General features: G+C 69.2%; 112 protein-coding genes, 1 tRNA gene and 1 pseudogene (1 of these 114 only partly in view). 49 read left to right on the forward strand and 65 right to left on the reverse strand.

From position 1 onward, the window contains the following. Together IM708_RS02950 and IM708_RS02955 are read left to right on the forward strand one after the other, a co-directional pair. The coding region (locus IM708_RS02950; RefSeq protein WP_209424831.1) for an alginate export family protein at positions 1–418 on the forward strand (418 nt) is incomplete at its 5' end. A 160-nt stretch (positions 419–578) separates the two neighbouring features. Beyond that, positions 579–1889 carry an HlyC/CorC family transporter gene (locus IM708_RS02955; protein ID WP_209424832.1) on the forward strand — a complete coding sequence of 437 codons (1311 nt, stop codon included), beginning with the start codon at positions 579–581 and terminating at the stop codon, positions 1887–1889. Between the two features lie 330 nt (positions 1890–2219). Here IM708_RS02955 and IM708_RS02960 read toward each other — a convergent pair whose 3' ends face one another. The 3 genes from IM708_RS02960 to IM708_RS02970 all read right to left on the reverse strand — a co-directional run bounded on the left by IM708_RS02960 (position 2220) and on the right by IM708_RS02970 (position 5953). Then, a complete protein-coding gene (locus tag IM708_RS02960) occupies positions 2220–3722 on the reverse strand; it encodes an alpha/beta fold hydrolase (RefSeq protein WP_209424833.1) in 1503 nt (500 codons plus the stop codon). Positions 3723–3850: 128 nt separating this feature from the next. Further along, positions 3851–5491 (reverse strand): 5-guanidino-2-oxopentanoate decarboxylase, encoded by a 1641-nt coding sequence (locus tag IM708_RS02965; RefSeq protein WP_245242966.1) that lies wholly within the window; start codon positions 5489–5491, stop codon positions 3851–3853. A 183-nt stretch (positions 5492–5674) separates the two neighbouring features. Further along, entirely contained in the window at positions 5675–5953 is a 279-nt protein-coding gene (locus IM708_RS02970; protein ID WP_209424834.1) for a hypothetical protein, read from the reverse strand. 128 nt (positions 5954–6081) lie between these two features. Here IM708_RS02970 and IM708_RS02975 point away from each other — a divergent pair, with 128 nt between their 5' ends. The 6 genes from IM708_RS02975 (at position 6082) to IM708_RS03000 (ending at position 12745) form a co-directional block, all read left to right on the forward strand. After that, entirely contained in the window at positions 6082–7038 is a 957-nt protein-coding gene (locus IM708_RS02975; protein WP_209424835.1) for a hypothetical protein, read from the forward strand. 107 nt (positions 7039–7145) lie between these two features. Then, complete coding sequence (locus tag IM708_RS02980; RefSeq protein ID WP_348524933.1) at positions 7146–8732, forward strand: ABC transporter substrate-binding protein; 1587 nt, start codon at positions 7146–7148, stop codon at positions 8730–8732. A gap of 95 nt (positions 8733–8827) precedes the next feature. Further along, complete coding sequence (locus tag IM708_RS02985; RefSeq protein ID WP_209424836.1) at positions 8828–9814, forward strand: ABC transporter permease; 987 nt, start codon at positions 8828–8830, stop codon at positions 9812–9814. A gap of 10 nt (positions 9815–9824) precedes the next feature. Continuing rightward, positions 9825–10775 (forward strand): ABC transporter permease, encoded by a 951-nt coding sequence (locus IM708_RS02990; protein WP_209424837.1) that lies wholly within the window; start codon positions 9825–9827, stop codon positions 10773–10775. Then, positions 10776–11759 (forward strand): ABC transporter ATP-binding protein, encoded by a 984-nt coding sequence (locus IM708_RS02995; protein WP_209424838.1) that lies wholly within the window; start codon positions 10776–10778, stop codon positions 11757–11759. Next, complete coding sequence (locus IM708_RS03000; RefSeq protein WP_209424839.1) at positions 11756–12745, forward strand: oligopeptide/dipeptide ABC transporter ATP-binding protein; 990 nt, start codon at positions 11756–11758, stop codon at positions 12743–12745. The genes IM708_RS02995 and IM708_RS03000 overlap by 4 nt, the downstream gene beginning before the upstream one ends. A gap of 16 nt (positions 12746–12761) precedes the next feature. Here the strand turns inward: IM708_RS03000 and IM708_RS03005 are convergent, their stop codons facing one another. Further along, entirely contained in the window at positions 12762–13466 is a 705-nt protein-coding gene (locus IM708_RS03005) for a response regulator transcription factor (protein WP_209424840.1), read from the reverse strand. Next, a complete protein-coding gene (locus tag IM708_RS03010; protein WP_209424841.1) occupies positions 13438–13731 on the reverse strand; it encodes a hypothetical protein in 294 nt (97 codons plus the stop codon). The genes IM708_RS03005 and IM708_RS03010 overlap by 29 nt, the downstream gene beginning before the upstream one ends. Positions 13732–13930: 199 nt before the next feature. Between IM708_RS03010 and IM708_RS03015 the strand changes: the two genes are divergently transcribed. The 4 genes from IM708_RS03015 (at position 13931) to IM708_RS03030 (ending at position 17630) form a co-directional block, all read left to right on the forward strand. Then, a complete protein-coding gene (locus IM708_RS03015) occupies positions 13931–14701 on the forward strand; it encodes a hypothetical protein (RefSeq protein WP_209424842.1) in 771 nt (256 codons plus the stop codon). Positions 14702–15001: 300 nt separating this feature from the next. After that, complete coding sequence (locus tag IM708_RS03020; RefSeq protein ID WP_209424843.1) at positions 15002–15574, forward strand: hypothetical protein; 573 nt, start codon at positions 15002–15004, stop codon at positions 15572–15574. A gap of 209 nt (positions 15575–15783) precedes the next feature. Then, entirely contained in the window at positions 15784–16428 is a 645-nt protein-coding gene (locus tag IM708_RS03025; protein ID WP_209424844.1) for a ribonuclease HII, read from the forward strand. Positions 16429–16520: 92 nt separating this feature from the next. Continuing rightward, positions 16521–17630 (forward strand): site-specific DNA-methyltransferase, encoded by a 1110-nt coding sequence (locus tag IM708_RS03030; RefSeq protein ID WP_209424845.1) that lies wholly within the window; start codon positions 16521–16523, stop codon positions 17628–17630. Between the two features lie 83 nt (positions 17631–17713). On the opposite strand, the gene yacG is transcribed toward IM708_RS03030, so the two are convergent. The 9 genes from yacG to IM708_RS03075 form a co-directional block, all read right to left on the reverse strand. Next, positions 17714–17899 carry a DNA gyrase inhibitor YacG gene (gene yacG / locus IM708_RS03035; RefSeq protein ID WP_209424846.1) on the reverse strand — a complete coding sequence of 62 codons (186 nt, stop codon included), beginning with the start codon at positions 17897–17899 and terminating at the stop codon, positions 17714–17716. After that, entirely contained in the window at positions 17896–18930 is a 1035-nt protein-coding gene (locus IM708_RS03040; protein WP_209424847.1) for a ribonuclease E/G, read from the reverse strand. Before IM708_RS03040 ends, yacG begins: the two co-directional genes overlap by 4 nt. Beyond that, a complete protein-coding gene (locus tag IM708_RS03045) occupies positions 18927–19496 on the reverse strand; it encodes a Maf family protein (RefSeq protein WP_209424848.1) in 570 nt (189 codons plus the stop codon). The genes IM708_RS03040 and IM708_RS03045 overlap by 4 nt, the downstream gene beginning before the upstream one ends. After that, entirely contained in the window at positions 19496–19714 is a 219-nt protein-coding gene (gene infA, locus IM708_RS03050; protein ID WP_021097168.1) for a translation initiation factor IF-1, read from the reverse strand. The genes IM708_RS03045 and infA overlap by 1 nt, the downstream gene beginning before the upstream one ends. Positions 19715–19790: 76 nt before the next feature. Continuing rightward, positions 19791–20687, reverse strand: a complete 897-nt coding sequence (locus tag IM708_RS03055) for a carbon-nitrogen hydrolase family protein (RefSeq protein ID WP_209424849.1) — start codon at positions 20685–20687, stop codon at positions 19791–19793. Next, the gene (locus IM708_RS03060; RefSeq protein WP_209424850.1) at positions 20684–21274 is read right to left on the reverse strand and encodes a GNAT family N-acetyltransferase; all 591 of its coding nucleotides are present in this window, start codon (positions 21272–21274) and stop codon (positions 20684–20686) included. The genes IM708_RS03055 and IM708_RS03060 overlap by 4 nt, the downstream gene beginning before the upstream one ends. Further along, positions 21271–21672, reverse strand: coding sequence for a ketosteroid isomerase-related protein (locus tag IM708_RS03065; protein ID WP_209424851.1), 402 nt, complete (start codon positions 21670–21672; stop codon positions 21271–21273). The genes IM708_RS03060 and IM708_RS03065 overlap by 4 nt, the downstream gene beginning before the upstream one ends. Further along, the gene (locus IM708_RS03070; protein WP_209424852.1) at positions 21669–22148 is read right to left on the reverse strand and encodes a low molecular weight phosphatase family protein; all 480 of its coding nucleotides are present in this window, start codon (positions 22146–22148) and stop codon (positions 21669–21671) included. Before IM708_RS03070 ends, IM708_RS03065 begins: the two co-directional genes overlap by 4 nt. Next, positions 22145–22630 (reverse strand): UPF0262 family protein, encoded by a 486-nt coding sequence (locus IM708_RS03075; RefSeq protein ID WP_209424853.1) that lies wholly within the window; start codon positions 22628–22630, stop codon positions 22145–22147. The genes IM708_RS03070 and IM708_RS03075 overlap by 4 nt, the downstream gene beginning before the upstream one ends. A 233-nt stretch (positions 22631–22863) precedes the next feature. Between IM708_RS03075 and IM708_RS03080 the strand changes: the two genes are divergently transcribed. Both IM708_RS03080 and IM708_RS03085 read left to right on the forward strand, forming a co-directional pair. After that, complete coding sequence (locus tag IM708_RS03080) at positions 22864–24069, forward strand: M24 family metallopeptidase (protein ID WP_209424854.1); 1206 nt, start codon at positions 22864–22866, stop codon at positions 24067–24069. A gap of 120 nt (positions 24070–24189) precedes the next feature. Beyond that, a complete protein-coding gene (locus tag IM708_RS03085) occupies positions 24190–24465 on the forward strand; it encodes a hypothetical protein (protein ID WP_209424855.1) in 276 nt (91 codons plus the stop codon). 116 nt (positions 24466–24581) lie between these two features. Here IM708_RS03085 and hisD read toward each other — a convergent pair whose 3' ends face one another. Genes hisD through IM708_RS03100 form a run of 3 tightly spaced genes read right to left on the reverse strand, consistent with a single transcriptional unit; the run spans position 24582 to position 26626 of the window. Then, the gene (gene hisD / locus IM708_RS03090) at positions 24582–25886 is read right to left on the reverse strand and encodes a histidinol dehydrogenase (protein WP_209424856.1); all 1305 of its coding nucleotides are present in this window, start codon (positions 25884–25886) and stop codon (positions 24582–24584) included. Between the two features lie 10 nt (positions 25887–25896). Then, the gene (locus tag IM708_RS03095) at positions 25897–26448 is read right to left on the reverse strand and encodes a DUF2948 family protein (RefSeq protein WP_209424857.1); all 552 of its coding nucleotides are present in this window, start codon (positions 26446–26448) and stop codon (positions 25897–25899) included. After that, the gene (locus IM708_RS03100) at positions 26441–26626 is read right to left on the reverse strand and encodes a hypothetical protein (protein ID WP_209424858.1); all 186 of its coding nucleotides are present in this window, start codon (positions 26624–26626) and stop codon (positions 26441–26443) included. Before IM708_RS03100 ends, IM708_RS03095 begins: the two co-directional genes overlap by 8 nt. A gap of 86 nt (positions 26627–26712) precedes the next feature. Between IM708_RS03100 and IM708_RS03105 the strand changes: the two genes are divergently transcribed. Beyond that, positions 26713–26787, forward strand: a tRNA-Thr gene (locus tag IM708_RS03105). 394 nt (positions 26788–27181) lie between these two features. On the opposite strand, the gene IM708_RS03110 is transcribed toward IM708_RS03105, so the two are convergent. Continuing rightward, complete coding sequence (locus IM708_RS03110) at positions 27182–28849, reverse strand: tetratricopeptide repeat protein (protein WP_209424859.1); 1668 nt, start codon at positions 28847–28849, stop codon at positions 27182–27184. A 207-nt stretch (positions 28850–29056) separates the two neighbouring features. On the opposite strand from IM708_RS03110, the gene IM708_RS03115 reads away from it, so the two are divergent. From IM708_RS03115 to IM708_RS03165, 11 genes are all read left to right on the forward strand, one after another. Then, the gene (locus tag IM708_RS03115; RefSeq protein ID WP_209424860.1) at positions 29057–30238 is read left to right on the forward strand and encodes a substrate-binding domain-containing protein; all 1182 of its coding nucleotides are present in this window, start codon (positions 29057–29059) and stop codon (positions 30236–30238) included. A 103-nt stretch (positions 30239–30341) separates the two neighbouring features. Beyond that, positions 30342–31106 (forward strand): ABC transporter ATP-binding protein, encoded by a 765-nt coding sequence (locus IM708_RS03120; protein ID WP_209424861.1) that lies wholly within the window; start codon positions 30342–30344, stop codon positions 31104–31106. Further along, entirely contained in the window at positions 31099–31821 is a 723-nt protein-coding gene (locus IM708_RS03125) for an ABC transporter ATP-binding protein (RefSeq protein ID WP_209424862.1), read from the forward strand. Before IM708_RS03120 ends, IM708_RS03125 begins: the two co-directional genes overlap by 8 nt. Beyond that, positions 31818–32849, forward strand: coding sequence for a branched-chain amino acid ABC transporter permease (locus IM708_RS03130; RefSeq protein WP_209424863.1), 1032 nt, complete (start codon positions 31818–31820; stop codon positions 32847–32849). Before IM708_RS03125 ends, IM708_RS03130 begins: the two co-directional genes overlap by 4 nt. 116 nt (positions 32850–32965) lie before the next feature. Next, the gene (locus IM708_RS03135) at positions 32966–34024 is read left to right on the forward strand and encodes a branched-chain amino acid ABC transporter permease (protein WP_209424864.1); all 1059 of its coding nucleotides are present in this window, start codon (positions 32966–32968) and stop codon (positions 34022–34024) included. A 2-nt stretch (positions 34025–34026) separates the two neighbouring features. Then, a complete protein-coding gene (locus IM708_RS03140) occupies positions 34027–34812 on the forward strand; it encodes an alpha/beta hydrolase (RefSeq protein WP_209424865.1) in 786 nt (261 codons plus the stop codon). After that, positions 34812–35405, forward strand: coding sequence for a TetR/AcrR family transcriptional regulator (locus tag IM708_RS03145; protein WP_209424866.1), 594 nt, complete (start codon positions 34812–34814; stop codon positions 35403–35405). The genes IM708_RS03140 and IM708_RS03145 overlap by 1 nt, the downstream gene beginning before the upstream one ends. After that, positions 35402–36163, forward strand: coding sequence for an enoyl-CoA hydratase/isomerase family protein (locus IM708_RS03150; RefSeq protein ID WP_209424867.1), 762 nt, complete (start codon positions 35402–35404; stop codon positions 36161–36163). Before IM708_RS03145 ends, IM708_RS03150 begins: the two co-directional genes overlap by 4 nt. Continuing rightward, complete coding sequence (locus IM708_RS03155) at positions 36160–37629, forward strand: AMP-binding protein (RefSeq protein WP_209424868.1); 1470 nt, start codon at positions 36160–36162, stop codon at positions 37627–37629. The genes IM708_RS03150 and IM708_RS03155 overlap by 4 nt, the downstream gene beginning before the upstream one ends. Further along, positions 37626–37982 carry a MaoC/PaaZ C-terminal domain-containing protein gene (locus IM708_RS03160; RefSeq protein WP_209424869.1) on the forward strand — a complete coding sequence of 119 codons (357 nt, stop codon included), beginning with the start codon at positions 37626–37628 and terminating at the stop codon, positions 37980–37982. The genes IM708_RS03155 and IM708_RS03160 overlap by 4 nt, the downstream gene beginning before the upstream one ends. Further along, the gene (locus tag IM708_RS03165; protein ID WP_209424870.1) at positions 37982–38338 is read left to right on the forward strand and encodes a phosphate acetyltransferase; all 357 of its coding nucleotides are present in this window, start codon (positions 37982–37984) and stop codon (positions 38336–38338) included. Before IM708_RS03160 ends, IM708_RS03165 begins: the two co-directional genes overlap by 1 nt. Before the next feature lie 11 nt (positions 38339–38349). On the opposite strand, the gene IM708_RS03170 is transcribed toward IM708_RS03165, so the two are convergent. The 9 genes from IM708_RS03170 to proS form a co-directional block, all read right to left on the reverse strand. Beyond that, on the reverse strand, positions 38350–39354 hold the full coding sequence (locus tag IM708_RS03170; protein ID WP_209424871.1) for an LLM class flavin-dependent oxidoreductase: 1005 nt from the start codon (positions 39352–39354) through the stop codon (positions 38350–38352). Between the two features lie 80 nt (positions 39355–39434). Next, positions 39435–40550 (reverse strand): bifunctional diaminohydroxyphosphoribosylaminopyrimidine deaminase/5-amino-6-(5-phosphoribosylamino)uracil reductase RibD, encoded by a 1116-nt coding sequence (gene ribD, locus IM708_RS03175; RefSeq protein WP_245242967.1) that lies wholly within the window; start codon positions 40548–40550, stop codon positions 39435–39437. A 32-nt stretch (positions 40551–40582) separates the two neighbouring features. Beyond that, entirely contained in the window at positions 40583–41050 is a 468-nt protein-coding gene (nrdR, locus tag IM708_RS03180) for a transcriptional regulator NrdR (RefSeq protein WP_209424872.1), read from the reverse strand. Between the two features lie 119 nt (positions 41051–41169). After that, entirely contained in the window at positions 41170–41598 is a 429-nt protein-coding gene (locus tag IM708_RS03185; RefSeq protein ID WP_245242968.1) for a L,D-transpeptidase, read from the reverse strand. A 243-nt stretch (positions 41599–41841) separates the two neighbouring features. Continuing rightward, a complete protein-coding gene (locus IM708_RS03190) occupies positions 41842–42525 on the reverse strand; it encodes an ABC transporter ATP-binding protein (protein ID WP_209424873.1) in 684 nt (227 codons plus the stop codon). After that, the gene (locus IM708_RS03195) at positions 42518–43804 is read right to left on the reverse strand and encodes a lipoprotein-releasing ABC transporter permease subunit (RefSeq protein ID WP_209424874.1); all 1287 of its coding nucleotides are present in this window, start codon (positions 43802–43804) and stop codon (positions 42518–42520) included. The genes IM708_RS03190 and IM708_RS03195 overlap by 8 nt, the downstream gene beginning before the upstream one ends. A gap of 111 nt (positions 43805–43915) precedes the next feature. After that, the gene (locus tag IM708_RS03200) at positions 43916–44374 is read right to left on the reverse strand and encodes a GNAT family N-acetyltransferase (RefSeq protein WP_209424875.1); all 459 of its coding nucleotides are present in this window, start codon (positions 44372–44374) and stop codon (positions 43916–43918) included. Positions 44375–44733: 359 nt separating this feature from the next. Then, the gene (locus IM708_RS03205) at positions 44734–45303 is read right to left on the reverse strand and encodes a VPLPA-CTERM sorting domain-containing protein (RefSeq protein ID WP_209424876.1); all 570 of its coding nucleotides are present in this window, start codon (positions 45301–45303) and stop codon (positions 44734–44736) included. Between the two features lie 445 nt (positions 45304–45748). Beyond that, positions 45749–47086, reverse strand: a complete 1338-nt coding sequence (proS, locus tag IM708_RS03210) for a proline--tRNA ligase (RefSeq protein ID WP_209424877.1) — start codon at positions 47084–47086, stop codon at positions 45749–45751. A gap of 225 nt (positions 47087–47311) precedes the next feature. Here proS and IM708_RS03215 point away from each other — a divergent pair, with 225 nt between their 5' ends. Further along, on the forward strand, positions 47312–49165 hold the full coding sequence (locus IM708_RS03215) for an ABC transporter ATP-binding protein (protein WP_209424878.1): 1854 nt from the start codon (positions 47312–47314) through the stop codon (positions 49163–49165). 238 nt (positions 49166–49403) lie between these two features. Here the strand turns inward: IM708_RS03215 and IM708_RS03220 are convergent, their stop codons facing one another. The 6 genes from IM708_RS03220 to IM708_RS03245 form a co-directional block, all read right to left on the reverse strand. Continuing rightward, positions 49404–50039, reverse strand: a complete 636-nt coding sequence (locus tag IM708_RS03220) for a PRC-barrel domain-containing protein (protein ID WP_209424879.1) — start codon at positions 50037–50039, stop codon at positions 49404–49406. Positions 50040–50204: 165 nt separating this feature from the next. Then, positions 50205–50465, reverse strand: a complete 261-nt coding sequence (locus IM708_RS03225; RefSeq protein ID WP_209424880.1) for a hypothetical protein — start codon at positions 50463–50465, stop codon at positions 50205–50207. 233 nt (positions 50466–50698) lie between these two features. Continuing rightward, on the reverse strand, positions 50699–53434 hold the full coding sequence (locus IM708_RS03230) for an ATP-binding protein (protein WP_209424881.1): 2736 nt from the start codon (positions 53432–53434) through the stop codon (positions 50699–50701). Further along, entirely contained in the window at positions 53431–53787 is a 357-nt protein-coding gene (locus IM708_RS21655; protein ID WP_348524934.1) for a hypothetical protein, read from the reverse strand. Before IM708_RS21655 ends, IM708_RS03230 begins: the two co-directional genes overlap by 4 nt. Beyond that, a complete protein-coding gene (locus IM708_RS03240) occupies positions 53784–54224 on the reverse strand; it encodes a response regulator (RefSeq protein ID WP_209425013.1) in 441 nt (146 codons plus the stop codon). Before IM708_RS03240 ends, IM708_RS21655 begins: the two co-directional genes overlap by 4 nt. A 110-nt stretch (positions 54225–54334) precedes the next feature. Then, a complete protein-coding gene (locus tag IM708_RS03245) occupies positions 54335–55666 on the reverse strand; it encodes a helix-turn-helix transcriptional regulator (protein ID WP_209424882.1) in 1332 nt (443 codons plus the stop codon). A 155-nt stretch (positions 55667–55821) separates the two neighbouring features. Between IM708_RS03245 and accB the strand changes: the two genes are divergently transcribed. From accB to aat, 3 genes are read left to right on the forward strand one after another with little or no spacing between them, the layout of a single operon-like run. After that, positions 55822–56319, forward strand: a complete 498-nt coding sequence (accB, locus tag IM708_RS03250) for an acetyl-CoA carboxylase biotin carboxyl carrier protein (protein WP_209424883.1) — start codon at positions 55822–55824, stop codon at positions 56317–56319. Between the two features lie 9 nt (positions 56320–56328). Beyond that, positions 56329–57675 (forward strand): acetyl-CoA carboxylase biotin carboxylase subunit, encoded by a 1347-nt coding sequence (gene accC, locus IM708_RS03255; RefSeq protein ID WP_209424884.1) that lies wholly within the window; start codon positions 56329–56331, stop codon positions 57673–57675. A gap of 7 nt (positions 57676–57682) precedes the next feature. Further along, positions 57683–58333 carry a leucyl/phenylalanyl-tRNA--protein transferase gene (gene aat / locus IM708_RS03260; RefSeq protein ID WP_209424885.1) on the forward strand — a complete coding sequence of 217 codons (651 nt, stop codon included), beginning with the start codon at positions 57683–57685 and terminating at the stop codon, positions 58331–58333. Here aat and IM708_RS03265 read toward each other — a convergent pair. From IM708_RS03265 to IM708_RS03280, 4 genes are all read right to left on the reverse strand, one after another. After that, a complete protein-coding gene (locus IM708_RS03265) occupies positions 58303–58653 on the reverse strand; it encodes a DUF2155 domain-containing protein (protein ID WP_209424886.1) in 351 nt (116 codons plus the stop codon). The genes aat and IM708_RS03265 overlap by 31 nt on opposite strands. A gap of 81 nt (positions 58654–58734) precedes the next feature. Continuing rightward, positions 58735–59109: an NADH:ubiquinone oxidoreductase subunit NDUFA12 gene (locus IM708_RS03270; RefSeq protein WP_209424887.1), complete on the reverse strand. Its 375-nt coding sequence runs from the start codon at positions 59107–59109 to the stop codon at positions 58735–58737. Positions 59110–59188: 79 nt separating this feature from the next. Beyond that, complete coding sequence (locus IM708_RS03275; protein ID WP_209424888.1) at positions 59189–59797, reverse strand: peptidylprolyl isomerase; 609 nt, start codon at positions 59795–59797, stop codon at positions 59189–59191. After that, positions 59790–60296 carry a peptidylprolyl isomerase gene (locus IM708_RS03280; protein WP_209424889.1) on the reverse strand — a complete coding sequence of 169 codons (507 nt, stop codon included), beginning with the start codon at positions 60294–60296 and terminating at the stop codon, positions 59790–59792. The genes IM708_RS03275 and IM708_RS03280 overlap by 8 nt, the downstream gene beginning before the upstream one ends. A 156-nt stretch (positions 60297–60452) precedes the next feature. On the opposite strand from IM708_RS03280, the gene IM708_RS03285 reads away from it, so the two are divergent. The 3 genes from IM708_RS03285 (at position 60453) to IM708_RS03295 (ending at position 63082) form a co-directional block, all read left to right on the forward strand. After that, a complete protein-coding gene (locus tag IM708_RS03285) occupies positions 60453–61640 on the forward strand; it encodes a phosphoglycerate kinase (protein WP_209424890.1) in 1188 nt (395 codons plus the stop codon). Positions 61641–61709: 69 nt separating this feature from the next. Further along, a complete protein-coding gene (locus IM708_RS03290; protein WP_209424891.1) occupies positions 61710–62021 on the forward strand; it encodes a hypothetical protein in 312 nt (103 codons plus the stop codon). A gap of 47 nt (positions 62022–62068) precedes the next feature. Beyond that, entirely contained in the window at positions 62069–63082 is a 1014-nt protein-coding gene (locus IM708_RS03295; protein WP_245242969.1) for an alpha/beta hydrolase, read from the forward strand. Positions 63083–63302: 220 nt separating this feature from the next. Here IM708_RS03295 and IM708_RS03300 read toward each other — a convergent pair whose 3' ends face one another. After that, positions 63303–64085: a sulfite exporter TauE/SafE family protein gene (locus tag IM708_RS03300; protein ID WP_245242970.1), complete on the reverse strand. Its 783-nt coding sequence runs from the start codon at positions 64083–64085 to the stop codon at positions 63303–63305. Between the two features lie 249 nt (positions 64086–64334). Between IM708_RS03300 and IM708_RS03305 the strand changes: the two genes are divergently transcribed. Next, positions 64335–65027, forward strand: coding sequence for a 5-formyltetrahydrofolate cyclo-ligase (locus tag IM708_RS03305; protein WP_245242971.1), 693 nt, complete (start codon positions 64335–64337; stop codon positions 65025–65027). Further along, positions 65024–66238 (forward strand): NnrS family protein, encoded by a 1215-nt coding sequence (locus IM708_RS03310; RefSeq protein WP_209424893.1) that lies wholly within the window; start codon positions 65024–65026, stop codon positions 66236–66238. The genes IM708_RS03305 and IM708_RS03310 overlap by 4 nt, the downstream gene beginning before the upstream one ends. Positions 66239–66431: 193 nt before the next feature. Here IM708_RS03310 and IM708_RS03315 read toward each other — a convergent pair whose 3' ends face one another. Beyond that, the gene (locus IM708_RS03315; protein WP_209424894.1) at positions 66432–66998 is read right to left on the reverse strand and encodes a VPLPA-CTERM sorting domain-containing protein; all 567 of its coding nucleotides are present in this window, start codon (positions 66996–66998) and stop codon (positions 66432–66434) included. A 133-nt stretch (positions 66999–67131) separates the two neighbouring features. Next, positions 67132–68202, reverse strand: a complete 1071-nt coding sequence (locus tag IM708_RS03320) for a nitronate monooxygenase (protein WP_209424895.1) — start codon at positions 68200–68202, stop codon at positions 67132–67134. Positions 68203–68316: 114 nt separating this feature from the next. On the opposite strand from IM708_RS03320, the gene IM708_RS03325 reads away from it, so the two are divergent. From IM708_RS03325 to IM708_RS03350, 6 genes are all read left to right on the forward strand, one after another. Beyond that, on the forward strand, positions 68317–68823 hold the full coding sequence (locus IM708_RS03325) for a TRAP transporter small permease subunit (RefSeq protein WP_245242972.1): 507 nt from the start codon (positions 68317–68319) through the stop codon (positions 68821–68823). Further along, entirely contained in the window at positions 68820–70358 is a 1539-nt protein-coding gene (locus IM708_RS03330) for a TRAP transporter large permease subunit (protein ID WP_209424897.1), read from the forward strand. The genes IM708_RS03325 and IM708_RS03330 overlap by 4 nt, the downstream gene beginning before the upstream one ends. A gap of 38 nt (positions 70359–70396) precedes the next feature. Then, on the forward strand, positions 70397–71458 hold the full coding sequence (locus tag IM708_RS03335) for a TRAP transporter substrate-binding protein (protein WP_209424898.1): 1062 nt from the start codon (positions 70397–70399) through the stop codon (positions 71456–71458). A 110-nt stretch (positions 71459–71568) separates the two neighbouring features. Continuing rightward, positions 71569–72216: a peptide-methionine (S)-S-oxide reductase MsrA gene (gene msrA / locus IM708_RS03340; RefSeq protein ID WP_209424899.1), complete on the forward strand. Its 648-nt coding sequence runs from the start codon at positions 71569–71571 to the stop codon at positions 72214–72216. Between the two features lie 260 nt (positions 72217–72476). Beyond that, positions 72477–73346: a 50S ribosomal protein L11 methyltransferase gene (locus tag IM708_RS03345; RefSeq protein WP_209424900.1), complete on the forward strand. Its 870-nt coding sequence runs from the start codon at positions 72477–72479 to the stop codon at positions 73344–73346. Between the two features lie 69 nt (positions 73347–73415). Next, positions 73416–73742, forward strand: coding sequence for a hypothetical protein (locus tag IM708_RS03350; RefSeq protein WP_209424901.1), 327 nt, complete (start codon positions 73416–73418; stop codon positions 73740–73742). Positions 73743–73806: 64 nt separating this feature from the next. Here IM708_RS03350 and IM708_RS03355 read toward each other — a convergent pair whose 3' ends face one another. Next, entirely contained in the window at positions 73807–74001 is a 195-nt protein-coding gene (locus IM708_RS03355; RefSeq protein ID WP_209424902.1) for a DUF1127 domain-containing protein, read from the reverse strand. Positions 74002–74335: 334 nt separating this feature from the next. Here IM708_RS03355 and ruvC point away from each other — a divergent pair, with 334 nt between their 5' ends. From ruvC to coaBC, 4 genes are all read left to right on the forward strand, one after another. Next, positions 74336–74839: a crossover junction endodeoxyribonuclease RuvC gene (gene ruvC, locus IM708_RS03360; protein ID WP_209424903.1), complete on the forward strand. Its 504-nt coding sequence runs from the start codon at positions 74336–74338 to the stop codon at positions 74837–74839. Further along, a complete protein-coding gene (gene ruvA, locus IM708_RS03365; protein ID WP_209424904.1) occupies positions 74836–75510 on the forward strand; it encodes a Holliday junction branch migration protein RuvA in 675 nt (224 codons plus the stop codon). The genes ruvC and ruvA overlap by 4 nt, the downstream gene beginning before the upstream one ends. A gap of 3 nt (positions 75511–75513) precedes the next feature. Further along, positions 75514–76545, forward strand: a complete 1032-nt coding sequence (gene ruvB, locus IM708_RS03370; protein WP_209424905.1) for a Holliday junction branch migration DNA helicase RuvB — start codon at positions 75514–75516, stop codon at positions 76543–76545. A 181-nt stretch (positions 76546–76726) separates the two neighbouring features. Next, positions 76727–77983: a bifunctional phosphopantothenoylcysteine decarboxylase/phosphopantothenate--cysteine ligase CoaBC gene (gene coaBC / locus IM708_RS03375; protein WP_209424906.1), complete on the forward strand. Its 1257-nt coding sequence runs from the start codon at positions 76727–76729 to the stop codon at positions 77981–77983. A 261-nt stretch (positions 77984–78244) separates the two neighbouring features. Here the strand turns inward: coaBC and ccoS are convergent, their stop codons facing one another. The 8 genes from ccoS to ccoN all read right to left on the reverse strand — a co-directional run bounded on the left by ccoS (position 78245) and on the right by ccoN (position 86226). Further along, entirely contained in the window at positions 78245–78403 is a 159-nt protein-coding gene (gene ccoS / locus IM708_RS03380; RefSeq protein WP_209425016.1) for a cbb3-type cytochrome oxidase assembly protein CcoS, read from the reverse strand. A gap of 13 nt (positions 78404–78416) precedes the next feature. After that, a complete protein-coding gene (locus IM708_RS03385; RefSeq protein WP_209424907.1) occupies positions 78417–80603 on the reverse strand; it encodes a heavy metal translocating P-type ATPase in 2187 nt (728 codons plus the stop codon). Next, positions 80600–81073: a FixH family protein gene (locus IM708_RS03390; protein ID WP_209424908.1), complete on the reverse strand. Its 474-nt coding sequence runs from the start codon at positions 81071–81073 to the stop codon at positions 80600–80602. The genes IM708_RS03385 and IM708_RS03390 overlap by 4 nt, the downstream gene beginning before the upstream one ends. Continuing rightward, entirely contained in the window at positions 81070–82497 is a 1428-nt protein-coding gene (gene ccoG / locus IM708_RS03395; protein ID WP_209424909.1) for a cytochrome c oxidase accessory protein CcoG, read from the reverse strand. Before ccoG ends, IM708_RS03390 begins: the two co-directional genes overlap by 4 nt. Before the next feature lie 228 nt (positions 82498–82725). After that, entirely contained in the window at positions 82726–83658 is a 933-nt protein-coding gene (gene ccoP / locus IM708_RS03400; protein ID WP_209424910.1) for a cytochrome-c oxidase, cbb3-type subunit III, read from the reverse strand. Beyond that, positions 83658–83876: a cbb3-type cytochrome c oxidase subunit 3 gene (locus tag IM708_RS03405; protein WP_209424911.1), complete on the reverse strand. Its 219-nt coding sequence runs from the start codon at positions 83874–83876 to the stop codon at positions 83658–83660. Before IM708_RS03405 ends, ccoP begins: the two co-directional genes overlap by 1 nt. Positions 83877–83886: 10 nt before the next feature. Further along, entirely contained in the window at positions 83887–84612 is a 726-nt protein-coding gene (ccoO, locus tag IM708_RS03410; protein ID WP_209424912.1) for a cytochrome-c oxidase, cbb3-type subunit II, read from the reverse strand. A gap of 12 nt (positions 84613–84624) precedes the next feature. Then, a complete protein-coding gene (ccoN, locus tag IM708_RS03415; protein ID WP_209424913.1) occupies positions 84625–86226 on the reverse strand; it encodes a cytochrome-c oxidase, cbb3-type subunit I in 1602 nt (533 codons plus the stop codon). 226 nt (positions 86227–86452) lie between these two features. On the opposite strand from ccoN, the gene IM708_RS03420 reads away from it, so the two are divergent. Further along, positions 86453–87292, forward strand: a complete 840-nt coding sequence (locus IM708_RS03420; RefSeq protein ID WP_209424914.1) for a universal stress protein — start codon at positions 86453–86455, stop codon at positions 87290–87292. Positions 87293–87460: 168 nt separating this feature from the next. Here the strand turns inward: IM708_RS03420 and IM708_RS03425 are convergent, their stop codons facing one another. Both IM708_RS03425 and IM708_RS03430 read right to left on the reverse strand, forming a co-directional pair. After that, on the reverse strand, positions 87461–87985 hold the full coding sequence (locus IM708_RS03425) for a cytochrome b/b6 domain-containing protein (protein WP_209424915.1): 525 nt from the start codon (positions 87983–87985) through the stop codon (positions 87461–87463). A gap of 34 nt (positions 87986–88019) precedes the next feature. Then, positions 88020–88847, reverse strand: a complete 828-nt coding sequence (locus IM708_RS03430) for a crotonase/enoyl-CoA hydratase family protein (RefSeq protein WP_209424916.1) — start codon at positions 88845–88847, stop codon at positions 88020–88022. A gap of 161 nt (positions 88848–89008) precedes the next feature. Here IM708_RS03430 and IM708_RS03435 point away from each other — a divergent pair, with 161 nt between their 5' ends. Next, entirely contained in the window at positions 89009–90946 is a 1938-nt protein-coding gene (locus IM708_RS03435) for an AsmA-like C-terminal region-containing protein (RefSeq protein WP_209424917.1), read from the forward strand. Between the two features lie 398 nt (positions 90947–91344). Here IM708_RS03435 and IM708_RS03440 read toward each other — a convergent pair whose 3' ends face one another. The 9 genes from IM708_RS03440 to IM708_RS03480 all read right to left on the reverse strand — a co-directional run bounded on the left by IM708_RS03440 (position 91345) and on the right by IM708_RS03480 (position 102500). Further along, positions 91345–93498, reverse strand: coding sequence for an EAL domain-containing protein (locus tag IM708_RS03440; protein ID WP_209424918.1), 2154 nt, complete (start codon positions 93496–93498; stop codon positions 91345–91347). Between the two features lie 292 nt (positions 93499–93790). After that, a complete protein-coding gene (locus IM708_RS03445) occupies positions 93791–96031 on the reverse strand; it encodes a molybdopterin cofactor-binding domain-containing protein (protein WP_209424919.1) in 2241 nt (746 codons plus the stop codon). A gap of 3 nt (positions 96032–96034) precedes the next feature. Then, positions 96035–96550: a (2Fe-2S)-binding protein gene (locus tag IM708_RS03450; RefSeq protein WP_209424920.1), complete on the reverse strand. Its 516-nt coding sequence runs from the start codon at positions 96548–96550 to the stop codon at positions 96035–96037. A gap of 83 nt (positions 96551–96633) precedes the next feature. Continuing rightward, positions 96634–97263, reverse strand: coding sequence for a L,D-transpeptidase (locus tag IM708_RS03455; protein WP_209424921.1), 630 nt, complete (start codon positions 97261–97263; stop codon positions 96634–96636). A 161-nt stretch (positions 97264–97424) separates the two neighbouring features. After that, positions 97425–98264 carry a tryptophan 2,3-dioxygenase gene (kynA, locus tag IM708_RS03460; protein ID WP_209424922.1) on the reverse strand — a complete coding sequence of 280 codons (840 nt, stop codon included), beginning with the start codon at positions 98262–98264 and terminating at the stop codon, positions 97425–97427. A gap of 222 nt (positions 98265–98486) precedes the next feature. Continuing rightward, on the reverse strand, positions 98487–99683 hold the full coding sequence (kynU, locus tag IM708_RS03465) for a kynureninase (RefSeq protein WP_209424923.1): 1197 nt from the start codon (positions 99681–99683) through the stop codon (positions 98487–98489). A 93-nt stretch (positions 99684–99776) separates the two neighbouring features. Further along, positions 99777–100175: a (deoxy)nucleoside triphosphate pyrophosphohydrolase gene (locus IM708_RS03470; RefSeq protein ID WP_348524935.1), complete on the reverse strand. Its 399-nt coding sequence runs from the start codon at positions 100173–100175 to the stop codon at positions 99777–99779. 58 nt (positions 100176–100233) lie between these two features. Continuing rightward, positions 100234–101568, reverse strand: a complete 1335-nt coding sequence (argJ, locus tag IM708_RS03475; RefSeq protein ID WP_209424925.1) for a bifunctional glutamate N-acetyltransferase/amino-acid acetyltransferase ArgJ — start codon at positions 101566–101568, stop codon at positions 100234–100236. A gap of 74 nt (positions 101569–101642) precedes the next feature. Then, positions 101643–102500 carry a peptidylprolyl isomerase gene (locus IM708_RS03480; RefSeq protein WP_209424926.1) on the reverse strand — a complete coding sequence of 286 codons (858 nt, stop codon included), beginning with the start codon at positions 102498–102500 and terminating at the stop codon, positions 101643–101645. Between the two features lie 188 nt (positions 102501–102688). Between IM708_RS03480 and secA the strand changes: the two genes are divergently transcribed. Continuing rightward, entirely contained in the window at positions 102689–105394 is a 2706-nt protein-coding gene (secA, locus tag IM708_RS03485; protein WP_209424927.1) for a preprotein translocase subunit SecA, read from the forward strand. Positions 105395–105612: 218 nt separating this feature from the next. On the opposite strand, the gene IM708_RS03490 is transcribed toward secA, so the two are convergent. After that, positions 105613–106035 carry a hypothetical protein gene (locus IM708_RS03490; RefSeq protein WP_209424928.1) on the reverse strand — a complete coding sequence of 141 codons (423 nt, stop codon included), beginning with the start codon at positions 106033–106035 and terminating at the stop codon, positions 105613–105615. A 79-nt stretch (positions 106036–106114) separates the two neighbouring features. Next, positions 106115–106957: an RNA polymerase factor sigma-32 gene (locus IM708_RS03495; RefSeq protein WP_209424929.1), complete on the reverse strand. Its 843-nt coding sequence runs from the start codon at positions 106955–106957 to the stop codon at positions 106115–106117. Between IM708_RS03495 and IM708_RS03500 the strand changes: the two genes are divergently transcribed. Beyond that, positions 106946–107701, forward strand: a complete 756-nt coding sequence (locus IM708_RS03500; RefSeq protein WP_209424930.1) for a helix-turn-helix domain-containing protein — start codon at positions 106946–106948, stop codon at positions 107699–107701. The genes IM708_RS03495 and IM708_RS03500 overlap by 12 nt on opposite strands. A 27-nt stretch (positions 107702–107728) precedes the next feature. Here the strand turns inward: IM708_RS03500 and bhcC are convergent, their stop codons facing one another. From bhcC to IM708_RS03515, 3 genes and pseudogenes are all read right to left on the reverse strand, one after another. Beyond that, positions 107729–108892, reverse strand: coding sequence for a 3-hydroxy-D-aspartate aldolase BhcC (gene bhcC / locus IM708_RS03505; RefSeq protein ID WP_209424931.1), 1164 nt, complete (start codon positions 108890–108892; stop codon positions 107729–107731). Between the two features lie 11 nt (positions 108893–108903). After that, positions 108904–109116 (reverse strand): annotated as a pseudogene (locus tag IM708_RS03510) (threonine/serine dehydratase); the annotation flags it as partial. A gap of 297 nt (positions 109117–109413) precedes the next feature. Next, on the reverse strand, positions 109414–110055 hold the 3' portion of the coding sequence (locus IM708_RS03515; protein ID WP_209424933.1) for an NADPH:quinone oxidoreductase family protein. The gene runs 324 nt beyond the window's last position; only the last 642 of its 966 coding nucleotides appear in the window; the start codon falls outside the window, past its right edge; the stop codon is at positions 109414–109416.

The raw sequence follows: 110055 nt of genomic DNA on the forward strand, positions 1-110055 counted from the left end.
CACGCTGGGCTACGCGTGGGGCAGCGGCGACAGCGATCCCGCAAGCGAAGCGGACACCGCCTATCGTCAGACCGGCCTTCAGTCGAACGAGGCGCGCATGGGCGGTTTTGCGAAGTTCCACTACTACGGCGAGGCGCTTGACCCGGACCTCAGCAACATCGCCATCGCGACCGCCGGGGTCGGCATCACCTCGAACGAACGCGTCTCGCTTGACATGTTCTATCATCACTACCGCGAGGTGACGGCTTCGGCCGGCGGCGCGCGTCACCTCGGCGACGGCCTCGACCTGGTCGTCGGCTATCGCCTTGCCAGGGGAATCGAGATCGACGCCGCGATCGGATGGTTCAAGCGCGGCGCCAGCGCAACCGCGCCCCGAAGCGGCGTCACCGCCCGCATCGAGCTGGAGTACGCCTTCTGACGCTGGTCGCCCGCAGTGGATTTCAGGGTCCCGCATGCGACAGGACCATCTTCTGTCGCCGGAGGCCCCCTTCTTCTCCCCCTCGCATGCTGATAAACACCGCGCTTGAGCGCAAGACACCCGCGGCGGCGCACCGCATCGCTTCTCAGGATTCCGGCACATGGATGCCCCCATCTCTTCAACCTCGCTTCCGTTTCTGGCGGGCGCGGCGCTCGCCATTCTCTTCCTCCTGATCTGTTCCGCGATCTTCTCGGGGTCGGAAACGGCGCTGACCACCGCCAACCGCGGCAAGCTGCACAAGCGGGCCGAGCGCGGCGACAGGGGCGCACAGCGGGCGCTGCGGCTGACCGATGACAAGGAACGGCTGATCGGCGCGATCCTGCTCGGCAACAATCTCGTCAACATCATGGCCGCCTCGCTCGCCACGATGATCTTCACCATCGTCCTGGGCGAGGGCGGCGTCGCCGTCGCGACCCTGCTGATGACCGCGCTGGTGCTGATCTTTTCCGAGGTGTTGCCCAAGACCTACGCGATCACCAATGCGGATACGGTGGCGCGGCGCGCGTCCGGCTTCATGACCCTCATCGTCCGGATCGCGGCGCCGGTCGTCACGGTGGTGCAGCTTCTGGTACGGGGTATCCTTCGCCTCTTCGGGGTGCAGGCGGCTGACGCGCATCCGTTCGCCGCGCACGAGGAGATCGCCGGCGCGATCTCGCTCCACCATTTCGAGGGTACGGTGGAGACGGCCGACCGGGACCGCCTGCTCGGGGCGCTTGACCTCGCGCAGCGCAGCATCGAGGAGGTCATGACCCACCGCCGGGACGTCGAGATGATCGATATCGACCGCCCGCCGACCGAGATCATCACCGCCGCCCTGGCGTCCGGGTACTCGCGCATCCCGCTCTGGCGCCGCTCGCCCGAGGACATCGTCGGTATCCTGCACACAAGGGACCTCGCGCGGGCCATGCACGCTGCGGTGCAAGCGGGCGGCGCCTCGGCGCTGGAGACGCTCGACATCGCCGCCATCGCCATGAAGCCCTCCTTCGTGCCCGAGGTGACAGGCCTCGACGATCAGCTTCATGCTTTCATGAAGAACAAGACCCATCTCGCCATCGTCATCGACGAATACGGCGCGATGCGGGGCCTGGTCACGCTGGAGGACATCCTTGAAGAGATCGTCGGCGACATCACCGACGAGCACGACACCCCCGTCGAGGCAGCGGTGAAGGCCGCGCCCGACGGCTCGGTCGCCGTGCGCGGCGGCATGAGCATACGCGAGGTGAACCGCGCCATGGGCTGGGACCTGCCCGAGGAAGATGCCGTCACCATGGCCGGGCTGGTGATCGATTTCGCCCGCCGCATCCCCGATCAGGGCGAGACCTTCGAGATCCACGGCCACGCGATCGAGGTCCTCGAACGGGATCAGACGCGGCTCACGCAGCTGCGGGTAAGAAAACTCCGGGAGGGTTGATACCGCCGAGCCCATCACCCGACCCGCTTGCCCCGTCGCGCCGGGCGGGCGGGCATCGGTTGACGAAAGCTTGACGCGGCGCGCGGCCGGGCTGGCCGCGTACCGGGAAAATGCCGGCCTGAGCCTTGTTTTGTTGGGATTCCGCCTGCCAGAAAGTGTATGGCAGGCGTATGGCAAACGTATGGCAAGTGTATGGCAGTTTGCGGCCATCTTGCCCCTTCGCGGGTCTTCCGGCGCCTACCGACCGGTCCGCCGGGCAAGTCGGCAGAGGCGCGCGGTGGTATGCCACCCCGCCCGTCCGGCGCGTGCCCTGCGGCAAACCGGACGGGCCTAGACACCCGCGCCCGCCTCGAACATCGGAAAGGTGACACCCAGCGCCCAGGCAAGGACAAGGCCGAGCCCCAGCCCCGCGGCGGCGGGCAGTCCGGTGCGCCGGCCCACCCAGCCTGACATCATGCCGAAGAGCAGGAAGAAAAGAACGATCACCGGCAGGAAGATGATCAGGAAGAAAAGCGCCTGGAAATCCAGCGCCACCGCCAGCATGAGCGAGGCCAGGAATGCACCGCGCGCGAGGATCACCCGCCACAACCGGCCGGTCCCCCCGCCGGTCAGCAGCGCGTCGCCCAGCATGAACGGGATCGCACCCAGCGCCAGGCCCGCGACCACCAGTATCCGCCCCGGATGCGGGAGAAAGGACGCGACATAGCGGTCGATCACGCCGCCCACGACCGCGATGCCGAACAGTGCGACCGCCCCCGCGATCCACCAGACCCGCGGCGGAAACTGACCGCTCAGCCTCCCGCGCCAGGCCAGGACGCCCAGGGTGATCGCGCCATAGAGGCCCAGGTGCAGCGCAAGGTAATCGGCCACCAGCACCGGCAGCAGGTCCGTCTCCAGCGGCCAGAGAAGAAGCGGCACCGCCAGCGCCGGCATCAGGGCCGCCAGCAGAAAATCACGCCTGCCCAGCTCGCCCTGACCCGCCGTGCCGCGCGCCGGCAGCGCCCGCGCGAGCGGCCAGCCCAGCGCGACCGTCGCCGCCAGCAGCAGCACGATCCAGCCGCCGCGCGCCGCGACCGGTCCGTCGCTCCGCCGTCCGAAACCGGCATCGAGCCAGTCTCGCGCCGCCCGCAATGCCGTGGGCGAGTAGAGCACGCCGACATGTTCGACATGCGGCGCAAGCACGGCGCGCCGCGCAACGCCCGTTTCCGGGTCGCCGACCGTCTCGCCCAGGCTGGCCGCGGGATCGATCTGCCGCACCGCGCGCAACGCTTCCTCGGCCAGACGGACCTCCCATTCGCCGGCGATGATCAGCAGGTTCGCGGGGGCATCGGCGGTCACCGACCCGCTGAACATCGAAATCGCGATGACCGCATCGCCGGCGGGCGCGTCCTGCGCCTGACGCACCACGATGTCCGACGCCATCGAGTGCCCGAGGTACGCCAGCCGCCCGTCAGCGCGCGGATGCGCCAGCGCCGCGCGCGCCACCCGCGCGGTTTCCTCCATTAGCAACCGTGTCGTCCCGCTGACCGAGGAGACATCGCCCGACATCGGACGCGGGTTCCGGCCGTGACCCTGGAAATCGAAGCTGACCGCCAGATACCCCGCCTGCGCCAGCGTCAGCGCGAAGGACTCCATCAAGTGCCGCGATCCCGCGAAGCCGTGCGCGATCACCACGACCGGGGCCGGCCCGCCCGCCGCGCGCAGATAGAGGGTCGCGGGCGTGCCCCCCTCGACCGTGATCGGCGCGATCTCCAGCCCCGCCCGGTCCGCCTCCAGCTTCCAGACCGACAGCGCCATCACCGTGAGCGCCAGGATCGCCAGAAAGAACCGCATGCGTCACCCCCATTCCTCTGAGGGTTACGTTTCGCCGCGCCTGTCGGATCGCAAAATTGCGGTTGCCGCCGGAAGCGCGGGTTCCGCCGGAAGGAACAGGCGCATCCCATCCGTTTTGCTGACCCGGCTCAGTCGCGCGCCTGGAACGCCTGGCGCAGCCGATCGGTGTAGCGGATCATCGTGCAGCCGGGCGCGTCCTCCGCGGCGCTGAGCGCCTCGGCCAAGGCGTCCGGGGCATCGACCGTGACCACCGACCAGCCGCAGGCGCGCGCGATCGCGGCCAGATCGGGGGTCAGGATGTCGACACCCAGCGGCGGCACGTTCTGTTGCCTCATCGCCGACTTGATCTCACCGTAGCCCTGGTTGTCGAACAGAAGCAGGATTACCCGCACCCCGGCCTCGGTCGCGCTGGTCATTTCCGCCATCGTGAACTGCAGCCCGCCATCGCCCGAAAGCGCGACCACCGGTCGGTCCTCGACCAGCGCCGCGCCGATCGCGGCCGGCAACGCGTAGCCCAGCGTGCCGAAGCCGGTGGCCGAGTTGAAATACCCGCCCGGCAGGGACGCGGAAAAGCCCATGTTTCCCGCGTAGACCGCCTGGGTCGAATCGCCGACGATCAACGCCCCCGGCAAAGCCGCGCGGACCTGCTCCAGCAACGCCAGATCCCCGCGGACCTCTGGCGGGAGCGCGCGCAGTCCCGCCTGCGCCTGTGCCGCCCGCGTCGCCCCCGTCGCGTCCGCGCCGTGCACGGGCGTCCGGTCCTGCAGCGCCGCGCGCAGGGCAGTGGCGGTCAGCGCCGCGCATCCCGGCAGCACCACCGCCGGCGGATGCCCGCGCCGCGCCTGCCGCGGGTCTATATCCGCCCGGATCAGCGTGCCGGGGATCGACAGTCCGCCGTCTTCGTACATGTCGTAGTCGGTCGGCCCCAACTCGGTCCCTATGGCCAGAAGCACATCGGCCCCGGCGATCAGTCCGCGCGTCGCGGGCATCGACGCGCTCAGCGTGACGGCCAGCGGGTGCTGCGGCGGCAGGATGCCGCGCGCGTTGGTGGTCATGACCACGGGCGCGTCCAACGCCTCGGCCAGCGCCGGCAGGTCACGGGCGCGCACCGCCCCGCCGCCGGCAAGGATCAGCGGGGCGCGGGCCCCGGCAAGCAGTTCCGCCGCCGCCTTGATCGCCATCGGGTCCGGGGCGGGTCGGGCGCCGCGCGCCGGGCGCTCGGGCACCGGCAGGTGGCCGGCCGGCGCCAGCATGACGTCGATCGGCAGTTCCAGATGCACCGGCCGTGGGCGCGCGCCCTCGAAGATGGCGAAGGCTTCGGCCACCGCGCCGGCAAGCTCCTCGCTGCGGTGGATCGTCCGGCTGAAGGCGGTCACGCCCGCGGTCAGGCCGCGCTGGTCGGGCAGTTCGTGCAGCCAGCCCGCACCGGATCCCATCCGGCCATGCGCGTTCACCGTCGAGATGACGAGCATCGGCACGGACTCGCCATAGGCCTGGCCCATCGCGGTCAGGATATTGGTCATCCCCGGCCCCGAGATGATGAAGCAGACCCCCGGCCGTCCGCTGGCGCGCGCGTAGCCATCCGCCATGAACCCGGCGCCCTGCTCATGGCGCGGGGTGACATGGCGGATGCCGCTGCCGGCAAGGCCGCGGTAAAGCTCGATCGTGTGGACGCCCGGAATGCCGAAGACCGTGTCGACGCCGTAGGCCGCAAGCAGCTTGACCAGATACATCCCGGTCGAAATTGCGGTCGAATTCTCCTGGCTCATGACCCGCTCCTGTTCGCGCCGCGGATCCGCCGGATCGACCGCCCCTGGATCTCCGGGAACGTCGTCTTGCCCGACCCGGACGGCGCCGGGCGCATCCGGAACGCGCCGCGCGCGACGGTCCGCGGGATATCCGCCAGCGCCTGGAGCGTGCCGAGGGTCTTGACGGTGCACGTGGCCCCACTCTCAGCCGCGCTCCCTGCCGCCTGTATTGCTTGCACGCCGATGCCCCGATGCCTGGCCGCGCAGCGCGGCGCCGCGCAAGCCTAGGGATTCGCGGGCGGCAAAGGCAACCGGATATTTTTCGCGTGCGCGACCGGGATCGAGCAGATCGCCGCCAGTCGATGACCATGCGCCGCCAGCGAATCCGCCTTTCGGGATTTCCCCGCGGGGAAATCGGAGGGCCGGCGGTGTGTTGGTCGGCGCGAAGGTCTCGCAATTCCAGGTTGCGACGCGCAAGAACATTCAGCTTGCTGAAATCGACGGGTGGATCTACCCTTTCTTTTCTGGCCCGGATGCAGGCTCCAGACTAGGCGTGTTCTGCATGCCGTTCCGATCGCTGTTCAGTTCATGAACGCAGGGGAGGTCTGGATATGTCTGTACACCGCTTCTTGGCGCTTTCCACAGGTCCTCTGTCGCTGGCCCTGACCGTGACGTTGGCCGGCATCGCCCCGGCGGCGGCGTCGAGCGTGACCTACCACGCGCTGCTGGAATCCGTCGCCGATGCGCCGACCGGCAGCGAGGTTTACCGGCTGAGCTATCCCGACGTCGACGCGGTGCAGGCCGGCGCGTTCACCTTCGCCGGTTTCACGCAGATTGGCATTTCGGCGGACTTCTCGATCGCCGGGATGGCCTATGACGGTGCCTTTCAGGTACTGCTGGAATCCGACGCCGACGCGCCCACCGGCAACGAGGTCTACCTGCTGAGCTATCCCACGATCGATGCGGTGCAGGCTGGCGCGTTCACCTTCGCCGGCTTCACGCAGATCGGCATCTCGGCAGGTTTCTCGATCGCCGGGCTGACCTATGACGGCGCATTCCGGATACTGCTCGAATCCGACACCGACGCGCCCACCGGCAGCGAGGTCTATCTGCTGAGCTATTCGGACCGGGCGGCGCTGATCGCGGGAACCTTCTTCGAGGCGGGATTCACCCAGATAGGCATCTCGGACGGCTTTTCGATCGCCGGCTTCACCTATGACGGGGCCTATCAGGTGCTGCTGGAATCCGACACCGACGCACCCACCGGCAGCGAGGTCTATCGATTGAGCTATCCCACGATCGACGCGCTGAAGGCCGGCGCATTCACCTTCGCTGGGTTCACGCAGATCGGCATCTCGGAGGGCTTCTCGATCCGGGCGTTCGAGGCGGTCGCGACCGCCGCGCCGCCACCGGACGGCAGCGGGCCGGGCACCTCGCCCGCGCCGATACCGCTGCCGGCGGCCGGCTGGCTGCTTCTGGCCGGCCTCGGGTTGCTGGGCGCGGTGCGGCGTGGCGGGGGCGACGTTGGACAGGGGCTTGCCTGCGCTTCGGCCCTTCCCCCGCGGTAACCGCGCGCGGCGCTTGTTGACTTTCCAGTCAAAGCGGAGAAACCTCGTCGCATTGCGCCGGGACGGATGGTCGTCCGCGCACCAGAACACGAATTAGGGAGAGAACCATGACATTCCAGATGACCAAGGGCATGCGCGCCGCGCTGATGGCGGGCGTGGCGGGACTTGCGCTGGGCGCGGCATCCGCCAGCGCCGAGACGCTGCGCTGGGCGCGCGTCGGCGATGCGCTGACGCTGGACCCGCACAGCCAGAACGAAGGGCCGACGCATACGCTCAACCACCATATCTACGAGACGCTGGTGGGCCGCAACGTTGACGGCACGCTGGAAGCGCGCCTTGCCACCGACTGGGAAATCGACCCCGAGGACGACACCGTCTGGGTCTTCACCATCCGCGAGGGCGTGACCTTCCACGAGGGGCAGGAACTGACCCCCGAGGATGTCGCCTTCTCGCTCGATCGGGCGCGCACGACGCCGTCGGGGATGGCGGCCCTGCACGCCGCGGTCGAGGAAGTGACGACCGACGGCAACACGGTGCGCGTGAAGCTGTCCGGGCCGGCGCCGCTCTATGTGCAGAACCTGACCAACACCTTCATCATGTCCAAGGCCTGGGCCGAGGAGCACGGCGTGGAAGCCGCGCCCAACTTCGCCGCCGGGGAAGAGGCGCATTCGATCCGCAACACCAACGGCACCGGCCCCTACATGTTGGTCTCGCGCGACCCCGAGGTGCGCACCGTGCTGCGCGTCTTCGAAGGGCACTGGGACGAGGCGCCCGAGGTGACCGAGATCATCTACACGCCGATCAGCGAGGCCGCGACGCGAGTGGCCGCGCTGCTGTCGGGCGAGGTCGACCTGGTGCAGGACGTGCCGGTGCAGGACATCGCGCGGCTGGAGCAGACCGACGGCGTGCGCGTGGTGCGCGGGCCCGAGAACCGCAACATCTTCTTCAGCTACGACATGACGTCGGAAACGCTGGCCTCGGCCAATGTCGATGACAACCCGTTCGCCAAGCCCGAGGTGCGGGAGGCGCTGGCGCTGGCCATCGACCGCGACGCGATCCAGCAGGTGGTGATGCGGGGCGAATCGCAGCCCTCGGCCGCGCCGCTGCCGCCCTTCGTCAACGGCTGGACCGAGGAGATGCACGAATACTCGCAGCCCGACTACGAGCGGGCGGGCGAACTGATCCGCGAGGCGGGCTACGAGAACGGCTTCTCGGTCGACCTGCACTGCCCGAACGACCGCTACCTGAACGACGAGGCGATCTGCCAGGCGCTGGTCGGCATGCTGGGGCGGATCAACGTCAGCGTGAACCTGGTGTCTCAGACCCGGTCGCTGCACTTCCCGCTGATCGAGAACTGGGAGACCGACTTCTACCTGCTGGGCTGGGGCGTGCCGACCTTCGACAGCCAGTACGTGTTCGACTTCCTGGTGCATTCGCGCGAAGGGGCCTATGGCGCCTTCAACGGCACCCGCTATTCGAACGCGGAACTGGACGCGAAGATCGAGTCGCTCGCCACGATGACCGACCTCGAAGCCCGCGACGGCGTCATCGCCGAGATCTGGGAGCAGGTGATGGAGGACCGCATCTTCCTGAACGTGCATAACCAGATGCTGGCCTATGCGATGCGAGACGGAATCAACCTGGATGTGCATCCCGAGAACCAGCCGCGGATGTGGTCGGTCACCTTCGATTGATCCGGGCTTGACCGGGACGCCCGCGCGGGGGTATCCGCGCGGGCGTTGCGTTTGGGGCAGCAAGACTGACCTGATTGCGTGAGGGGTCCCAGCCGATGCTTGCCTTTATCATCCGGCGTCTTTTCCAGTCGGTCATCGTCATGCTCGCGGTTGCGCTGGTGTCGTTTTCGCTGTTCCGCTTCGTCGGCGACCCGATCGCCTCGATGGTCGGGCAGGAAACCACGCTGGCCGAGCGCGCCGCCCTGCGCGACGCGCTGGGTCTGAACGACCCCTTCCTGGTGCAGTTCTGGAGTTTCGTCGCCCGCGCCGCGCAGGGCGATTTCGGCATTTCCTACCGGCTGCAGCAGCCGGTGATGGAACTGATCCTGTCGCGGCTGCCGGCGACGCTGGAACTGGCGATGATCTCGGGCATCTTCGCGTTCCTGTTCGGCGTGGGCTTCGGCGTCTACACGGCGCTGAAACGGCGCGGCTGGCTGTCGAACGCGATCATGACCGTGTCGCTGATCGGGGTGTCGCTGCCGACCTTCCTGATCGGCGTGCTACTGATCTGGGTCTTTGCGGTGGAACTGCAGATGCTGCCCAGCTTCGGGCGCGGCGACGTGGTGCCGGTGGGCGACTGGTGGCGCACCGGGCTGCTGACCCAGTCGGGGCGGATGTCGCTGATCCTGCCGGCGATCACGCTGGGGCTTTATCAGATGACGCTGATCATGCGCCTGGTCCGCGCCGAGATGCTGGAGGTGCTGCGCACCGACTACATCAAGTTCGCCCGCGCCCGCGGCCTGACCAACCGCGCGGTGAATTTCGGACACGCGCTGAAGAACACGATGGTGCCGGTGATCACCATCACCGGGTTGCAGTTGGGCTCGATCATCGCCTTCTCGATCATCACCGAGACGGTGTTCCAGTGGCCGGGGGTCGGCGCGCTCTTCATCCGGTCGGTGCAGTTTGTCGACGTGCCGGTGATGGCCGCCTACCTGATGCTGATCGCGCTGATCTTCGTGGTCATCAACCTGATTGTCGATCTGCTGTACTACGCGGTCGACCCGCGGCTGCGCGTCAGCCGGTCCCATGCGCGGCATTGAGGGGAACGCGATGAGCAAGGACGACACAACCATCCCCCCGCGCCCGCGTTCCTGGGCCTATCGCGCCTGGGACAGCGACGTTGCCTATTCGTTCCGCACCTCGCCGGTGGCAATGCTGGCGGGGCTGGTCGCGGTGATCATTATCGCCATGGCGGCGCTGGCGCCGTGGCTCGCGCCGTTCAACCCCTACGATCCGTCCCAACTGAACCTGATGGACGGCTTCACCCCGCCGATGGAGCCCAACGCCTTCACCGGCAACACCTACTGGCTGGGCACCGACAACCAGGGGCGCGACGTCTTCTCGACCATCCTTTACGGCGCGCGGATCTCGCTCTTCGTAGGGTTCTCGGCGGTCTTGTTCGCGATGGTGCTCGGCATCACGCTGGGGCTGATCGCGGGCTATCGCGGCGGATGGGTGGACAGCCTGCTGATGCGGGTCGCGGATGTGCAGTTGTCCTTCCCGTCGATCCTGATCGCGCTGCTGATCTTTGGCGTCGCGCGCGGCTTCATCCCGCCGGCGTATCGCGAGACGATGGCGATCTGGGTGCTGATCGTCGCCATCGGGCTGTCGGACTGGGTGCAGTATGCCCGCGTCGTGCGCGGGGCGACGATGGTCGAGAAGGGCAAGGAATACGTGCAGGCCGCGCGGGTCATCGGCGCGCATCCGATCAAGATCCTGGTGCGGCATATCCTGCCCAACGTCATGGGGCCGGTGCTGGTCATCGCCACGATCGGGCTGGCGCTGGCGATCATCGCGGAAGCTACGCTCAGCTTTCTGGGCGTGGGGGTGCCGCCGACGCAGCCGAGCCTGGGCACGCTGATCCGCATCGGGCAGCAATACCTCTTCTCGGGTGAGTGGTGGATCCTGCTTTTCCCGTCGATCACGCTTCTGGCGCTGGCGCTGGCGGTGAACCTGCTGGGCGACTGGCTGCGCGATGCATTGAACCCGAGGCTTCGTTGAATGGCTGAACCGCTTCTTTCCGTCCGCGACCTGGTCGTGGAATTTCCCACGCGCAAGGGCGTGCTGCGCGCCATCGACAAGGTGTCCTTCGACATCGCCGAGGGCGAGGTGCTGGGCATGGTCGGCGAATCGGGGGCCGGCAAGTCGATCACCGGCACCGCGATCATCGGGCTGATCGAACCGCCGGGGCGCATCGCCGGGGGCGAGATCTGGCTGAAGGGCAAGCGCATCGACAACATTGCACCCGAAGCCATGCGGCGCGTGCGCGGGCGGCGGATCGGCATGGTATTCCAGGACCCACTGACCAGCCTGAACCCGCTTTATACCGTGGCGCAGCAACTGATCGAAACCATCCGCTCGCATCTGGACGTGTCCGAGAAGGAGGCGCGCGCGCGCGCCGTGGCGCTGCTGGACCGCGTCGGCATCCCGGCGGCAGCTCGGCGGATCGACGACTATCCGCATCATTTCTCGGGCGGGATGCGGCAGCGGGTGGTGATCGCGCTGGCGCTCTGCGCCGAGCCGGAACTGGTCATCGCGGACGAGCCGACGACGGCGCTGGACGTGAGCGTGCAGGCGCAGATCATCGACGTGCTGAAGGAAATCTGCGCCGAGCGCGGGGCTGCGGTCATGCTGATCACCCACGACATGGGCGTCATCGCCGAGACCGCCGACCGCGTCGCGGTTCTTTACGCTGGCCGCCTGGCCGAGATCGGCCCGGTGCGCGACGTGATCCAGAAGGCCGAGCACCCCTATACGCAGGGGCTGATGGGATCGATCCCGACGCTGGCACAGGAAAGCGACCGGCTGGTGCAGATCCCCGGTTCGATGCCGCGGCTGAACGCGATCCCGGAAGGCTGCGCCTTCAACCCGCGCTGCGAACACGCCTTCGAACGCTGCTTCCGCGAGCGGCCCGATCCGCTGGACCGCGGGACCGGGCGGCGGGTGGCGTGCTGGCTCTACGACCGGGTAGGGGCAGGCGCATGAGTGACGTGCTGCTGAAGGTCGAGGGGCTGACGCGGTATTTCGACGTCTCCAAACCCTGGCTGAACCGGGTGATCGAGCGCGAGGAAAAGCAGTTCCTGACCGCCGCCGCCGACGTGAACTTCGAGATCCGGCGCGGCGAGACCTTTGCGCTGGTCGGCGAATCGGGGTCGGGCAAGTCGACCATCGCCAAGATGATCGTGGGGCTTCTGGAACCTTCGGCCGGGCGCATCACGTTCGACGGCAACGCGATGGACTTCGCCTCGGGGCGCGCGATGCGGGCGCTGCGCAAGCGGTTCCAGATGATCTTTCAGGACCCGTTCGCCAGCCTCAACCCGCGCTGGCGCGTGGGCGAGATCATCGCCGAGCCGATCCGCACCTTCGGGCTGCTGTCGGGCGCCGAGATCGGCCGCGAGGTCGGGCGCCTGCTGGAGGTGGTGGGGCTTTCGCCGGTGGACGCGGCCAAGTTCCCGCACGAGTTTTCGGGGGGGCAGCGGCAGCGCGTGGCGATCGCACGGGCGTTGAGTTCGAAACCCGAATTCATCGTCTGCGACGAGCCGACCTCGGCGCTGGACGTGTCGGTGCAGGCGCAGATCCTGAACCTGATGCGCGATCTGCAGGACGAGTTCGGGCTGACCTACCTGCTGATTAGCCACGACCTGAGCGTCGTGCGGCACATGTCCAACCGCATCGGGGTGCTCTACCTGGGTCGGCTGGTCGAGGTGGCGGACGGCAAGAAGCTCTTCACCGACCCCGGCCATCCCTATAGCCGGATGCTGCTGGACGCGGTGCCGGACCTGACGCTGTCGGGCCGCCGCCGCCGGCAGGTCGAGGGCGAGATCCCGAACCCGATCGATCCGCCGCCGGGTTGCGCCTTTCATCCCCGCTGCCCGCACGCATTCGAGCGCTGCAAGCTGGAAGTCCCGCATGAGGTGCCGCGCGGATCGGCCCGGGTGGCGTGTTTCGCGGTGGAGGAAGGGCGGATCTGAGTCGCGCGCGCGCTGCTCAGACGATGCGGATAGCCTTGCGGTCGATGGCCAGCAGATAGCCCTGCCGCGCGATGTTGCGCACCAGAAGCTCGCTGACGATCTGGTTGCCCAGGCTGTCGCGCAGCCGCTTGATGCGGGTGGCGCCCGCGGCCTCGTCGCAATCGGCGGCGTCGCGGCCGCTGATCATCGCCTCGATCTGCGCGCCCGAGAGGATATCGCCGTCCATCCGCGCCTCGGCCAGGACCGCCAGCGTTTCCAGCGCGGCCTCGGTCAGGGGAAATTCCATGTCGTTCAGCGCGACCTTGCGTTCGGTCCGGTCGATCACCAGCGACGAGACCTGGATGCCCGCGCGTTCCAGCTGCGCCAGCCGCCGGTTCAGCGCAATCAGCATCAGGATCACGCCCAACGCGGTGATCAGAAGCGCGCTGGCAAAAACCATCAGCACGAAGATAACCATGCGATAGGATTTCAGCGTCTCGGCAAAGGCGGTGCCGGAGAGCGCGAGGATCTCCAGCAGCTTGAGTTCGGACTGGCTGGTCAGATCGGCGTTGTCGATGAAGATCCGCTCCACCCGCGCGTTGAAGGTATTGCCGTCGGGCAGGTTGAAGAACAGCAGGACCGCCGTGATCGCCAGAACGGTCACGATCGCCGAAAACCCCCAGAGCACCGCCCGTGAGGCCGTGCGCGTCAGGTCAGTAGCGGAGGAAGAACCGCCCTGCATCCTCTCTCCTTGCATCAAGCCCTTCGGGCCCGAATGTGGACATGATCTGCAGGAGAATCCAGCCATCCTGCTGCAGCCTCGGCGCCAGATGGCCGGCAGCGGCGCGGGCGTCGCCGCAGGCCGAGGCCGGAAGCTCCACCACACCGTAATGCAGGCGCAGCGGATTGTCCTGCTTGGCCTTGTAATCGGCGTAGCACTGCGCCGCCGCCGGTAGGGCCGAGGTCAGGATCAGGGCAAGGGCAAGGAGGGCGGGGCGCGGATTCATGCCGTCACCTTCGCGCGGGTGCCTGCGATAATCAATATCCACCGCGCCCGCCAGCCGCGCGCAGAGTTGTTATCCGATAACAGCGCACGCCGCTTGCCCGAAGCCGGCGATGGGCGCAGACTGAACCCTTAAATTCTGCGGTGCCGGTCACACGCCGTGCCTTTCCTGTGGCTGGCATCGGTACCGAAAGGACGGACCGATGACCCATCCCCCCGCTGCCCCGGTGCCTTCGGACCCGTCGCGCCCTGACGCCAGATCGCTGTCGGGCTGGCTGGGACGCGGCCGGCTGCTGCTGTCGGCCGGGGTCATCGCGCTGGCCGCCGTGGTCGCGCCGGCCACCCCGGCAAAGTCGCAATCGACGGAAGAGCTGCTCGCGCTCATCCTCGGCGCGGCGGCGGTGGCGGTGATCGTGCGGTCCTTCGACAATTCCGGCGGGGTGCGGCAGCGCCCGCGCGCGGGCGTGCTGCCCGACGCCTGCCTGGAAACGGTGCGCCTGAACCGGCGCAACATCGAACTTTATCACGCCACCTGCCTGGGCTGGTACGGCCTCGACCGTTTTCCGGCGCGCTGCGAGACGCGCATCCGCACCAATGTCGGGGTGCGGCGCTACTTCCTGGCGCAGTGCCTCTATGACGCGAACTACCGGTCCGAAAGCGGGCGCTACCCCGCACCCCGGGCGTGGGAGGCGCCGCGCGATGTGCCGCGCCACTTCGCGCCGGTCTACCCGCGCGACGACCGGGACTGGTACCGGGACCGTAGCGACCGGCGCGACTGGAACCGCGACCGGCGCGGCGACCGCGGCTGGCGGGGCGACCGTGACCGGCGGGGCGACCGCGAGTGGCGCCGCGACCGCAGCCATCGCGACCGGGCCCGTAGCGACCGACGCGGCGACGGCCGGCATTGGCGCCGGGATGGCCATGGTTTCGGCGGGCGCGGAAACAGCGATCCCTTTGGCGACAAGGGGCCCTGATCGGCCGTCCCAAGAACACGTAGGTCGGGATCGGCGAAGCGGGCCGCGGGGGGTGCATCCCGCGGCCCGCGCCTTTTGTCGCCGGCCCGCGAACGTCCCCCGCCCAGGCGTTGCGCAAAAGCCGCGATCCCGTCGTGTTATCCGCTAACCCCGGGAACCTGCCCCCCGAATGCGCGGTTGTTATCGCGTAGCAAGCGCCCGTTATTGCCTGTCAGCGCCGACCGACGGCAGGTGGAGGCCATCGGGCGTCCCCGTTGCCTGCCGACGGGCCGGGCGCGCCGACAGCGAAAGGAGCGAACCATGACGACGATCCAATCCGGCTTCGGGGCCTTCACCCGGCGCACCTCGCGGCGACTGAAGCTGCTGCTCTCGGCCGGTGTCATCGCGCTGGCCGGGATTTCCACCAGCGCCGCGCCGGCGCGCGCGCAAAGCTCGGACGACGTGATCCGCTTTCTGCTGGGTGCCGCCGCCGTCGCCGTCGTCGTGCGGGCGATCGACAGTTCCGCCGCGCCCCGCCGCGACCGTTTGCGACACGGCACCTTGCCCGCCGCCTGCCTGGAAACGTTGCGCGTCAATCGCCAGCACGTGGATGTCTACCACACCGGCTGTCTGGGCTGGTACGGGATCAACCGCTTGCCGCAGCGTTGCGAAGCTCGCGTGCGCACCGACCGCGGCGGGCGCAGCTATCATCTGGCGCAATGTCTGCACAGATCGGGCTGGACGCCGGAGTATGCAAGCGTGCCGCAGCGGCCGCGGCAGGGGCCCCCGCCCCGCGCAGATTACCGCCGCGACTGCCCGCCGGGATGGCAGGGGCGCGGCCACCACCGCCGCGACAGCCGTTGCGGGCCGACGCCCGGCTGGGCACGGCGCTGAACCGAATGGCCGCCCGAAAGTTTTTGGTAATGCTTCGAGAGTAGCACGGGCGGCAGTACGAGTGTTCCGAGTAACGAGTACCGTAACGAGTATCTTCCGTATCAGTACCAAGTCCCGGCCTCTCGCAGGCCAGGCAGGGCGGGTCTTCGGACCCGCCCATTCCATTTCTGATGCTTGATCGCAGCGCAGGCAAATGCCATCAGGTCGGCATGCGCATCGCCTGCCCCGCCCCCGATTTCGAAACCGAAACCCTGATGCGCGCGCGCGGCTTTCGCGCCATCGCCGGCGTCGACGAGGCCGGCCGCGGCCCGCTGGCCGGCCCGGTGGTCGCCGCGGCGGTAATCCTGGAGCCGAGCGACATTCCGACCGGGCTGGCGGATTCGAAGACGCTGACCGCCGCGCGACGCGAAACCATCGCCGCCGAGATCCGCGCCCGCGCGCGCTTCGCCATCGCCGAGGCCAGCGTCGAGGAGATCGACGCGCTGAACATCCTGCAGGCGAGCCACCTGGCCATGCGCCGGGCGCTGGCCGCGCTCGACCCCGGGCCAGACATGGCCTTGATCGACGGGAACCGGATGCCCGGCGCGCTGCCCTGTGGCGCCGAAACGCTGGTGCGCGGCGACGCGCGCTGCCTGTCGATCGCGGCGGCGTCGATTGTGGCGAAGGTGGCGCGCGACGCGATCATGGCCCGATTGGCGCGCGAATTTCCCGCCTACGGCTGGGACCGCAATGCCGGCTATCCGGTGCCTGCGCATCTGGCCGGACTCAACCGCTGGGGTCCCACCCCATATCACCGGCGCAGCTTTGCCCCGGTGCGCAAGATATTGTGTGAAGAGTATAAAACAACTCTCTGATTCAAAAAGAAATTGACTGCGAATCAGGCATGGGTCATCTTGGTCTTCGAAGCGCCCCGGCACTGACAGAGGGCGCGGTGACGAGGCACGGAATGGCAGTGAAACGACGGGCGGAGGAGGCGGCTGTGCTTCCACGCGACCAGATCCTGGGCGGCGACTGTATCGAGGTCATGAAAAGCCTGCCCGCGGGCAGCGTCGACCTGATTTTCGCCGACCCGCCCTACAACCTGCAACTGAAAGGCGATCTGCACCGCCCCGACAACAGCCTTGTCGATGCCGTCGATGACGACTGGGACCGCTTCGACAGCCTAGGCACCTATGACCGTTTCACCCGCGCCTGGCTGGCCGAGGCGCGGCGGCTCTTGAAGCCCGATGGCGCGATCTGGGTGATCGGCTCCTATCACAACATCTTCCGCGTCGGCGCGGCGCTGCAGGATGCGGGCTACTGGATCCTCAACGACGTGGTCTGGCGCAAGTCGAACCCGATGCCGAATTTTCGCGGCAAGCGGCTGACCAACGCGCACGAGACGCTCATCTGGGCCTCGCGCGCCGAAGCGTCGAAATATACGTTCAATTACGAGGCGCTGAAGGCGCTGAACGAAGGCGTGCAGATGCGCTCGGACTGGGTGCTGCCGATCTGCACGGGGCACGAGCGTCTGAAGGACGCCTCGGGCGCGAAGGCGCATCCGACGCAGAAGCCGGAATCGCTGCTGCACCGGGTGCTGGTGGGAACCACCAATCCGGGCGATGTGGTGCTGGACCCGTTCTTCGGGACTGGGACGACGGGGGCGGTGGCGAAAATGCTGGGCCGCTCGTTCATCGGGATCGAGCGCGACGCGGGGTATCGGGCGCTGGCCGCGAAGCGGCTGTCGAAAGTGCGCGCGCTCGACGCCTCGGCGTTGGAAACGCTGGCCTCGAAACGGGCCGAGCCGCGTGTTCCCTTCGGGCAGCTTGTCGAACGCGGGCTGCTGCGGCCGGGCGAAGTCCTGATCAACGCGCGCGGGCAGGCGGCCAAGGTGCGCGCCGACGGCTCGCTGATCTCGGCCGAGCATCGCGGGTCGATCCATCAGGTGGGCGCCGCGCTGGAAGGCGCGCCGTCGTGCAATGGCTGGACCTATTGGCAGTTCCGCCGCGACGAACAGCTGATCCCCATCGATTTCCTGCGCCAGCAGATCCGCGCCGAAATGGCGCAGAACGGCTGACAGGTTACCGCCAGCGCCGGCCGTTTCGAAGCCCGGTCGGCGCAAACTGACCCCGCCCCCGGGCGGGGTCTTTTTCATCGACTTCAGGTGTCGTCGCGCTCGTCCGGGTCGACGAGGTCCGAAGCCGCCTCGCCATTGCGGCCGGGGATGACGTAATCCTCGCGGAACCAGCGCGCGAGGTCGACATCGGCGCAGCGGCGCGAGCAGAACGGGCGATAGGCCGCCGCCGTGGGTTTGCGGCAAACCGGGCATTTCGCGGCGCGGCTCACGCGCGCAACCAGTCGGCCAGCGGCGCCCGGTCCCGCCGGCGCTGCAACTCGTAGTTGCCCAGCGGGGTCCAGCCGGCGAGGACCGTTTCGTTCGCCTCGCCGCGGAAGGCCTTGCGCAGAACCTGTTGCAGCGCGGCGCGGTCGCGTTTGGGGAACGGGGCGAAATCGATCACCACCTGCCCGCCCAGTCCGCGCAGGCGCAACTGCCGGGGCAGTTCGCGCACGGCGGCGATGCTGGCCTTCAGCCCCGCGGCCGGCGAGACATCGGCGCCGGTGTTCACGTCGACGGCGACCAGCGCGCGAGTGGCTTCGACCGTCATCGACGCGCCGGACCCGAGCGCCACGTCGGGCCGCACCAGCGCATCGAGCGCCTCGCGCACGCCGTGATGGTCCAGCGCATCGGGGCCATCGTCGAAGACATCGGGCAGCGGCCAGTCCCGCCAGGCGAGGTCGCGCGGCGCCGGCGGATCGAGCAGCAATTCGGGCGGGCCCTGCGTATCGGTGCAGATCGCGTCGGTCAGCGCGCGCAGATCGCCGGCCTCTGCGGCGACATCCTCGGGCGCGGCTTCCTCGCAGGCGGAACGCAGGATCAGCCCCAGCGTGGGGGCCGCGCCGGCAAGCGCGCCCTCCCCCAGCGCGGTCAGTTCCGTGCGCAGCGCCTCGTTCCGGATCTGGCGCGAGACATTGATCCCCGGCGCGTCCGGCGTCAGGATCACGTAGTGGCCCTTGATCAGAAGGCGCGTGGTCAGCGGCACGGCCTTGCCCGGCTCGGCCGCGCCCGACACCTGCACCAGAACCGGCTGGCCGGGCGCCAGGCCGCGGGTCTGGCGCAGGAACCCGCGCAGCCCGTCCGGCAGATCGACGAAGACACCGCCCAGCCCCTTGACCGGCCGGCCGACAGTGCCGCGCAGGATTGCGGCGGGGGCCAGCCCCTCGGTCTCAAGCGCCAGGTCCTCAAGCCGGCCATCGACCATCAGCGCGGCAACCTCGCGCCCGTCGATCGTGCCGAGTGCGATCACCGACCCCTTCATGCCGCGCACCGGATGCCGGCGGCCTGCAGAAGCGTCGCGGTTTCGGCCAGCGGCAGGCCGACGACGCCGGTGAACGACCCCGAAATCCAGGGGATGAACGCCCCGGCGCGACCCTGGATGCCGTAGGCCCCGGCCTTGCCGCGCCATTCCCCGCTGTCGAGATAGGCGTTCACCTCCAGATCCGACAGCCGCTTCATCTTCACCGCGGTGACCACTTCGCGGTGCCAGAGCCGGTCGCCGGCGCGCAGCGCGATGGCGGTGATCACCGAATGCCGCCGCCCGCCCAGCAGCAGCAGGAATTCCGCCGCCTGCGCCGCGCTTTCGGGCTTGCCCAAGATGCGCCGGCCGAGCGCCACGGTGGTGTCGGCGGTCAGCACCGCCTCGTGCGCCTCAGCGGGCACTGCGCGCCCCTTTTCCAACGCCATCCGCGCGCAATAGGGCCGCGGCAGTTCTCGCTTTCGGGGGGTTTCGTCGATATCGGCGGGGCGCACCGCATCGGGGACGACGCCGATCTGCGCCAGCAGTTCCAGCCGGCGCGGACTGGCCGAGCCGAGGATGAGGCGCATCACTTGAATCGGTAGTTGATCCGCCCCTTGGTCAGATCATAGGGGGTCATTTCAACCTGAACACGGTCGCCGGCAAGAACCCTGATACGGTTCTTCCGCATCTTCCCTGCCGTGTGCGCGATGATCTCATGGCCGTTTTCCAGCTCGACCCGAAACGTCGCATTCGGCAGGAGTTCCTTCACGACGCCGGGAAATTCGAGCAGTTCTTCCTTGGCCATGGTCACTCCATTGCAGTTCCGCCCGCAATCCCACAGGCGGGGCCTAGATGCGCCTTCGGTCGCGGGATTTCAAGGATTATGTTGCGCGAATGCTTCCCACCGGGGCGGAAAGCCGGGCCTCCTGCTCGTCCCAGTGGCGGAAGTTGAGGACGCCACCATCTGCGCGTGTGTCGGCGATCAACTTGCGCGACACCGTGGCGTAGGTCCAGCCCGGCGCGTCGCGGTCGCCTTCGGCGATCACGCCCTCGGCGGGCCAGCCGCGATCGGGCGGGCCGTAGATGCCGGCGCGGCCGGTGTTCTCCTCGCAGCCGGCGCACCAGTCCGCCTGCCCGACCAGCGGCGCCTGGACGCTGACACACTGGTTTTCCAGCGCGCGCGCCATGGCGCCGATCCGCACGCGGTTGTAGCCCGCCCAGGTTTCGGTCGCCGAGGGCGCCAGCAGGATTTCCGCGCCGGCCTCGGCAAGGCGGCGCGACAGCAGGGGAAACTCGCAGTCGTAGCAAATGACCACGCCGATCCGGCCCAGCGGCGTGTCGAAAAGCGACAGGCCGCTGCCCGGCACCACGTCCCATTCCTCGCGCTCGAAGCGGACCATGATCTGCTTGTCCTGCTCCCCGAGGATGCCCGACGGGCCGAAGAAGGTCGCTCGGTTGACCGGCCGATTGCCGGTGAAGACCGGCCCTGACGCGCCCAGGATCCAGACGCCGTGTTCGCCGGCCAGCCGCGCGTGCAACGCATCCGCCGCAGGCCGGTGACGCGCGACCTCGGAAAGCGCGCCCTCGAGGTCGCCGGCAACCGCCCGGCCGCCCAGGCTGGCGAGTTCCATGGCGCCGTATTCGGGAAAGACCAAAAGCTGCGCGCCCGCGCCCGCCGCCTCGGCCACCCAGCGGGTGAGCTTGGCCTCGTAGTCCGCGAAGGTCTCGAACCAGTCCAGCGGATAGGCGGCGGCGGCGATGGTGACGGTGTCGGTCATGTCAGCCTTCGTATCCAGAACTGCAGCGGTTTGCGAGTCTCCTCGGTGTTGCCCAGGTCCCGCCAGGCGAAACGCGCGACGACGCCGGGCAGTGGCGCGTATCCCCGCCCTGTCCAGAAATCGTCCAGAGGTCGATAATCCGCCGGGCGCGCAGGATGATCCGCGGGCCGCACGACCGAACAGAATGCGACATGCTTGCACCCCAACTCCCGCGCATGGGTTTCTCGGATATCAAAAAAGCGATGACCAATCCCAAGGCCGCGACATTCCGGCAGCAACACGCTTTCAGCGCAATAGAAGATTTCCGACAAATCCAGACCCGTTCCGGCGAAGGCCTCGGCAAAGTCGCCGGCGTGATCCGTCATCGGCGTCCCGGTCGCCGCGCCCACCAGCCTGTCGCCATCGAAGCCACCGACGACTATCGCACCCGGACTGCTGCGATAGGGTTCGAGGTAGCGGCACTCGTAGTCGAGGTCCCCGTCGTAGAGATAGGGAAAGGCGCGGAAGACCGCGATGCGCAGCCGCGCCACATCGTCGAGCGCGGCTGAAAGCGCCGCGCCGGTCAACGCCTCCACCCGAAGTGTCATGCCGAGACCTGCTCGATCCAGTCCTGAAGGTTGTAGTAGGTGGTGATCCGCGTGATCCGGCCATCCTTCAACGCGAAGAACGATCCTGCCGGCAGCACGTAGCGTTGCCCCTTCGCTTCGGGCAGGCCGCCGTCGGTCCGCAGATACGCGCCCTCGACGATGAATTCGGCCGCCGCCCTTGTGCCGTCGTCACTGACGAAAACGAGGATGTCGCGCAACGTCTCGCGGTAGCTCACGCCCATATGGCTGCAGAACTCGGCGAACTTCGCCTTGCCGCGGCGAATGTCCCCCTGATTGACGTGGTGTTCGATGTCGTCGCTGACCAGGGCCAGCATGCCATCGGCATCGCCGGCGTTGAAGGCCGCGAAATAGGCCTCGATCATCTCTCGCGCGGTCATGCGGTCTTCTCCCTCGTTCTGTCAGCGCTTGGCGGCCCGAAGCGCTCAAGCATGCGGGTGCGGATCTGGTCGCGGGTCTGGCGGTAGGCGGCAAGCTTCGCCTCGCGGCTTTCGCCCAGCCCCGTCGGGTCCATGATCGGCCAGTATTCGACGTCGATATGCGCAAAGCGAGTCAGCTCCAGCGCCGCGCGCTGGCTGGCCGGCGACAGCGACACGATCAGGTCGAACTGCGCCAGATCATCCCCCCACTGCACCATCTCCTCGAAACTGCGCGATCGGTGGCGTTCAAGCTCCAGCCCCAGTTCGGCGCTGACCGCGATGGCGAAGCCGTCGACCTCCAGATCGTTGTGCACACCCGCCGACTGGACATAGGCGCGCTGGCCATAGAGCTGTTTCATCATAGCCTCTGCCATGGGCGAGCGCACGGCGTTATGGTCGCAGCAGAACAGCACCGACTGGGGAAAGCGCTTGCTCAAGCTCCCTCCCCGCGGTTGAGCACGCAGATGAGCGTGAAGAGCCGCCGCGCCGTGTCGATGTCGATCTCGGCCTTGCCCTCCAGCCGCTCCATCAGGATGCGTGCCCCCTCGTTGTGGATGCCGCGGCGGGCCATGTCGATCGCCTCGATCTGGCTGGGCGGCAAGCGCTTGACTGCGTCGAAATAGCTGTCGCAGATCTGGAAATAGTCCTTCACCACCTGCCGGAACGGACCCAGGCTCAGGTGGAATTCCGCCACCTTCTCGCCGTCTTCCTGCGTGATGTCGACGACCAGGCGCTTCTCGCGCACGGCCAGCGCCAGCCGGTAGGGGCCGGGCGGAACGTCGCGACCGTCGCGCGCGGGCAGGCCGAAGCTGTTGTCCTCCAGCAGGTCGAAGACCGCCACCCGGCGCTCCTGCTCCATCTCGGGCGTGGGGGCGGGCAGACCCGCGTCGTCGATCTCGATTTGGCTGATGCGGGTCATGCGGGGCGCTTTCCTGGGCAGGGTCCCGTGATGCATCAGGGCCTGCGCGGGATCAAGGCCAAGCTTGCCCGACGCCGCCCGCTGCGATATGCGAAGCATCGAGCGCGTGGCGATGGCGTCGCCACGACGGGGGTCGCGCCCCGAGCTTGCGGTCAGCCCTGGCCGCCGCGTCCTGCACGCCGGGACCCCCGGGGTCTCGCCTGCCCGCCAGACCCCGCAACGGAGGTCTGATCATGAACCAGCGTCCCGCCTATTTCCGCTTCCATCAGGGCCCGCGGACCCTGCCCTTCACGCCTGCCGAATACGACACCCGCCTCGCCGGCCTGCGCCGCGCCATGGCCGAGGCCGGCGTCGAGGTCGCGCTCTTCACCTCGATGCAGAACATTGCCTACTACGCGGGCTTCCTCTATTGCGCCTTCGGTCGGCCCTACGGGCTGGTCGTCACCCCGTCCGACAGCGTCACGATCAGCGCCAATATCGACGGCGCACAGCCCTGGCGCCGGGGCCATGGCGACAACCTGACCTACACCGACTGGGCGCGCGACAACTTCTGGCGCGCGGTGGCGCATGTCGCCGGGAGCGGCCGGGCGGTGGGGTTCGAATGCGATCACCTGACACTGCAGCAATCCGCGAAGCTCGACGCCTTCCTGGCGCCGCGGGCGCGGATCGACCTCGCCCCGGCGACCATGCGCCAGCGGATGTTCAAGTCGCCGGCGGAACTGGCGCTGATCCGCGCCGGCGCGGCGGTGGCCGACCTCGGCGGCTACGCCATCCGCGAAGCCGTGCGCGAGGGCGCGCGCGAGATCGACGTGGCGATGGCGGGCCGCGACGCGATGGAGCGGGAAATCGCCCGCCGCTTCCCCAAGGCCGAGTACCGCGATACCTGGGTCTGGTTCCAGTCCGGCCTCAACACCGACGGCGCACACAACCCGGTCACGGCGCGCAGGTTGCACGTGGGCGACATCCTCAGCCTCAACACCTTCCCGATGATCTCGGGCTACTACACCGCGCTCGAACGCACGATGTTCCTGCGCGAGGTTGACGACGCCTCGCTCGCCCTCTGGCAGGCGAATGTGGCGGCGCATGAATACGGCATGAGCCTGCTGAAACCCGGCGCCAGCTGCGGCGAGGTGACGGCGAAGATCAACGCCCATCTGGCCGAACGCGACCTGCTGCAGTACCGCAGTTTCGGCTACGGCCATTCCTTCGGGATCCTGAGCCACTACTACGGGCGCGAGGCGGGGCTGGAGCTGCGCGAGGATATCGAGACGGTGCTGCAGCCCGGCATGGTCATCTCGATGGAGCCGATGCTGACCGTCCCGCAGGGCCAGCCCGGCGCCGGCGGCTACCGCGAGCATGACATCCTGATCGTGTCCGAGACCGGGGCCGAGAACATCACCGGCTATCCCTACGGCCCGGAATTCAACGTCGTGGGTTGAGGATCCGGGCCAGACCCCCCGCGTGAAACCATGATCGTGCGTAGCGAATTGACCGGTGTCGGGCGCCGGCCTACGCTTCTTCCCGGCGCCACGCGCCAGGCACAGCCAAGGAGTTTCACGATGCGCGATTTCTTCATTCGGTCTTTTGAGGTGATTGTCGGCCTTCTGGTCATCGTCATGTCGGTCGGGGTCCTCATCGCCGGTCTGGCGGCGATGGCGGGCGCCGGGCAGATGATGGGCGGCCAGGGCGGGTTCTTCGCCGGCCTCGCGATCCTGGTCGTCGGCGCGCTTTATGTGCTGTTCATCGGGGGCGCGATGTATCTGGGGCTCGGCATCTACCAGAACACGCGCCGCACGGCCGACGCGCTGGAACGGCTCGCGGCCGCGCGCGACTGACCCGTCGGCCGGCACGCAACCTGCGGAAGCAGCCCCGGGGGCGCCAGCCCCGCGGCGCGAGGCCCCCTCGACGGGGGCCGAGCGCCGCCGCCCTCAGCCGGTCAACGCGCGCGCCCTCAGCCCTCGTTCAGCCGGTCCAGCCGCGCCCGGACGCTGGCCCCGTGCGCCTGCAATCCCTCGGCCTGCGCCAGCCGTTCGGCGGCCGGCCCGATGGCGGCCAGCGCCGCGGGCGTCATCCGGGCAATCGTCGTGCGCTTCATGAAGTCCGGCACCGACAACCCCGAGGAGAACCGCGCCGAGCGCGCCGTCGGCAGCACATGGTTCGGCCCGCCGACATAATCGCCGATCGCCTCGGGCGTCCAGTGACCCAGAAAGACCGCCCCGGCATGGCGAATGCGCTTCAACAACGCCTCCGGGTCGTCAACGCAAAGCTCCAGATGCTCGGGCGCCACCCGGTTCGACAGCATCGCCGCCTCTTCCAGGTCGCGCGCCAGGATCACCGCGCCGTGCGCGCGCCAGCTCGCCCCGGCGATCGCGCGCCGCTCCAGTCGCGCAAGCTGGCGCTCCACCGCCTCGGCCACGGCGCGGGCCTCCGCCTCCGAGGTCGTGATCAGGATCGACTGCGCGCTCTCATCGTGCTCAGCTTGGCTCAGCAGGTCCAGCGCGATCCAGTCGGCCTCCCCGCTCCCGTCGCCGATCACCAGGATCTCGGACGGCCCGGCGATCATGTCAATTCCCACGCGCCCGAACGCCCGCCGCTTGGCCGCCGCGACGAAGGCGTTGCCCGGCCCGGTGATCTTGTCGACCGGCGCCACGCTTTCGGTCCCGTAGGCCAGCGCGGCGATCGCCTGCGCCCCGCCGATCCGGTAGATGGTTTCCACGCCGCAGATGCGCGCCGCCAGCACCACCAGCGGATTGATCCTTCCCTCGGGCATCGGCGCGCAGACCACCAGCCGCTCGACCCCCGCGACCTGCGCCGGGATCGCGTTCATCAGGACCGAGGACGGATAGCTCGCCTGCCCCCCCGGCACATAAAGCCCGGCCGAGGCGACCGCCGTCCAGTACCAGCCCAACGTCGCGCCCTCGGGGTCGGTCCAGCGCGCGTCCTGGGGCTGCTGGCGGACGTGGTAGGCGCGGATGCGCTCCGCCGCGGTTTCCAGCGCGGCGCGATCTTGCGGCGCGACCGCGGCGCAGGCCGCGTCGATTTCCGGCGCGGACAGCGCCAGCGTCTCGGGCGTCAGTTGCAGCCGGTCGAAGCGCGCGGTCAACTCGATCAGCGCGGCGTCGCCGCGGGCGCGGACATCGGCGATGATCCCGGCCACGGCATCGTCGACATCCTGCGCCTCCTCGCGCTTGGCGCCCAGCAGATGCGCGAAGTCAGCCTCGAACCCCGACTCGCGGGTGGAAAGGAAGCGGGGCATCCGGTGTCCTTCAGTCGATCGGGTGATCCGGGGCGCGGCGCGACGGCGCCACATAGGGGCGCGTCACATCGCACAGCTGAACCTCGAGGCATTCGACATCCAGCGAGATCGCCCCGTCGCCCGAAAACACCAGAAGGATGCGACCCGGCCCCGCAGGCACCTTGGTTTCCGCAGGCGCATCGGCCTCCGCAGCCGCATCGGTCTCCGCCGGCGTATCGGGCACGTCCGGCGCGGGCTCCCAGCGCAGGGCCAGCAGGGACAGGACGGTATCGGCATCCCGCTCCGACAGGCCCTGATGGCGCACGGTGCGCACATCCGCGAAATCAAGGATCGCGCGCGCCCGCTCGAACCCGGTGCCGCGGGCTTCGGCCTTGGGTCGATCCTCCCAGCGGAAGCGGTTGAGCAGAAGCGAGAAGCGCCGCTGCTGCGCATCATAGCGCAGATCGACGCCGGTCAGCACCGCATCCTGCACCAGCGCCGAGATCACCTGCAGATCGTCGGCATCGCGCGCGATCAGCCTGAGCGGCCGCTCCTGTCCCTCCTCGAAGGTCGCATCAGTCATCGCGCCGGTTCTCCTGACCGTCAGAATTTCTCTGGGCCTCTGCGGCGCGCGCCCGCGCCTGTTCCTTGCGGCGGGCGAGGTTGGCCTTCAACGCCGTCTTGAGCCGCGCCGCGCGCCCCGTCGCCTCGGATCGGGTCGAGGGTTTGCGCCGACGGTCTTCGGGATCGGTTGCACTCATGCCCGCTGTCTTAGCGCAGGCGCACCAGAGCGTCCAGATTGCGCTTGCGCCCTCATGCGTTTGCGTCTATCCACCCGCCGCAAGCGGCTGCCGTAGCTCAGTGGTAGAGCACTCCCTTGGTAAGGGAGAGGCCGTGAGTTCAATCCTCACCGGCAGCACCATCTTACCGGAAGTCTCCGACCGGATGCGCGTGATGCGTTCAACGCGTCGGCGGCGACCTCCCGCGCAAGCGTTCCGCACCAATCAAACGAACCGGGATGAGAGCCGCCTTGCGCCGCGCGTTTTGGCGGGCCCGGCCGTGAAGCGCGCTGATCCGGCCGAAAGTCATACCAGATATGGTATACCGCGCTCCGCCGATCACAAAACGGCCCGAAAATCGTGCAAAATTCATCGGCCTCAAAACGACGTTTTTTTTCACTTTCGCCGCCGAAATCGTCGTTTCATTTCATCTTCGGGGCAAGATCCTGAAAAATTCGACGATTTGCGCGCGCGAGGGCGGGGTTGCGCAAGCTTGCGCACCTTCCCGGCCGCGGCAGGGGTCCGCCGCGCGCCCGATCAACCGGCGGCGGCCAGTTGGCGGCCGGCACAGAAGCAGGAAACCTCGACCGGCAGGTCGGACCGGGCAGCGGCCAGATCAAGGCGCTGCCGCAGCAGCCGGGCCTCGGCCGTACCGGTTTCGCCGCGCCGGGTCAGGCACGCCACTAGGCCGCGCAGCGACCAGAGGTTGTCGGGATGGATCTGCGCCCGCGTGAGCGTGCCGCCGATGCCCAGATCCTCGCGATAGACCGACTCGGCCTCCTCGACCCGTCCCTGCTCCAGCAGCAGCGCCCCCAGCGCGTGCCGCACCGGCTGCATCCAGCCCCAAGGCTCGTCATAGGGCAACCAATCCTCGCGCGCCACGGCCTCGAGCAGGTCGGCGAAGGCCGCCGGGTAATCGCCCTTCCGATAGGCGATCTCGCCCGAAAGCATCTTCTCGGCCACCGCCAGCAGGTCCACGCAGCGATTGTTGTGCAGAAGGCGCGTCTCCGGCACGCGCGCCACGGCGGCATGGAACGCCGCCTGCTCGGCCTCGGCGTCCTCCACCTGCCCCAACGCGGCATGGGCGACGCCCTTCGCGTAATGCATCGTCGCGACGAGGTTTCGGTAGAGGTCGGGATCGTCGGGCATCGGCTGGGCGATGATCTCCTGCCAGCGGCCGAAACGGATGAGCACGTGCTGCTTCACCGCGATGTAGCTTTCGAAATAGTCGGCCATCGGCGGCGAGGGGATGCGCAGAAAATCTTCCGGCATGGTCGCGATCAGTTCCTCGGCGGCAGCCAGTGCCGGGGCGAACTGCCCCAGGAACATCGCCCCGTAGACCGCGAAATGGTAGTCGTGCACCCGGTAGCCGGTGTAGATGTTCATTACCCCGGCATGGGTCAGGAACTTCCGGTCCGCCTCGATCGCCTTCTGGTTCCAGTGCAGCGCGTCGCGGTAGTGCCCGCAAAGGATGTCGACATGGGTCGGCATGTGCACCAGATGGCCGGCATCGGGCACCAGTTCGCGCAACCGATCCGCCACCTTCAGCGCCGTTTCCGGAAACGGCGACATCTCCATCAGGTGAACGTAGAGGTGCAGCAGACCCGGGTGATCCATCGCGCCCGGGATCCGGTCGAAAGCCTCCTCCAGCACGTGCCGCGCCTCGGCCGTGTCCGCGCCCGGGGCGGGCTCGCCACTGCGCAGGTCCCACATCCGCCAGGGGGTACGGTTCATCATCGCCTCGACAAAGACGGTCACGATCTCGGGGTCCTGGGGGTGGGCGCGGCAGGCTTTCCGCATGGCATCGGCGAAGGCGTCGTTCCAGACGCTCATGTCCTCGATCGGCTCGGCCTGCGGATAGCGTGCCGGCAAGGCCGCGATCAACGCGCGCTCGGCCGGGCTGACCCGGTCGGACAATTCAAGGGCAGCCTCGGTCGCCTCGCGCGCGCGGGCCAGCGCGGCGGCGCGGCCGGCGGCATCAAATAGCTCCCACGGCATGTTGTAGTTGGGTCCGGCGGCATAGGCGACGCCCCACTGCGCCATCGCGCAACCGGGGTCGGCGGCCAGCGCCTTCTCGAAACAGGCGATGGCTTCCTCGTGGTTGTAGCCGTAGCACCAGACCAGGCCGCGGTCGAACCAGAGCTGCGCCTCGGCAGAGCGAGTGGTGACCGCGCGCGAATGGGTTCCCAGGTTGAAGTATTCCATGATCTTCTCCTGCGGCGGTGGCGATAAGGTGCGCTGTCCAGCATGGCCCCGACTCGGCCTCGCCGTCCAGCAGGACCGCCCTTCCATGCAGGATTTATTGCCGCGCGCCGCGTCCGCGCTTTGACGACGCTTGACTCGATGCGCGTTCTCATCCAGATATAAACTGAAACATGAACCATGTGTCATGTTTTTGTCAGGGAGGACATCATGAAACTGAAACTCGCCACTGCGGCGACGCTGGCGCTCGTTCTCGGCCTGCCCGCGGCCGCCGAAATCCGCATCGCGCATGTCTACGACCGCACCGGCGCGCTCGAGGCCTATGCCGCGCAGACCCAGGTCGGCCTGATGCTGGGCATCGAATACGCGACCGAGGGCACATTCGAGATCGACGGCGAACCGATTCGCGTGATCGAGAAGGACAGCCAGCTGCGCCCCGATCTGGGCCGCGCCCTTCTGGCCGAAGCCTTCGGCGACGACGACGCGCATATCGCCGTTGGCCCCACCTCCTCGGGCGTGGCGCTGGCGATGCTGCCGGTCGCCGAGGAGTTCGAGCGCATCCTGATCGTCGAGCCTGCGGTCGCCGACTCGATCACCGGCAGCGAATGGAACCGCTACATCTTCCGCACCGGGCGGAACTCCAGCCAGGATGCCATCTCGAACGCGGTGGCACTGGGTCAGGAGGGCGTGATCATCGCCACTCTGGCGCAGGACTATGCCTTCGGCCGCGACGGCATCGCCGCCTTCCGCGAGGCGCTGGCCGACACGCCGGCGCAACTGGTGCACGAGGAATACGTGCCCACCGACACGACCGATTTCACCGCCGCGGCCGAACGCATCTTCAACGCGCTTGACGCGCATGACGGCGACAAGCGGCTCTTCGTGATCTGGGCGGGCGGCGGCAACCCGATGGGCCGCATCCAGGCGATGAACCCCGAACGCCGCGGAGTCAGCCTGGCGACCGGCGGCAACATCCTGCCGGCGATGGCCGCCTACAAGGACTTCCCGGGCATGGAGGGGGCGACCTACTACTACTACGAGATTCCGCAGAACCCGGTAAACGAATGGCTGGTCGAGCAGCATTTCGACCGCTATGGCACGCCACCCGACTTCTTCACCGCCGGCGGTATGGCCGCGGGCCTGGCCGTGGTCGAGGCGATCCGCGCCGCCGGTGGCGCCGACGATACCGAGGCGCTGATCGCGGCGATGGAAGGCATGGAATGGGAAACGCCGAAGGGCACCATGCGCTTCCGCGCGGAGGATCATCAGGCGATGCAGTCGATGTATCACTTCCGCATCCGGGTCGAGGATGACGTGGACTGGGGCATTCCCGACCTGGTGCGCGAACTCGGCCTCGACGACATGGATATCCCGATCCGCAACCAGCAGTGACCGGCGCGGGGGCGCGGACGACCGCGCCCCCCGTCACCAACGGCTTCTGCCGCGCGCCCCGGCGCGAGCGGCCGGGCTCTCTGCATCCCCCAGCGAGGACGCCATGACCGGACCCTCCCTCGAAACCCGCGACCTGACGGTGCGCTTTGGCGGCCATGTCGCGGTCGATCACGTCAGCGCGGCCTTTCATCCCGGCGAACTGACCGCAATCGTCGGCCCCAACGGCGCCGGCAAGACGACCTGGTTCAACCTGATCTCGGGCCAGATCCCGGCGAGCGGGGGCAAGGTCCTGCTCAAGGGCGAGGACATCACCCGCCTTTCCGTCGCGGCCCGCACCGACCGCGGCATCGGCCGCGCGTTCCAGCTGACCAACCTCTTTCCGAAACTCACGGTGCTCGAAAACGTGCGCCTGGTCATTCAGGCCCGCGCCCGGCGTGGCTTCAACATGTGGACCGTGGCGATGGGCCACCGCGACATGATCGAGGCCGCCGAGCGCATCCTGGAGCGTGTCCGCCTGCAGCACCTGGCGAACCAGCCGGTGAACACCCTGCCCCACGGCGACCAGCGCAAGCTGGAGGTCGCGACGCTGATCGCGATGCAGCCCGAGGTCTTCATGTTCGACGAACCCACCGCCGGCTTGTCGCTGGACGAGGCCCCGGTAATCCTGGAACTGATCGCCGAGATCAAGCGCGACCCCGGCGCGACGGTACTTCTGGTCGAGCACAAGATGGACGTGATCCGCTCGCTCGCCGACCGGATCATCGTGCTGCACAACGGCGCGCTCGTGGCCGATGGCCCCCCTGCCGAGGTGATGGCGTCCGCCGTCGTCAAGGAAGCCTATCTGGGCGGGGAACTGGAAGATGTATGAGCCGATCCTGACGCTCTCGGGCGTGCATACCGACATCGCCCAGTACCAGATCCTGCACGGCATCGACCTGACGGTGCCGCGCGGGCAGGTGACGATGCTTCTGGGCCGTAACGGCGCCGGCAAGACCACGACCCTGCGCACGATCATGGGGCTCTGGCCGCCGCGCGCCGGCCAGATCACCTTCGACGGGGCGGCGATCAGCGGGCTGCCGCCCCCTGCCATCGCCCGCCGCGGCATCGGCTTCGTGCCCGAGGACATGGGCATCTTCGCCGATCTCACGGTCGAGGAGAACCTGATCCTCGCCGCGGTCTCGGGCCCGATCACGCGCGACCGGCTGGACTGGGTCTTTGCCGCTTTCCCCGCCCTCGCCACCTTCTGGAAGATGCCCGCGGGTAACCTCTCGGGCGGGCAGAAGCAGATGCTCGCCATCGCGCGCGCCGTGATCGAGAAGCGCGGCCTCTATCTGATCGACGAGCCGTCGAAGGGCCTTGCCCCCGCGATCGTCGCCACCATGGCCCGCGCGCTGAAGGACCTGAAGCGCGACGGCGCGACGATCCTGATGGTCGAGCAGAACTTCGCCTTGGCCCGCGCGCTTGGCGATCAGGCCGCGGTGATGGAGGACGGCCGCATAATCTGGACCGGCGCCATGGCGGAACTGGCCGCCGACGCCCAGCTGCAAGAACGCCTGATGGGCCTGAAGATGGAGTCCGCATGACCCTCGCCCCCGAACACGCGCCGCGCATGGCCAAGCTCTCGCTGGCCGAGCGGCTGGAACCGTGGATGCCGCTTCTGCTGGTCCCGGCGCTGATCCTCGCGGGATACCTCGCCATCGCCTCGCCCACCTCCTGGCTGACGCTGACCGTCTCGGGCCTCGCGATGGGGATGATGATCTTCGTCATTGCCAGCGGCATGACCCTGGTCTTCGGCCTGATGGACGTGATCAACTTCGGCCACGGCGCGTTCGTGTCCTTCGGCGCCTTCGTCGGCGTCTCGGTCCTGCTGATGCTCGCGCACATGACCGGCGCGCCGTCGCTGATGCTCAACCTCGCGGCCTTCGCGCTGGCGGTGCTGGCGGCGATGGCGGTGACCGGCGCGATGGGCTTCGCCTTCGAGCGGGTGATCGTGCGGCCGGTCTACGGCAGCCACCTCAAGCAGATCCTCGTCACCATGGGCGGGCTGATCGTGGCCGAGCAGCTGATCCACGTCATCTGGGGCGGCGAGGAGATCTTCATCGGCCGCCCCGAGATGCTGAAAGGCTCCATCGAGATCTTCGGCGCCACGCTCGAACGCTATCGCCTGGTCGCCGTTGGCATCGGCTTCGTGCTGTTCCTCGGCATGCGCGCCGTGCTGCGCGGCACCAAGATCGGACTGATCGTGCGCGCCGGCGTGGAAAACCCCGAGATGGTGCAGGCCATGGGCTACCACATCCGCCGCGTCTTCGTGCTGGTCTTCGTCGCCGGCTCGGCGCTCGCCGGCCTCGGCGGCGTCATGTGGGGCCTCTATCAGGAGATGATCACCGCCCACATGGGCATGGAGATCATGATCCTCGTCTTCATCGTCGTCATCATCGGCGGCCTCGGCTCGGTCGAGGGGTGCTTCATCGGCGCGCTGCTCGTCGGTCTGATGCAGAACTACACGGCCTTTCTGGAACCGAAACTGGCGCTGGTGTCGAACATCGCGCTGATGGTCGCCATCCTGATGTGGCGCCCGCAGGGCATGATGCCCGTGATCAAGGCGAAATGAGATGACCTGCCCCACCCGCTTCATCTGTCCCCAAATATCCCGGGGGGGTCCCCGCCTTGGCGGGGACGGGGGCAGCGCCCCCACCGCCCGCCGCCCCCAAAGACAAGAGGCCTGACATGGTGCGCCTTCTCCTCTCCGGCGACCGGCCGCAAAGCGTGCTCCTCGGTGCGCTGCTGCTAACCATCCTGGTCTGCCTCGCCTTCGCGCCCTTCCTGTTCCCCGGCACCCGCAGCCTGGAGACCGCGGCGCGGATCTGCATCTTCATCGTGCTGGTGGCCAGCTACGACCTGCTGCTGGGTTATGCCGGGATCGTCAGCTTCGCGCATACGATGTTCTTCGGCATGGGGGCCTACGGGGTCGCCATCGCCACCCAGCGCATGGGCACGGGTTATGATGCCCTGGCCGTCGGCACCGCCGCCGGCGCCGGGCTCGCCGCGGTTTTCGCCTTTCTGATCGCGCTCTTCTCGCTGCGGGTCCGGGCGATCTTTTTCGCCATGATCACGCTCGCCGTCGCCTCTGCCGTGGCGGTCCTTGTCAGCCAGCTTTCCGCCATCACGGGCGGCGAGGACGGCATGAACATCCGCATCCCGCGCGAGCTGACGCCCGCCTTCCGCCCCTTCGACGGCCCCGTCCTGGGTCTCAACGTCAACGGACGGGTGCTCAACTACTACCTCGTCTTCGTCAGCTGCCTCGTGCTCTTCCTGCTGATGCTGCGCATCGTCAACTCGCCCTTCGGCCGCGTCCTGCAGGCGATCCGCGAAAACGCCTTCCGGGCCGAGGCGATCGGCTACCGAGTCGTCTTCTACCGCGCCGCAGCGACGGTGATCTCGGCCGTCGTCGCTTCGCTGGCCGGCGCGATCTTCGCAATCTGGCTGCGCTATGTCGGACCCGCAACCACGCTGGGGGTCGAGATCATGCTGGATATCCTGCTGATTGTGGTCATCGGCGGCATGGGCACGATGTACGGCGCCGTCGTCGGCACGGCAGCCTTCGTGCTGGCGCAGAACTACCTGCGCGACTGGATGGGCGGCGCGTCCGAGGCGACCTCGTTCCTGCCCTTGGTGCCGGACCTGCTGAACCCCGACCGCTGGCTGATGTGGCTGGGGATCCTGTTCATCCTCTCGGTCTACTTCTTCCCGACCGGCATGGTCGGGCGGCTGCGCGGGGTGCGCTGACCGTGGGCGTTCATCTGCACCGTGCAGGCACCGGCCCCCCGATCGTCTTCCTGCATGGCTGGACGATGACGGGCGACATCTTCGCCCCGGCCTTCGCGCGCCTGTCGGACCGCTTCACCTGCCTCGCCCCCGACCTGCCCGGCCACGGGGCGACCACGGGCTTTCCCGCGACGGTTGCGGGCGGCGCCGAAATGCTCGGCGATCTGCTCTCAGACCTCAAGGACGCCACGCTCGTCGGCTGGTCGCTGGGCGCGCTGATCGCCTGGTCGTGCCTCGATGCGGGACGCGCCGGGCCCGTCCGCGCGATGGTCAGCCTGGACATGAGCCCGCGCCCCCTGCCCGCCCCCGACTGGGACCTGGGTCTGCGCGGCCAGACCGCCGCGGAGGCGCGCGCCAAGACCGACTGGTTCCGCAGCGACTGGCCCGCCGCCGCCAGCGCCATCGCCCACACCATGTTCGCCAGCGCCGACGGCGCCCCGGCGCTGTCCGTCGCGCAGGCACAGGCCCGCATCGCCGCGCAGAACCCCGGCACCATGGCCGACTTCTGGGCCTCGCTGGTCGAGGTCGATCTGCGCCCTGCCATCGCCCGCCTGCCGGTGCCGCTCCTGGCGATCCACGGCGCCGAGAGCCGCGTCTACCCGCCCGCGACCGCGCATTGGCTCGCCACCACCGCCCCCCGCGGACAGGCCCTGGTCTTACCCGGCGCCGGCCACGCCCCGCACCTGGAAGCCCCCGATCAGGTCTGCGCCGCCATCGCGCGCTTCGCCACCCGTCCGGAGGCCGGCTGATGGAGAAGGCCGCCGTCCACCGCCCCCGCACCCGCCGCGGCCGCGAAACCCGCGCCGCGATCCTGCGCGCGGCCGAGGAGGTGATCGGCGCGCAGGGCTACGCGGCGGCAGCCATTTCCGACATCACCCGCACCGCCGGCATCGCGCAGGGCACGTTCTACATCTATTTCGACGGCAAGGAGCATGTCTTCCGCGAACTCGTCACCGAAATGGGCCGCCTGACCCGCAAGACCCTTTCCGACGCCGTCGCCGGCGCCCCCGACCGGCTGAGTGCCGAACGCCTCGGCCTTCGCGCCTTCCTCGAGATTGCCGCCACCCGCCCGACGCTCTACAACATCGTCGAGGAAGCGCGCTTCGTCGCGCCCGAGGCCTACCACGCCTATTTCACCGCCTTCGCCCGCAACTACGCCCGCAACCTCGCCGCCGCCGCGGTCGAGGGCGAGATCCGCCCCGGCAATGCCGAGATCCGCGCCTGGGCCCTGATGGGCATGGCCGTGACCCTGGGCGAGCGCTACATGACCGCCCCGCCCGCGACCCGCGACGCCATCGTGGTCGAGGTCTTCGACATGATCGAGCGGGGCCTGAAACCATGAACGCGGTGCTTTTCGACCAGCGCGACGGCGTGGCGGTCCTCACGCTCAACCGCCCCGACCGCAGCAACGCGCTGACCGACGATCTGCTCGACGCGCTCCATACCGCGCTCGACCGGCTGAACGACCCGCGCGCCCTGGTCCTGCGCGGCGCGGGGCGGCATTTCTCGACCGGCGGCGATGTCGCACGCTTCGCGGCCGAGGTCGCGGCAGGGACCGGACGCGCCTATGCCGACCACGTCGTCGGCGGCCTCAACCGCGCGATCCTGCGGCTGGCGGCGCTGCCCTGTCCGGTGATCGCGCAGGTGAAGGGCGCGCTGACCGGCGGCGCGCTGGGTCTGGTGCTGGCCGCCGATCTGGTGGCGATGGACCGCACGGCCTTCATCCAGCCCTATTATGTCCGGGTCGGCTTTGCCCCCGATGGCGGCTGGACCGCGATGCTGCCCGCCCGCATCGGCGCGGCCCGCGCGCGCGCGATCCAGCTTCTGAACACGCGCCTCTCGGCGGCGGAGGCGTTGCAGCTGAACCTTGCCCAGTCCGTCAGCGACGATCCGGGCGCGGTGGTGGATACCTGGCTAGCCCAGCTTGAAGGTAAAGATGCCGGCGCCATGGCCGCAACCAAACGCCTGCTCGCGCCCGCCGACCTCGAAGCCGGGCTCGAGGCCGAGCGCCGCGCCTTCCTCGCGCGGATCGAAACCCCGGAAGTCCGCGCCGGAATGCAACGATTTCTCGACACAATCAAGCACCCCGCCCAGCCATGACCCGCGCCCCCGACCTTGCCGCCCGCCGGGCGGAACTGACGCCCGACGCCCCCGCCTTCACCGACGCCGCCACCGGCCGGACCTGGACCTTCGCCGAAATCGACGCGGAAGCCGCTGCCCTTGCCCGCTTCCTGCGCGCCGAGGGGCACGCACCGGGCGATCGCCTCGCCATCCTCTGCCTCAACCGGGTGGAGTTCTTCGTAGCGCTTTTCGCCTGCCGAAAGGCCGGGCTGATCCTCTGCCCGCTCAACTGGCGCCAGCCGGTGGCCGAGTTGACGCCGATCCTGCAAAGCGTCGGCTGCTCGGCCCTCCTCCACGATGCCGATCACGTCGGCATTGCCGCCGAACTCGGCCTACCCTGCATCCCCATGGCGCCCGAGGGGGGCTTCAACAGGGACGGTCCTGAATTCACCCCGGTCGATCTGGACGATGACGCGCCGTGGTACCTGCTCTTCACCTCCGGCACGACCGGCCTGCCCAAGGCGGTGATCCAGACCCCGCGCATGGCGATGGCGAATGCGGTCAATATCGCGCAGTTCCTGGGCCTGTCGGCCGCCGACCGCTCGGTCTGCTTCCTGCCGCTGTTCCACACGGCGGGCATCAACCTCTTCACGCTGCCGGTCTTCCTCTGGGGCGGGCACAGCCACTTGCTGCCGAAATTCGCGTCCGACGATCTCTTCGACCTGATCGCCGAAGGGCGGATCACGCAGTTCTTCGGCGTCCCGGCGATCTATCAGGCGTTCAGCCTGCATCCCCGGATCGACGCCGTGGACCTCACCCGCGTGCGCGGCTACGCCTGCGGCGGCGCAGCTCTGCCGGTCGACCTGATCCGCTTCTTCGCGGATCGCGGGGCAATCATCTGCAACGGCTTCGGGATGACCGAAACCGGCCCGACCGGCTTCCTTCTGGACCGCGACCAGGCGATCGACCGGATTGGTTCGGTCGGCAAGCCGCAGATGATGACCGAGGCGCGGCTGGCGGGCGTGCCTGATGGCCAGCCCGGCGAAGGCGAACTCCTGCTCCGGGGCGCAACCGTGACACCGGGCTACTTCGGCAACCCCGAGGCCACGCGCGCCGCCTTCACCCCGGACGGCTGGCTGAAATCCGGCGATGTCGCACGGCGCGACGCGAGCGGCTGCTACAGCATCGTCGACCGGATCAAGGACATGTACATCTCGGGCGGCGAGAACGTCTATCCCGCCGAGGTCGAGCGCGTGCTGGTCACCCACCCCGACATCCTGGAAGCGGCCGTCATCGGCATGCCGGACGCCCGCTGGGGCGAGGTCGGCGCCGCCTTCCTGATCGCCCGCCCCGGCAGCACTCCGGACCTGCAAGCCCTCTCCGCCTGGTGCCGCGAACGAATGGCCGGCTACAAGGTGCCGAAGGGCTTTCACCTGCTCGACGACTTTCCCCGCACCGCCGCCGGCAAGGTGCGCAAGCCGCTGCTGCGCGAAAGGCTGACATGAAGACACTGATCCAGGCGGACTGGGTGCCGACCCAGCAGGAATTCGACGCCTTTGCGCGCGTCTCGGGCGACGACAACCCGATCCATGTCGATCCCGATTTCTCGTCCCGCACCCGGTTCGGGCGGACGGTCAGCCACGGGATGCTGATCTACACGAAGCTCTGGGCGATGGTCCGGCAGGTCCGGCCGGAGCTGCCGCACCGCCTGCAGACCCTGATGTTTCCCAACCCCGCCTTCGCCGGCGAACCCGTGACCCTGGCGGTGCAGGAGACACCGGAAGGCCATCTGGCGGTAAGCGCGACGCGCAAGGCGGACGGCATGATCCTGCTGCAAGGCACGACCGAGGGCGCGTGATGGAAATCGATCAGACAGCCCGCACCAGCCGCAGCTTCAGCCGCGACGACCTGGCGCAATTCGCCCGCATGGCCGGCGTCGCGCCCGGCGACACGGTGCCCGAACCCCTGATCGGCGCGCTCTTTTCCTACCTGCTGGGGGTCGAACTGCCGGGCTTCGGAACGAACTACCTCAAGCAGGAATTGCGCTTTCACGACTCCGCGCCGGCGGACGAGCCGTTGACCGCCGAAGTCCGCATCACCCGCCTGCGTCCGGAAAAGCACCTGGTCGATCTGGCCACCACCTGCCACGACAGCGCCGGCCGCTTGATCTGCGAAGGCAGCGCGCTGGTTCTGGTCAAGGACGTCAAGCGCTAAGGTCGCGCGGATCAGGCCGTCGCCGGGGTCGCCAGCGACTTCAGCGCCTCGGCCGCGATCGCGAAGGACCGGCGGCGCGCGGCGTGGTCATGCATCATGCCGGTGATCATCAACTCGTCCGGTTTGTAGCGGCGCAGGATCGCGGCGAGCCCGCGCTCCACCGTCTCGGGCGATCCGGTGGCCGAGACCGACAGCGCCTGCTCGACCTGCGCCATCACCGGCGGCGGCACCTCGTCCGACAGGTCCGCGCGCGGGCGCGGCAGCCGGCCCGGCCGCCCGGTGCGCAGCCGCGCAAAGGCCAGCAGTTGCGAGGAGCGCAGGAAACGCGCCTCCTCGTCGGTTTCGGCGGCGCAGACCCCGGCGGCGATCATCGCGTAGGGTCGCGCCAGCCAGGCCGACGGGCGAAAATCGCGCCGATAGGTCGCCAGCGCCTCGTCCAGCATCATCGGCGCGAAATGCGACGCAAACGCATAGGGCAGGCCGAAATAGGCCGCCAGCTGCGCCCCATAAAGGCTGGAGCCGAGGATCCAGACCGGTACATGCGTGCCCACGCCCGGGATGGCGCGGACCGGCGCGTTGTCCGGCATGTCGCCGAAGTAAGCCAGCAATTCCGCCACATCCTCGGGGAAACGGTCTTCCTGCGCCATGTTCCGGCGCAGGGCGCGGGCGGTGCCCTGGTCGGTCCCCGGCGCCCGCCCGATGCCGAGGTCGATCCGGTCGGGGTGCAGGGTCGCCAGCGTGCCAAACGCCTCGGCCACCATCAGCGGCGCGTGGTTGGGCAGCATGATCCCTCCGGCGCCGACGCGGATGCGATCTGTCGCGGCCGCGACATGGCCGATCAGCACCGCCGTCGCGGCACTGGCAATGCCCGGCATGTTGTGATGCTCGGCCAGCCAGAAGCGGTGATAGCCCAGCGCCTCGGCATGGCGGGCCAGATCGGTGGTGTTGGCCAGCGCATCGGCCACCGTCGCGCCCTCGGCCACGGGCGACAGGTCGAGCAGGGAAAAATTGTGCATGCGGATCTCCTTGCCGCAAAGCTAAGCCCCGGCGGGCGGGTGTTCAAGCGCCCGCCTCCGCCGGCGCATCGCTGCGGGTGTCAGCCGGCGGCCGCTTCAGTCCGTCGGCGCCAACGGTGCATCAGGTCGTCGCCGCAGGGCGTGGCCTCGATCAGCTCATAGGGCCGCTCGCCGATGGTGGTCACGCCCATGCCGGCCAGCCCGGCGGTGCCGTCGGCGCCAAACGCGCGACCGGCGGAAAACACCACCAGTTCGTCCACCAGCCCGGCCTGCAGCAGGCTGGCGCCCAGCCCGCCGCCGCCCTCGCACAGGACGCGTGTCAGGCCGCGCGCGCCCAACTGCGCCATGGCGTTCACGATATCGAGCCGCACCAGCGGATCGCCGTCGCAGCGGATCGTCTGCGCCCCGCGCCGCGCCCAGGCGTTGCGCGTCGCCGGCGCCGCCTTCGGCCCATGCAGCAGCCAGACGGGCGCCGCACTCAGGCTGCGGCCCAGCCGGCTGTCGACAGTCAGCCCCAGCCGGCTGTCGGCGACGATCCGCACGGGTTGCCAGTCAATGCCCAGGTCGCGCACGCGCAGGTCGGGATCGTCGGCACGCGCGGTCCCGGCCCCGACCAGCACCGCATCGTGATTGGCGCGCATCAGGTGAACGCGCCGGCGGGCCGCGGCCCCGGTGATCCAGCGGCTGGCCCCGCTGGAGGTGGCGATCCGCCCATCCAGCGTCAGCGCCAGCTTCAGCGTGACCCAGGGCCGCCCCTGGCGGATACGGCACAGGAAACCGGCATTCGCCGCGGCCGCCTCGGCCGCCGCGACCCCCTCGGTCACCTCGATCCCCGCGGCGCGCAGCATCGCGTGCCCGCGGCCACTGACCCGGCTGTCGGGATCGGTCAGCGTGGTGACGACGCGGCCGACCCCGGCCGCCGCCAGCGCCCCGGCACAGGGCGGCGTCGCGCCATGATGCGCGCAGGGCTCCAGACTGACATAGGCGGTGGCGCCGCGCGCCGCCGCGCCGGCCTGCGCCAGCGCCACGGTTTCGCCATGAGGGCGCCCGCCGGGCTGCGTCCAGCCGCGGCCGATGATCCGGCCGTCGCGGACGATCACGCAGCCCACCGCCGGGTTCGGCCAGACCCGCCCCAGCCCCCTCCGCCCCAGCGCGATGGCCAGACGCATGTAGCGAAGATCGGTGTCCTGCGTCATCTCCTGCGGCCGACCGGGCGCCTGCCCAGGGGTCACTCCTCGGGCGCGGTCTGCGGGCGCAACTCGGCGACGAAGCGGTCGAAATCGTCGGCGGCCTGGAAGTTCTTGTAGACACTGGCGAAACGCACATAGGCGACGGTGTCGATGCGCGCCAGAGTCTCCATCACGATCTCGCCGATCAGCCGCGACGGCACATCGGTATCGCCCAGGCTTTCCAGCCGCCGCACGATGCCCGACAGCATCTGGTCGATCCGCTCGGGCTCGATCGGGCGTTTCTGCATCGCGATACGGACCGAGCGTTCCAGCTTGTCGCGGTCGAAGGGCTCGCGCTTGCCCGAGCTCTTGACGACCACCAGGTCGCGCAGCTGCACCCGCTCATAGGTGGTGAAGCGGCCGCCGCAGGCCGGACAGAAACGACGCCGGCGGATGGCGACATGGTCTTCGGCAGGGCGCGAATCCTTGACCTGGGTATCGACGTTTCCGCAGAACGGGCAGCGCATGACCTCTCCCTTGGCGTGGCGGCGGCAATAGCCACAGCGACTATAGGGAGCAGCCAACAGATTGGGTAGTCGAAAAATTCGACCCCCAGATCATGCTGGCGGGCTGTTGCGGAGTGACCTCAGTTGAGCACGACGATCCGCATGTTGTCGGTCCCCTCGGCGCGCACCATGTCGAACAGCACCCGCGCATTCTCGGGGTGCAGCCGGACGCAGCCTGCGCTGGCCGGACGGCCCAGGCGGCCGACCTGATCCGTGCCGTGGATCGCGTAGTGCCCGTCGTAGAAGATGGCAAAAGGCATCGGCGCATTGTCGTAGCGGCGCGAGCGGTGATTGCGCGAAAGCCACTGCGCGGTCCATTCGCCGGTGGGCGTGATCTTGCCCCGGCGCGCGGTCGAAACCGGCCATTCGTGGATCAGCTGGCCGTCCTCGTAGACATGCATGGTCTGGCTGGCGATGCTGACCCGGGCGACGATGCGGTCGGCCTGCGCGGCAGCGGGCAGGCAGACCGAGGCAAGCACCGCGAACGCGGCGCGACGGAAAAATGTCAATCGAAGCCCCCAGGCAAAAAATGCAATGGACTCAAATTGGCAGACGCCGGTTCAAGGATCGTAAACGCCGCCCCGCCCCGTCAAGCACGAAACACGCCCGCCGCTGCACCCCGTCGCCCGGCAACGGCTGGCGGGCGCGAAAACCTTTCCAAAAGGTTGCGATCACGGAGTATGTGTTTGTTTTTCAATTAGATGATCGACGGTCCGCTGGCGGACCGCGCGCGATTCACCCCTCCGCGCGGCTCAGGCGGCCTCGATGCGCCCGTCCTCCAGGTGCAGCCGGCGGTCCATCCGCTCGGCCAGCGCCAGGTTGTGCGTGGCGATCAGCGCCGCCAGCCCGGTACTGCGGACCAGGTCCATCAGCACCCCAAAGACCTGGTCCGAGGTGCCGGGATCGAGGTTCCCCGTCGGCTCGTCCGCCAGCAGGATCTGCGGCGCATTCGCCATCGCCCGGCAGAACGCCACCCGCTGCTGCTCGCCGCCCGACAGCGCCGCGGGGCGGTGGTCGGTCCGGTCGGCCAGTCCCACCTGCGCCAGCAACCCCCGCGCCCGCTCGGCGGCCGGCGCGCGGCCGGCACCGTTCGCCAGCTGCGGCAGGGCCACGTTTTCCATCGCGGTGAATTCCGGCAGGAGGTGGTGGAACTGGTAGACAAACCCCACCCGGTTACGCCGTGCCATCGTCCGCGCGTCGTCGCCCAGCCGGCTCATGTCCTGCCCGTCGATCACCACGCGCCCCGCATCCGGCTGATCCAGCAGCCCCGCGATATGCAGCAAGGTCGATTTCCCCGCCCCCGACGGCGCGACCAGCGCCACCACCTCGCCGCGCTGCAGGGTCAGGCTCGCCCCGGCCAGCACGCGTACGGGTTCGGCCAACCCGCGCTTGTAGGTCTTCTCGATCGCGTCGAGTTCCAGCACCGGATCACTCATAGCGCAGCGCCTCGACCGGGTTCATCCGCGCCGCCCGCCGCGCCGGGAACAGCGTCACGCTGAACGACAGCCCCAACGACAGCCCGACCGCCCGCGCCACGTCCCACGCCCGCAACTCGGCCGGCAGCGCATAAATGCCGCGGATCGACGGGTCCCAGACATCGCCGCCGGAAAAGTAGTTCACAGCTGTAAAAATCGGATCGATATAGATGGTGAATAGCACGCCCAAGATCACCCCGAAGATCGTGCCCAGCACCCCGATCGACGCCCCGCAGATGAAGAAGACGCGCATCACCGCCCCCTCGGTCAGCCCCATCGTGCGCAGGATGCCGATGTCGCGGCCCTTGTTCTTGACCAGCATGATCAGGCCCGAGATGATGTTCATCGCCGCGATCAGCACCAGGATCGACAGGATCACGAACATCACGTTGTCCTCGATCGTCAGCGCCCGCAGAAACCCCCCGGCGCTGTCCCGCCAGGTCCAAAGCATCGCGCGCTCGCCCGCGGCCTGCAGGATCGGCAGGCTCAGCGCCTCGATCCGGTCGGGATCGGCGACCATCACCTCCAGCTCGTCCGCCACCCCGTCGCGGTTGAAATAGATCTGCGCCTCGGAAAACGGCAGGTAGACCCGCGTGCGGTCGATGTCGTAGCGCCCGGCGGTGAAGATGTAGACGACCTCGAAGGCCGACACCCGCAGCGAAGTGCCGAACGCCGTCTGCGCCCCGTCGGGCGAGATGATCCTGATCCGGTCGCCCACCACCACGCCCAGTTCGCGCGCCACGCCCGATCCGATGGCGATGCCCTCGTCGAACCGGCCGATGTCGCCCTGCGCCTCCTCGGGGTTGGCGACGCGGGGAATGGTCAGAAGGTCGTCGTGGCGGATGCCGAACACCTCGACCCCGGCGGAGCCTTCGTCGCGGCTGGCCATCACCTGGCCCTTGATCAGTGGCGCGACCCGCGTCACCCCCGGTACCGCCGCGATCCGTTCGGCCATCGCGTCGAAGTCCTGAAGCGCCCGCGACACCCGCCCGTCGTCATCGACCTGCGCCGAGGCGTAGATCGTCACATGCGCGTTCGCGCCCAGGATCGTGTCCACGAACTCGGCCCGAAAGCCCGAACGCACGGCCAGCGTGGCGATCAGCGCGAAAACGGCCAGCGTGATCCCGATCAGCGAGATCCAGGTCATCACGCTGACCCCACCCTCGGCGCGCCGGGCGCGCAGATAGCGCCAGGCGATCATCCATTCGAAAGCGGCGAAGGGGCGGGTCTTGCCGGTCATCCTGCGGTCCCGTCTGAGGCGCGCGCACCCTTGGCAGAATGCGCGCCGGGGTCAAGGGCGGACGTGGCGCCGACCCGCCCGGCGACGGGATCGTGACCCGCCCCGGCGCGGCTATAGCGGCATGCGGTAGACGATGAACGACGACCGCGGCACGATCGTGTCATAGAGCGAGCGCGCCGCGCCGTTGTATTCCTGCGTCTGCCAGTAGAGGCGGAAGGCCCCGGCCTTCCGCGCCGCGTCCTCGCAGGCCAGGATCAGCGCCCGCGCCGCGCCAGCGCCGCGCGCGTCCCGGTCGACATAAAGGTCCTGCAGATAGGCGATGGGCTGGGTCGACCAGGTCGAGGCATGGAAGAGGTAGTTGCAGATGCCGACCACCCGCCCCTCGTGCTCGGCCACCAGGCAGGCCATGTCGCTGCCCTCGTCGAGAAGCCGCGCCCATGTCGCCGCCGTCGCCGCCTCGGGCACCGCGGCGCGGTAGAATTTCAGATACCCGGCCCAAAGGCGGCGCCAATCGGCTTCGTCCTGCGGGGTGGCGGGTCGGATCACGGGGTCGGAACCGGACTGGGTCATGGGCGCCTCCATTTGCCGGCAGGCTAGTCGGCGCAGGGCGGGCCGGCAAGGGATTTCGGCGCGACCCGGGGAAGCGCATAAATTTGTGCACCTTGCCAAGCCTCTGGTTTCTAATGATGAAACGACGCCGTTAACCTCAAGGAAAGCTTTGGGCCGGCGGGTGGAATCGGCACCGGGCGGGCCTGGAGGCGACGCGCAATCGCGCCGGTCACACCGCGCCCACGCTCCAGCAAAGGCTCGAACGCGGCGCGCGGTATGTCGCGCCCATCCGCCCCGCACCCAGCGTCTCGCCGCCGCCCCCGGAAAGCGAAAAGGGCGGCCCGCGAGCCGCCCTACCCATTCCGGTCGCGCCTCAAGGCTCAGGCGTTCGCCCGCGCCTTGCGCCGCGCCGCCACGCCCAGCCCGCCAAAAGCCGCGAGCAGCAGCCAGCCGGCTGCGGGGAGGGGAATTGGTGCGAGTGCGGTGAACTCGCCCCGGGTCTGGCTACCGCCAAAGGTCGCTGAACCTGCGAAGACGATATTCGAGGAACTCGAGTTGAACAGCAGGTAGACGCCGGGATCGAAGTCGAAACGATCGTCGTTGTTAAAGTCCTGCAGCAGGGTCGTGAGGCCGAGGGCCTCGAACTCGTCCCCCGAATACGACAAGGCCGACGCCGATCCGTTCCGCAACCCGAGAATGGCCCCCCCGTTGCTGGTGACCGAAGCAAAAATGCTGTCTGCATCAAAGGTGTCGCCTGCAGCACCGCTGCGAATACGGATTTGACCAATGCGGTCAGCTGTCGGTGCGCCAAGCAGATTAGCCTGCTCTGCAGTTAGGGTGAACACGCCCGCATTCGTCACAGTTGCGAACTGCGCGATGTAGGTTGAGGCATTGGCCGCACCAGACAGGGCCATCGCGCCGGCGACTACGATTAGTCTAAGATACTTCATTGTTCTTGCTTCCTCACGTTGCACTACTTTAACTGGCGACAACCCATACCCGGTACCATTACCCTGAGACGGCTCCACCCTGGTGAGCAATGCCCGGGCGGCGTGACCCCGGCAAGTGGAAAACGGCAACTTGATTAAATTTGTCAGGGGCTTGGCGCCGTCTGGTTGTCCAGCCACCAAGCCCTCTCTCGCAGGTTGCGTGCGAAACTTCAGTGGCTGCGCGCCGGGCGAATTTGGCACGCTCACGGACCTGTGACCGAGCGACTTCGCGTCGCGTCGATCCGGTCCCGCCGGCGCTACCTTCCGCGTTCGTCGCGGGATGTGGCAAGGCGTCCCCGCAGTGCTGGAAAGGGCCGCACGGGTGTTGAAATCCGGTTAACAAAAAAATCGAAACCGAACGGAGTCAATGCCTTGGCCGATTGCTCAAGCTTGAGCACCCGCCCGTTCAGACCCCGTCGTAGATCTCGGCCAGCCGGGCGACGGCGGCCTCGGGCGACATCTCCTCGCTCTCGCCGGTGCGGCGGCTGGTCAGTTCGACCTTGCCTGCGGCGAGGCCCCGCGGCCCCACCGTCACCCGCCACGGCAGGCCGATCAGGTCCTGCGTGGCGAACTTCGCCCCCGCCCGCTCAGAGGTGTCGTCGTAGAGGGGCTCGAGCCCGCGGGCCTTCAGCGCGCCGTAAAGCCCCTCGCAGGCCGCGTCCGTCGCCGCGTCCCCCTGCCGCAGGTTGACGATCCCGGCGTGGAAGGGCGTCACCCCCTCGGGCCAGATGATGCCGCGGTCGTCGTGGCTGGCCTCGATGATCGCGCCCAGCAGGCGGGAAACGCCGATCCCGTGGCTGCCCATGTGGACGGGCACACGCTCGCCCTTGTCGTTGACCACCACCGCGCCCATCGGCTCGGAATACTTGGTGGCGAAGTAGAAGATCTGCCCGACCTCGATTCCGCGCCCGACCTTGCGGTGCGCCTCGGGGACATCGGCGAAGGCCGCCTCGTCATGCGTTTCGTCCGTGCGGGCATAGAGCGAGGTGAACTCGCCACAGACCGCCGCCACCTGGTCGCGGTCGTCGTAGTCGACGTCGCGCGCGCCCAGCTTCAGACCGGTCACCCGGTCATCGTAGAAAACCTCGGACTCGCCGGTCTGGGCGAGGACAAGGAACTCATGCGTGTTGTCGCCGCCGATGGGACCACTGGCCGCGCGCATCGGAATCGCGGTCAGCCCCATCCGCTCGTAGCTGCGCAGGTAGCTGACCATGTGGCGGTTGTAGGCGTGTAGCGCCGCGTCCTTGTCGATGTCGAAATTGTAGCCGTCCTTCATCAGGAACTCGCGCCCGCGCATGATGCCGAACCGCGGGCGGATCTCGTCGCGGAACTTCCACTGGATGTGGTAGAGCGTTAGCGGCAGGTCCTTGTAGCTGGACACGTGGCTGCGGAAGATGTCGGTTATCATCTCCTCGTTCGTCGGCCCGTAGAGCAGGTCGCGCTTGTGCCGGTCGCGGATGCGCAGCATCTCGGGGCCGTAGGCGTCGTAGCGCCCGCTTTCCTGCCACAGGTCGGCGGGCTGCAGCGTCGGCATCAGGAGCGGGATGTGCCCTGCGCGCGCCTGCTCCTCGTGCACGATCGCCTCGATCCGGCGCAGCACGCGGTAGCCCAGCGGCAGCCAGGAATAGATGCCGGCGGCCTGCTGCTTGATCATGCCGGCGCGCAGCATCAGCCGGTGGCTGACGATCTGCGCCTCGGAAGGGGTTTCCTTCAGGACGGGCAGGAAATAGCGGGACAGGCGCATCGGACCCCCTTGGCAAGCGATTGCGCACGGGTTTAGGCGCTTGCGGCGCCCGCGGCAAGGGCGACACCGGGCGCGGCCGGGCCACGGGGGCGCCAGCCCCCGGCGTTCGCGCCCCCCTCGATGGGGGGCGCGAACGCGCCTCCGTCACCCGCGTCCGGCCGGCCGGTTCAATCCGCCCGCGAATCGCGCTAAGAGAGCACAAACCCCTGCGACGGAGCCAGGCGCATGCAGCCGCCCCCCACGCCTGTGCCTTCGCCATCTTCCGCGCCGCCACCCGCGCCGCCGCCCTCCGCCCCTGTCGATCCCGGGCCGCGCCCCTCGGACCGCGTCCTTATGGACTGGCTCTGGCGCGGCCATGTCCGCCAGCGGCTCGGCTTTCTTCTGGTCGCCGTCGTCCTGATGGCGATCGACGGCAGCATGCTCGGCGCGCTCTCGCTGATGATCGAGCCGCTTTTCGACGAGGTTCTGGTCGGCGGGCGCGGCGGCCTCATCGGCGTCGTGGCCGCGGGGATCGCCGGGGTCTTCATCATCCGCGGCGTCACCTCGCTGATCCACAAGACGATGATCGCCTGGCTCTCGGAAAAGGTGATGGCCGAGTTGCAGCAGCAGCTTCTGGCGCATCTGATGCGGCTCGACCACGGGTTCTTCCACCGCCATCCGCCCGGCGCGCTGATCGAACGTGTGCGCGGCGACAGCCAGGCGATGGGCGGGCTGTTCACCGCGGTTCTGCCGAAGCTGGCGCGCGACGGGATTTCGGTGGTCGCCCTGCTGGGCGCGGCGATCTGGATCGACTGGCGCTGGACGCTGATCGCGCTGCTGGGCATCCCGCTTCTGATCCTGCCGATCATGGTGCTGCAGCGGATCGTGCGGCGGATGGGGGGCGACGCACGCATTTCGGCCGCCGATGCCGCGACGCGCCTGGACGAGATCTTCCACGGCATCTTCACCATCCAGCGCAGCGGGCTGGAGCGGCACGAGGCCGGCCGCTTCGAGCGCGTGCTCAGCCGGTTCCGCAAGGCGCAGGTGCGCACGGTGGCGGGCGGCGCGGGCATGGGGTCGCTGGCCGATCTGGTCGCGGCGATGGGCTTCGCGCTGGTCCTGATCTACGGCGGCGCGCAGATCGCGGCGGGCGAGCGGACGGTCGGGCAGTTCATGGCGTTCTTCACCGCTTTTGCGTTACTTATCGAGCCGTTGCGCAGCCTGAGTGCGCTGAACGGGGCGTGGCAGACGGTGTTGGCGAGCCTGGAGCGGGTGTACGGGCTGTTGCAGATCCGGCCGCGGATCGCCCAGCCGACGCCGCCGCTGGCGCCCCTGCCCACGCGGTCCCAGACGACCGTCCGGTTCGAGGGGGTGGAGTTCGCCTATGACAGCGAGCCAGTGCTGCGCGGCTTCGATCTGGAGGCGCGGGCAGGGCAGACGACGGCGCTGGTCGGTCCCTCGGGGGCGGGCAAGACCACGGTCTTCACGCTGCTCACGCGGCTGGCCGATCCGCAGGCCGGGCGCATCACCATCGGCGGGCACGACATCGCCCGGATGGACCTGCGCGGGTTGCGCGACCTCTTCGCCGTGGTCGCCCAGGACAGCGCGCTCTTCGACGAGACCCTGCGCGACAACGTGTTGATGGGCGCGACCGGCGTCAGCGACGCGCGGTTGCGCGAAGTCCTTGATGCGGCTCATGTTTCCGAGTTCGCCGCGCAACTGCGCGAGGGGCTGGAAACCCGCGTCGGACCGCGCGGATCGGCGCTCTCCGGGGGTCAGCGGCAGCGCGTCGCGATTGCCCGCGCGCTCTTGCGCGACGCGCCGATCCTGCTTCTGGACGAGGCGACCTCGGCGCTCGATGCGCGCTCGGAATCGCTGGTGCAGGAGGCGCTGGACCGGCTGGCGGAGGGGCGCACGACGCTAGTGATTGCCCATCGGTTGACGACGGTGCGGCGGGCGGACAAGATCGTGGTGATGGAGCGCGGCGTGGCCATCGAGGAGGGCGATCACGCCACGCTGATCGCCCGCAGCGGCGCCTATGCGCGCCTGCATGCACTGCAATTTTCGGGCCCCGAAGCGGGTCAGCCCCCCCCCGGTTGAGCGACGTTCCGACCGCGCAAAACCCCCGCCGGCAGGGGGCTGGCAAGGGGCTGGCAAGCGTATGGCAAGCGTATGGCAGTTTCGCGCGTTGCGTTCAGACGCCGGTAGGGAACCGCCCCGGCGCACCCGCGTCCGCGCCACGGGGCGGGTGGGTGGGCGTGGCGTGGACGCGGGTGCGGGTGCGGCGGGGCCCGGCGGCGGCGGGTCCGTCCGGGCCCCGTTTGGCCGTCTGGCGCGATCAGTCCAGCGGGGCCGGGGCTGTCGGGGCGCCGGTGTCGCCGACCGCGGGGGCCGGAAGGTCCGAACGGTCGCGGAAGGTGTATTCCGGTGCCGCGTCGGCTTGCTCGCGCGTCAGGTCCATCTGGATCTCGCGCGCATCGAAGTCGATCTGCAGTTCCTCGAAATGGACCGCGATCTGTTTGGCCCCGATGCCGAGGAAGCCACCGACGGCCAGGATCGCGGCGCTGATCTCGTTCGTGTCCTCGTCGAAGATCAGGTCGTTGATCCGACCGATGTTCTCGCCTGTGCGCGAGTAGACCCGCGAACCGGTGATCCAGTCGACGCGCAACTCGTTCGGCGCCTGTTCGCGCACGATCGCCTCGCTGGGCGGTGGCGCTGTGTCCTCGGTCGCTTCCATCGGCGCGGCCTCGGGTTCAGACTGGGGCTCAGACTCGGACTGCGTATCGGGCAGGGTATCGGCCTGCTCGGTATCGGCCTGGTCGACATCGGTCTGGTCGACATCGGTCTGGTCGGTATCGGTCTGCTCGTCGGCAGGCGGGTCCGCAGGTATCTGGGTGGCGGGGGGATCCTGCGCCAGGGCCGATCCGATCAGGAACGGCGCGATCAGCGCGGATGTGGAAAGAAGGGTACGCATGTCATCCTCCAGCTCGGTTGATGTGGCGCGCCCCGGCATGGGGCATGCCACTGGGATAGAAGTTCAATCCTCAAACCTGACGCGGGTTCCCTCCGCGGAAAGGCATCGGCAAACATCCGCCACCCTCGCCGAAGGGCCGGCGCGGCCCCTGCGCCGGACCGCGCCTCAGGCGCGCCGCATCCTCAGGTCGTGGAAAAGCGCGATGGCGACGCCGATGACATAGGCCGGGATGATCGTGTAGAGGCCGACCTGGGCGGCGGCCATTTCGCAGCGGCCGGCGCTGCCGGGCCCGCAGGCGCCCGCCAGATGCCCGGCGGCAAGCACGCCCAGCGCCGCCCCCAGCGGCAGCACGATCATCAGGACCAGGCCAAGGGCCACGGCGCGCAGCACGACCCACAGGAGGCGGGGGGATCGACGCGCGGTCATAACCCCGGCCCCGCCGGACGGAAACGCCGCGGAAGGCAGCGGTCAGTCAGGCCCGGATGCACCTGAACCCCTGGCGCCGGTGGAGTGCAGGCAGCTATCGGCAGGACGTGAGCGACTGGCAAGTTGCACATTCCAACCCTCCGCCGCGATACGCATGTTCGGGTTGTATCATACACGGTCCGCTTGAGCAAAATCAAGCGGGGTCGATACGGGTAACCGACCAATTGCGCAGGTTACTCCGCCGGTTCGCGCACGTCCCCGCGCGGGCGCGCCGGGGCCAGGACGATGGGGAAGGTGACGCGGAAGGCGGCGCCGCCCTGGCCGGGGACATAGGTGATGTCGCCGCCCAGGTTGACCATGATCTCGCGGCAGATGGCCAGTCCCAGACCGGCGCCGCCAGCCTTGTGGGTGTCGGTCAGGCGCCAGAACTTCTCGAAGATCAGGGCCTGGCTTTTCTTCGGAATGCCCGAGCCGTTGTCGATGAAATCGACCGAGACCTTCGGGCCGCGCCGGCGCACGGTGATGCGCATGACCGGGGCTTCGGCGTCGCAATACTTGCGGGCGTTCGACAGCACGTTGATGAAGACCTGCGTCAGCCGCCCGGTGTCGGTGCTGAGCGCGATCTGCTCGTCGGCGGGGTGGCGCAGGATGCGGAAGTCGCGCTGCGGCAGGACCGAGTTGGAGGCGGTGATCGACTTGTCGATCAGCTCCGACAGGTTGGCCTGCCCGATGTCGAGGTTGACCTGCCCGTGTTCCAGCACGCTGAGGTCCAGCAGGTCGTCCAGAAGGCGGGTCAGGCGGATGCTTTCGTCGTGGATGATGCGGGCGTACTTGGTCTGCTCCTCGCCGGTGATCTCGTCGTCCATCAGGATCTCGGAGAAGGCGCGGATCGAGGTCATCGGCGTGCGCAACTCGTGGCTGATCTGGCTCAGGAAGCTGTCCTTCTGGATGCTCAGCTTCTGCAAAAGCTCGTTCGCCTCGCGCAACTGGCGGGCGGTTCGGGCCAGTTCCTCGGACTTCGCCTCCAGCTGCGCGGAATGTTCCATGATCTGCGCGGTTTCCGACGCCACCGCCATCAGCGCCTCGACCGAGACGATGGCGCCGCCGGTGATCTGGGCGATCATCGCATGGGCGGTGGCGGTGCCGACGGAACTGGCCAGTTTCAACTCCAGCTTGTCGAGGAAGGCGGGCGTCGGGTCGGGCAGGTAGCCCTGCTTGCCCTGCTCGGCGGCCTCGGCCTGAAAGAAGCTCTGCGCCTCGGTCGCGCCCATGATCCGCTGGGCCATGGCCAGCAGGTCCTCGGCCTCGGGCTCGATCCGCGACTGCGGCGGCATCCAGCCGCGCGTGGCGTCGCCGTCCTGCGACAGGGCGAAGGCGTTGACGAACTGCGCGCCCTGAAGCCGCTCCATCGGGCCGGGGAAGCTGAGCAGCGAGCCGGCGAGGAAGGCGGTGGCGTTCAGGCCCAGCGACCAGAAGAGCGCGTGCAGCAGCGGGTCGAGCGTGCCGACGCCGAAAAGCGCATGCGGGCGCAGCCAGGAGATGCCGAAGGCGCCCTCGGCCATGACGCGGGCGGGGACCAGGACATCGGGGCCGAAGGAGGGCAGGAAGAGCGCGTAAAGCCAGACCAGCGCGCCGGTGACCAGCCCCGCCGCCGCCCCGACCCGCGTCGCCCCGCGCCAGTAGAGCGCGCCGATCAGAACCGGCAGGACCTGCGCCATGCCGACGAAGGCGATGAGCCCGATCGCCGCCAGCGCCGCGCCCCCGCCCGAGACCGCGTAGTAGAGATAGCCCAGCGTCAGGATGATGCCGATGGCGAAGCGGCGCGAGTTCAGCACCAGCCCGCGCACGTCGCCCTGCATCCGCCCGCCGCGCGCCCGGTGCCGCAGCCAGAGCGGCACGACGATATGGTTCGACACCATCGTCGAGAGCGCGATGGAGGCGATGATGACCATCGAGGTCGCCGCCGAGAAGCCGCCGAGGAAGGCCAAGAGCGCCAGATCCTCGCGCCCCATCGCCAGCGGCAGGGAGAGGACGAACATGTCGGGGTTCTTGCCTTCCGGCATCAGCTCCAGCCCCATCACCGCGATGGGCAGCACGAAAAGGCTCATCAGGATCAGGTAGAGCGGGAAGGCCCAGGAGGCGACGGCGAGGTGGCGTTCATCGGCGTTTTCGACGACCAGCACCTGGAACATGCGCGGCAGGGTGGCGATGGCGATACCGGCGAGCAGCGTCAGCCCCAGCCAGCGCCCCGGCTGGATCGTCCATTCCACGCGCGAGGCGGCCTCGATCCGGGTCAGCACGTCGGCGGGGCCGTCCGCCAGCCCCCAGACGACGAAGGTGCCGACGGCCAGCAATGCCACCAGCTTGACCACCGCCTCGACCGCGATGGCGATGACGACGCCGTGGTGCTGTTCCTTGGCGTCGAGGTTGCGGGTTCCGAAGAGGATGGTGAACACCGCCAGCCCCGCCGCCACCCAGAGCGCAAGCTGGCGCGCCGCCATGCTGTCGTCGCCGGCAAACGCCTCGAACGAGAGCGCGATGGATTGCAACTGCAGCGCGATGTAGGGCGTGGTCGCGGCCATCGCCAGCAGCGTCACGATCACGCCGAGCGCGTTCGACTTGCCGTAGCGCGACGAGATCATGTCGGCGATCGAGGTGACGCTGTGCGCCTTGCCGACGCGCACCAGCTTGCGCAGAAGCCACCACCAGCCGACGAAGACCAGCGTCGGGCCGAGGTAGATCGTGGCGAATTCCAGCCCCGAGCGCGCGGCGTAGCCGACCGCACCGTAAAAGGTCCAGGCGGTGCAGTAGACCGACAGCGACAGCGTGTAGACCAGCGGCGAGCGCAACAGGCGGAAGGGCCGGCCCTGCACGCGCGCCATCTCGGCCCGGCGTTCGGCCGCCCAGGCGATGGTGAACAGAAAGGCGACGTAGAAAAGCGCGGCGAGGATGAGCAGGTTGAGGCTCATGGCGCGCGTCCCGGCGCCTCCGTCGGGGCCGTGTTGTCGGTTTCGGCGTTCTCGGTTGCGGCGTGCGAACTTTCGTCCGTCCTGTCGGGGGGCGGCTGTACCGGGGGCGGCGGCGGCGTTTCGGTCCGGCGCAAGGGGCCCGCCAGCAGCGCCGCCGCGACGATCAGCAGCGCCCAGACCGTGAAGACATAAAGCGCCTCGGCCGCGGCGTTGGGCGCGCGGTCGATGCGCCAGAGCGCCGGCAGCAGTAGCAGCACCAGCCCGATCACCGGCAGCGCGCGCGCGCCGTCCATCAGCCGCCGGCGGCGATAGGATTCACGTTCCAGGAAAAGCGGCGGGCGCGGCCGGCTCATGCGCCGACGAGCTGGCGCACCGCGGCCAGCAATTCCGCATTGGCGAAGGGCTTCGCCATGTAGAGCGACGCGCCCGAGCGCATGGCGATCTCGCGGTCGGTGGCGTGCCCCTTGGCGGTCAGCACGATCACCGGCAGTCCGGCCAACGCGGGCCGGGCGCGGATCGCCTGCAGCACGTCCAGCCCGCTGCGCCCCGGCAGCATCACGTCGAGGATCGCCAGCGCCGGCGCCTTGCTCTCGATCAGGTCGAGCGCGTCATGCCCGTCACCGCGGCTGAGCACGTCCCAGCCATCGCGGTGCAGGATGAAGCGGATCGCTTCGGAGATGTTCGGCTCGTCCTCGAGCACGAGTACCAGTCGGCCCCGGCCATGTCCGGTGCCCGGCGCTTCCGCCCTGTCCGCAGCCGCCCCCCGCGGGGCGCAGTCGTTCTGCGCCATGCTGCTCACGCCCTCCTCCGGCGTTGCGCTGCCCCCGATGCCCCTTCCCTTGATCTATTGCGGGAAACGGTGCGCATGTCAAAGCCCGTGACCGGATCGGTCGGCCCCGATCATCCGGCGACGATCGAGGGTTCGCGGCGGGCGATGCAGTCGAGGCGCGGGCAGATGCGGCAGTTCGAGCCGACGTAAAGATGCGGCAGCGCCGCCGGGGTCTCGCCCAGGGTCGCCGGGGTGGCGGGCGTCAGCAGCATGCTGGCACGCAGCACGACGGGCGGTGCGAAGCCGGCGGGCACGCTCGGCTCGGCCAGCGCGAAGGCCAGGAAACGCGGCGCCGGGCGGCCGGGAAATTCGACCAGAGCCGAAAGCGGCCGAAGCGGACTGACCAGCGCCTGATAAAGGGGCCAGACCGGGCAGGCACCGCCGAAGCGCGGCAGCGTTAGCCCCTCGATCGGGCGGCGCCGGGTGAGCGTGCCGGAGCCGTCGCATTCGACGAGGCCGAAGCGCGGCAGCCCGCTACCTTCCGGCAGGGTGGCGAGCCGCCGGAACAGCCGCACCAGCGGCACGCCGAGGTCGCGCGCCAGCCGCTCCGGATCAAAGCCCTGCCCGCCGTCCAGCGTCGCCCGCAACGCCGCGACCAGGCGCGCCAGCGGCAGTGCGCGCGCGTCGGCATGCGCCTCGGCCAGCCAGGCGCGGGCCATTTCGCGCGCCGCCTGGCTGGCCAGTTCCGCCTCGCCGCGGGTCAGCGCGTGGAAGTCGGGCGCGGCGGATTTCTCGACCGCCTCGATGCGGTGATCGTGGCGCGCGAGCCAGCTTTCCAGTTCCTCCAGCGGCGCGGCAAGGCCCGTCTCCTCGCCCGAGGTGTCGAGATAGGCCACCAGCGCCTCGGCGGCGCGGGCCATGCGTTGCGAATCGGCATGGATGTTGGCGTGGAACTTGCCGCGCCAGTCCGCGTCCAGTTCCTCGGTCTCGACCAGGATCGCGGCGGTGGACTGCACCGCGGTCACCGCCGAGACGATCTCGTGCAGCGCGGCCGACAGGTTCGGGTCGTGCGCCATCCGGTCGCTGAAGCGTTCGATGGCGCGTTCCTGCGCCGCGACCCGCTGGGTCAGCGCGCCCAGCTGGCCGGCCCAGCCGGGAAAGCGGCCGACGAACTCCTCCAGCCGGTCCAGCTCGGGCAGGATGCCGGGGGCGGCCATCGCCGCCGCGGCGCGCAGCACCTCGACCAGCTCGTCCTCGGCGCCGCGGGCAAGGGTCTGCTCGGGGATGTTCAGCGCGCCGGCGATCGCGGTCAGCAGGGCCGGCCCGGGGCGGCGCTTGTTGTGCTCGATCAGGTTCAGATACGAGGGCGAGATGCCGGTGAGCCGCGCCAGTTCCGCCTGCGCGAGGTTGCGCGCCTTGCGCAACGCGCGGATACGGGTGCCGGAGAGCGAACTGCGGGGCATGGCTTTCTGTCGGGCCTGCGGCGCGGTCTGTCAATCTTTACACGCCCGCCGCGCGCCGCGAAATGACCTTTTCAGGCCCCGCCCCCTCGCGTATAAGGCCGCCGATCGGGCCGCGCCCCGCGCCGGCGCGCCCGCCAGATAACCGAGGACCGCGAATGAGCACCGATCGCATCACCGCCGACGTGGCCTTCATCCAGGCCCTCGCCGAGCTGTTGAACGACAACGCGCTGACCGAGATCGCGGTCAAGCGCGAATACGGCGAGAACGACACGCTGAACGTGAAGGTGTCGAAGCAGGCGCCGCAGCCGGTGATGATGCACGCCCCCGCACCCGCCGCAGCGCCCCCCCAGACGCAGGGCGCCCCCGCCGCGACCGAGCGTCCCGCCGCCTCCACCGCCGCCACCGATCCGGCCGATCACCCCGGCGCGGTCACCTCGCCCATGGTCGGCACCGCCTACCTCGCGCCGGAGCCGGGCACCGACGCCTTCGTCGCGGTCGGCGATCAGGTCACGGTGGGTCAGACGCTGTTGATCATCGAGGCGATGAAGACCATGAACCAGATCCCCGCCCCGCATTCGGGGACGGTGAAGCGCATCCTGGTCGTCGACGGCACGCCGGTGGAATACGGCGCGCCCCTGATGATCGTGGAATAGGCGGCGGGAATGTTTTCCAAGATCCTGATCGCCAACCGCGGCGAGATCGCCCTGCGCGTCGTTCGCGCCTGCCGCGAGATGGGCATCGCTTCGGTCGCGGTGCATTCGACCGCCGATTCCGACGCGATGCACGTGCGCATGGCCGACGAGGCGATCTGCATCGGTCCCGCCTCCTCGACCGACAGCTACCTGAGCGTGCCGGCGATCATCTCGGCCTGCGAGATCACCGGCGCCGAGGCGATCCACCCGGGCTACGGGTTCCTGAGCGAGAACGCGAATTTCGTCCAGATCGTCGAGGACCACGGCCTGACCTTCATCGGCCCGCGCGCGGAACACATCCGCATCATGGGCGACAAGATCACCGCCAAGGAAACCATGCGCAAGCTGGGCGTGCCCTGCGTGCCGGGGTCCGAGGGCGGCGTGCCCGACCTGGAGAGCGCGCGGCGCGTCGCCGCCGAGATCGGCTATCCGGTGATCGTCAAGGCCACCGCCGGCGGCGGCGGGCGCGGCATGAAGCTCGCCCGCTCGGCCGAGGAACTGGACAACGCCTTCGGCGGCGCGCGGCGCGAGGCCAAGGCCGCCTTCGGCAACGACGAGGTCTATATCGAGAAGTACCTGGGCCGGCCCCGGCATATAGAGATCCAGGTCTTCGGCGACGGCAAGGGCAACGCGGTCCACCTGGGCGAGCGCGACTGCTCGCTGCAGCGCCGCCACCAGAAGGTCCTGGAAGAGGCGCCGGGCCCGGTCATCGACGCCGAGACGCGCGCCCGGATCGGCAAGGTCTGCGCCGATGCGGTGGCGGCGATCGGCTATGCCGGCGCCGGCACGATCGAGTTCCTCTACGAGGACGGCGAGTTCTACTTCATCGAGATGAACACCCGCCTTCAGGTCGAACACCCGGTGACCGAGGCGATCTTCGGCGTCGACCTGGTGCGCGAGCAGATCCGCGTCGCCTCGGGTCAGCCGCTGTCCTTCGCCCAGGACGAGCTGCAGATAAACGGCCATGCGATCGAGGTGCGGATCAACGCCGAGAAACTCCCGAACTTCTCGCCCTGCCCGGGGCTGGTGAACACCTTCCATGCGCCGGGGGGCTTGGGCGTGCGGATGGATTCGGCGATCTACGCGGGCTACCGCATTCCGCCCTATTACGACAGCCTGATCGCCAAGCTGATCGTCCACGGCCGCGACCGGCCCGAGGCGCTGGCACGGTTGCGCCGGGCGCTGGGAGAGCTGATCATCGACGGGATCGACACCACCGTGCCGCTGTTCTTCGACCTGCTTGCCCAAGACGAGATCCAGCGCGGGGACTACACGATCCACTGGCTCGAGTCCTACCTGGCCCGCCCGCAGGGGTAATGGCCCGATGCGGTTGACGTCCGAGCAGGTGCTGGGGGCCTATGCGCGCGGGATATTCCCGATGGCGGCCAGCGCCGAAAGCCCGTCCCTCCACTGGTTCGAGCCGACCTGGCGAGGGGTGCTGCCGCTGGACAGGTTTCACGCCTCGCGCTCGCTGATCCGCAGCCTGCGGCGCGGCGACTGGCGGTTTTCCTGCGACCGGGATTTCGCCGGCGTTCTGGCCGGCTGCGCCGACCGGGAGGAAACCTGGATCAACGCCGAGATCGCGCAGATCTTTCTCGAACTGCACGCCCAGGGCCACGCGCATTCGATCGAGGTGCGCAGCGAAGCGGGCGATCTGGTGGGCGGGGTCTACGGTCTGGCGCTGGGGGCTGTGTTCTTCGCGGAAAGCATGTTCTCGAAGCGGACCGATGCGTCCAAACTGGCGCTGGCGGAACTGGTCGCGCGGCTGCGCCGCGGCGGTTTCCAGCTGCTCGACACGCAATACCTGACCGAACATCTGGCCCGGATGGGCGGGACCGAGGTGCCGCGCAGCGCCTACCGGGTGTATCTGCGCCAGGCCTTGTCCGTCGAAGCCGACCCTGCCGCCGCGTTCGCGCCCGAAAACCCCGAAACCGCATCAGGCGCCTACTGGCAGCCGATCACCCAGACATCGTAGCGCACGTGGTCCAGCGCATTCAGCGCCGGTGACGAGGCGATCATCCAGCCGCTGAAAAGCGCCTCGGCGTCGCGGGTATCCTCGATCTCGAGGAAGGCGAAGGCGTCGGCGGAGGGATTCTCGGCGGGATAGCGGCACTCGCGCAGGGTGATGCGCAGCCGGCCGTAATCCACCTGCTCTCCCGCGGCGATGCGCAGTTCGGTCGTCTCGCCCGCGATCCGGTCCAGCCCGCGCAGGATCACCGTCGACCCCGGCGCCATTTCCTGCCCCTGCGAGGGCGAGGTCAGCAGCAGCGAAAGGGCAAGCGCGCGAACGATCATCGGGACCCGCCCCGCGCGCTGTGCAGGCAGCAGCAGATGCTCATGGCCGGTTGGCCCGGAAAAAGCGGCCGCGCGTCCCCATCACTCGGGTCGCCAGGCCTCGTAGTCCTGCCGCTCCACCGGGGCGGGACGACGCATGGAGCCGGCGGGCACGTAGGCCGCGGGCGTGCCGGTCAGGTTTTCCACATGCGGCCGTTCCCAGGACTGGTGGCTCATCGCCTTCTCGCTCGGCGGTTCGTTCCAGGTGTGGTGCAGCCAGCCGTGCCAGTCGGGGCTGACCCGGCTCGCCTCGGCCTCGCCGTTGTAGATCACCCAGCGCCGCTTGCCGCCCTCCGACTGGTAGAAGATGTTGCCCTGATCGTCTTCGCCCACCCGCTGGCCGTACCGCCACGTGTGCAGCTGCGTGCCGACGGTCTGACTGTTCCACCAGGTGAGAAGCCGAAGCAGGAATTTCATGAGCCCGATCCCTTGCGTTGCCCGCGACATATGGCGCAAACGGGCGGCGAAAGAAAGCCCCGCCCGCCTGCCTGTCGCCTCAGTCCAGCACGCGGACGCGTTCCATGATGTCGGGCGCGCCCATCACCGCGCCGTTCGGCCCGGTGCCGCGCTTGATCGCGTCCAGCACGTCCATCCCGTCGGTGATCTGGCCCAGCACGGTGTATTGCCCGTTCAGGTGCGGGGCGGGCGCGAACATCAGGAAGAACTGGCTGTTGGCGCTGTCGGGCGACTGCGAACGCGCCATGCCCATGACGCCACGCGCGAAGGGCTCGTCCGAGAACTCGGCCGGCAGGTTCGGCATGTCCGAGCCGCCGGTGCCGGCGCGCGCGGTGTCGCCCTCGGCGCGGCCGAACTGCACGTCGCCGGTCTGCGCCATGAAGCCGTCGATCACGCGATGAAAGACGACACCGTCATAGGCGCCCGATTCGGCCAGCGCGATCACCCGCTCGACATGCTGCGGGGCCAGGTCGGGGCGCAGCGTGACCTCGATCACGCCCTCGGCCTGCCCGGCGACGGTGATTTCCAGGACCGGCGCATCCTCGGGCGCGGCGGTCTGGGCCTGGCCTTGCGCGGCGTTGAACGCATAGGCGCCCAGGACGGCGAAACCCAGCGCGAAGAGGCCGGCGAAAAGGAACCGATCACGCATCGGACGCCACCTTGACCGAGATCATCCGGTCCGGGCTGGTGGGGGGCTCGCCGCGGGTGATGGCGTCGACATGTTCCATCCCGTCGATCACCCGGCCGTAGACCGTGTACTGGCGGTTCAGGAAGTGGTTGTCGCTGAAGTTGATGAAGAACTGGCTGTTGGCGCTGTTGGGGTTCTGCGAACGCGCCGCGCCCAGCGTGCCCCGGTCGTGCGGCACGCCCGAGAATTCGGCCGGCAGGTCGGGCAGGTCCGACGCGCCGGTGCCGGCGCGGCGGATGTCGAAGCCCTGCTCGGCATTGCCGTGGGCGACATCGCCGGTCTGCGCCATGAAGCCCTCGATCACGCGGTGAAAGACCACGTTGTCGTAGGCGCCGGCGCGCGCCAGCTCCTTCATCCGCTCGGCATGTTTCGGGGCCACGTCGGGCAGCAGTTCGATCACGACGGTGCCGCCCTTCAGCTCCATCAGGATGGTGTTTTCGGGGTCCTTGATCTCGGCCATCGGGAATCCTTCCAGTTCGGTTCGCGCGAAACTACCCATCCCGGCGGGCAAGGGAAAGCCCCCCATCTGCGGCGCAGCGCCGCCCCGCCCGCAGAGCGGTTGACAGCCCGGCACGCGGCCGCAACAACACGGCGCGACGGGATGCAGGAGGCGGCGATGGGCTGGAAGACGCTGGAGGCGATGGATTTCGCGGGCAAGGTGGCGCTGGTGCGGGTCGACATCAACGTCCCGGTTTCGGACGGGCGCGTGACCGACACCACGCGCATCGACGCCGTCCTGCCGACGATCCGCGCCATCGCCGGCAGCGGCGGCAAGGTCGTGCTGCTGGCCCATTTCGGTCGCCCCAGGGGCAAGGTCGTCCCCGAGATGTCTTTGGCCCCGATCCGCCCGGCGCTGGCCGACCGGCTTGGTGCACCAGTGGCCTTTGCTGCCGATTGCACGGGCCCCGCCGCCCGCAAGGCCATCGCCGCGCTGCAACCCGGCGGGGTGCTCCTGCTGGAAAACACCCGCTTCCACCCCGGCGAGGAGGCAAACGACGCCGATTTCGCCGCCGAACTGGCTGCCTTGGGTGATGTCTATGTCGACGACGCCTTCTCGGCCGCGCATCGCGCGCATGCCTCGACCGAAGGCATCGCGCATCTGCTGCCGGCCTGCGCGGGGCTTTTGATGGCGGCCGAACTCAAGGCGCTGGAATCGGCCCTGACCGCGCCGGAACGTCCGGTGGTGGCCGTGGTCGGCGGTGCCAAGGTCTCGACCAAGATCGACCTTCTGCGGAACCTGGTGCGCAAGGCCGAGCATGTCGTGATCGGTGGCGGCATGGCCAACACCTTCCTCGCCGCGCAGGGCGTCGCCATCGGCCGCTCGCTCTGCGAGCCGGGCATGGAGGACACGGTGCACGAGATCCTCGCGCGGGCGGGCGAGGCCGCCTGCACGCTGCACCTGCCCCGTGATTTCCGCATCGCGCAGGACCTCGAGCCCGGGGGCGAAATGCGCATCGCCACCGACTGCCCGCCCGACTGGATGATCCTCGATGCCGGGCCGGATAGCGTGGCGGACATTTGCGCGGTCTTCGACCAATGCCGGACGCTGGTCTGGAACGGCCCGCTCGGCGCGTTCGAGGTGGCGCCCTTCGACACCGCCACGGTCGAGGCCGCGCGCCACGCCGCCGAGCTGACGCGCGCGGGCAAGCTGGTCACGGTCGCCGGCGGCGGCGACACGGTCGCCGCGCTCAACCAGGCCGGGGTCGCGCGCGAGTTCAGCTATGTCTCGACCGCCGGCGGCGCCTTTCTGGAATGGATGGAGGGCAAGACCCTGCCCGGCGTCGCCGCGCTTGATCGCGGATAGGTCGCAGCCGGACCTTGGCAGGGCGCGCGCAGGCCTTATCTTCGCGCGATCCCTTGGCCCGAGGATGCCATGACCGCCCCCGACCGCCCCGCCGCCGACCGCCCGACACCCGACCCCGACGATCCCAAGGGCCTGATCCGGGAAAGCTACCGCATCGAGGGCATCTCCGCCGCCGAGTGCCGCTCGATCCTTGTCGACTGGGCGCTGAGCCTGCCGGCGGGCGCGGACCCGCAGGCGGCAATGGCGCGCCTGCTGGATCGCTACGGCATGGAGGCCGGGGATCACCCGATGTCCCGGCTGCTGGGCGTGGGCGCGCAGACCCCGTCAGCGCAGCCCAGCCGGCGCGGCGGACGGGCCGGGCGCATGGCCCGCGACGGTTGAGGCCTCGGGCGCTGGACGCGGTCGCGCGCCGCGCTAAGCTCCTTGGATTGCGCCTGAAACCGAAAGAGACGAGGCTCCCGCTGTCCAACTCCTCCCTCCTGCTGCTCGCCGTTCTGGCGCTTGCCGTCGGCGCGCTGGCCGGCTGCGCCACGCTGATCGATTCCCGCGCAACGACGCGCGAAACCACTTGGGAGGCTGAAAATCCCCCCGTCGGCCGGCTGCTGGCGCTGGACGGCCGCCAGGTTCACGTGCTGGAGGCCGGGCGACCGCAGGGGACTGCCCCCGATATCGTGCTGATCCACGGCGCCAACGGCAATCTGCGCGACTTCACCTTCGACCTGGTCGACCGGCTGGCCCCCGACTGGCGGGTGATCGCGGTCGACCGTCCGGGCCTCGGCTGGTCGGACAGTTGGGGCGAGGCCGACAGCGATCCGCGCTTTCAGGCGCGCATCCTGCGCCACGCGCTGGCCGAGGTCGGGGTGACACGGCCGCTGGTGCTGGGCCATTCCTATGGCGGCGCGGTGGCGATGGCCTGGGCGTTGGAAGCGCCCGAGGATACCGCCGCGCTGGTCCTGCTGGCCGGCGCCACGCATCCCTGGCCGGGCGATCTGGGCTTCTGGTACCGCATGCACGACTCGGCGCTGGGGCGGTTTGCGCGCGCCGCGCTCGCCGCACTGGCCCCGAAATCGGTGGCCGAAGGCGTCCTTCAAGATGTCTTCGCCCCCGCGCCGATGCCGCCGGGATACTCCGAGCATTTCGGCACCGGGCTGGCGTTGCGCCGTGACCAGCAGGCGGCGAATGCCCGTCAGGTCAATGCGCTCCTTGAACATGTCAGCCAGATGCGCCCGCATTACGCCGACCTGACCCTCCCGATCGAGGCCGTGCACGGCGCCGCCGACACCATCGTCGGGCTCGAGATCCACTCGGCCGCGCTGGCCGGAGAGGTCGACAGCGTCAACCTGACCGTGATCGAGGGCGCGGGCCACATGCCGCATCACAGCCATCCGCAAGTCGTAATGGACGCGATCGACCGTGCCGCCCGCCGCGCCGGGCTGCGCTGAACGCGGCTTGATGCCGGCCCGGACTTGCAAGGCCGTGCCCCCGCGGCGTAGGGGTCGGTCACCACCGGCAATTGGGTCGGACTTGCCCCCACGGCGCGACTTCAGAAAGTTTCATTGCGGTTAACGGCGTCGTTTTATCTTTCTATCGCAACATCTTGCCAAATGGTCCGCATGCGGACCGCCCCGACCTCAGGGGCCAGAACCCCCGCCAGCGTCGGCGTCAGCCCCCGATGAGGCCCTTCGCGCCGTCCCAGACCAGCCGCAGCCCGACCAGCGCGACGGTCGCGTACATGAAGGGATAGAAGACCTCGGCCCGCATGCGCTTGACCACCGCCGCCCCGGCCAGTACCGCCACCACCGCGACCGGCAGCAGCACCCCCGCCGTCAGCAGCGTGCGCGCGTCGAAGAACCCGAGCGCGGCATAGGGCGCGACCTTCACCGTGTTGACCACCGCAAAGAAGATCACGCTGGTGCCGGTCAGCACCTTCGGGTCCAGCTTCAGGGGCAGCGCATAGACCTGGAACGGCGGCCCGCCGGCATGCGCCACGAACGAGGTGAAGCCGGCCACCGCCCCCCAGAACCACCCCGCCTTGCGCCCCGGCCGCGCGACCCGGCGCAGCAACACGCGCGCCACGAAGCCGAGCGCGACCAGACCGACGATCAGGCGCACCGCGGCCTCGGGCGTTACCGCCGCGGTCAGCGCGCCGATGCCGATCCCCAGCAGCGCCGCCGGCAGCATCGCCGACAGCACCGCCCGGTCGTACCACCCCCGCCAGGTCCACAGCCCCACCGCGTCCATCATCAGCAGGACCGGCAACAGCAGCGCCGCCGCCTGCACCGGCGGCAGGACCATCGCCAGCACCGCAACCCCGATCAGCGCGAACCCGCCGCCCAGCCCGCCCTTCGACAGCCCGAAGAAGACCACCGCCACCAGCGCCGCGGCCAGCGTCGCCGGATCGCCCAGCAGCGTGCGGGCGGCCAACGCCTCGGCCAGCGCGTTCAACACGTGGCTCCAGCGCGGCGCGGGCAGGCAAGGCAGAGAGGCCGGGCATTCGACGCGATCATGGCCCCGCGGCATACGCGCCCGCCCTGCCCCGCGCAAGCCGCGCCGCGACGGCCGGTCGCCGGGGCCGGCGGCCCGACGCCCGGAATATCGTTGAGCATCCTGTTCTGCGGGTCTAGCCCTGTTCACGGGCGCCCTGGGGTCATAGATCTCTCCCGCGCCCTGACCCGCCGCAAGGACCCGCGCCCGATGCCGCCACCTGATCCGCACCCCCGCCCCGCCTCCTCCCCCTGCATGGCCGCCGAGGTCGCGCCGGAGTATTTCGATCCGCTGGCGGTCGATCCGCAGCAGGCGGTCGACGTGGCGCGCTGGCGTCGGGCCGAGCGCGCGCGCCTCGATGCCGCGCGGCGGTGCCTGGCGGTGGCCGACCGCGCCCGCATCGACGCCGCGCTGGCCGTGGGGCTGGAGGCGCTGCTGACGCGGCGGCTGGGGGATCCGCGCGGGCGTGTCATCGCCAGCTACTGGCCGATCCACGGCGAGCCCGACCTGCGCCCCTGGCTGGCCGCCCTGCGCGACCAGGGCGCGGTGATCGCGCTGCCGGTGATCGAGACGCGCAACGCGCCGCTGGCGTTCCGCCGATGGGACGCGGGCGCCAGGCTGGGGCGCGGCCACTGGAACATCCCCGAACCGCCGCCCGAGGCCGCGGTGATCGACCCCGAGGTGACGCTGGCGCCCTGCCTGGGCTGGGACGCGCAGGGCTACCGACTGGGTCATGGCGGCGGCTATTTCGACCGCACGCTGGCGGCGCGTCGGCCGCGGCCGCTGGCTCTGGGCGTCGGCTTGCACGCGGCGCGGTTGGCCACCATCTATCCGCAACCCCATGACATCCGGCTCGACGCCATCGTGACCGAAACCGGCATCCAGTACGAGGAGACGCCATGACCACCTCGGCGCAAGCCATACGCAACTGGACCGGCCCCGCGATCCTCAGCTACGGCTACCGGCCCTTCTTCCTGCTGGCGGGTATCTGGGCGGCGCTGGCGATGGCGCTTTGGGTGCCGATGCTGGCCGGCGCGATCCCGGCGCCGGGGCACTTCGGGCCGGTGGACTGGCACGCGCATGCGCTGCTTTTCGGCTATACCAGCGCGGTGATCGCGGGCTTCCTTATGACCGCGGTGCCCAACTGGACCGGGCGCTTTCCCATCGTCGGCTGGCCGCTGGCGGGACTGGTCGCGCTGTGGCTGGCGGGCCGGGTGGCGATGACCGTGCCACTGGGGCTGTCGCCGCTGGCGGTGGCGGTGGTCGACCTGGCGTTTCCCGTCGCGCTGGCCGCCGCCATCGGGCGCGAGATCGTGGCGGGGCGGAACTGGCGGAACCTGAAGGTGCTGGGGCTGTTCGCGGCCCTGATCCTGGCCAATGCGCGGTTCCACTGGGCGGCGGTCGAGGGGGCCGCGGTCGGCGACTGGGGCGCGCGGCTGGGGCTGGGGGTGGTGATCCTGCTGATCGCGGTGATCGGCGGGCGGATCGTGCCCAGCTTCACCCGCAACTGGCTGGCCAAGCAGGCCCCCGGCCCGATGCCGGCGCCGATGGGAACGTTCGACAGCTTCGTCATGGTGCTGTCGGTCATCACGCTGCTTTTCTGGGTGCTGGCGCCGTTCGAGCCGGCGACGGGGGTGCTGTGCCTGCTAGCGGGGGGCGCGAACCTGGCGCGGCTCGCGCGCTGGCAGGGTTGGCACACCGGGGCCGAGCCGCTGGTCTGGGTGCTGCACGTGGGCTTCGCCTGCCTGGGGCTGGGCTTTCTGGCAGTCGGCCTGAACGCGCTGGGACTGATGCCCGGCGGGACCGGGCCGCAGCATGTCTGGATGGCCGGGGCCATCGGGCTGATGACGCTGGGCGTGATGACGCGGGCAAGCCTAGGCCATGCCGGCCTGCCGCTGAGTGCGGGGCGCGGGGTCATCGTGCTCTACGCGCTGGTGATCGGCGCGGTTGTGACGCGGCTGATCGCGGGTTTCCTGCCCGGAGCGGGGTGGCTGCTGCACCTTTCGGCGGCGCTGTGGATCGGGGGGTTTGCAGGCTTCGCCGCGCTCTACTGGCCGATCCTGACGCGGCCCCGCGCCGACGCGCGGCGCGCCAATCCTGCCCCGAACCGCTGAAAATGAGAGGGTGCGCGCATGCGCGCATTTCCAGAAGAATCTGATAACATGATAGAAAAGTTGTGATCTTAACCGGATCGCAACCTTTGCATCGCGTTGCGCGTGGCGGCGCAAGGGCCAACTGACGCCCATCCGAAGCAGGCGATTGATCGACCCCCAAGGCCGTCATGCCCGCCGAAGCAGGCAGCCTGCCTCAGCCCGCCAGGCGACGACGGGCCAGCAGCGACAACCCGCCCAGCGCCCCGATTAGCAGGAAGCCGGCCGCCGGCAGCGGAATCGGCGCGACGGGTTCGGGTGCCGGAGCGAAGGCAGGCCCGCCCAGCGACGTGCTGGATAGCTGGAGGAACGCCCCGCCGGGAACCAGAGGTGACACCGTCAGCGTGCCGGTGATGCGGTAGCTGCCCTCGCCGAACATCGCCTCGGCCGAACTGAACAGCGGGTCGGCGAAGGCGGCGTCGGCATCGGGACCGACCGTTTCCCCTTCGGACGCGGGCGGCGAGGTCAGGCCGAGGGACATGCCGTTGGCGAAAACCTCGAACTGATCGCCCGGCAGGAATGCGTCGGTCACGGCGAGCCAGGCGGTTTCGCCCGCGCCGAGCGTGAAGGTGAATGCGTCATCCCAAGGCGCGCCGACCGCGCTGAAGGCGAAGAATTGCCAGCCGCCATCCAGCGGCAAGGCGGTTTCGGCCGAGGCCGTTATCGGGAGGGTAAGCGCAGTCGCCGCGAAGGCGAGCGCCTTGAAGTTATTGCAACTTTTCATTGAGTTCCCCGATTGGTTAACGAAAAGTTAACCTGCCCGAGGGCGTGCGCGGCTGTCAAACCCGTACCGACCGGCCCTCGTGACACGGTCCTGCCACGGAGGCGCGCAGCCTGCCGGCGAAAGGGCGGCGGTGTCAGCCCAGCGCGGCTTCAGCCTCGGCCCAGAGGCGGGTGACGATATCGCCGGCGGGTGCGGCCTGCGCGCGGCCCGCGGCCTGCCCGGCCAGCAGGTACATCCGGTCGGTATCGCCAGCCTCCAGCGCCGCGCGCCGCAGCGGGTCGGTCAGGTGGCGCTGGACCGGATAGGGCGCAGGCGGGGGCGCGTCGGGGGCCTGCGCGGCATCGGTGAACCGGTTGGACAGGACCCGGCAGGGGCGGCCGGTATAGGCGCGGGTCAGTACCGTCGCTTCGGGGCGGGCGCGGGCCAGCGCGTCGGACCAGGCGGGCGCGATAGCGGCCTCGGGCGTGCGCAGGAGCGCGGTGCCGGGCATGACGGCCGCGGCACCGAGGACCAGGGCCGCCGCCGCCGTGCGCCCGCAGGCGATCCCGCCGGCGGCGATGACCGGCACGCGCAGGGCATCGGCCAGCGCCGGGATCAGCGCGAAGGCCCCGACATGGGCCCGCGCCTGGGCATCCGCGGGGGTGAAGGCGCCGCGGTGGCCGCCGGCCTCGGCGCCCTGGGCGATCACCGCGTCGGCGCCGGCGGCTTCGGCGGCCAACCCCTCGGCAAGCGTGGTGGCGGTGGCGAACCAGGCGATGCCCGCGGCCTTCAGCGCGGCGACCTGATCGGGCCGGAACAGGCCCATGATGCTGGAGGCCGCGTTGGGCCGCGCCGCCAGCACCGCGGCGAACTGCGCGTCGAAATCGTGCAGAAGCGGGCCTTCGGGGATGTCGGGCGCGGGGCCGAAGCCCGAAAGGAAGGCGGCCTGCGCGGCCTCGGCCGCCGGGTCGCGGTGGGGGGCGTCGTCGGGCACCCAGAGGTTCAGTTGCACCGCGCCGCTGGACATCTGCCGGAACCGCGCCATCCAGCTGGCGATTCCGTCCGCGTCGAAGGGCATCGCCCCGCAGGCGCCCATGCCGCCGGCCTCGGCAACCGCGGCGGCCAGAGCGGGGGGCGAGGAGCCGGCCATCGGCGCCATCAGGACGGGGAGCGACAGGCCGAAGCGATCGGCGAAGGCGCGGGCGCGGGAAAGGGGGCTGGGCATGGGCAACTCCGGCACGGGACGGCGGGCAGTTTGCGCCCGGCGCGGCGGCGGTGCAACCGCTTGACAGCCCCCGCGCGCCGCTGTTGCATGACGCCAGATTTGGGGAGGCCCGCGTTGCGCACCATCTACCTTGCCCTGGCCCGCGCGCTGGATCGGGTCACGCTGCTGCTGTGCGCCACCGCCGGGCTGGTGCTGGTGGGGATGGTGCTGGTCAATGTGGTCTTGCGCTATGGCTTCGGCACCGGGTCCATCGCGCTGCAGGATCTGGCCGGCTACGCGTTTGCGGTCTTCGTGATCACCGCGCTGCCGGTCTGCCTGGCGCGCGGCGGCCATGTCCGGGTCGAGGTCTTTTCCGAGCGCCGGGGGCCGGGCTACCTGCGCGCCGCCGACACGGTGGCGCTGATCCTGTTCCTGATCCCGCTTTTCGGTCTGATCGTCTGGGCAGGCTGGGGCGATCTGGTCTACAGCTGGCGGGTGCGCGAGGGGTCGATGACGCCGGGCGGGCTGGGCGGGCTCTATATCGTCAGGACGGTGCTGCCGGTAGCCGCCGTGCTGATGATCGTGCAGGGGATTGCCGCGGTGATCGACCCGCCAGCCGCCGCCCGGGACCCGCGGGGATGAGCCCGCAGGAGTGGATACTGCTGGCGATGTTCGCGGCCCTTTTCGCCGGCATACTCAGCGGCATCCCGGCGATGCTGGCGATTGCCGGCGTGCCCATGGTCACTGCGGTGATCGCGGCGCAGATGGGGCTGTTCAACCTCGATTTCCTCAGCTTCTTTCCGGCGCGGGTCTGGGGGGTGATGACCAACACGCTGCTGATGGCGGTGCCCTTGTTCGTGCTGATGGGCGTGCTTCTGGAACGCTCGCGCCTGGCCGAGCGGATGCTGCAGGTGCTGGCGCGGCTGATGGGCGACAGCCCGCGGGGGATGGCGCTGTCGGTGCTGATGTTCAGCGCGGTCATCGCGGCCTCGACCGGCATCATCGGCGCGACGGTGGTGATGCTGGTGCTGATCGCGCTGAAGCCGATGCTGGCGGCGGGCGTGCCGCGGCCGCAGGCCTCGGGGCTGATCTGCGCGAGCGGGACGCTGGGCCAGATCATTCCGCCGTCGATCGTGCTGGTGCTGCTGGGCGACCAGATCGGCAACACCTATCTGGACGCCCAGCAACGGGCGGGGAATTTCGCGCCGATCCCGGTGTCGGTCGCCGATCTGTTCGCCGGCGCGCTGATCCCGGGGGTGATGCTGGTCGGGCTTTATGCGCTATGGCTTCTGTTCACGCTGCGGCCGGTGCGCGGCGTGGTGCCGCCGCCGCGGGTACCGGTGCCGATGGCGGAGGTGCTGTTCACCTTCCTGCCGCCGCTGCTGCTGATCCTGGCGGTGCTGGGCTCGATCCTGGCCGGCGTCGCCACCGCGACCGAGGCCGCGGGGCTGGGCGCGATCGGCGCGCTGCTGATGGCGGCCTTCGCCGCGAGCGGGCTTCGGGCCGAGCGGGCGGTGATCGCCGGCGCGGGGCTGGCGGCCTTTGCGCTGGTGATGCTGAGGATGGCGGGGATGGGGCGCGCGGCGCTGGACACGCCGGCGGGCATGCTGGCGCTGGCCGCGGCGGCGCTGATCGCGCTGGGGGTGGTGGTCGCGGCGTTCCGGCTCTGGCAGCGGCAGCTCTTGCAGGCGTCGATGGTCGAGACGATCCGTGTCTCGGGCATGGTCTTCGGCATCGTCATCGCGGCGTCGATGCTGGCGCTGGTCTTTCGAGGCTTCGGCGGCGACCGGACGGTGACGGCGCTGATGGCGGCGCTGCCGGGGGGGGACCTGACGCCGCTGCTGGTGGTGATGGCGGTCGTCTTCGTGCTGGGCTTCATCCTCGACGCGGTCGAGATCATCTATATCGTCGTGCCGCTGCTGGGCCCGGCGGTGCTGATGGGCGATGTCTCGCCGGTGTGGTTTGCGGTGCTGCTGGCGATGAACCTGCAGACCAGCTTCCTGACCCCGCCCTTCGGCTTTGCGCTTTTCTACTTCCGATCCGTCGCGCCGGCCACGATCGGCACGTTCGAGATCTATCGCGGTGTGCTACCCTTCGTGATGCTGCAGCTGGGGGCGCTGGCGATTCTGATCGCCTTTCCGGCGCTGGCGACCTGGCTGCCCGACCGCTTGTTCTGACTGGCAGGACTCAAGAACCAACAATGGAGGAGACCCGAATGAAACGCAGAACCTTCCTCGCCTCGGGCGCGGGTATCGGCGCCGCCGCCCTGGCCGCGCCGGCCGTCGCGCAGGGCCGCATCGAATGGAACATGCCGTCCAGCTTTCCCAAGGCGGCGCCGGGCGTCGGCACCAACGTCACCCGCTTTGCCGAACTGGTCGAGAAGATGTCCGACGGCCGCATGGTGCTGACCGTCTACGGCGCGGGCGAACTGGTGCCGCCCTTCGCGGTCGAGGATGCGGTCCAGCAGGGCAACGTGCCGATCGGGCACAACACGCCCTATTACGCCGCGTCGAAATCGGCGGCGCTGCACTGGTACACGGGCGTGCCCTTCGGGATGACCGTGTGGGAACACCAGGCCTGGCTGCGCTGGGGCGGCGGGCAGAAGATCTGGGACGACATCTATGCCGAGCGCGACCTGAAACCCATCTATTGCGGCAACTCGGGCGTGCAGTCGGGCGGCTGGTTCAAGAACCGCATCGAGAGCCTGGAGGACCTGCAGGGTCTGAACATGCGCATCGCCGGCCTGGGCGGCGAGATGATGCGCAAGCTGGGCGTCAACGCCGTGCTGATGCCCGCGACCGAGATCTTCCAGGCGCTGCAGTCGGGGGCGCTGGATGCTGCCGAATGGGTCGGGCCGATGCTGGACCAGGCCTTCGGCCTGCAGCGGATCACCAACCTGTGCTACACGCCCGCCTATGCCGAGCCGTCGGCGGCGCTGGCCGTGGTCTTCAACACCGACGCCTGGGGAGAGCTGTCGCCCGACCTGCAGGCGATCTGCGAAGCCGCGGCGATGCAGGCAGCGATGGAGACGAACGCCCAGTTCGACTGGTTCAACGTGCAGGCGATGGATGCGCTGACCGCGGAGGGAGTCGAGTTCCTGGCCTTCCCCGACGAGGTCGTCACCGCGATGCGCGACGCCTGGGAGGAGGTAAAGGAGGAACAGCGCGCCGCCAGCGACGATGTCGCCCGCGTGCTGGACAGCATCGAGCCGTTCCTGGAGAAGGCCGCGGCCTACAACGGCGCCTTCCTGGAACGCTACCTGCCGGCGCGCGGCTGACGACGGCCGGCCCGCGGGGCGGGCGGCCGGGGAAAACGGACGGGGGGCGCCGGGCATTGTCATCGCCCGGCGCCTTCCTATCTTGAAGGCAGTCCCGACAGGAGCGCGCCATGTTCTTTTCCACCAAGACCCACGAGATGATCGCCCCCGCCGAGGCGCTGCCCGGCCGGCCCGACCCGATCCCCACCGCCGAGACGCATTTCTTGACCGGCCGCCCGCTGAAGGCGCCGGTGCCCGAGGGGATGGCGGTCGCGAACTTCGGCATGGGCTGCTTCTGGGGGGTCGAGCGGTTCTTCTGGCAGACCGAGGGCGTCTGGCTGACGATGGTCGGCTATGGCGGCGGCTACACGCCCAACCCGACCTATCAGGAGGTCTGCACCGGGCGCACCGGCCACAACGAGGTCGTGCGCGTGATCTACGACCCGGCGGTCGTCAGCTATGACGAATTGCTGCGGGTCTTCTGGGAAAACCACGACCCGACGCAGGGCATGCGGCAGGGCAACGACCGCGGCACGCAGTATCGGTCCGGCATCTACGCGACGACGCCCGAGCAGGAGGCCGCCGCCCGCGCCAGCCGCGAGGTCTATCAGGAACGCCTGAGCGAGGCCGGGCTGGGCCGCATCACCACCGAGATCGCCGCCGCGCCCGAGTTCTACTTCGCCGAGGATTATCACCAGCAGTACCTGGCCAAGAACCCCGGCGGATATTGCGGCATTGGCGGCACCGGCGTGGCCTGCCCCGTCGGCCTGAAGGTCTGAGGCCGGAAGCCCCCGCAACCGGCGCGCGGCCCATGCGGGGGTGGGTGTCCACGCGTGGACACCCGCGCAAGCCATTGGCGTGACAGGGATTATTTCCTGCCGTTAACCTCATTGAAACTTTCGCAGGCGGGCGCTTTTCGCGCGCAACGCGACGATCCGCGGCCACCCCATCGGCTGGCAGGTCCGCGCCCGCCACTTGACGCGCCCCGCACCGGCTTCTAGGCCGGCAGGCGATTCCGTTTCCGCGAAAGGCCCCGAGCATGCCGACCTATACCGCGCTGACCACGCTGCCCGACGAGGCCCGCGCCCAGGCCCTGGGCGCGGCGCTGGAATCCCTCGACCCCGAGCCGGTGGGGGTCGGCGTCTTCGAGATGGAGGACGGGTCGAACCTGTGGGAGGTCGGCGCCTATTTCACCGACCCGCCCGACGAGATCGGCCTGACGTTGATGGCCGTCGCGCATGGGGCGGCCGAATTCGCCGTGTCGGAACTGCCCGAGATCGACTGGGTCGCGCATGTCCGGCGCGAGTTGAAACCGGTCGAGGCCGGGCGCTTCTTCGTCTACGGCAGCCACGACGCCGACAAGCTGCCCGCCGACCGCATCGGGCTCTGGATCGAGGCGGCGATGGCCTTCGGCACCGGCCATCATGGCACGACGCTGGGGTGCCTGCGCGCCATCGACCGGCTGGCGACCGAGGGGGTGGTGCCGGAACGGGTCATCGATCTGGGCTGCGGCACGGCGGTGCTGGCGATGGGCGCGGCCAAGGTCTGGCCCGGCACGATACTGGCCAGCGACATCGACGCCGTCGCGGTCGAGGTGGCGACGGCCAATGTCATCGCCAACGGGCTGGAGGGGCGCGTCGAATGCCTGGAAGCGACGGGTTTCGCGCATGACGTGATCGCCGCCCGCGCGCCCTTTGATCTGGTCATCGCCAATATCCTGAAGGGCCCGCTGATCGACCTGGCGCCGGACATCGCGCGGCATACCGCGCCGGGGGGCCGCGCGATCCTGTCGGGGCTGCTGACCGAGCAGGCGGAAGATGTCCTGGCGGCCTATGTCGCCGCGGGCTACACCCAGGAGCGGCGCGAGGAGATCGGCGACTGGGCGGCGCTGACCCTGTCGCGCAACTGATCCGGTTCCGCCGCATTTCCGCCCAAGATCGCTGGCAAGGTCCGCCCCGACAGATCGGCGGAGCCATAAATGCCCAGTCACGGATACCAGAAACGGATGGAAAAGATCCTTTCCGCGCAGATCGCGGAAAAGGAAGAGGCCATGCGCCCGCCACGATGGCGCGGCGCGCTGAGCCTGACGCTGGTCGTGCCGCTGGCGATGGCCGCGGTCTTCTTCGGGCTCAAGGCCGCGCTGCTGGCGGTGCAGGGCGAAGCGGCCTTTGTCGTGCAGGTCCGGCCCGCCGACCCCGGCGACTGGATCGCCCTGCTGCGCTACTGGCTGGGCGGGATCGACCCGGTGACCGAAGGTCTGGCGCGCGCGCTGGCGCCGCTGGTCGAGGCCGCGCGCAGGGGCTGAAGCGGACATGACAAGGGCCGCGCCGGATGCCGGCGCGGCCCTTTTCCGGTCACCGAACGGGTGTTCAGCGGATCTGATCGATCACCGTGTCGATGTCGGCACGGCAAAGGCCGATATCCTCCAGTTCCCGGTCGGACAGCTTGGCAAGCTCCCGGCGGGTGATGCGGCGGTCGTTCCACGCCGAAAAGGCGGTGAACAGGCCGGCGAAGGAGAAACCGCCACCAAGGGCGATCGGGCGGGTTTGGGCGAGGACAGCCATGACAGGCTCCGTATAATAAAAGTTTCATCTCGATGAAGCATCGCGCTTCTACGAGGGCAGGTAACGCCCGCGCCCGGCGGCCGGTAGGGGGATAAAATGCAAGCCCGCCATGCAATGGCAGCATGACTTGGACATACATACAGGCGCCGGGCCGAAGCGACCCGCGCGCGACCGTTAATTGCCGCATGCGGGCCGCGATTGCAAGTCCTGTGTTGTTCGTGCTTTGCGCTGGCCTGTGTTCCCTTTTCGTGCTAGTCAGGACCAACGCCGGGTCAACCGGCAACGGCGGATCGAACGGGGCAGTTCGAATGCGGCAAGGGGCGGGACGGGCGGCATGCGGGTCTTGGGGTTAGATCCCGGTCTTCGGACGCTGGGCTGGGGCGTGATCGACGTCGACGGGCCGCGCCTGGCGCATGTCGGCAATGGCCTCTGCCCCTCCAGCGGTGTCGACCTGGCGACGCGGCTCTTGAGCCTTCATGTACAGCTGACCGAGGTGCTGGCGCGGTTCAAGCCCGACTGCGCCGCGGTCGAGCAGACCTTTGTCAACAAGGACGCCGTCGCCACGCTGAAGCTGGGCCATGCCCGCGCCATCGCGCTGCTGGTGCCGGCGCAGGCGGGGCTGTCGGTCGGCGAATACGCCCCGAACGCGGTCAAGAAGACGGTGGTCGGCGTCGGCAAGGCGGCGAAGGCGCAGGTCGATCACATGGTGCGGATGCAACTGCCGGGGGTGGTGATCGCCGGGCCGGATGCCGCCGACGCGCTGGCCGTCGCCATCTGCCACGCCCATCACGCGCAATCCGCCGGCCGCTGGCAGGCGGCGTTGAGGGCGGCGGGATGATCGGCATGCTCACCGGCCGGATCGCGCATCGGGGCGCCGATCACGTGGTGATCGACGTCCAAGGCGTGGGCTATATCGTGCATGTCTCGGACCGGACGCTGATGGCGCTGCCCGGCGCCGGCGGGGTGGCGCGGCTGCATACCGAGCTTCTGGTGCGCGAGGACCTGCTGCAACTGTTCGGCTTCCTCACCCCAGCGGAAAAAGAGTGGCACCGCCTGCTGACATCGGTCCAGGGGGTGGGGGCGAAGGCGGGCATGGCGATCCTGGGCGCGCTGGGGCCGGAAGGGCTGGCGCGGGCCATCGCCATCGGCGACGCCGCCGCCATCCGCCGCGCGCCAGGCGTGGGGCCGAAGCTGGCCAGCCGCGTGGCGATGGAGCTGAAGGACAAGGCCCCGGCGATCATGGCGCTGGCCGCGACCGCAACGGTGGCCACCGCGCCCGAGGTGATCGAGGCGGACACCCCCGCCGCACCCGTCGCGCCTCCGGCGGCCCCGGCGACGCCCGCGTCCGGCGGCAGCGCGCAGGTCCAGGCCGAGGCGCTGTCGGCGCTGACCAACCTGGGCTACGGGCCGTCCGAGGCCGCCGAGGCCGTCGCCCGCGCCGCCGAGACCGAGGCCGAGACGCCCGCCCTGATCCGCGCCGCGCTGCGGGCGCTGGCGCCGAAGGGCTGACGCATGGCGACCCCCGACCCCACACTGCGCCCCGACCGCCGCCCCGAGGATGCCGACCGCGCGCTGCGCCCGCAGAGCTTGGACGAGTTCATCGGCCAGCATGAGGCGCGCGCGAACCTGCGGGTCTTCATCCAGTCCGCCCGGATGCGCGGCGAGGCGATGGATCACACGCTTTTCTACGGCCCGCCCGGTCTGGGCAAGACGACGCTGGCGCAGATCATGGCGCGCGAACTGGGCGTGGGGTTTCGCATGACCTCGGGGCCGGTGCTGGCGCGGGCGGGGGACCTCGCGGCGATCCTGACCAACCTCGAAGCGCGCGATGTGCTCTTCATCGACGAGATCCACCGCCTGAACCCGGCGGTCGAGGAGGTGCTCTATCCGGCGCTTGAGGATTTCCAGCTGGACCTGGTGATCGGCGAGGGGCCGGCGGCGCGCACCGTGCGGATCGAGTTGCAGCCCTTCACGCTGGTCGGCGCGACGACCCGCCTGGGCCTGCTGACCACGCCGCTACGCGACCGCTTCGGCATCCCGACGCGACTGCAGTTCTATACCGAGCCCGAACTTTGCGAGATCGTCAGCCGGGGCGCGCGCCTTCTGGGGATCGAGGCCGCGGCCGAGGGTGTGACCGAGATCGCGCGGCGCGCGCGGGGCACGCCGCGGATCGCCGGGCGGCTGCTGCGCCGAGTGGTCGATTTCGCACTGGTCGAGGGTGACGGCAAGCTGACGCGCGCGCTGGCCGACAATGCGCTGACGCGGCTGGGGGTGGATCACCTGGGTCTCGACAGTGCCGACCGGCGCTACCTGAAGCTGCTGGCCGAGGGCTATGCCGGCGGGCCGGTGGGGGTGGAGACGATCGCCGCCGCGCTGTCGGAATCGCGCGACGCGATCGAGGAGGTGATCGAGCCCTACCTGCTGCAGCAGGGCCTGATCGCCCGCACCCCCCGCGGGCGCATGCTGACCGCCAACGCCTGGCGGCACTTGGGGCTGGAGCCGCCGCGCGCCGGGAGCGGGCAGACGGACCTTTTCGAGGGCTGAAACGCTTCGGGGGCGCGCCGCGGCGGGGGTGTCCGCATGCGGACAGACAATCATCTTGCTGTTTTGAAATGATATAATCCGTGATCGCCCATGCGGACCGGGCCGAGACGGGCGCGCGGTTTCCGAGTTGATCTCGCCCCGCCCGCCACCTAGGCTTTGCACCGCGATAGGGAGGCTTTCGATGCTGTCCGGCAAGCGCATCCTGTTGATCATCGGCGGCGGCATCGCGGCCTACAAGGCGCTGGAGCTGATCCGCCTGCTACGCGGGGCGGGCGCGGCGGTGGTGCCGGTGCTGACGCGGGCGGGGGAGCAGTTCGTGACGCCCCTGTCGGTCGCGGCGCTGGCCGGGGAGACGTTGCACCGCGACCTCTTCGATCTGACGACCGAAGCCGAGATGGGCCATATCCAGCTGTCGCGGGCGGCCGACCTGGTGGTGGTGGCGCCCTGCACGGCGGACATGATGGCGAAGATGGCGGGCGGGCATGCGGACGACCTGGCCTCGACCCTGCTGATGGCGACGGACAAGCGCGTGCTGATCGCGCCGGCGATGAACGTGCGGATGTGGGACCACCCGGCGACGCAGCGGAACCTCGCGCAACTGCGGGCCGATGGCGTGCTGACCGTGGGGCCGGATGTGGGCGACATGGCCTGTGGCGAGCATGGGCCCGGCCGGATGGCGGAGCCGGTGGCGATCCGCGCGGCGATCGCGGCGGCGTTGGGTGGCGTCCAGACGGAGGGCGTCCAGTCGGAGGGCGTCCAGTCGGGGGGCGTCCAGTCGGGGGGCGGGCCGCTGGCGGGGCGGCATGTCATCGTCACCTCGGGGCCGACGCACGAGCCGATCGACCCGGTGCGCTACATCGCCAACCGATCCTCGGGCGCGCAGGGAGCGGCGATCGCGGCGGCGCTGCGCGACCTGGGGGCGCGGGTCAGTTTCGTCACCGGCCCGGCCACCGTGGCGGCGCCTGCCGGGGTGCAGGTGATCCGGGTCGAAACCGCGCGGCAGATGCTGGCCGCGGTCGAGGCCGCGCTGCCAGCCGATGCGGCGGTGATGGCGGCGGCGGTGGCCGACTGGCGGGTGGCCAACGCGTCGGGGCAGAAGATGAAGAAGGGCGCGGGCGGGATGCCGGTGCTGGAATTCGCCGAGAACCCCGATATCCTGGCGACGCTGGCGCGGCATGCGCAGCGCCCCGGGCTGGTCGTGGGCTTCGCCGCCGAGACGCAGGAGGTGATCGCCCATGCCAGCGCGAAGCGCGCGCGCAAGGGGTGCGACTGGATCGTCGCCAACGACGTCTCGGACGCGACGGGAATCATGGGCGGGACGGAGAACGCCGTGCACCTGATCACCGAGGACGGCGTCGAGGACTGGCCGCGGCTGGCCAAGACCGAGGTCGCGCGGCGGCTGGCGGCACGGATCGCCGGGCATCTGGGCGCGGGGTAGCGCCGGGGCACTGGGGTGGATGGGGGCGCTGCCCCCCGTCCCCTGCGGGGCCGTCCCCCGGGATATTTGGGGACAGAAAATGGGGCGAAGGTGTTTCCTAACCGGCTGACGAAGGGCGGCGCGAGGGGTGCGCAAATTTGCGCACTTTGGCAAGGCATTGAAAAATATAGGCCATCCGACGGCGTTAACCGCAACGAAACTTTCGGAAAGGGGAGGGTTGGGCGTCCCTTCGCGTCAGCGGTTGGGCTGGCGGCGGGCCGGTCAGGGCTTCGGGTGGTCGTCGTAATCCTTGCGCAGGATGCGGCGGCTGTCGCCTTCGGGGTCGTCGTACATGCCCTTTTTCAGCGTCCACCAGAACGCGCCGAGGCCCAGGAGGCCGAGGCCCAGCGAGATCGGGATGAGGATGCCCAGAACCTCCATCACGCGGGCCTTTCTATTTCAGGCGCAGCGCGTTCAGCGCCACGGTGATCGACGAGAGCGACATGACCGCCGCCGCCCAGAGCGGCGTGCAGAGGCCCAGCAGGGCGACCGGCACGAAGATGAGGTTGTAGATCCCGGACTGCCAGAAATTCTCGCGGATGCGGCGGGTGGAGAGTTTGCCCATGCGCAGCGCGTCGGCGATGGGCGCCAGATCCCGGCCCAGAAGCACGATGTCGGACGCCGTGCGCGCGGCATCCAGCGCGGTGGCCGGCGAGATCGAGACATGCGCGGCGGTCAGCGCGACGGTGTCGTTGAGCCCGTCGCCGACCATCAGCACGCGGTGGCCGGCGGCGTGCAGCGCGTCGATGCGCGCGGCCTTGTCCTGCGGCAGCGCCTCGGCCTGCCAGTCGTCGATGCCCAGGCGCGCGGCCATCGCCTGCACCGCCGCGGGCACGTCCCCCGAGATCAGGCAGACCTGCTTGCCCTGCGCCTTCAGCGCCGCGACCACTTCCTCGGCGCCGGGGCGCAGGCGGTCGGCGAAGGTGAAGGCGCGCGGCTGGTCCCCCATCGCCAGACAGGCGGCGGTGGTGTCGCCGGCCTCGGCGCCGACCCAGGCGGCACGACCCAGCCGGACGCGCTGGCCCTGCCACTGGCCCTCGACGCCGTAGCCCGGAACCTCCTGCACGGCGTCCAGCGTCGCGGGATCGATACCGCGATCCTGCAGCGCGCGGGCCAGCGCCTGGGCGAGCGGGTGGCTGGAGGCCGAGGCCAGGGCGAGCGCGACGCGCCGGGCAGCCTCCGGGTGGTCGTCGGGGTTGGTCGGCTCGGGCGTGCCAAGGGTCAGCGTGCCGGTCTTGTCGAAGACGACGGTATCGACCTCGGCCAAACGTTCGAGGGCGGTGCCGTCCTTGATCAGGAGCCCCTTGCGGAAGAGGCGGCCGCTGGCCGCGGTCACCACCGCCGGCACGGCAAGCCCCAGCGCGCAGGGGCAGGTGATGATCAGCGTCGCCACGGCGATGTTGACCGAAAGGCGCAGATCGCCGCCCGAGATGTACATCCAGACGACGAACGCGCCCAGCGACAGGAGCGGGATGGTCGGCGCGTAGGCGCGCGCGGCGCGTTCGGCGAGGGTGGTGTAGCGGGTGCGCGCGGCCTCGGCATGGGCGACGAGGTCGGCCATGCGGTGCAGCGAGCTGTCCTTGCCGGCGGCGGTGACGCGCACGGTGAGGGGACCGGTCAGGTTGACCTCGCCGGCGCTGAGCAGGGTGCCGTCGCCGGCGAAGGCGGGCAGCGTCTCGCCGGTCAGGAGCGAGCGGTCGATTTCCGACCGGCCGGCAGTGACCACGCCGTCGACCGGCACGCGCCCGCCGGGGCGGACCAGCACCAGATCGCCCACCGCGAGGTCGGCCACGGGCACGGTGACCTCGCGCCGCGCCTCCAGGCGGATCGCGCGCGGCACTTCCAGCGCGGCCAGTTCCTGCGCGGCCGAGCGCGCCGCGGCGCGGGCGCGGAAGTCGAGGTAGCGGCCGGCGAGCAGGAAAAAGTTGAGCATCACGGCAGCTTCGAAATAGGCGTGTTCACCGGACCTGGTCGTCTCGTAGAGCGAGATGGCGACGGTCAGCACCAGCGCCAGCGCGATCGGCCCGTCCATGTTGAGCCGCCCGGCGCGCAGCGCCCGGCCCGCGGACCGGAAGAAGGGCTGGCCGGAAAAGGCGATGGTGGGAATGGCGATCAGTGCCGAGATCAGGTGAAAGAGGTCGCGCGTGGCGTCGGTGGCGCCGGACCAGACGGCCACCGACAGCAGCATGATGTTCATCATGGCAAAGCCCGCGACGCCCAGCCGCATCAGCAGGTCGCGGCCCTGGCGGTCGGTTTCGGTCATGCTGAGCGTGCCGGGGTCCAGCTCGTGCGCGTCGTATCCGAGCCGCTGCAGCCGGTCGATCACGTCCTGCGCGCTTGTGCCCGGATCGGCCTGGACCGAGACGCGGCGCATGGTCAGGTTCAGCCGCACCGACTGGACGCCGGGCATGCGTTCGAGGTCGTTCTCGATCGTGGCGATGCAGGCGGCGCAATGCGCGTCGGGCACGGAGAGGACCAGCCGCGCATCCTCGGGCGGGGTCTGCACGCGGTCCAGCGCGGCGACGCCCGCCGCGCAGGCGGGGCAGGCCGAGGCCGGGGGGGCGTGCAGGGTGTCGCTCACGCGTCGGGTCCGCGATGGCGGAACGACACGCGCTGCTGGAACTCGGTCCCGTCGCGGGCGGTGGCGACCAGGCGCAGGTTCCAGTTGCCGCGCGCCAGCTCGACCGGCGCGCGGAAGCTGCCGCGCGCATAGGTGAACTCGGGCGTGATGTCGTCGCGGGTATGGGTCGCGCGGCCCAGCGTGGCGCTGAGGTCGGCGACCTCGGCGGGGGTGCCGTCGGGGTCGGTGATATGAACCTGAAGCTCGCCGCCCTCGACCGCGACGCGGATGTCCCAGCCCAGCGCGCGCTGCCGGGCCAGCCGATCGTTGAAGCCCTGGCTCGCGACGTAGCTGTTCTGCACCTCGATGCCCGGGAAGGTGGAAATCGCGCTATAGGCCATGAAGAGGTTGACCGAGATGATCAGGCCGAACGCGCCGGCGAAGATCGCGAAGACCTTGGGTCCGGTCAGCTGCTTTCTGCTGTCGCTCATTGCTCCCTCCCGTTGAAGACGGTTTCGCCGTAGATGCGCGCGGTCTCGCCGGGGACAGAGGCCCAGAGGCGCACCGGCGTCGAGGCGCTGCGCGACGCCTCGATCCCCGGCGGCGCGGTGAGATAGACGCGGAAGCTGGCCTGTTCGTCGGCGGGCACCGTGACCAGTTGGCCCGCCTCGCCCTCGATCGTCAGGCGGATGGAGGGGGCGTCGGCGACCGACAGGAAGAAGGGCCGCGGTTCGTTCGACATGTTGCGCAGGCGGATGTCGTAGGCGTTGCGGATCGTGCCGTCGGACAGCACCACGTAGGTCGGGTTGCGCACCGGCGAGATCGACATGTCGATGTCGGTGCGCAGAAAGAGCGCCACGATCAGGCCGATGCCGATGCCGGCCCAGAGGACGGTGTAGACCATCGTCCGGGGCCGGAAGACATGCTTCCAGACCGGGATCGCCGGGGCGCCCTGGCGTTCGCGCACCTCGTCCGAAAGCGCGAGATAGTCGATGAGTCCGCGGGGCTTGCCGATGCGGTCCATCACCTCGTCGCAGGCGTCGATGCAGAGCCCGCAGGTGATGCATTCCATCTGCTGGCCGTCGCGGATGTCGATCCCCATCGGGCAGACGTTGACGCAGGCCATGCAGTCGATGCAGTCGCCCTGCGCGGGGTCGAGCTGGCCCTTCTTCAGCTTGCCGCGCGGCTCGCCGCGCCAGTCGCGGTAGCCGACGGTCAGCGTGTCCTCGTCGACCATCGCGGCCTGGATGCGCGGCCAGGGGCAGGCGTAGATGCAGATCTGTTCGCGGAAGAAGCCGCCGAAGAAGAAGGTGGTGGCGGTCAGGATGCCGACGGTGATGTAGGCCGCCGGATGCGCGTTCAGCGTGAAGAGGTCGCGCAGCAGCGTCGGCGCGTCGGCGAAGTAGAAGATCCAGGCGCCGCCGGTGCCGACCGCGATCAGCAGCCAGACCAGCCATTTGGTGCCGTACTTGCGGACCTTCTCGCCGTTCCATGTCTGCCGGTGCAGGCGCACGCGGGCATTGCGGTCGCCCTCGATCCAGCGCTCGACCAGGATGAAGAGGTCGGTCCAGACGGTCTGCGGGCAGGCATAGCCGCACCAGACCCGCCCGAAGGCCGAGGTGAAGAGGAAGAGCCCGATCCCGGCCATGATCAGAAGGCCCGCGACGAAGTAGAATTCGTGCGGCCAGATCTCGATCATGAAGAAGAAGAAGCGGCGGTTGGCGATATCGACCAGCACCGCCTGGTCTGGCATCGCCGGGCCGCGGTCCCAGCGAATCCAGGGGGTGATGTAGTAGATGCCCAGAAGCACCCCCATCAGCCACCATTTGAGCGTGCGGAAGTTGCCCTTCACGCGGCGCGGAAAGATCGGCTCGCGCGCGGCGTAGAGTTGCGGGCTGTCGTCTTGAGAGCTCACGGGCCTCGGGCTCCTGCCTGGTGCCGATGGAAACGGCGTGGCGAGTCTATCGCCTGTTGGTCGCCTGTCAAAATGCGCATTTTCCAGGCAAGTTGCAGTGCGGCGTAGGCGCGCATCCCCGTTGCCTGCGCGCGGTGGGTCGAACGGCCATGCCCGGCGCCCCTTGAGGATGCGCCGGGCGATGCGGCCGGGCCGGGCGCGGCGGCCCGGACCGGCAGGACGCTGCGCCTACTCGCCCCCGCCCAGCTGGTGGACATAGGCCGCGACCGCGCGGATCTCGGCGTCGCGCAGACGGTCGGCGAAGCCCGGCATGACGCCGAAGCGCGAATAGTAGACCGAATGCCGGATCGCCTCGAACGATCCGCCATAGAGCCAGACCTGATTGTTCAGCGCCGGCGCGCCGACGAAGTAGTCGCCCTCGCCGCTCTCGCCGTGGCAGGAGGCGCAGTTGTTCAGGAAGACCTCCTCGCCCGCCGTGGCCAGTTCAGCGTCATGGCCCTGGTTCGACATCTGGAGCACGTAGTGGACGACCTGGTCGATCTCGCCCTCGTCCAGCAGACCGTCGCTGCCGAAGGCGGGCATCTGCGACCAGCGCGCATCGGGGTAATCCTCGTTGCGGATGCCGTAGCGGACGGTTTCGTGGATGTCGTCCATCGTGCCGCCCCAGAGCCAGTCGTCATCCAGCAGGTTGGGAAATCCCGAGGCCTGCACACCCGCGCCGCCGGTGCCGTGGCATTGCGAGCATTGCGCGCGGAATACCGACCCGCCTGCGTTGACGGCGAAGCGCTGCAGTTCCGGATCGTCGCTGATCGCATCGACATCGGTGGCGAGCAGGCGGTCGAACCAGACCTGGTTCTCGGTGTTGAAACGCTCGATGTCGCTGACCACCGCGGCGCGCGAATCGTAGCCGAGGATGCCCTGCGTCGCCCGCGTGACCAGCGGCCAGGCGGGATAGAACAGCCAGTAGATCACCGCCCAGGCAATGGTGATGTAGAAGGTCCACAGCCACCAGCGCGGCATCGGGTTGTCGTATTCTTCGATCCCGTCCCAGGAATGGCCGGTCTTGGCGACTTCCTGGCGCAGTTTCCGCTTCGGGTCCGGGTACTGCCGCGAGGCCGGGGTGACCTTGTTCTCGGGGGTCTTGTCTTCCTGGTCAACCATCAGCGGGCCTCTCCGTTTGCTCTGCCCTTGCGCCCGGCGCTGTCGTCCCTTGCGTCGGCCGGGCTGTCTTCGTTGCGGAAGATCATCGAGGACGTTTCGTCATGCACCTTGCGGCTGCCGGGACGGAAGGCCCAGATCACGACCCCGATGAAGAAGAGCGTCATGAACAGCAGATGCCAACTGTCGGCGAAGGCGCGCAGAAGCGTATAGGTTTCCATCCCGCCCTCCTCAGCGCTGCGGGTCGGGGACGAAGGTCGAGAAGTCGACCAGCGTGCCGAGCATCTGCAGATAGGCGATCATCGCGTCCATCTCGGTCAGTTCGGGCTGGCCGTCGAAGTTGCGGGTCTGCGCCCCCGGATACCGCTCCAGCAGGGCCGAGTGATCGGCATTCGGATTGGCCTGGGCGCGGAAATCGGCGCGCGCGGCCGCGACCATCTCGTCGGTGTAGGGCACGCCGAGCAGGCGGTAGGTGCGCACCAGATCGGTGATATGCTCGCCGTCGATCACCCGGTTCATCATGAAGCCGTAGGACGGCATGATCGATTCCGGCACCACCGACTGCGGGTCGATCATGTGCTGGACATGCCAGTCGTCGCTGTAGCGCCCGCCGACACGCGCCAGGTCCGGCCCGGTGCGCTTCGATCCCCACTGGAACGGATGGTCGTACATCGATTCCGCCGCCAGGCTGTAATGGCCGTAACGCTCGACCTCGTCGCGCATCGGGCGGATCATCTGGCTGTGGCAGGTATAGCAGCCCTCGCGCCGGTAGATCTCGCGCCCCGCCAGTTCGAGCGGGCTGTAGGGGCGCATCCCCTCGACCTCCTCGATCGTGTTCTCGAGGTAGAAGAGGGGCACGATCTGCACGATCCCGCCGATGGTGACGACCAGGAAGCTGAGGACCAGAAGCAGCGTCGCGTGCCGCTCGATCTTCTTGTGTTGGTCAAGAATGCCCATTGCTTGCTCCCGTCACTCGGCCGCGACCGCGGCGCTGGCGGGCTTGCGTTCGCCCACGCTCGTCACGGTTTTCCACAGGTTGTAGCACATGATGATCCCCCCGATCAGGAACAGCGTCCCGCCCAGCGCACGCACCACGTACATCGGGAACTTCGCGGCCACGGTGTCGGCAAAGGAGTTCACGAGGAAGCCCTGCGCGTCGACCTGGCGCCACATCAGCCCCTCCATGATGCCGGTCACCCACATTGACGCCGCGTAGAGCACGATGCCGATGGTGGCGAGCCAGAAGTGCCACGAGACCAGCGACAGGCTGTAGAGCCCCTCGCGCTTCCACAGGCGCGGCACCAGGTAGTAGAGCGCGCCGAAGGTGATCATGCCGTTCCAGCCCAGCGCGCCGGAATGGACATGGCCGATGGTCCAGTCGGTGTAGTGCGACAGGCTGTTGACCGACTTGATCGACATCATCGGGCCTTCGAACGTGGCCATGCCGTAGAAACCGACGGCGACGACCATCATGCGGATGACCGGGTCGGTGCGCAGCTTGTCCCAGGCGCCCGACAGCGTCATCAGCCCGTTGATCATGCCACCCCAGGACGGCATCCACAGCATGATGGAAAACGTCATGCCCAGCGTCTGCGCCCAGTCGGGCAGCGCGGTGTAGTGCAGGTGGTGCGGACCGGCCCAGATATAGAGGAAGATCAGCGCCCAGAAGTGGATGATGCTGAGCTTGTAGCTGTAGACCGGACGCTCGGCCTGCTTGGGGATGAAGTAGTACATCATCCCCAGGAAGCCCGCGGTCAAAAAGAAGCCCACGGCGTTGTGGCCGTACCACCACTGGATCATTGCCGACTGCACGCCCGACCAGACCGGCACCGACTGCGAGCCGAAGATCGACACCGGGATCTGGATGTTGTTGACCACATGCAGCATCGCCACGGTGATGATGAAGCTCAGGTAGAACCAGTTGGCGACGTAGATATGCGGCTCGCGCCGGTTGATCAGCGTGCCCATGAAGACCGCCAGGAAGGCCAGCCAGACAAAGGTCAGCCACAGGTCGGCCAGCCACTCCGGCTCGGCGTATTCGTTGCCCTGGGTGGAGCCCAGCACATAGCCCGTCGCCGCCAGCACGATGAACAGCTGGTAGCCCCAGAAGACGAACCAGGCCAGGTTCCCGCCCCAGAGCCGCGCCGCGCTGGTGCGCTGCACGACATAGAAGGCGGTCGCGATCAGCGCGTTGCCGCCAAAGGCGAAGATCACCGCCGAGGTGTGCAGGGGCCGCAACCGGCCGAAGTTCAGGTAGGGCGCGGCCCACTCGAAATTCAGCTGCGGAAAGGCCAGCTGGAAGGCGATCCAGACCCCGACGAGGAAGCCGACGACCCCCCAGAGGGCGGTCGCGATCACCCCGGCGCGGACGACATCGTCCATGTATTCGGCCGGATTGTGCACCGCCGCCGGTTCACCGACATGGCGGATCTGCCACAGAAACAGCCCGGCCGCGGTCACCATGATGATGATCATGTGCGCCAGATGCGCCGGATCGCGGGCGAAGTTCGCGATCACGGCCGCCAGGATCGTGACCGCCGCCAGCAGGAAAAGCTTGGCGAAATCCCACATCGGTTGCGTCCCCTCGTTCTCGAATCGTTGTTCTTGTCGGCCAGCATAAAGCTAGACGTCGCCGCCGATCTACAATGCGCGTTATGGCCGCATCCAAAACCTGTAACCTTGATTCAGGTCAAGGAAGCCGCGGCACCGCCCTTGACAAGGATCAAAGCGGAAAGCGACCTTTCAGGTCAATCCTTTAATATCGGAAATGTCGCAGCCCGACGACGCAGGAGAGGTCATGGACTACAAATCGATCACCACCTTCATCGGCTCGGAGAGCGAGCTGAAGATGACGCTGCCTGCCGCGATGGATTTCACGCGGACGCAGGACGGTCATCTGAGCACCTGCCTGCTGGGGGTCGACATGACCCCCGCGGGGGGATTCTACATGGGCGCCTCGCCGATCCTGTTGCAGGAGACGCTGGAGCGGGCGCAGGGCGATGCCGAGGCGCTGGAAAAGCTGGCGCGCAAGCAGCTCGACCAGCAGACACTGCGCTGGTCGACCGAGTCGGCGGTGGTGCAGTTCGGCGGGCTGCCCGGCATGGTCGGGCTGCGCGCGCGGTTCAGCGACCTGGTGATCCAGGCGCGCCCCTATGGACGCGACGCGCTGCCGACGCAGGAGGCGGTGATCGAATCGGCGCTTTTCGAAGGTTGCGCGCCGGTGCTCGTGGTTCCCGAGACCGGGCTGGGGCCGAAGTTCGGGCAACGGATCGTCGTCGCCTGGAACCAGTCGAACGAGGCGTTGGCCGCCGTGCGCCGGGCCCTGCCGCTGCTGCGCGAGGCCGATCAGGTCTGCGTCGTCATCGTCGATCCCCCGTCCCACAGCCCCGAAAGGTCGGACCCCGGCGGCCTGTTGACCCAGATGCTGGCGCGTCACGGCGTCCGGGCCGAGGTCTCGGTCCTGGCCAAGACGCTGCCCCGCGTGTCCGACGTGCTGATGCGCCACATGGGCGATATCGACGCGGGGCTTCTGGTCATGGGCGCCTATGGCCATTCGCGCCTGCGCGAGGCGATCCTGGGCGGGGCCACGCGCAACCTGCTGGAAAACACCGAATGGCCGGTCTTTCTGGCGCATTGATCCGGGCGCCCGACTCTTGGTGCGGAAACAGATGGTTTCCCTGAGGTTAACGCCCAAAAGGAAACCGTTTCCGTTCAGTGACTTGATGCCTATGTGCAAGTTGCACACCCCCCCGCGGCGGCATTCCGGGCGGATGCGGCCGTCGGCGGGGCCAAGTCCCGCGCGGCCTCAGCGCCGGCCGAACCCCATGCGCGCCATCAGCCCGTCCCGGCGGATGAAGTGATGCCAGAGCGCCGCAACGATGTGCAGCGCGATCAGCGCCATGAAAAGCCGCGACGCCAGACCGTGGACCTGCCGCGCGGTGTGGCCGGCGAAATCGGGCGGCATCGGGCCGCTTCCGAACACGGCGTCCGGCAACCCCGACGCGCGGGCGAAGGTGATGCCCGAGCCGGCCATGACGAAGGCGAGCAGGTAGAGCGCCGCGTGATTGAGCCGCGCCAGCCGGTCCAGCACCGCATTGCCGGTCTCAGCGGGGGGCGGCACGCGCGTACTCAGGCGCACGGCAAGGCGCAGGAGCATGAGGAACAGCGTCACCAGGCCCAACCCCATGTGCAGCCGGAAGGACAGCATCTTGGCGGGGTCGTCATTGGCAAGCGGGGCCAGCAACACCGTGCCGGCAAACAGCAGCCCGATCAGGCAGAAGGCCAGCGCCCAGTGAAGCACGACCAGCGCGGGGTGGTATCGCGCGGGCATGGGACCTCCGGCAGGGGCCTGGGTGGTGGCCCGTTCAGCCAAAGCGCGGCGCCCGGTTCTGCATCGTCGCGGTCACCGCCTCGATCTGTTCGGGCGTGCCGATGATCCCCGCCTGCAGCCGCGCTTCCAGCGCCAGGTGCGCCTCGTCGCCGGGCCAGGCGCTGCGGACCATCGACTTCATGCCGCTGACCGCGGCGGGATTGCGCGCGGCGATGACCCGCGCCAGCGACCGCGCGGCGTCCATCGGGTCCTCGGCGATGCGGGTGACGAGGCCCAGCGACGCGGCCTCCGCCGCGCCGAGGACGCGGGCGGTCAGCATCAGTTCCAGCGCCTGATCGGCGCGCAGGATTCCCGGCATCAGCCGGGTGATCCCCATGTCGGGGACAAGGCCCCATTTCGCCTCCATGATCGACAGTTGCGCGTCGGGGGCGGCGAGGCGGATGTCGGCCCCCAGCGCCAGTTGCAGCCCGGCCCCGAAGACCGGCCCGTGCAGCGCCGCTATCACCGGCACCGGCAGATCCGCCCAGACCGTGCAGGGATGCTGGAAGCGGTTCGCGGCCTCGCCCGGCAGCGGCGTGACGATCTCGTCCCGCAGCGCGCCGATGCGGCCGGCAAGGGCCATCAGGAGGCCCGTGTCGATGCCCGCGCAAAAACCCCGGCCGAGGCCGTGCAGGATGACCGCGCGCAGCCCTACGGTGCCCATCAGCGCGCGCCCGGCCGCCGACAGCGCGTCGAACATCGCCTCGTCCATCGCGTTCAGCTTGTCGGGGCGGTTGAGCGCCACTTCGGCGACGCCACCCGCCACGCGCACGCGCAGCCGGTCGTGGGAGAGGGCGTCGCGGGGGATCGCTTCAGTCGACATGTGGGGCCTTTCGCCGGGTCGGAACAGGCTGGCAAAGTGGCGGGGACAAGGCAAGCGAAACCTCTGCGCGGCGGGGCATCACCGAGTGCGCGACGCGTCGCTTGTGGGGCCGCCTGCCTTTGCTATGCTGGGTTGAATCTTGTGTCGAATGCGGGGGACTCATGCGCTGGATCTTCAGGCTACTGGGCGTGCTGCTGTCGCTTGCCATCCTCGCCGTCGCCGCGCTGTTCCTGATCCCCGCCGACCGGGTCGCGCGCATCGCCACCGACCGGTTCGAATCCGCGACCGGCCGCGCGCTCAGCATCGCCGGGCCGGTGCGGCCGTCGATCTGGCCGGTGATCGGCGCGCGGATCGAGAATGTGCGCCTGGACAATGCGGCCTGGTCCGACGCCGGGCCGATGTTCGAGGCCGACGCGCTGGACCTGGGGCTGGACCTGCAGGCGCTGATCGGCGGAGATATTGTCATCACCCGGCTGGAAGCGGTGGCGCCGCGCATCCTGCTGGAGCGCGAGGCGGACGGCACGACGAACTGGGACTTCGCACGCCGCGGTCCGGCAACGCCCGCCGCCGGCGGCGCGGAGGGGCGCCGGATGTCGCTGGCGCTGGCGCAGATCACCAACGCGACGCTGCAGTTTCAGGACCGCGCCGCCGCGGTCGACCTACGGTTCGAGGGGGTGGATCTGGAACTGTCGCTGCCCGATCTGGCCGGCCCTGGCGCATTGCGCGCGACCGGACGCCGCAACGACCAGGACTTTGCCGCCGAAGCCCGGATCGACGGGCTGCAGCGATTCCTCGACGGGGCGGTGACGCCGCTGGTCGCCACGCTGGAGGCCGGCGGCAGCCGCGCGCATTTCGAGGGCCGCGCCGGGATCGCGCCGCTTGCCGCCGAGGGGCGGCTGTCGGTCGAAGGGCCGGGGCTGGCGCCGCTTCTGGCGCTGGCGGGCCAGCGTGGGGCCGAACCGTTGCCGCCCGCGGCGCGACCCTTTGCGCTGGCCGGGCAGGTGACGCTGGCCCCGGCCGGCAGCCTGCACCTGCGGGAAGGGGTCTTGCGGCTGGGGCCCAACCGGCTGACCGCGGCGCTGGACCTGGTGCAGGACGGCCCGCGCCCGCGCCTGACCGGCGAGATCGCCGCCGAGACGCTGGACCTGACGGCGCAGACCGGCGGCGGTGGTACCGGCAACGGGGCCGGCGCGGAGGGCTGGTCGCGCGCGCCGATCGACGCCTCGGCCGTCGGGCTGGTGGATGCCGCGGTGACGCTGCGCGCCGGCGTCGTCGAAACCGGTTTCGGCCGGATCGCGCCGTTCCGCGCCGGGCTGACCATCGACCGGGCGCGCGCGGTCTTCGATCTGCGCGAGGTCGGCCTGTTCGGCGGGCGGCTGGGCGGCGAGTTCGTGATCAACAACCGCTCGGGCCTGTCGGTCGGCGGCGATCTGCGCGCGGAGGAGGTCGCGCTGCTGCCCCTGCTGCAACAGGTCGCGGGGTTCGACCGACTGACCGGGACCGGCGCGGCGAGCCTGCGTTTCCTGGGCGCCGGGCAGTCGATGGACGCGATCATGCGCAGCCTGTCGGGCGAGGGGCGTGTGGATCTGGGCCGGGGCGAGATCGTCGGGCTGGACCTGGCCGGGATGCTGCGCAATCTCGACATGTCCTACATGGGGGATCGCAACCGCACGATCTACGACACCCTGACCGGGACCTTCGCCATCCAGGGCGGGGTGCTGCGCAACGACGATCTGCGCATGGAGGCGAGCGCCATCACCGTCGACGGGCGCGGGTCGGTGGACATTGGCGCGCGCACGCTGGATTACCGCGTGATCCCGACCGCGCTGCGCGATGCCGAGACCGGCCGCGCGATCCGGGTGCCGCTGCAGGTCACCGGCCCCTGGGACGCGCCGCGCTTCCGCCTGGACCTGGAGGGGCTGGCCGAGGAGCGCCTGCGCGAGGAACGCGCACGGGTCGAGGAGCGCGCGCGCCAGGAGGTGGAGCGCCGGCTGGGGATCGAACGGCAGGAGGGGCAGTCGAGCGAGGATGCCCTGCGCGAGCGCCTGGAGGAGGAAATCGGCCGCGGGCTGCAGCGCCTGCTGCGGCCGCGCGACTGATCCGGCTTCCGCTTCGTCTTTCGTCTCATCGCATCAATCGGCGCGCTGACCCCGCCGCGGCGGGGAAAAGTGCTCAAGCTTGAGCAACTGGCCCCTCGGCGCGAAAAAGCGTCGAAGTTTTCAGCTTCTGGCCCCGAAGGTGAAAAGAAATGACGCGAAAGGGCCGGAAAGTGGAAAATAGAGACGATTTTCGGGTTCCGAATTTATGCCCGTTTTTTAGCTTTTTTGTTGGTCATGGAATTTCGAATACCACATATGGTGTACCTTTCCGCCGAAAAGGCCGCGCAGCCGCGGTTCCCTGACCCGGACGGCGGGACGGGAATGAACAGCTGCAGCTATTGCATTCATTCGCACACCGCCGCGGCGCGCGCCAAGGGCATGAGCGAGGGCTGAGCCGGTCAATCGACCGGGCTGAGGAAGCGCGCCTCGAAGGCTTCCGCGTCCAGCGGGTGCGACAGGTAGAAGCCCTGCGCCTGATCGCACCCCGCGCGGCGCAGCCAGTCGAACTGTTCCACGGTCTCGACGCCTTCGGCGACGCTGCGCAGCCCGAAACTGTGCGCCAGGCCCAGGATGCCGGTGACCAGCTGTTCGTCGCGCGGCTTGCCGCTGCCGATCCGGGCGACGAAACTGCGGTCGATCTTGACCTCTCGCAGGGGCAGTTCCTGCAGGTAGCGCAGCGACGAATAGCCCGTGCCGAAGTCGTCGATGGCGAATTCCACGCCGGCCGCGCGCAGCGCCTCGATCCCGTCGCGGGCGCTGCCGCCGATTTCCATCAGCGCGGTTTCGGTGATCTCGAACAGGATCTGATCGGCGGTCAGGCGGTGTTCGCGCAGCTGGTCGATGACATGCGCGGCGAACCCCTCGCTGGCCAGCGACAGCGTCGAGACATTGATCGCCATGTGCAGGCGCAGCCCGACGCGGCGCCAGCGCGCAAGCTGTTCGAAGACCAGCGTGACCATCGCGCGGTCGATATCGGCGACGAGGCCGATGGTCTCGGCCAGCGCGATGAACTCGTCCGGGCCGACCTCGCCCAGGTCGGGGTCGGACCAGCGCAGCAGCGCCTCGGCCCCGGCGAGGGTGCGATTTTGCCCGTGGAGTGCGAATTTCGGCTGAAAGGCGATGCGGAACCCGCTGGCGTCGAGGACCCGATGCAGGCCCTCCATCAGGCGGCTGCGCCGGTCCACGACCTTCAGCAGCGACGGCTCGAAGCAAGCGATCTCGCCCCGGCCGCGGGACTTGGCGCGAAAGAGCGCGACGCTGGCGGCGCGGATCAGTGCGTCCGCGCCGGGGCCGTCCGCGGGGAATTGGGCGACTCCGATGGAACAGGCGCTGCGCAGCGCCCCGGTGCCCAGCAGCGCCGGTTCGGACAGCCGCGCGCGCAGCCGGGCGGCCTGGTCCTGCGTCTCGGCCAGATCCTCGGTCGGCAGGATGAGGGCGAATTCGCCGCCGCCGAGGCGGGCGGCAAACCCGCCGGCGCTGGTCACCGCCTCGAGCCGGCCGGCGGTGGCCCTGAGGATCGCGTCCCCGGCCGGGTGGCCGTGCGCATCGTTGATCAGCTTCAGGTCATCGATGTCCAGGATCAGCAGGGCGAAGGGCTGCGGCTGGGTCTGCAGTGTCAGGCTGCCCAAGACCTTGTGCAGATAGGCGCGGTTGGGCAGATGGGTGATGGGATCGTGGTAGGTCAGACGCTCGGCACGGGCGACCGCGGCCTGCAGCGCGGCCTGCCACTCCACCCGGTCGGACAGGTCCGAGGTGATGCCGCCGATCGCGTAGACCTTGCCCGCGTCGTCGCGCAGCGGAAACTTGTCGATGCGAAAGCTGCGCCCGCGTGCGCCCGGCTGGTTGGCGTAGAAGGCGCGGGGTTGCCCGGAAAGCAGGACCTCATGGTCGCTGCCGCGTGCGCCGAAGACATGCGCGCTGGCCGCCGCGGGCGGCAGGGCGCCGGCTTCGAGCGCGGTGCGGCTGGTGCCCAGTTCCCGCGCGATCGCCGAATTGGCCAGAAGGCAGCGCCCGTCGAGGTCGAAGGCGAAGATCATCGCGGCCGAGGAGTCGATCAGCGACTGATAGAGCGTGCGCTCTCGCGCGTGGCTGGCCAGATCGGGGCGTTCGACCGCGACGAGTTGGAATTCGGCGGCATTCACCGCGCCGAAGGGCAGGTCCGACAGATGCGCCTCGGCCGGGACAGGGTGGCCGTCGTCGCAGCGCATGGTCAGATCGCCGATGAGGCGCGCGGCCCGGTCGGGCGTGGCCCCCGCGCGCATCGCCTCGAAGAGCGCCACCCGCCCGCGCCCACCAAAGAGCGCGAAGGCGCTTTGGTCCGCAAGGGAGGCCTCGTCGTCGGCGCACCAGCGCCGGCGGGCGGCGGCGTTCCCCTCGACGATGCGGCCGCGGGCATCCAGCGCCAGCGTCGGCAGCGGCAATTCCTCGAAGAGCGCGGCGTAGCGCGCGCGCTCGGCTTTCAGCGCCTCCAGATCGACCCGCATCTGCCCCTGGCGCTGGCGCAGCATCGCCATCTCGCGCCGCAGGCGCGCGAGATCGGCGCGATCAGGCATGCGGGGCACCCGGTCCGCGGGGCGCGGCGTCGGGGGCGCGCGCTCCGCGGTCACAGACCTCTCGACACTGGCTCATCGGCACCTCGCCTGGCTCGGCCTGCGCGCCCGTGACGGATCGCGCAGCGTGAAGGCTCGTCAGGCGGTGACCCCGTCGGAGAGCGCGTATCGCCGCAACCATCTACAACTAGAAAGTGTATCCTGCACGCATGCAACCGTCAACGATCACAAGGCGATGTTGCCTGCCGGGGAGGGACCGAGTCTTTTCTGCAACGCCGATCTGCAACGCCGGTCGTCAGGACACGAAATCGACATGCCGCGCCAGCGGCAGGGTGCGCAGGCGCTGGCCGGTCAGGTCGAAGATCGCGTTCGCCAGCGCCGGGGCGGCGGGCGGCGTTCCGGGCTCGCCCACGCCGCCCAACCGGGCCTGCACCTGCAGGATCCGCGTCTCGATCCGCGGCACGGCGGAAATGCGCAGCGCGTCGTAGTCGTCGAAATTACGCTCCTGCACCTCGCCGTCCGCGAAGGTGATCTCGCCCCGCACCGCCGCCGACAGTCCGAAGATCAGCCCGGACTCCATCTGCGCCTGCACGATCCCGGGGTCGAGGGCGCGCCCGACGTCGCAGGCGATCCAGGCCCGCGCGATGCGGATGCGCCCGTCCTCGTCTACCACCTCGATCACCTGGGCGACGGGCGTGCCGAAGGACCAGACGAAGGCGACGCCGCGCCCCGTGCCCGCCGGCCTCTCGCCGAACCAGTCCGACATCCGCGCCACCTGGTCGAGCACGTTCGCCGCGATCTCGGATTCCGGGCGGATCGCTTCCAGCCGGAATTCCATCGGGTCACGCCCGGCGGCATGGGCCAGTTCGTCGACGAAGCTTTCGTGGATGAAGCCGTTGTGGCTGTGCCCTACCGAGCGCCAGAAGCCGAGCGGAATGTCCAGATCCGCGAGGTACCCTTCGACGCGATAGTTCGGAATGGCGTAGGGCTGATCGAACGCGCCCTCGACATGGCCCGTGTCGGGCCCGAAGGCCGGCAGCCCGGTCATCCGCACCACCGCCTGCCGCGTGACCGAGGGTGCGGCGATCCGCGCCTCCAGCGCCGTCGCCCGGCCCGCCGAGACCACGCCGCGCATCCGGGCGATGACGCCGGGGCGGTAGAAGTCGTGGGTCATGTCCTCTTCCCGCGACCAGGTGACCTGCACCGGCACGTCCGGCATTTCGCGCGCGACCCGCGCCGCCAGCGCCGAATAATCCGCCTCCAGCCGCCGCCCGAAACCGCCGCCCAGGAACGGCGTGTGCACCGTCACCTGGTCGGGGTCCAGCCCCACCGCTTCGGCGGCCAGGCGCGCCTGTACCAGCGGCGTCTGGTTCGGCGTCCAGAGTTCCAGCGCATCGCCGGTGAAGCGCGCCGTCGCCGTCATCGGCTCCATCGTCGCGTGGGCGAGGAACGGCAGGCGGTATTCGACCTCCAGCACACTCTCCGCGCCCTCCAGCGCCTCCTCGATATCGCCGTCGTTGCGCAGGCGGGAGTTGCGCCTGCCGTCGAAAGCCTCGGCGATGCGGGCGAAGATCGCCTCGGTCGTCTCGGGATAGGGGGCCGGGCCCCAGTCGATCGTCACCGCCTCGGCCGCCCGGATCGCGGTCCAGGTGTTGCGCGCGACGACCGCGATGCCGGTGCGCAGGTCGATCACGCGCTCTACCCCCGGCATCGCCAGGGCGGGGGCCGGATCGAAGCCGCGCATCGTCCCGCCCAGGCGCGGCGACATGCGCACGGTGGCGAATTTCATTCCGGGCAGGCGGATGTCGACGCCATAGATCGCCGCGCCGGTCGCCTTGGCCTGCATGTCCGGCCGCGGCAGCGACCGGCCCAGCAGGCGCCATTCTGCGGGCGAGCGGGGCTCCACCTGCGGCGCCGGTCGCCGGGCGGCGGCTTCGGCCAGCGCGGCATAATCCAGCCGCCGGCCGTCCGGCGCCAGCACCGCGCCGGCCTCGGTGCGCAGGTCGGCGACCGGAACGCCCAGCCGGTCCGCAGCGACCGACTTCAGCGCCTCGCGCGCGCTGGCGCCGGCCAGGCGCAGGCTGTCGTAGCCGTCGCGGATCGAGGTCGAGCCGCCGGTGATCTGCAGGCCGAAAACGCGACTGACCGTCCCGGCGGCCCCGGCAAGCCGGTGCTGCATGTCGGTCATGGCATAATCGGCGAAGGGCAGGCCCATCTCGGCCAAAGCGGCGTTGTGATAGGCCGCCGAGGCCGGCCCGTGGATCAAGCGCACCGCCTCCCACGCCAGATCCAGCTCTTCTGCCAGAAGCGCGGCCAGCGTCGTCTGCGCGCCCTGCCCCATTTCCGCGCGCCCGACGACCAGCGTCACGCCGCTTGCGTCGATGATCAGGAAGGGATTGAGGCTGACCCCCTCGACCGGGCGCAGGGGGTTCTCGACCGGTCTGGTCAGCTTCCAGACACCGAAGGCCGCACCGCCGGCGATGGCGACGGACCCGACCAGAAAGGTCCGCCGGGCGATCTGTCCCGCGCGCGCCATGGATCAGGCCCGCCGCAGGGTTTCGGCGGCCTCGTGGATCGCGTCGCGGATCCGGCTGTAGGTGCCGCAGCGGCACAGGTTGCCGGCCATCCATTCGTCGATCTCGGCGTCGCTGGGATCGGGCACCTCGGCCAGCAGCGCCACCGCCTGCATGATCTGGCCGGACTGGCAATAGCCGCATTGCGCCACCTGGTTGCGTATCCAGGCATCCTGCACGGGATGCAACGTGCCGGTGCGGAGAGGGCCGTCCGTGTCGGTATCGGGTTGCTGATCGGCTGGGGGGGCCATTGCCAGCCCCTCGATCGTGACGACCTCGCCCCAGATGTCGGCCAGCGCCACTTGGCACGACCGGACCGCCTCGCCGCCGATGTGGACGGTGCAGGCGCCGCAGGCCGCGATGCCGCATCCGAACTTGGTGCCGGTCAGGTTCAACTCGTCGCGCAGCACCCACAGAAGCGGGGTGTCGTCGGCCGCGTCCACCGTCACCATCTCGCCGTTGACCGTCAGGTTGCGGGCCATGACACCTCCTGCCGGCCCGGTGCCGGCCGCATCGCCTCAGGGGTCGACTTAGCCAACTGCCGGGCGATTTCCAGTTCCCCCTGTCAAAGTACCACGACGCGCGTGCCGCGCCCGACGCGCCCGTAAAGGTCGATCACGTCGTGCTGCAGCATGCGGAAACATCCGGCCGACGCGCGATGCCCGATCGACCGCCATTCCGGTGTGCCGTGGATCCGGATCCCCTCGTCCACGCCCGACGGGATCGTGCGCATGTAGAGCGCGCGCGCGCCCAGCGGGTTGCGTGGGCCGCCCGCCTGTCCGTCCGCCCAGCGTTCCAGCGACGGGTCGCGCTCGATCATCGAGGGCGTCGGCGTCCAGCTGGGCCAGCGCGCGGTGCGGTAGATCTCGGCCTCGCCGGTCCAGCCCAGCCCCTCGCGCCCGACGCCGATGCCGTAGCGCAGCGCATAGCCGTCTTCGAGCACCAGATGCAGAAGCCCCTGGTCCGAGCGGATGACGATCGTCCCCGGCGGTTCCTCGGTCTCGAACGGCACGACCTGACGATGCAGCCATTCCGGAATCTGGCTCAGGTCGATCGCCGGAATCGCATGCGGCCCGTCGCGCCGCGCCGCGTAGTCGAGCGGCGGCACCTCGGGCGGGGGCGGCCGCATCACGCAGCCCGCCACCGCCAGCGCCCCGGTCGCGCCCAGAACCCATCGGCGGGAAACCATCACCATTGCAAACTCCGACTCATGAACATGCTTTTACCATCGCCGAATTGCAGGAGGCGGTCCAGCGCCCAGGGCCAATGGGTGCAAATTGGCCACAGGCCGGAAAACCCCTAGACCGAAGTTATGTCGCCGCGACCGGCGCTCCGGCTCGGCCGCCCGACGCGCGCTCAAAGCTCCGTGCGCAGGTGCCAGAGTTCGGGGAAAAGCTCCACCTCCAGCATGCGGCGCAGGTACTGCACGCCGGCGGTGCCGCCGGTGCCGCGCTTGAAGCCGATCACGCGCTCGACCGTGGTGACGTGGTTGAACCGCCAGCGGCGGAAGTAGTCCTCGAAATCGACCAGCTTCTCGGCCAGCTCGTAGAGCTCCCAATGCGTCTCCGGCGCGGCGTAGACGGCAAGCCAGGCCTGCTGCACCGCCGGATGGGGCGTCCAGGGCGTGCGCAGGTCGCGGTCCGTGACCTCGGCGGGGATGTCGAAACCCGCGCGCTTGAGGCAGCCGATCGCCACATCGTAAAGCGACGGGCGGGCAAGCTCCGCCTCCAGCGCCGCGGTCAGGTCGGCGCGGTGGGCATGCGGGCGCAGCATCGCCAGGTTGCGGTTGCCGACCGCGTATTCGATCAGCCGGTACTGCCACGACTGAAAGCCCGAGGATTGGCCCAGATCATCGCGAAAGCGCGTGTATTCGCTGGGCGTCATCGTGCGCAGCACGTCCCAGGCGTTGTTGAGCTGCTCGAAGATCCGCGCCACCCGCGTCAACATCTTGAAGGCCGGGCGCAACTCCCCGCGGCCGAGCCGCTCGCGCGCCGCGCCGATCTCGTGCAGCGCCAGCCGCATCCACAACTCGGATGTCTGGTGCTGGATGATGAACAGCATCTCGTCATGCGCCTGGCTCAGCGGCTTCTGCGCGTTCAGGATCGCGTCCAGGCCCAGGTAGTCGGTGTAGGACATGCGCCCGTCAAAGCGCATCTCGGCGCCTTCGGTCGCGGGGTCGTAGGGTTTCTTGCTCATCGGACACTCCATGGCGGAAAGGGGCGGGCGGACCCCCTCAGCGCGCGTCCGGCGCCCCGATCCGCGCCAACCGCCGCCAGAGCGCGACCCAGCCCGCCGGCCGGCAGAGCGGCGGCAACCCGGCAGGCTTCATCTGTCCACAAATATCCCGGGGGGTGAATTCGCGCAGCGAAGAGGGGGGCAGCGCCCCCCTGCCTTGCGCTCGCGGCGTAGCGGCCCCGCTCATGTCACGCGCGCCCGCTGGCGGTATTCGGCGCGGTCCCAGGCGCGGCTCTCCATCACCTCGGCCAGCACGGCGACGGCCCGCGCAACATCGTCAAGCCCGATGAAGAGCGGCGTGAAGCCGAAGCGCAGGATATCGGGTGCGCGGAAATCGCCGATCACGCCGCGCGCGATCAGCGCCTGCATGATCGCGTAACCCTCGGGATGGCGGAAGCTGACCTGACTGCCACGCCGCGCATGGTCGCGCGGCGTGGCCAGGTCCAGGTCGGGGCAGGCATCCTCGACGCCGGCGATGAAGGCGTCGGTCAGTTCCAGCGAGCGCGCGCGCAAATCGGCGATCTCGACCCCGTCCCAGACATCCAGCGCGGCATCGAGCGCGGCCAGCTGCAGGACCGGCGGCGTGCCCACGCGCATCCGCTCGATCCCCGCGCCGGGGCGGTAGTCGAGGTCGAAGGCAAAGGGCGCCTCGTGGCCCAGCCAGCCCGACAGCGCCGGCACCGCGCGGTCGGCATGGCGCGGTGCGACGTAGATGAAGGCCGGGCCGCCGGGGCCGGAATTGAGGTACTTGTAGGTGCAGCCCACGGCGAAATCGGCGCCCCCCTCGGCCACCTTCACGTCGGTCGCGCCGGCCGAATGCGCCAGATCCCAGACCGCCAGCGCGCCCGCTTCTTGCGCCTTCGCGGTCAGCCGCGGCATGTCGTGGCGCCGGCCCGTGCCGTAGTCGACCTCGGTCAGCATCAGGACCGCGACGCTCTCGTCGATGGCATCCTCGACCGCCTCGGGCGCGACGGTGCGCAGCGTGTATCCCTGCTTCAGCATCCCGCACAGCCCCTCGGCCATGTAGAGGTCGGAGGGGAAGTTGCCGGTATCGGACAGGATCACCCGCCGGTCGGGGCGCATGTCCAGCGCCGCGGCCAGCGCCTGAAAAACCTTGATCGACAGCGTATCGCCCATCACCACATGGCCCGCCTCGGCCCCGATCAGCCGCGCGATCCGGTCGCCGATGCGGGCGGGCATGTCCATCCAGCCGGCGCGGTTCCAGCCGGTGATCAGCATCTGGCCCCATTCGTCGGTGATGGTGCGGGCCACCCGGTCCCGGACACCTCGGGGCAGCGGCCCCAGCGAATTGCCGTCGAGGTAGATCACGCCCTCGGGCAGATCGAAAAGCGCGCGGGTGCGGGCGAAGTCGGTTGTCATGGCGGACTCGCGATCAGGGGGCGTGGCGCAGGATAGCGCCGACCCGGTATTATTTCAAGCTTGAATTATCTTGACCCGTCGCCTGCGCGGCCTTCACAGCCAGTCCCGCAGCACCGGGATCAGGGGCAGGTCGGCGGGCGGCATCGGGTAATCGCGCAAACTGGCGGGACGCACCCATTTCAGCGCCTGCCCCTCGCGCGGGTGCAGCGTGCCGGCCCATTTGCGGCAGGCGAAAAGCGGCATCAGCAGGTGGAAATCCGGGTAGGCGTGGCTGGCAAAGGTCAGCGGCGCGAGGCACGACGCCCAGGTGTCGATGCCCAGTTCCTCGTGCAACTCGCGGATCAGCGCGGCTTCGGGCGTTTCGCCGGGTTCGACCTTGCCGCCGGGAAATTCCCACAGGCCCGCCATCGACTTGCCCTCGGGCCGCAGGGCCAGCAGCACGCGGCCATCGGGGTCGATCAGCGCCACCGCCGCAACCAGCACGACCCTCACATGGGGCCGGGGTTCTGCCCCGGAAACCGGCATGCCTGGGGACGGATGCGCCGGCATGTCAGGACCGGTAGTCGGCGTTGATCTCGACATAGCGATGCGTCAGGTCGCAGGTCCAGACCGTGGCGCTGCCCTTGCCGAGGCCGAGGTCGACGCCGATCTGCAATTCGTCCTGCTTCATGTAGGCCGCGCCCGCCGCTTCCGCGTAGTCCGGATCGACCATCCCATCAGTCGCCACGGTGATATCGCCGAAAAAGATCGCCAGCTTGTCGCGGTCGGCCGCGGCGCCCGACTTGCCCACCGCCATGACGATGCGGCCCCAGTTCGGGTCCTCGCCGGCCAGGGCGGTCTTGACCAGGGGCGAGTTGGCGATGGCCAGCGCGCAGCGCTTGGCGTCGTCGTCGTTCTCGGCGCCGGTCACCGCAATCTCGACGAACTTGGTCGCCCCCTCGCCGTCCCGCACGACCTGATGCGCAAGGTTCAGCATGACATCGGCCAGCGCCTTCTCGAAGGCCTTGGCCGATGCCGCGCGCATGTCCGACAGCGTCGCGCCGCTCTGGCCCGTCGCGGCGACGATCAGCGTGTCCGAGGTGGAGGTGTCGCTGTCCACGGTGATGCAGTTGAAGGTCCGGTCGGTCAGCCGGGTGACCATGGATTGCAGCCCCTTCTGCGGCAGGCCGATATCGGTGAAGATGTAGACCAGCATCGTCGCCATGTCGGGCGCGATCATCCCCGACCCCTTGGCGATCCCGGCGATGCGCACGGTCTTGCCGTCGATCTCGATCTCGGCGACCGCGCCCTTGGGGAAGGTGTCGGTGGTCATGATCGCGCGCGCCGCCTGCGGCAGCGCCTCGGGCGACAGGCCGGCGATCAGGTCGTCGATCTTGGCGCTGATCCGCTCGTGCGGCAGCGGCTCGCCGATCACCCCGGTCGAGGCGGTGAAGACGCGCGACGCCGGCAGCCCGGTCCGTTCGGCCAGCTGCGCGCAGAGGGCCTCGACCGCGGCCTGCCCGCGGGCGCCGGTGAAGGCGTTGGAATTGCCGGAATTGACCAGGATCGCGGCGCCCTTGGCGGCGTCGGCGGTCTGCGCGATCTTGTCCTGGCAGTCACGCACCGCAGCGGAGCGGGTCTGCGAGCGGGTGAAGCTGCCGGCAACGACCGTGCCCGGCGCCAGCCGCGCGAGCATCACGTCGAGCCGCCCCTTGTAGCGCACGCCGGCCTCGATCGCGGCGAATTCGGCGCCGGCGATGACCGTCAGATCGGGAAACCCGTCCTTCGGGGCCAGAGGCGAGACCGCCGCGGTCTTCTTCGGCAGCAGGGCCTCGGACAGGCGGGCGCGCAACGACTTCGCCCGGGACTTCCACTTCTTCGCCTTGGTCTTGTGCCGGTTCGCCATGTCCACCCCCACGCCGCATCGAAAAGGCCCCCCCCGACATGGGGACGGGCCCGCCGTTCATACGCGGCGCGCGCTCAGTCGTCCAGAAGCTCGCGCTGGCCCAGGATCGACGGGTCCATGTCGGTGGCGAGGTTCTCGACCTCGGCGGCGGCGCGCAATTCCTCGACGAAGGCGCGCGCGGCCTCGCGCTGGATCTCGCCCGAGAGATCCTCGCGCACCTCCTCCAGCGGCGGCACCTGCGCGTCGCGCCGGTCGATCAGCCGCACGATATGCCAGCCGAACTGCGTCTCGATGGGCGGCGAGACCTCGCCGGGTTCCAGCTCCATCACCGCCGCCTCGAAGGCCGGGATCATGACGCCCTCGCCGAACCAGCCCAGATCGCCGCCCGACTGCGCCGACCCGTCGATGGAGCGTTCGCGCGCCACCTCGTCGAACGGCCGCCCGCCGTCGAGTTCGGCCGCGACCTCCTCGATCTCGGCTTCGCTCTGCACCAGGATATGGGCGGCGTTGTATTCGGTCTCGGGCTCGCCCTGCCCGAACTCGGCGGCGAAGGCCTCATAGGCGGCGGCGATCGCCTCGTCGCTGGCGGCGGCGATGGCGACCTCGCTCAGCGCGGCGTTGGCGGTGAAGTTGCGCACCTCGTTGTCCAGCATGCTGCGCTGGCGGCGGGTCAGGTCGTCGGCCTTGTGCTGGTGCAGCAGTTCCTGCTCGATCAGTTGCTCGACGATGGCGGGAAACAGCGTGGTATCTGGCACGCTGAGGAACTGCTCCGGCAACTGCTCGCGCAGGGCCAGCGCGTGGCCCAGCGTGATCTCGGCCTCGCCGACGCGGGCCAGCACCGTGGCGGCGTCCGGCGCATCCTGGGCCTGGACCGGCAGTGCCAGGGTCACGGCCAGCGCCGCGGCGGAAAGAAAGGTCGTGTTTCTGCGCATTCGATGCCTCCTCGGCGCGCGCGGTGCGGGCGCGCGCAATTGACTCCCACGGGGCCGGCCCTTACATCGCTGGCTGACTTTTGGCTGGCGTGGCGGCCCGGTTCGCCCTGCTTCTAAGGCAACCGCCCGCCAGCCCACAACCCCCGGAACGTGCTTGAGACGTTCATGCGATTGCGAGCGGAGAACAGATGTTGGGCCTTGGCACCCTGAGCCGTAAAGTATTCGGCACCCCGAATGACCGGAAGGTGAAGGCCGTCCGCCCGCTGGTTCAGCGGATCAACGCGCTCGAGCCCGAGTTCCAGGCGAAAGCCGACGCCGAGCTGATCGCCAAGACCGAGGAGCTGAAGAAGCGCCATGCCGAGGGCGAGAGCCTCGATGCGCTGCTGCCCGAGGCCTTCGCCAACTGCCGCGAGGCCGCGCGCCGGGCGCTGGGGCTGCGCGCCTTCGACGTGCAACTGATCGGCGGCATCTTCCTGCACCAGGGCAACATCGCCGAGATGAAGACCGGCGAGGGCAAGACCCTGGTCGCAACTTTCCCGGCCTATCTGAACGCGCTCGGCGGGCGCGGCGTGCATATCGTCACCGTCAACGACTATCTGGCCAAGCGCGACGCCGGCTGGATGGGCAAGGTCTATGCCCGGCTCGGCATGACCACCGGGGTGATCATCCCCCACCAGCCGGATGACGAGAAGAAGGAGGCCTACGCCGCCGACATCACCTATGCCACCAACAACGAGCTGGGCTTCGACTACCTGCGCGACAACATGAAGACCGACCTCGCGCAGATGTACCAGCGCGGCCACGCCTTCGCCATCGTCGACGAGGTCGACTCGATCCTCATCGACGAGGCGCGCACGCCGCTGATCATCTCGGGGCAGTCGCAGGATCGTTCGGACCTTTACCAGAAGGTCGACAAGCTGATGCCGCTGCTGGAGGAAAGCCACTACACCCTCGATGAGAAGCAGCGCGTCTGCAACTATACCGAGGCGGGCACCGACTTCATCGAGGACAAGCTGCGCGAGGCCGAGCTTCTGGGCGAGGGGCGCACGCTCTACGATCCGGAATCGACGACGCTGGTGCATCACGTCAACCAGGCCCTGCGCGCGCACAAGATGCTGTTCAAGGACCAGCATTACATCGTGCGCGACAACCAGATCGTGCTGATCGACGAATTTACCGGCCGCATGATGCAGGGCCGGCGCCTTTCCGACGGGCTGCACCAGGCGGTCGAGGCCAAGGAAGGTGTCGCGATCCAGCCCGAGAACGTGACCATGGCCTCGGTCACCTTCCAGAACTACTTCCGCCTTTATGAAAAACTCGCCGGGATGACCGGCACCGCCTCCACCGAGGCCGAGGAGTTCAAGGAAATCTACGACCTCGGCGTGGTCGAGATCCCCACCAACATGCCCATCGCCCGCGTCGACGAACACGACCAGGTCTTCAAGACCGCGCGCGAGAAGTTCGACGGCATCATGGAGGCGATCAAGGAAGCCAACGGCCGCGGCCAGCCGATCCTGGTCGGTACCACATCGATCGAGAAGTCCGAGGAACTGGCGGCGATGCTGACCAATGCCGGCATCCCGCACAACGTCCTGAACGCCCGCCAGCACGAGAAGGAAGCCCAGATCGTCGCCGATGCCGGCAAGGTCGGGGCGGTCACCATCGCCACCAACATGGCAGGCCGCGGCACCGACATCCAGCTTGGCGGCAACGTCGAGATGCAGGTGCTGGAGGCGCTGGCCGAGGACCCCGAGGCCGACCCCGCCGAGACCCGCACCCGGATCGAGGCCGAGCACGCCGAGGAGCGCAAGAAGGTGCTCGACGCCGGCGGCCTGTTCGTGCTTGCCACCGAACGGCACGAGAGCCGGCGCATCGACAACCAGCTGCGCGGCCGGTCGGGCCGTCAGGGCGACCCGGGGCGGTCCTCGTTCTTCCTGTCGCTCGAAGACGACCTGATGCGCATCTTCGGTTCCGAGCGGTTGGAAAAGGTACTGTCGACACTGGGCATGAAGGAAGGCGAGGCGATCGTTCACCCCTGGGTCAACAAGTCGCTGGAAAAGGCGCAGGGCAAGGTCGAGGCGCGCAACTTCGACATCCGCAAGACGCTGCTGAAGTTCGACAACGTCATGAACGACCAGCGCCGCGTGATCTTCGAACAGCGGCTGGACATCCTGCGCGCCGAGGATCTGTCGGAAACCGTGACCGACATGCGCCATTCGATGATCGAGGATCTGGTCACCAAGCATATGCCGCCGAACACCTATGCCGATCAGTGGGACGCCGAGGGGCTGCAGGATGCGGTCAAGGAATTCCTGAACCTGGAGATGCCGGTCACCGACTGGGCCGAAGAGGACGGCGTCGATCAGGAAGCCGTGCGCGAACGCCTGTGGGAAGCCGCCGACAAGATGATGGCCGAAAAGGAAGAAGCGTTCGGCCCCGAGTCGATGCGCACGATCGAGAAGCAGCTTCTGCTGCAGTCGATCGACGGCAAATGGCGCGAACATATCGTCACGCTGGAACACCTGCGCTCGGCGGTGAATTTCCGCGGCTACGCCGCCCGCGACCCGCTGAACGAATACAAGACCGAGGCCTTCGTCCTCTTCGACCAGATGCTGACCGCGCTGCGCGAGGACGTCACGCAGAAACTGGCCCGCATCCGCCCGCTCAGCCAGGACGAACAGCAGCAGATGATGGCCCAGATGCGCGCCGCCGCCGCCGCCGAGGGCAAGCTGGCGACGCCCGTTGATCTGCCACGGATCACGCCCGAGGGGCCCGCGCTGGTCGAAGGTTTCGACGAGAACGACCCGTCGACCTGGGGCAACCCGGGGCGCAACGACCCCTGCCCCTGCGGGTCGGGCAAGAAGTTCAAGCATTGCCACGGGCGGCTGGCCTGACGGCCAGCCCCCGGCGGCCGTCCCGGCAGCCTTCCGTCATCGAAGACCGGACACCGCGACCCGGCGCGGGGCGGGGCTTTTCACGCGCGCTATCGCGCGCTTCGGGGCCTGAACCGAGGCCGACGCAAACGTTTCATTGCGGTTAATTTTCGGATTTTCTGCTTCTGAATCATCGGCTTGCCGAAGTGTTCGCATTCGAACACCTGCGCCGTCCGGCCTCAAACCGCCCGCGCGCCGAACCAGGCCGACAGGCGCCGGTTCACGCGGAACCCGGCCAGCGTGCCCAGCATCACGCCAAGGCAGTTGGCGACGAAGTCCATCAACTCACGCTCGCGGTTCACATAGGGCTGGATGATCTCGATCGCGCCGCCATAGACCATCGCCAGCGGCACCACCCAGACCCAGCGGCGCGGCCCCGTCGCGATCACCGGGAACACCACCGCCGCGAACGCGATCAGGTGATAGACCTTGTCGAACTGGAAGCCCTGCGGCACCTGCGGCGCCGGCACAGGGGTCAGCGTCAGCACGCCCACCACCGCCGCCAGGATGAACCCCGCCACCAGCCCCAGCTGCGACATCCGGCGCAACGCCGTTGCCCCGGCCCGGTCGGCTTCTGGCCTTGATACACGCGAGTCGAACATGCGCCTTGCTAGCCCGCGCGCGCCGCAAGCGCCATCCATACTGCGTTACAGATGTTCGTGATGCCCCAACGCCCACCGATCACGCCGGCTCGGGCTCCCGCAAGCTGGCGGTCAGTCGCCCCAGCGCGCGCTCCTCAAGCTGGCGCACCCGCTCTTTCGAAATGCCCATCTCCGCGCCCAGCTCGGCCAGCGTCACCGGCTCGTCGGCCAGGTGCCGCGCCGCCACGATCCGGCGTTCGCGCGGCGGCAGTTCCGCCACCGCCTGATAGAGCGCCCGCCGCTGCCGCGACGTCTCGATCTGCGCCAGCACCGTGGTCTCGGTCGCCGGCGCGTCATCCTCGATCGTCTCGACCCAGGCGCGCCCGTCCTCGTCGCTCGACTGCGGCGCATCCAGCGACAGGTCGGGACCGGACATGCGGCCCATCATCAGCTCGACCTGCGCCTCGCTGACCTGCAACTCGCGCGCGATCCGCTGCGTCACCGGCTCGCTCGAATCGCCATCGACGGCGGCGCGCTGCAGCATGCGGCGCAGATGGAAGAACAGCTTCTTCTGGTTGGCATTGGTCGCCGTGCGGACCATCGACCAGTTGCGCATGACATAGTCCTGCATCGACGCGCGGATCCACCAGGCGGCATAGGTCGAAAACCGCGCGCCATTCTCGGGGTCGAACTTCTCGGCCGCGCGCATCAGCCCCAGGTTGCCCTGCTGGATCAGATCCTCGTAGGGCACTTCATACCGGCGGAACCGGCCCGCGAACGACACCGCCAGCCGGGAATACGCGGTGATCAGCCGATGCAGCGCCGCCTCGTCCCGCTTGTCGCGCCACGCGATCGCAAGGGCCGTCTCGGTGGGCGCATCCAGGATCTCCTCGGCCATCGAGGCGCGGATGTAGCGGCGGATATGCGGGTCGTGCAGTCCCATCTGCTGGCCTTCCTGCTGCCGCGCCAGGTCACGCTACAATATGGTAGCGCCTTGCGCGCAATTGATATCGTATCGCTACTATCGGCCCCCGTCCTTGTCAAGCCACAGTGCCGCGACTACCTCCGCTTGATGACCGAGTTCACTTCGCCCCTTCGCGCGCCGGCACCCGCTGCGCCCGCCACCGCCGTCGAACTGGCGGAACAGGTCGTGCACCTCGCGCGCCTCGTCCACGGCAACGCGCGCGAGGATGGGCTGACCCCCGCGCAATGGACCGCGCTGCGCTATTTTGCACGCGCCAACCGCTTCTCGCGCACCCCCTCGGCCTTCTCCGAATTTCACGCGACAACGCGCGGCACCGCCTCGCAAACGGTGAAATCCCTCGTCGCCCTCGGCCTGCTGGAGCGGCGCCCGAACGAACAGGACGGCCGCTCCGCGCTTTTCGAGGTCACGCCGGCCGGCCACGCGCGCCTGGCCGAGGATCCCCTGGGCGCGCTCGGCACCCTGATCGACACGCTTCCCGCTGAGGACCGCAGAGCGCTTGCCACCGCCCTCTCGCGGCTGACGGGCGGCATGTCGCGGCTGCGCGCGGCGCCGATCTTCGGCAACTGCGTGGATTGTGGCCACTGCGACACGTCCCTTGACGGGCCGGCCTACTGCCGCTGCACGCAGTCCCTGCTGGCCGAGTCCGAGATGCGCGCGCTCTGCGCCGACTTCGCGCCCGCGAACCTCTCCGCGCCGCGCTAGATCGCGCGCGCGGGCAAGCTACTGCCCTCAATACACCTTGCCGCGCGCGCTGACCGGCCAGACCACCTCGACCCTGCCGCCGCGCACGCCGACGTACCAGTCGTGCAGGTTGCAGGTCGGGTCGCAATGTCCCGGCACCAGGCGCAGCTTGTCGTTCACCGCCAGCACGCCGGCCGGGTCCGCGATCTCGCCATGCTCGTCCGAGCATTTCACGTAAGTCACGTCGTCGCGGCCGAAGACGACGGGCAGGCCGGAATCCACCGACTGCGCCTTCAGCCCGGCGTCGCAGATCGCCTTGTCGGCCTTGGCATGGCTCATGATCGAGGTCAGCAGGAACAGCGCGTTCTCCCACTCGCCCGCGTCGATCCGGTTGCCGTCGCTGTCCAGGATGCGCCCGTAGTCCGCGTCCATGAAGGCGTAGGAGCCGCATTGCAGCTCGTTATAGACGCCGCTGCTCGATTCGAACGGATAGCTGCCGGTACCGCCGCCGCTAACGACATCGCAGTCCAGCCCCTCGGCTTTCAGCGCCGCGACCGCGTCCGTCACCATCGCGACCGCGACATCAACCTTGGCCTTGCGGTCGGCGTAGCTTTCCAGATGCTGCATCGCCCCCTGATAGGCCTGCAGCCCGGCGAACTTCAGCCCCGGCGCGGCCTCGATCGCCCGTGAGATCTTGACGACGTCAGGGGTCGTGGTCACCCCGCACCGGCCGGCCCCGCAGTCGATCTCGACCAGGCATTCAAGCGTCGTGCCATGCCGGACCGCCGCCTCCGAAAGATCGGCGAGATTGGCCGGGTCGTCCACGCAGACCAGCGTGCGCGCGCCCAGCTTCGGCAGCCGCGCCAGCCGGTCGATCTTGGCCGGATCGCGCACCTGGTTCGACAGCATCACGTCCGAAATGCCGCCGCGCGCGAAAACCTCGGCCTCGCTCACCTTCTGGCAACAGACGCCGCAGGCGCCACCCAGTTCCATCTGCAGCTTCGCCACGTCGACCGACTTGTGCATCTTGCCATGCACCCGAAGGCGCATGCCGTGGGCCCGGGCGTAGTCGCCCATCTTGCGGATGTTGCGCTCCAGCGCGTCCAGGTCCAGCAGCAGGCAGGGCGTCTGGATATCGCCCTCGCGCATCCCCGGCAGGGCGGGAATGTCGTAGCCCACGTCCAGCCCGTCGAGTTTTGTCGCTGAAGTCATTCTCGCCTCCGTCAGGGGGTGATCCGGGGTCGGCGGTCCGGATCGACATGGCCACCGGTGATGATGACGCCCACGCGCCTAGCGCGAAAGACCCCGGGGTTCGTCATGATATCGGTGACATGGCGGGGCGGGAAATGCCATGTCCCGTCTTTCAACGGCACCTTCCGCCCGTAGTCGACGGTCTCGGGCGCAAGGTCGGCAATAATCCTCCCCGCCTTGAGGCTGTGCGTGGCGAAGACGTCGTCGCATGTCGGAATATCCAGGACCGGCGCCTGCATCCTGTCCTCACGTTCTCGGCGCTCGGGGGGTCAAGGGGGGCGCGTACGCCCCCCTTGCGAGGGGGTGCGGGGGGCGAGCAGCCCCCCGCGCGCCCGCCATCGCCGCCAATGCCTCGGGCGACCGCCAGGCCACTGAATAGGGTTAAAATTCAGTTAACAAAAAAAACGCTTTGCATTCCAAAACAATGCGTTGCGCGATCGTCCAAGCTTGGACCGACCCACTTTCCGGCTTCGGCCCGTACCTCAACCGGGCATCGTGACCACCACCTTGCCGGTCGATTTCCGGCTGCTCAGCAGCTCCAGCCCCTCCCCCGCACGCTCAAGCGGCAGGGTGTGGCTCACATGCGGCGCCAGCCGCCCCTCGGCGTACCAGGCCAGCAGCCGACCCAGCGAGGCGCGGATCACCTGCGGCCGGAACGCCATGTAGCCGCCCCAGTAGAAGCCGATCACATCCAGGTTCTTGACCAGCAGGATATTCGCCGGGAACTGCGGCACCTGCCCCCCGGCGAAGCCGATCACCACGAACCGCCCCTCGGGGTTGAGGGCGCGCAGCGCCGCCGTCGCGGCGGGCTCGCCGACCGCATCATAGACCACGTCCACGCCCCCCAGATCCTTGAAAGCCGCGCGCAGATCCGCCCCGTCGCTGTCGATCAGGACGTCCGCACCCGCCGCCCGGGCCACCACCAGCTTCTCGGCGCCGCGCGCCACGGCCACGACACGCGCGCCCATCAGCTTGCCGATCTGCACGGCGGTCAGCCCCACGCCGCCGGCGGCGCCCAGCACCAGCAGCGTTTCCCCCTCCCGCAACCGCGCCCGCTGGCCCAGCGCGACATGCGAGGTCCCGTAGGCGACGATGAAACCCGCCGCTTCCTCGAAAGGCATCGC

This window comes from Pararhodobacter sp. SW119, from assembly GCF_017811755.1.
Taxonomy (GTDB): Bacteria; Pseudomonadota; Alphaproteobacteria; order Rhodobacterales; family Rhodobacteraceae; genus Pararhodobacter.

What these genes read in the sequence shown, in the direction of transcription:
- IM708_RS03120 (WP_209424861.1), top strand. Translation starts at nt 30,342, where the DNA reads ATGACCGGACCCTCCCTCGAAACCCGCGACCTGACGGTGCGCTTTGGC.
- IM708_RS03305 (WP_245242971.1), top strand. Translation starts at nt 64,335, where the DNA reads ATGCCGCCACCTGATCCGCACCCCCGCCCCGCCTCCTCCCCCTGCATG.
- IM708_RS03345 (WP_209424900.1), top strand. Translation starts at nt 72,477, where the DNA reads ATGCCGACCTATACCGCGCTGACCACGCTGCCCGACGAGGCCCGCGCC.
- IM708_RS03440 (WP_209424918.1), bottom strand. Translation starts at nt 93,498, where the DNA reads ATGCCTGATCGCGCCGATCTCGCGCGCCTGCGGCGCGAGATGGCGATG.
- IM708_RS03000 (WP_209424839.1), top strand. Translation starts at nt 11,756, where the DNA reads ATGAGTGACGTGCTGCTGAAGGTCGAGGGGCTGACGCGGTATTTCGAC.
- kynA (WP_209424922.1), bottom strand. Translation starts at nt 98,264, where the DNA reads ATGAGCAAGAAACCCTACGACCCCGCGACCGAAGGCGCCGAGATGCGC.
- IM708_RS03280 (WP_209424889.1), bottom strand. Translation starts at nt 60,296, where the DNA reads ATGGCCGAGATCAAGGACCCCGAAAACACCATCCTGATGGAGCTGAAG.
- IM708_RS03225 (WP_209424880.1), bottom strand. Translation starts at nt 50,465, where the DNA reads ATGACCGCGCGTCGATCCCCCCGCCTCCTGTGGGTCGTGCTGCGCGCC.
- IM708_RS03355 (WP_209424902.1), bottom strand. Translation starts at nt 74,001, where the DNA reads ATGGCTGTCCTCGCCCAAACCCGCCCGATCGCCCTTGGTGGCGGTTTC.
- IM708_RS03425 (WP_209424915.1), bottom strand. Translation starts at nt 87,985, where the DNA reads ATGCCCGCGCGATACCACCCCGCGCTGGTCGTGCTTCACTGGGCGCTG.
- IM708_RS03110 (WP_209424859.1), bottom strand. Translation starts at nt 28,849, where the DNA reads ATGGAATACTTCAACCTGGGAACCCATTCGCGCGCGGTCACCACTCGC.
- msrA (WP_209424899.1), top strand. Translation starts at nt 71,569, where the DNA reads ATGTTCTTTTCCACCAAGACCCACGAGATGATCGCCCCCGCCGAGGCG.
- IM708_RS03285 (WP_209424890.1), top strand. Translation starts at nt 60,453, where the DNA reads ATGGGCTGGAAGACGCTGGAGGCGATGGATTTCGCGGGCAAGGTGGCG.
- aat (WP_209424885.1), top strand. Translation starts at nt 57,683, where the DNA reads ATGCGGTTGACGTCCGAGCAGGTGCTGGGGGCCTATGCGCGCGGGATA.
- IM708_RS03020 (WP_209424843.1), top strand. Translation starts at nt 15,002, where the DNA reads ATGACGACGATCCAATCCGGCTTCGGGGCCTTCACCCGGCGCACCTCG.
- IM708_RS03060 (WP_209424850.1), bottom strand. Translation starts at nt 21,274, where the DNA reads ATGACACTTCGGGTGGAGGCGTTGACCGGCGCGGCGCTTTCAGCCGCG.
- IM708_RS03490 (WP_209424928.1), bottom strand. Translation starts at nt 106,035, where the DNA reads ATGTTCGACTCGCGTGTATCAAGGCCAGAAGCCGACCGGGCCGGGGCA.
- IM708_RS03445 (WP_209424919.1), bottom strand. Translation starts at nt 96,031, where the DNA reads ATGGCGCGCGCGGGACAGATCGCCCGGCGGACCTTTCTGGTCGGGTCC.
- IM708_RS03270 (WP_209424887.1), bottom strand. Translation starts at nt 59,109, where the DNA reads ATGAAATTCCTGCTTCGGCTTCTCACCTGGTGGAACAGTCAGACCGTC.
- IM708_RS02990 (WP_209424837.1), top strand. Translation starts at nt 9,825, where the DNA reads ATGAGCAAGGACGACACAACCATCCCCCCGCGCCCGCGTTCCTGGGCC.
- coaBC (WP_209424906.1), top strand. Translation starts at nt 76,727, where the DNA reads ATGCTGTCCGGCAAGCGCATCCTGTTGATCATCGGCGGCGGCATCGCG.
- IM708_RS03015 (WP_209424842.1), top strand. Translation starts at nt 13,931, where the DNA reads ATGACCCATCCCCCCGCTGCCCCGGTGCCTTCGGACCCGTCGCGCCCT.
- IM708_RS02965 (WP_245242966.1), bottom strand. Translation starts at nt 5,491, where the DNA reads ATGAGCCAGGAGAATTCGACCGCAATTTCGACCGGGATGTATCTGGTC.
- ccoP (WP_209424910.1), bottom strand. Translation starts at nt 83,658, where the DNA reads ATGGTTGACCAGGAAGACAAGACCCCCGAGAACAAGGTCACCCCGGCC.
- IM708_RS03330 (WP_209424897.1), top strand. Translation starts at nt 68,820, where the DNA reads ATGAGCCCGCAGGAGTGGATACTGCTGGCGATGTTCGCGGCCCTTTTC.
- ccoS (WP_209425016.1), bottom strand. Translation starts at nt 78,403, where the DNA reads ATGGAGGTTCTGGGCATCCTCATCCCGATCTCGCTGGGCCTCGGCCTC.
- IM708_RS03310 (WP_209424893.1), top strand. Translation starts at nt 65,024, where the DNA reads ATGACCACCTCGGCGCAAGCCATACGCAACTGGACCGGCCCCGCGATC.
- IM708_RS03405 (WP_209424911.1), bottom strand. Translation starts at nt 83,876, where the DNA reads ATGGAAACCTATACGCTTCTGCGCGCCTTCGCCGACAGTTGGCATCTG.
- ccoN (WP_209424913.1), bottom strand. Translation starts at nt 86,226, where the DNA reads ATGTGGGATTTCGCCAAGCTTTTCCTGCTGGCGGCGGTCACGATCCTG.
- IM708_RS03095 (WP_209424857.1), bottom strand. Translation starts at nt 26,448, where the DNA reads ATGACTGATGCGACCTTCGAGGAGGGACAGGAGCGGCCGCTCAGGCTG.
- argJ (WP_209424925.1), bottom strand. Translation starts at nt 101,568, where the DNA reads ATGGCGAACCGGCACAAGACCAAGGCGAAGAAGTGGAAGTCCCGGGCG.
- IM708_RS02980 (WP_348524933.1), top strand. Translation starts at nt 7,146, where the DNA reads ATGACATTCCAGATGACCAAGGGCATGCGCGCCGCGCTGATGGCGGGC.
- IM708_RS03075 (WP_209424853.1), bottom strand. Translation starts at nt 22,630, where the DNA reads ATGACCCGCATCAGCCAAATCGAGATCGACGACGCGGGTCTGCCCGCC.
- IM708_RS03215 (WP_209424878.1), top strand. Translation starts at nt 47,312, where the DNA reads ATGCAGCCGCCCCCCACGCCTGTGCCTTCGCCATCTTCCGCGCCGCCA.
- IM708_RS03265 (WP_209424886.1), bottom strand. Translation starts at nt 58,653, where the DNA reads ATGATCGTTCGCGCGCTTGCCCTTTCGCTGCTGCTGACCTCGCCCTCG.
- IM708_RS02960 (WP_209424833.1), bottom strand. Translation starts at nt 3,722, where the DNA reads ATGCGGTTCTTTCTGGCGATCCTGGCGCTCACGGTGATGGCGCTGTCG.
- IM708_RS03495 (WP_209424929.1), bottom strand. Translation starts at nt 106,957, where the DNA reads ATGGGACTGCACGACCCGCATATCCGCCGCTACATCCGCGCCTCGATG.
- accB (WP_209424883.1), top strand. Translation starts at nt 55,822, where the DNA reads ATGAGCACCGATCGCATCACCGCCGACGTGGCCTTCATCCAGGCCCTC.
- IM708_RS03390 (WP_209424908.1), bottom strand. Translation starts at nt 81,073, where the DNA reads ATGAGCGACAGCAGAAAGCAGCTGACCGGACCCAAGGTCTTCGCGATC.
- IM708_RS03275 (WP_209424888.1), bottom strand. Translation starts at nt 59,797, where the DNA reads ATGCGTGATCGGTTCCTTTTCGCCGGCCTCTTCGCGCTGGGTTTCGCC.
- IM708_RS03350 (WP_209424901.1), top strand. Translation starts at nt 73,416, where the DNA reads ATGCCCAGTCACGGATACCAGAAACGGATGGAAAAGATCCTTTCCGCG.
- IM708_RS03100 (WP_209424858.1), bottom strand. Translation starts at nt 26,626, where the DNA reads ATGAGTGCAACCGATCCCGAAGACCGTCGGCGCAAACCCTCGACCCGA.
- hisD (WP_209424856.1), bottom strand. Translation starts at nt 25,886, where the DNA reads ATGCCCCGCTTCCTTTCCACCCGCGAGTCGGGGTTCGAGGCTGACTTC.
- infA (WP_021097168.1), bottom strand. Translation starts at nt 19,714, where the DNA reads ATGGCCAAGGAAGAACTGCTCGAATTTCCCGGCGTCGTGAAGGAACTC.
- IM708_RS03085 (WP_209424855.1), top strand. Translation starts at nt 24,190, where the DNA reads ATGCGCGATTTCTTCATTCGGTCTTTTGAGGTGATTGTCGGCCTTCTG.
- IM708_RS21655 (WP_348524934.1), bottom strand. Translation starts at nt 53,787, where the DNA reads ATGAGCCGGCCGCGCCCGCCGCTTTTCCTGGAACGTGAATCCTATCGC.
- ccoO (WP_209424912.1), bottom strand. Translation starts at nt 84,612, where the DNA reads ATGGGCATTCTTGACCAACACAAGAAGATCGAGCGGCACGCGACGCTG.
- IM708_RS03450 (WP_209424920.1), bottom strand. Translation starts at nt 96,550, where the DNA reads ATGGCCCGCAACCTGACGGTCAACGGCGAGATGGTGACGGTGGACGCG.
- IM708_RS03420 (WP_209424914.1), top strand. Translation starts at nt 86,453, where the DNA reads ATGGACTACAAATCGATCACCACCTTCATCGGCTCGGAGAGCGAGCTG.
- ruvB (WP_209424905.1), top strand. Translation starts at nt 75,514, where the DNA reads ATGGCGACCCCCGACCCCACACTGCGCCCCGACCGCCGCCCCGAGGAT.
- IM708_RS03200 (WP_209424875.1), bottom strand. Translation starts at nt 44,374, where the DNA reads ATGACCCAGTCCGGTTCCGACCCCGTGATCCGACCCGCCACCCCGCAG.
- IM708_RS03025 (WP_209424844.1), top strand. Translation starts at nt 15,784, where the DNA reads ATGCGCATCGCCTGCCCCGCCCCCGATTTCGAAACCGAAACCCTGATG.
- secA (WP_209424927.1), top strand. Translation starts at nt 102,689, where the DNA reads ATGTTGGGCCTTGGCACCCTGAGCCGTAAAGTATTCGGCACCCCGAAT.
- IM708_RS03315 (WP_209424894.1), bottom strand. Translation starts at nt 66,998, where the DNA reads ATGAAAAGTTGCAATAACTTCAAGGCGCTCGCCTTCGCGGCGACTGCG.
- IM708_RS03055 (WP_209424849.1), bottom strand. Translation starts at nt 20,687, where the DNA reads ATGACCGACACCGTCACCATCGCCGCCGCCGCCTATCCGCTGGACTGG.
- IM708_RS02955 (WP_209424832.1), top strand. Translation starts at nt 579, where the DNA reads ATGGATGCCCCCATCTCTTCAACCTCGCTTCCGTTTCTGGCGGGCGCG.
- IM708_RS03480 (WP_209424926.1), bottom strand. Translation starts at nt 102,500, where the DNA reads ATGCGCAGAAACACGACCTTTCTTTCCGCCGCGGCGCTGGCCGTGACC.
- IM708_RS03145 (WP_209424866.1), top strand. Translation starts at nt 34,812, where the DNA reads ATGGAGAAGGCCGCCGTCCACCGCCCCCGCACCCGCCGCGGCCGCGAA.
- IM708_RS03170 (WP_209424871.1), bottom strand. Translation starts at nt 39,354, where the DNA reads ATGCACAATTTTTCCCTGCTCGACCTGTCGCCCGTGGCCGAGGGCGCG.
- IM708_RS03290 (WP_209424891.1), top strand. Translation starts at nt 61,710, where the DNA reads ATGACCGCCCCCGACCGCCCCGCCGCCGACCGCCCGACACCCGACCCC.
- ribD (WP_245242967.1), bottom strand. Translation starts at nt 40,550, where the DNA reads ATGACGCAGGACACCGATCTTCGCTACATGCGTCTGGCCATCGCGCTG.
- IM708_RS03240 (WP_209425013.1), bottom strand. Translation starts at nt 54,224, where the DNA reads ATGGCGCAGAACGACTGCGCCCCGCGGGGGGCGGCTGCGGACAGGGCG.
- IM708_RS03150 (WP_209424867.1), top strand. Translation starts at nt 35,402, where the DNA reads ATGAACGCGGTGCTTTTCGACCAGCGCGACGGCGTGGCGGTCCTCACG.
- IM708_RS03455 (WP_209424921.1), bottom strand. Translation starts at nt 97,263, where the DNA reads ATGGTGATGGTTTCCCGCCGATGGGTTCTGGGCGCGACCGGGGCGCTG.
- IM708_RS03335 (WP_209424898.1), top strand. Translation starts at nt 70,397, where the DNA reads ATGAAACGCAGAACCTTCCTCGCCTCGGGCGCGGGTATCGGCGCCGCC.
- ruvA (WP_209424904.1), top strand. Translation starts at nt 74,836, where the DNA reads ATGATCGGCATGCTCACCGGCCGGATCGCGCATCGGGGCGCCGATCAC.
- IM708_RS03435 (WP_209424917.1), top strand. Translation starts at nt 89,009, where the DNA reads ATGCGCTGGATCTTCAGGCTACTGGGCGTGCTGCTGTCGCTTGCCATC.
- IM708_RS02975 (WP_209424835.1), top strand. Translation starts at nt 6,082, where the DNA reads ATGTCTGTACACCGCTTCTTGGCGCTTTCCACAGGTCCTCTGTCGCTG.
- IM708_RS03190 (WP_209424873.1), bottom strand. Translation starts at nt 42,525, where the DNA reads ATGAGTGATCCGGTGCTGGAACTCGACGCGATCGAGAAGACCTACAAG.
- IM708_RS03430 (WP_209424916.1), bottom strand. Translation starts at nt 88,847, where the DNA reads ATGTCGACTGAAGCGATCCCCCGCGACGCCCTCTCCCACGACCGGCTG.
- IM708_RS03045 (WP_209424848.1), bottom strand. Translation starts at nt 19,496, where the DNA reads ATGCGCCTCATCCTCGGCTCGGCCAGTCCGCGCCGGCTGGAACTGCTG.
- IM708_RS03040 (WP_209424847.1), bottom strand. Translation starts at nt 18,930, where the DNA reads ATGAAGGGGTCGGTGATCGCACTCGGCACGATCGACGGGCGCGAGGTT.
- IM708_RS03320 (WP_209424895.1), bottom strand. Translation starts at nt 68,202, where the DNA reads ATGCCCAGCCCCCTTTCCCGCGCCCGCGCCTTCGCCGATCGCTTCGGC.
- IM708_RS03080 (WP_209424854.1), top strand. Translation starts at nt 22,864, where the DNA reads ATGAACCAGCGTCCCGCCTATTTCCGCTTCCATCAGGGCCCGCGGACC.
- IM708_RS03125 (WP_209424862.1), top strand. Translation starts at nt 31,099, where the DNA reads ATGTATGAGCCGATCCTGACGCTCTCGGGCGTGCATACCGACATCGCC.
- IM708_RS03205 (WP_209424876.1), bottom strand. Translation starts at nt 45,303, where the DNA reads ATGAAGTATCTTAGACTAATCGTAGTCGCCGGCGCGATGGCCCTGTCT.
- IM708_RS02970 (WP_209424834.1), bottom strand. Translation starts at nt 5,953, where the DNA reads ATGTTCTTGCGCGTCGCAACCTGGAATTGCGAGACCTTCGCGCCGACC.
- IM708_RS02995 (WP_209424838.1), top strand. Translation starts at nt 10,776, where the DNA reads ATGGCTGAACCGCTTCTTTCCGTCCGCGACCTGGTCGTGGAATTTCCC.
- kynU (WP_209424923.1), bottom strand. Translation starts at nt 99,683, where the DNA reads ATGACAACCGACTTCGCCCGCACCCGCGCGCTTTTCGATCTGCCCGAG.
- IM708_RS03195 (WP_209424874.1), bottom strand. Translation starts at nt 43,804, where the DNA reads ATGACCGGCAAGACCCGCCCCTTCGCCGCTTTCGAATGGATGATCGCC.
- IM708_RS03115 (WP_209424860.1), top strand. Translation starts at nt 29,057, where the DNA reads ATGAAACTGAAACTCGCCACTGCGGCGACGCTGGCGCTCGTTCTCGGC.
- proS (WP_209424877.1), bottom strand. Translation starts at nt 47,086, where the DNA reads ATGCGCCTGTCCCGCTATTTCCTGCCCGTCCTGAAGGAAACCCCTTCC.
- IM708_RS03245 (WP_209424882.1), bottom strand. Translation starts at nt 55,666, where the DNA reads ATGCCCCGCAGTTCGCTCTCCGGCACCCGTATCCGCGCGTTGCGCAAG.
- IM708_RS03230 (WP_209424881.1), bottom strand. Translation starts at nt 53,434, where the DNA reads ATGAGCCTCAACCTGCTCATCCTCGCCGCGCTTTTCTACGTCGCCTTT.
- bhcC (WP_209424931.1), bottom strand. Translation starts at nt 108,892, where the DNA reads ATGACTTCAGCGACAAAACTCGACGGGCTGGACGTGGGCTACGACATT.
- IM708_RS03220 (WP_209424879.1), bottom strand. Translation starts at nt 50,039, where the DNA reads ATGCGTACCCTTCTTTCCACATCCGCGCTGATCGCGCCGTTCCTGATC.
- IM708_RS02985 (WP_209424836.1), top strand. Translation starts at nt 8,828, where the DNA reads ATGCTTGCCTTTATCATCCGGCGTCTTTTCCAGTCGGTCATCGTCATG.
- IM708_RS03005 (WP_209424840.1), bottom strand. Translation starts at nt 13,466, where the DNA reads ATGCAGGGCGGTTCTTCCTCCGCTACTGACCTGACGCGCACGGCCTCA.
- IM708_RS03135 (WP_209424864.1), top strand. Translation starts at nt 32,966, where the DNA reads ATGGTGCGCCTTCTCCTCTCCGGCGACCGGCCGCAAAGCGTGCTCCTC.
- IM708_RS03010 (WP_209424841.1), bottom strand. Translation starts at nt 13,731, where the DNA reads ATGAATCCGCGCCCCGCCCTCCTTGCCCTTGCCCTGATCCTGACCTCG.
- IM708_RS03030 (WP_209424845.1), top strand. Translation starts at nt 16,521, where the DNA reads ATGGCAGTGAAACGACGGGCGGAGGAGGCGGCTGTGCTTCCACGCGAC.
- nrdR (WP_209424872.1), bottom strand. Translation starts at nt 41,050, where the DNA reads ATGCGCTGCCCGTTCTGCGGAAACGTCGATACCCAGGTCAAGGATTCG.
- IM708_RS03155 (WP_209424868.1), top strand. Translation starts at nt 36,160, where the DNA reads ATGACCCGCGCCCCCGACCTTGCCGCCCGCCGGGCGGAACTGACGCCC.
- ruvC (WP_209424903.1), top strand. Translation starts at nt 74,336, where the DNA reads ATGCGGGTCTTGGGGTTAGATCCCGGTCTTCGGACGCTGGGCTGGGGC.
- IM708_RS03165 (WP_209424870.1), top strand. Translation starts at nt 37,982, where the DNA reads ATGGAAATCGATCAGACAGCCCGCACCAGCCGCAGCTTCAGCCGCGAC.
- IM708_RS03065 (WP_209424851.1), bottom strand. Translation starts at nt 21,672, where the DNA reads ATGACCGCGCGAGAGATGATCGAGGCCTATTTCGCGGCCTTCAACGCC.
- IM708_RS03130 (WP_209424863.1), top strand. Translation starts at nt 31,818, where the DNA reads ATGACCCTCGCCCCCGAACACGCGCCGCGCATGGCCAAGCTCTCGCTG.
- accC (WP_209424884.1), top strand. Translation starts at nt 56,329, where the DNA reads ATGTTTTCCAAGATCCTGATCGCCAACCGCGGCGAGATCGCCCTGCGC.
- IM708_RS03160 (WP_209424869.1), top strand. Translation starts at nt 37,626, where the DNA reads ATGAAGACACTGATCCAGGCGGACTGGGTGCCGACCCAGCAGGAATTC.